This is a genomic window from Streptomyces sp. NPDC107528, from assembly GCF_055639295.1.
The window spans coordinates 279,743-392,114 of record NZ_JBVKAV010000009.1; the positions used below are offsets into that span (position 1 = coordinate 279,743).

Annotated in this window: 98 protein-coding genes and 3 pseudogenes (2 of these 101 cut by a window edge); 53 read left to right on the top strand and 48 right to left on the bottom strand. The window is 71.3% G+C overall.

Annotated features, from left to right (window positions below; translation table 11 throughout):
* From ACZ7L5_RS28445 to ACZ7L5_RS28455, 3 genes are all read left to right on the top strand, one after another.
* Window positions 1-169: the final stretch of a glutaminase gene (locus ACZ7L5_RS28445; RefSeq protein ID WP_471519903.1), read on the top strand. Its footprint begins 773 nt before the window's first position; the window shows 169 of its 942 coding nt (coding positions 774-942); its start codon lies beyond the left edge, outside the window; the stop codon is at window positions 167-169.
* Window positions 170-315: 146 nt separating this feature from the next.
* Window positions 316-1,710 carry a polyprenol phosphomannose-dependent alpha 1,6 mannosyltransferase MptB gene (gene mptB, locus ACZ7L5_RS28450; RefSeq protein WP_471519905.1) on the top strand — a complete coding sequence of 465 codons (1,395 nt, stop codon included), beginning with the start codon at window positions 316-318 and terminating at the stop codon, window positions 1,708-1,710.
* Window positions 1,707-3,059, top strand: a complete 1,353-nt coding sequence (locus ACZ7L5_RS28455) for a glycosyltransferase 87 family protein (protein WP_471519907.1) — start codon at window positions 1,707-1,709, stop codon at window positions 3,057-3,059. Before mptB ends, ACZ7L5_RS28455 begins: the two co-directional genes overlap by 4 nt.
* A gap of 80 nt (window positions 3,060-3,139) precedes the next feature.
* Here the strand turns inward: ACZ7L5_RS28455 and ACZ7L5_RS28460 are convergent.
* From ACZ7L5_RS28460 to ACZ7L5_RS28470, 3 genes and pseudogenes are all read right to left on the bottom strand, one after another.
* A pseudogene (locus ACZ7L5_RS28460) lies at window positions 3,140-3,976 on the bottom strand (D-alanyl-D-alanine carboxypeptidase family protein); the annotation flags it as partial.
* A gap of 94 nt (window positions 3,977-4,070) precedes the next feature.
* Complete coding sequence (rho, locus tag ACZ7L5_RS28465) at window positions 4,071-5,201, bottom strand: transcription termination factor Rho (RefSeq protein WP_363043088.1); 1,131 nt, start codon at window positions 5,199-5,201, stop codon at window positions 4,071-4,073.
* Window positions 5,202-5,444: 243 nt separating this feature from the next.
* Window positions 5,445-6,272, bottom strand: a complete 828-nt coding sequence (locus ACZ7L5_RS28470; protein WP_471519909.1) for a class I SAM-dependent methyltransferase — start codon at window positions 6,270-6,272, stop codon at window positions 5,445-5,447.
* 130 nt (window positions 6,273-6,402) lie between these two features.
* On the opposite strand from ACZ7L5_RS28470, the gene ACZ7L5_RS28475 reads away from it, so the two are divergent.
* From ACZ7L5_RS28475 to ACZ7L5_RS28490, 4 genes are all read left to right on the top strand, one after another.
* Window positions 6,403-7,146, top strand: a complete 744-nt coding sequence (locus ACZ7L5_RS28475; protein ID WP_471519911.1) for a YciI family protein — start codon at window positions 6,403-6,405, stop codon at window positions 7,144-7,146.
* Window positions 7,143-7,484, top strand: a complete 342-nt coding sequence (locus ACZ7L5_RS28480; RefSeq protein ID WP_328883685.1) for a YciI family protein — start codon at window positions 7,143-7,145, stop codon at window positions 7,482-7,484. The genes ACZ7L5_RS28475 and ACZ7L5_RS28480 overlap by 4 nt, the downstream gene beginning before the upstream one ends.
* A complete protein-coding gene (locus ACZ7L5_RS28485) occupies window positions 7,481-8,743 on the top strand; it encodes an RNA polymerase sigma factor (protein WP_471519913.1) in 1,263 nt (420 codons plus the stop codon). The genes ACZ7L5_RS28480 and ACZ7L5_RS28485 overlap by 4 nt, the downstream gene beginning before the upstream one ends.
* Window positions 8,744-8,815: 72 nt before the next feature.
* Window positions 8,816-10,324 (top strand): MFS transporter, encoded by a 1,509-nt coding sequence (locus tag ACZ7L5_RS28490; RefSeq protein ID WP_471519915.1) that lies wholly within the window; start codon window positions 8,816-8,818, stop codon window positions 10,322-10,324.
* On the opposite strand, the gene ACZ7L5_RS28495 is transcribed toward ACZ7L5_RS28490, so the two are convergent.
* Entirely contained in the window at window positions 10,227-10,625 is a 399-nt protein-coding gene (locus ACZ7L5_RS28495; protein ID WP_471519917.1) for a nuclear transport factor 2 family protein, read from the bottom strand. The two genes, ACZ7L5_RS28490 and ACZ7L5_RS28495, sit on opposite strands and share 98 nt — an antisense overlap.
* A gap of 70 nt (window positions 10,626-10,695) precedes the next feature.
* Here ACZ7L5_RS28495 and ACZ7L5_RS28500 point away from each other — a divergent pair, with 70 nt between their 5' ends.
* Both ACZ7L5_RS28500 and ACZ7L5_RS28505 read left to right on the top strand, forming a co-directional pair.
* Complete coding sequence (locus ACZ7L5_RS28500) at window positions 10,696-11,253, top strand: PadR family transcriptional regulator (protein WP_471519919.1); 558 nt, start codon at window positions 10,696-10,698, stop codon at window positions 11,251-11,253.
* Window positions 11,254-11,258: 5 nt separating this feature from the next.
* On the top strand, window positions 11,259-12,020 hold the full coding sequence (locus tag ACZ7L5_RS28505; RefSeq protein ID WP_471519921.1) for a class I SAM-dependent methyltransferase: 762 nt from the start codon (window positions 11,259-11,261) through the stop codon (window positions 12,018-12,020).
* On the opposite strand, the gene ACZ7L5_RS28510 is transcribed toward ACZ7L5_RS28505, so the two are convergent.
* From ACZ7L5_RS28510 to ACZ7L5_RS28525, 4 genes are all read right to left on the bottom strand, one after another.
* Window positions 11,990-12,745: a GntR family transcriptional regulator gene (locus ACZ7L5_RS28510; RefSeq protein ID WP_471519923.1), complete on the bottom strand. Its 756-nt coding sequence runs from the start codon at window positions 12,743-12,745 to the stop codon at window positions 11,990-11,992. The two genes, ACZ7L5_RS28505 and ACZ7L5_RS28510, sit on opposite strands and share 31 nt — an antisense overlap.
* A 130-nt stretch (window positions 12,746-12,875) precedes the next feature.
* Window positions 12,876-14,042 (bottom strand): serine hydrolase domain-containing protein, encoded by a 1,167-nt coding sequence (locus tag ACZ7L5_RS28515; RefSeq protein ID WP_471519925.1) that lies wholly within the window; start codon window positions 14,040-14,042, stop codon window positions 12,876-12,878.
* Window positions 14,043-14,182: 140 nt separating this feature from the next.
* Window positions 14,183-14,587, bottom strand: a complete 405-nt coding sequence (locus tag ACZ7L5_RS28520; protein ID WP_471519927.1) for a nuclear transport factor 2 family protein — start codon at window positions 14,585-14,587, stop codon at window positions 14,183-14,185.
* 10 nt (window positions 14,588-14,597) lie between these two features.
* Entirely contained in the window at window positions 14,598-15,566 is a 969-nt protein-coding gene (locus tag ACZ7L5_RS28525; protein WP_471519929.1) for an acetylxylan esterase, read from the bottom strand.
* A 103-nt stretch (window positions 15,567-15,669) separates the two neighbouring features.
* Between ACZ7L5_RS28525 and ACZ7L5_RS28530 the strand changes: the two genes are divergently transcribed.
* Window positions 15,670-17,049 (top strand): 8-oxoguanine deaminase, encoded by a 1,380-nt coding sequence (locus tag ACZ7L5_RS28530; RefSeq protein WP_471519931.1) that lies wholly within the window; start codon window positions 15,670-15,672, stop codon window positions 17,047-17,049.
* Window positions 17,050-17,104: 55 nt separating this feature from the next.
* Here ACZ7L5_RS28530 and ACZ7L5_RS28535 read toward each other — a convergent pair whose 3' ends face one another.
* The 3 genes from ACZ7L5_RS28535 to ACZ7L5_RS28545 form a co-directional block, all read right to left on the bottom strand.
* Window positions 17,105-17,689, bottom strand: a complete 585-nt coding sequence (locus ACZ7L5_RS28535) for an Rv1733c family protein (RefSeq protein ID WP_471519933.1) — start codon at window positions 17,687-17,689, stop codon at window positions 17,105-17,107.
* A gap of 88 nt (window positions 17,690-17,777) precedes the next feature.
* On the bottom strand, window positions 17,778-18,560 hold the full coding sequence (locus tag ACZ7L5_RS28540; protein WP_471519935.1) for a ferredoxin reductase: 783 nt from the start codon (window positions 18,558-18,560) through the stop codon (window positions 17,778-17,780).
* A gap of 10 nt (window positions 18,561-18,570) precedes the next feature.
* On the bottom strand, window positions 18,571-19,176 hold the full coding sequence (locus tag ACZ7L5_RS28545) for a sulfite oxidase-like oxidoreductase (protein ID WP_471519937.1): 606 nt from the start codon (window positions 19,174-19,176) through the stop codon (window positions 18,571-18,573).
* Between the two features lie 305 nt (window positions 19,177-19,481).
* Here ACZ7L5_RS28545 and ACZ7L5_RS28550 point away from each other — a divergent pair, with 305 nt between their 5' ends.
* Entirely contained in the window at window positions 19,482-20,333 is an 852-nt protein-coding gene (locus ACZ7L5_RS28550) for a putative protein N(5)-glutamine methyltransferase (RefSeq protein WP_471519939.1), read from the top strand.
* Window positions 20,334-20,348: 15 nt separating this feature from the next.
* Here the strand turns inward: ACZ7L5_RS28550 and ACZ7L5_RS28555 are convergent, their stop codons facing one another.
* Window positions 20,349-22,430: a SpoIIE family protein phosphatase gene (locus ACZ7L5_RS28555; RefSeq protein WP_471519941.1), complete on the bottom strand. Its 2,082-nt coding sequence runs from the start codon at window positions 22,428-22,430 to the stop codon at window positions 20,349-20,351.
* Between the two features lie 269 nt (window positions 22,431-22,699).
* On the opposite strand from ACZ7L5_RS28555, the gene ACZ7L5_RS28560 reads away from it, so the two are divergent.
* Entirely contained in the window at window positions 22,700-23,569 is an 870-nt protein-coding gene (locus ACZ7L5_RS28560) for a hypothetical protein (RefSeq protein ID WP_471519943.1), read from the top strand.
* Between the two features lie 156 nt (window positions 23,570-23,725).
* Entirely contained in the window at window positions 23,726-24,106 is a 381-nt protein-coding gene (locus ACZ7L5_RS28565; protein ID WP_328883701.1) for a hypothetical protein, read from the top strand.
* Between the two features lie 17 nt (window positions 24,107-24,123).
* Here the strand turns inward: ACZ7L5_RS28565 and ACZ7L5_RS28570 are convergent, their stop codons facing one another.
* Window positions 24,124-25,308, bottom strand: coding sequence for a M20 family metallopeptidase (locus ACZ7L5_RS28570; protein ID WP_471519945.1), 1,185 nt, complete (start codon window positions 25,306-25,308; stop codon window positions 24,124-24,126).
* Between the two features lie 147 nt (window positions 25,309-25,455).
* Here ACZ7L5_RS28570 and ACZ7L5_RS28575 point away from each other — a divergent pair, with 147 nt between their 5' ends.
* Both ACZ7L5_RS28575 and ACZ7L5_RS28580 read left to right on the top strand, forming a co-directional pair.
* On the top strand, window positions 25,456-27,471 hold the full coding sequence (locus ACZ7L5_RS28575; protein ID WP_365060759.1) for an NADPH-dependent 2,4-dienoyl-CoA reductase: 2,016 nt from the start codon (window positions 25,456-25,458) through the stop codon (window positions 27,469-27,471).
* A 54-nt stretch (window positions 27,472-27,525) separates the two neighbouring features.
* A complete protein-coding gene (locus ACZ7L5_RS28580) occupies window positions 27,526-28,077 on the top strand; it encodes a PadR family transcriptional regulator (RefSeq protein WP_328883704.1) in 552 nt (183 codons plus the stop codon).
* A 33-nt stretch (window positions 28,078-28,110) separates the two neighbouring features.
* Here ACZ7L5_RS28580 and ACZ7L5_RS28585 read toward each other — a convergent pair whose 3' ends face one another.
* The 4 genes and pseudogenes from ACZ7L5_RS28585 to ACZ7L5_RS28600 all read right to left on the bottom strand — a co-directional run bounded on the left by ACZ7L5_RS28585 (window position 28,111) and on the right by ACZ7L5_RS28600 (window position 31,093).
* On the bottom strand, window positions 28,111-28,644 hold the full coding sequence (locus tag ACZ7L5_RS28585; RefSeq protein ID WP_328883705.1) for a hypothetical protein: 534 nt from the start codon (window positions 28,642-28,644) through the stop codon (window positions 28,111-28,113).
* A gap of 167 nt (window positions 28,645-28,811) precedes the next feature.
* Window positions 28,812-29,789: a fibronectin type III domain-containing protein gene (locus ACZ7L5_RS28590; RefSeq protein WP_471519948.1), complete on the bottom strand. Its 978-nt coding sequence runs from the start codon at window positions 29,787-29,789 to the stop codon at window positions 28,812-28,814.
* 299 nt (window positions 29,790-30,088) lie between these two features.
* Window positions 30,089-30,339 (bottom strand): annotated as a pseudogene (locus ACZ7L5_RS28595) (two-component sensor histidine kinase); the annotation flags it as partial.
* Window positions 30,332-31,093 (bottom strand): SDR family NAD(P)-dependent oxidoreductase, encoded by a 762-nt coding sequence (locus tag ACZ7L5_RS28600; protein ID WP_471519950.1) that lies wholly within the window; start codon window positions 31,091-31,093, stop codon window positions 30,332-30,334. The gene ACZ7L5_RS28600 and the pseudogene ACZ7L5_RS28595, both read right to left, overlap by 8 nt.
* Window positions 31,094-31,248: 155 nt before the next feature.
* Between ACZ7L5_RS28600 and ACZ7L5_RS28605 the strand changes: the two genes are divergently transcribed.
* On the top strand, window positions 31,249-31,923 hold the full coding sequence (locus tag ACZ7L5_RS28605; RefSeq protein WP_471519952.1) for a TetR/AcrR family transcriptional regulator: 675 nt from the start codon (window positions 31,249-31,251) through the stop codon (window positions 31,921-31,923).
* A 169-nt stretch (window positions 31,924-32,092) separates the two neighbouring features.
* Here the strand turns inward: ACZ7L5_RS28605 and ACZ7L5_RS28610 are convergent, their stop codons facing one another.
* The 10 genes from ACZ7L5_RS28610 to glyA all read right to left on the bottom strand — a co-directional run bounded on the left by ACZ7L5_RS28610 (window position 32,093) and on the right by glyA (window position 44,929).
* Window positions 32,093-32,515 carry a PTS-dependent dihydroxyacetone kinase phosphotransferase subunit DhaM gene (locus ACZ7L5_RS28610; RefSeq protein ID WP_328883709.1) on the bottom strand — a complete coding sequence of 141 codons (423 nt, stop codon included), beginning with the start codon at window positions 32,513-32,515 and terminating at the stop codon, window positions 32,093-32,095.
* Window positions 32,508-33,107: a dihydroxyacetone kinase subunit DhaL gene (gene dhaL, locus ACZ7L5_RS28615; protein ID WP_471519954.1), complete on the bottom strand. Its 600-nt coding sequence runs from the start codon at window positions 33,105-33,107 to the stop codon at window positions 32,508-32,510. The genes ACZ7L5_RS28610 and dhaL overlap by 8 nt, the downstream gene beginning before the upstream one ends.
* Window positions 33,108-33,153: 46 nt before the next feature.
* On the bottom strand, window positions 33,154-34,146 hold the full coding sequence (gene dhaK, locus ACZ7L5_RS28620; RefSeq protein WP_471519956.1) for a dihydroxyacetone kinase subunit DhaK: 993 nt from the start codon (window positions 34,144-34,146) through the stop codon (window positions 33,154-33,156).
* Window positions 34,147-34,446: 300 nt separating this feature from the next.
* Window positions 34,447-36,417, bottom strand: a complete 1,971-nt coding sequence (locus ACZ7L5_RS28625) for an FHA domain-containing protein (RefSeq protein ID WP_471519958.1) — start codon at window positions 36,415-36,417, stop codon at window positions 34,447-34,449.
* 95 nt (window positions 36,418-36,512) lie between these two features.
* A complete protein-coding gene (locus ACZ7L5_RS28630) occupies window positions 36,513-38,147 on the bottom strand; it encodes a serine/threonine-protein kinase (protein WP_471519960.1) in 1,635 nt (544 codons plus the stop codon).
* Window positions 38,148-38,595: 448 nt separating this feature from the next.
* Entirely contained in the window at window positions 38,596-39,219 is a 624-nt protein-coding gene (locus ACZ7L5_RS28635; protein WP_471519962.1) for a sarcosine oxidase subunit gamma, read from the bottom strand.
* Window positions 39,212-42,076 (bottom strand): sarcosine oxidase subunit alpha family protein, encoded by a 2,865-nt coding sequence (locus tag ACZ7L5_RS28640; protein ID WP_471519964.1) that lies wholly within the window; start codon window positions 42,074-42,076, stop codon window positions 39,212-39,214. The genes ACZ7L5_RS28635 and ACZ7L5_RS28640 overlap by 8 nt, the downstream gene beginning before the upstream one ends.
* A complete protein-coding gene (locus ACZ7L5_RS28645) occupies window positions 42,073-42,372 on the bottom strand; it encodes a sarcosine oxidase subunit delta (protein WP_328883716.1) in 300 nt (99 codons plus the stop codon). Before ACZ7L5_RS28645 ends, ACZ7L5_RS28640 begins: the two co-directional genes overlap by 4 nt.
* 23 nt (window positions 42,373-42,395) lie before the next feature.
* A complete protein-coding gene (locus ACZ7L5_RS28650) occupies window positions 42,396-43,616 on the bottom strand; it encodes a sarcosine oxidase subunit beta family protein (protein ID WP_471519966.1) in 1,221 nt (406 codons plus the stop codon).
* A complete protein-coding gene (gene glyA, locus ACZ7L5_RS28655) occupies window positions 43,613-44,929 on the bottom strand; it encodes a serine hydroxymethyltransferase (RefSeq protein WP_471519968.1) in 1,317 nt (438 codons plus the stop codon). Before glyA ends, ACZ7L5_RS28650 begins: the two co-directional genes overlap by 4 nt.
* Before the next feature lie 94 nt (window positions 44,930-45,023).
* Here glyA and ACZ7L5_RS28660 point away from each other — a divergent pair, with 94 nt between their 5' ends.
* Complete coding sequence (locus ACZ7L5_RS28660; protein ID WP_362379720.1) at window positions 45,024-45,689, top strand: GntR family transcriptional regulator; 666 nt, start codon at window positions 45,024-45,026, stop codon at window positions 45,687-45,689.
* A 68-nt stretch (window positions 45,690-45,757) separates the two neighbouring features.
* Here ACZ7L5_RS28660 and ACZ7L5_RS28665 read toward each other — a convergent pair whose 3' ends face one another.
* Window positions 45,758-46,699, bottom strand: coding sequence for an EamA family transporter (locus tag ACZ7L5_RS28665; RefSeq protein ID WP_471519970.1), 942 nt, complete (start codon window positions 46,697-46,699; stop codon window positions 45,758-45,760).
* 68 nt (window positions 46,700-46,767) lie between these two features.
* On the opposite strand from ACZ7L5_RS28665, the gene ACZ7L5_RS28670 reads away from it, so the two are divergent.
* The 4 genes from ACZ7L5_RS28670 to ACZ7L5_RS28685 all read left to right on the top strand — a co-directional run bounded on the left by ACZ7L5_RS28670 (window position 46,768) and on the right by ACZ7L5_RS28685 (window position 52,323).
* On the top strand, window positions 46,768-47,634 hold the full coding sequence (locus ACZ7L5_RS28670) for a LysR family transcriptional regulator (protein WP_471519972.1): 867 nt from the start codon (window positions 46,768-46,770) through the stop codon (window positions 47,632-47,634).
* Window positions 47,635-48,058: 424 nt separating this feature from the next.
* Window positions 48,059-48,832 carry an HAD family hydrolase gene (locus ACZ7L5_RS28675; RefSeq protein WP_471519974.1) on the top strand — a complete coding sequence of 258 codons (774 nt, stop codon included), beginning with the start codon at window positions 48,059-48,061 and terminating at the stop codon, window positions 48,830-48,832.
* Window positions 48,832-51,318, top strand: a complete 2,487-nt coding sequence (locus ACZ7L5_RS28680; protein ID WP_471520204.1) for a glycoside hydrolase family 65 protein — start codon at window positions 48,832-48,834, stop codon at window positions 51,316-51,318. The genes ACZ7L5_RS28675 and ACZ7L5_RS28680 overlap by 1 nt, the downstream gene beginning before the upstream one ends.
* Before the next feature lie 123 nt (window positions 51,319-51,441).
* Complete coding sequence (locus ACZ7L5_RS28685; protein ID WP_471519976.1) at window positions 51,442-52,323, top strand: universal stress protein; 882 nt, start codon at window positions 51,442-51,444, stop codon at window positions 52,321-52,323.
* 3 nt (window positions 52,324-52,326) lie between these two features.
* Here the strand turns inward: ACZ7L5_RS28685 and ppk2 are convergent, their stop codons facing one another.
* On the bottom strand, window positions 52,327-53,130 hold the full coding sequence (gene ppk2 / locus ACZ7L5_RS28690; RefSeq protein ID WP_471519978.1) for a polyphosphate kinase 2: 804 nt from the start codon (window positions 53,128-53,130) through the stop codon (window positions 52,327-52,329).
* 291 nt (window positions 53,131-53,421) lie between these two features.
* Window positions 53,422-53,778 (bottom strand): DUF6479 family protein, encoded by a 357-nt coding sequence (locus ACZ7L5_RS28695; RefSeq protein WP_471519980.1) that lies wholly within the window; start codon window positions 53,776-53,778, stop codon window positions 53,422-53,424.
* Between the two features lie 147 nt (window positions 53,779-53,925).
* Between ACZ7L5_RS28695 and ACZ7L5_RS28700 the strand changes: the two genes are divergently transcribed.
* The 6 genes and pseudogenes from ACZ7L5_RS28700 to ACZ7L5_RS28725 form a co-directional block, all read left to right on the top strand.
* Window positions 53,926-54,309, top strand: coding sequence for a four-helix bundle copper-binding protein (locus ACZ7L5_RS28700; protein ID WP_362379732.1), 384 nt, complete (start codon window positions 53,926-53,928; stop codon window positions 54,307-54,309).
* A gap of 124 nt (window positions 54,310-54,433) precedes the next feature.
* A complete protein-coding gene (locus tag ACZ7L5_RS28705; protein ID WP_471519983.1) occupies window positions 54,434-55,612 on the top strand; it encodes an acyl-CoA dehydrogenase family protein in 1,179 nt (392 codons plus the stop codon).
* Window positions 55,613-55,621: 9 nt separating this feature from the next.
* Window positions 55,622-56,464, top strand: coding sequence for an oxygenase MpaB family protein (locus ACZ7L5_RS28710; protein ID WP_471519985.1), 843 nt, complete (start codon window positions 55,622-55,624; stop codon window positions 56,462-56,464).
* 63 nt (window positions 56,465-56,527) lie between these two features.
* On the top strand, window positions 56,528-58,768 hold the full coding sequence (locus ACZ7L5_RS28715) for a serine/threonine-protein kinase (RefSeq protein WP_471519987.1): 2,241 nt from the start codon (window positions 56,528-56,530) through the stop codon (window positions 58,766-58,768).
* 75 nt (window positions 58,769-58,843) lie between these two features.
* Window positions 58,844-60,421, top strand: a complete 1,578-nt coding sequence (locus tag ACZ7L5_RS28720) for a phytoene desaturase family protein (RefSeq protein WP_471519989.1) — start codon at window positions 58,844-58,846, stop codon at window positions 60,419-60,421.
* A 67-nt stretch (window positions 60,422-60,488) separates the two neighbouring features.
* Window positions 60,489-60,723, top strand: a pseudogene (locus tag ACZ7L5_RS28725) (MmyB family transcriptional regulator); the annotation flags it as partial.
* 6 nt (window positions 60,724-60,729) lie between these two features.
* Here ACZ7L5_RS28725 and ACZ7L5_RS28730 read toward each other — a convergent pair.
* Window positions 60,730-62,505, bottom strand: coding sequence for a serine hydrolase domain-containing protein (locus ACZ7L5_RS28730; RefSeq protein ID WP_471519991.1), 1,776 nt, complete (start codon window positions 62,503-62,505; stop codon window positions 60,730-60,732).
* Between the two features lie 168 nt (window positions 62,506-62,673).
* Between ACZ7L5_RS28730 and ACZ7L5_RS28735 the strand changes: the two genes are divergently transcribed.
* Window positions 62,674-63,783: an NAD(P)H-dependent flavin oxidoreductase gene (locus ACZ7L5_RS28735; RefSeq protein ID WP_471519993.1), complete on the top strand. Its 1,110-nt coding sequence runs from the start codon at window positions 62,674-62,676 to the stop codon at window positions 63,781-63,783.
* Between the two features lie 23 nt (window positions 63,784-63,806).
* The gene (locus tag ACZ7L5_RS28740; RefSeq protein WP_471520206.1) at window positions 63,807-65,357 is read left to right on the top strand and encodes an acyl-CoA synthetase; all 1,551 of its coding nucleotides are present in this window, start codon (window positions 63,807-63,809) and stop codon (window positions 65,355-65,357) included.
* Window positions 65,358-65,359: 2 nt separating this feature from the next.
* Here the strand turns inward: ACZ7L5_RS28740 and ACZ7L5_RS28745 are convergent, their stop codons facing one another.
* From ACZ7L5_RS28745 to ACZ7L5_RS28760, 4 genes are all read right to left on the bottom strand, one after another.
* Window positions 65,360-68,269, bottom strand: a complete 2,910-nt coding sequence (locus ACZ7L5_RS28745) for an ATP-binding protein (protein WP_471519995.1) — start codon at window positions 68,267-68,269, stop codon at window positions 65,360-65,362.
* Window positions 68,270-68,457: 188 nt separating this feature from the next.
* Window positions 68,458-69,474 carry a (-)-alpha-amorphene synthase gene (locus tag ACZ7L5_RS28750; RefSeq protein ID WP_471519997.1) on the bottom strand — a complete coding sequence of 339 codons (1,017 nt, stop codon included), beginning with the start codon at window positions 69,472-69,474 and terminating at the stop codon, window positions 68,458-68,460.
* On the bottom strand, window positions 69,449-70,723 hold the full coding sequence (locus tag ACZ7L5_RS28755) for a cytochrome P450 (RefSeq protein WP_471519999.1): 1,275 nt from the start codon (window positions 70,721-70,723) through the stop codon (window positions 69,449-69,451). Before ACZ7L5_RS28755 ends, ACZ7L5_RS28750 begins: the two co-directional genes overlap by 26 nt.
* Before the next feature lie 368 nt (window positions 70,724-71,091).
* The gene (locus tag ACZ7L5_RS28760) at window positions 71,092-73,527 is read right to left on the bottom strand and encodes a penicillin acylase family protein (RefSeq protein WP_471520001.1); all 2,436 of its coding nucleotides are present in this window, start codon (window positions 73,525-73,527) and stop codon (window positions 71,092-71,094) included.
* Between the two features lie 119 nt (window positions 73,528-73,646).
* On the opposite strand from ACZ7L5_RS28760, the gene ACZ7L5_RS28765 reads away from it, so the two are divergent.
* On the top strand, window positions 73,647-75,146 hold the full coding sequence (locus ACZ7L5_RS28765) for an acyl-CoA synthetase (protein ID WP_363042352.1): 1,500 nt from the start codon (window positions 73,647-73,649) through the stop codon (window positions 75,144-75,146).
* 90 nt (window positions 75,147-75,236) lie between these two features.
* On the opposite strand, the gene paaK is transcribed toward ACZ7L5_RS28765, so the two are convergent.
* On the bottom strand, window positions 75,237-76,532 hold the full coding sequence (gene paaK, locus ACZ7L5_RS28770) for a phenylacetate--CoA ligase PaaK (RefSeq protein WP_471520003.1): 1,296 nt from the start codon (window positions 76,530-76,532) through the stop codon (window positions 75,237-75,239).
* Between the two features lie 166 nt (window positions 76,533-76,698).
* On the opposite strand from paaK, the gene ACZ7L5_RS28775 reads away from it, so the two are divergent.
* Together ACZ7L5_RS28775 and ACZ7L5_RS28780 are read left to right on the top strand one after the other, a co-directional pair.
* Window positions 76,699-77,562, top strand: coding sequence for an alpha/beta fold hydrolase (locus ACZ7L5_RS28775; RefSeq protein WP_471520208.1), 864 nt, complete (start codon window positions 76,699-76,701; stop codon window positions 77,560-77,562).
* Between the two features lie 91 nt (window positions 77,563-77,653).
* Window positions 77,654-78,616 carry an ion transporter gene (locus ACZ7L5_RS28780; RefSeq protein WP_471520005.1) on the top strand — a complete coding sequence of 321 codons (963 nt, stop codon included), beginning with the start codon at window positions 77,654-77,656 and terminating at the stop codon, window positions 78,614-78,616.
* Window positions 78,617-78,638: 22 nt separating this feature from the next.
* Here the strand turns inward: ACZ7L5_RS28780 and ACZ7L5_RS28785 are convergent, their stop codons facing one another.
* Both ACZ7L5_RS28785 and ACZ7L5_RS28790 read right to left on the bottom strand, forming a co-directional pair.
* Complete coding sequence (locus tag ACZ7L5_RS28785; RefSeq protein ID WP_471520007.1) at window positions 78,639-80,396, bottom strand: alkaline phosphatase family protein; 1,758 nt, start codon at window positions 80,394-80,396, stop codon at window positions 78,639-78,641.
* A gap of 116 nt (window positions 80,397-80,512) precedes the next feature.
* Window positions 80,513-82,141 (bottom strand): acyl-CoA synthetase, encoded by a 1,629-nt coding sequence (locus tag ACZ7L5_RS28790; RefSeq protein WP_471520009.1) that lies wholly within the window; start codon window positions 82,139-82,141, stop codon window positions 80,513-80,515.
* A gap of 178 nt (window positions 82,142-82,319) precedes the next feature.
* On the opposite strand from ACZ7L5_RS28790, the gene ACZ7L5_RS28795 reads away from it, so the two are divergent.
* From ACZ7L5_RS28795 to ACZ7L5_RS28825, 7 genes are all read left to right on the top strand, one after another.
* On the top strand, window positions 82,320-83,120 hold the full coding sequence (locus ACZ7L5_RS28795) for a crotonase/enoyl-CoA hydratase family protein (protein ID WP_471520011.1): 801 nt from the start codon (window positions 82,320-82,322) through the stop codon (window positions 83,118-83,120).
* Between the two features lie 183 nt (window positions 83,121-83,303).
* Window positions 83,304-84,275: a Zn-ribbon domain-containing OB-fold protein gene (locus tag ACZ7L5_RS28800; protein ID WP_471520013.1), complete on the top strand. Its 972-nt coding sequence runs from the start codon at window positions 83,304-83,306 to the stop codon at window positions 84,273-84,275.
* A complete protein-coding gene (locus ACZ7L5_RS28805) occupies window positions 84,272-85,321 on the top strand; it encodes a thiolase domain-containing protein (RefSeq protein ID WP_471520015.1) in 1,050 nt (349 codons plus the stop codon). Before ACZ7L5_RS28800 ends, ACZ7L5_RS28805 begins: the two co-directional genes overlap by 4 nt.
* The gene (locus tag ACZ7L5_RS28810; RefSeq protein ID WP_369269126.1) at window positions 85,318-86,484 is read left to right on the top strand and encodes a thiolase domain-containing protein; all 1,167 of its coding nucleotides are present in this window, start codon (window positions 85,318-85,320) and stop codon (window positions 86,482-86,484) included. The genes ACZ7L5_RS28805 and ACZ7L5_RS28810 overlap by 4 nt, the downstream gene beginning before the upstream one ends.
* A gap of 83 nt (window positions 86,485-86,567) precedes the next feature.
* A complete protein-coding gene (locus ACZ7L5_RS28815; RefSeq protein ID WP_363043009.1) occupies window positions 86,568-86,810 on the top strand; it encodes a DUF397 domain-containing protein in 243 nt (80 codons plus the stop codon).
* A 181-nt stretch (window positions 86,811-86,991) separates the two neighbouring features.
* Complete coding sequence (locus ACZ7L5_RS28820; RefSeq protein WP_471520017.1) at window positions 86,992-87,897, top strand: universal stress protein; 906 nt, start codon at window positions 86,992-86,994, stop codon at window positions 87,895-87,897.
* 238 nt (window positions 87,898-88,135) lie between these two features.
* Window positions 88,136-88,633 (top strand): hypothetical protein, encoded by a 498-nt coding sequence (locus tag ACZ7L5_RS28825; RefSeq protein ID WP_328883748.1) that lies wholly within the window; start codon window positions 88,136-88,138, stop codon window positions 88,631-88,633.
* A gap of 11 nt (window positions 88,634-88,644) precedes the next feature.
* On the opposite strand, the gene ACZ7L5_RS28830 is transcribed toward ACZ7L5_RS28825, so the two are convergent.
* Window positions 88,645-90,564 carry an N-acetylmuramoyl-L-alanine amidase gene (locus ACZ7L5_RS28830; RefSeq protein WP_471520019.1) on the bottom strand — a complete coding sequence of 640 codons (1,920 nt, stop codon included), beginning with the start codon at window positions 90,562-90,564 and terminating at the stop codon, window positions 88,645-88,647.
* A 264-nt stretch (window positions 90,565-90,828) separates the two neighbouring features.
* The gene (locus ACZ7L5_RS28835) at window positions 90,829-91,974 is read right to left on the bottom strand and encodes an aminoglycoside phosphotransferase family protein (RefSeq protein ID WP_328883750.1); all 1,146 of its coding nucleotides are present in this window, start codon (window positions 91,972-91,974) and stop codon (window positions 90,829-90,831) included.
* A gap of 246 nt (window positions 91,975-92,220) precedes the next feature.
* On the opposite strand from ACZ7L5_RS28835, the gene ACZ7L5_RS28840 reads away from it, so the two are divergent.
* Window positions 92,221-93,717 (top strand): DNA-binding protein NsdB, encoded by a 1,497-nt coding sequence (locus ACZ7L5_RS28840; protein ID WP_471520021.1) that lies wholly within the window; start codon window positions 92,221-92,223, stop codon window positions 93,715-93,717.
* 12 nt (window positions 93,718-93,729) lie between these two features.
* Here ACZ7L5_RS28840 and ACZ7L5_RS28845 read toward each other — a convergent pair whose 3' ends face one another.
* Complete coding sequence (locus ACZ7L5_RS28845) at window positions 93,730-95,163, bottom strand: PP2C family protein-serine/threonine phosphatase (protein WP_471520023.1); 1,434 nt, start codon at window positions 95,161-95,163, stop codon at window positions 93,730-93,732.
* A 433-nt stretch (window positions 95,164-95,596) separates the two neighbouring features.
* On the opposite strand from ACZ7L5_RS28845, the gene ACZ7L5_RS28850 reads away from it, so the two are divergent.
* Window positions 95,597-96,010 carry an SsgA family sporulation/cell division regulator gene (locus ACZ7L5_RS28850; RefSeq protein WP_328883753.1) on the top strand — a complete coding sequence of 138 codons (414 nt, stop codon included), beginning with the start codon at window positions 95,597-95,599 and terminating at the stop codon, window positions 96,008-96,010.
* Window positions 96,011-96,079: 69 nt separating this feature from the next.
* Here ACZ7L5_RS28850 and ACZ7L5_RS28855 read toward each other — a convergent pair whose 3' ends face one another.
* Window positions 96,080-97,177 carry a baeRF3 domain-containing protein gene (locus tag ACZ7L5_RS28855; protein WP_471520025.1) on the bottom strand — a complete coding sequence of 366 codons (1,098 nt, stop codon included), beginning with the start codon at window positions 97,175-97,177 and terminating at the stop codon, window positions 96,080-96,082.
* Between the two features lie 65 nt (window positions 97,178-97,242).
* Window positions 97,243-98,862: an alpha/beta hydrolase gene (locus tag ACZ7L5_RS28860; RefSeq protein ID WP_471520027.1), complete on the bottom strand. Its 1,620-nt coding sequence runs from the start codon at window positions 98,860-98,862 to the stop codon at window positions 97,243-97,245.
* A 271-nt stretch (window positions 98,863-99,133) separates the two neighbouring features.
* On the opposite strand from ACZ7L5_RS28860, the gene ACZ7L5_RS28865 reads away from it, so the two are divergent.
* On the top strand, window positions 99,134-99,790 hold the full coding sequence (locus tag ACZ7L5_RS28865) for a chaplin (protein WP_471520029.1): 657 nt from the start codon (window positions 99,134-99,136) through the stop codon (window positions 99,788-99,790).
* A 203-nt stretch (window positions 99,791-99,993) separates the two neighbouring features.
* Entirely contained in the window at window positions 99,994-100,848 is an 855-nt protein-coding gene (locus ACZ7L5_RS28870) for a GNAT family N-acetyltransferase (protein ID WP_471520031.1), read from the top strand.
* A gap of 310 nt (window positions 100,849-101,158) precedes the next feature.
* Here ACZ7L5_RS28870 and ACZ7L5_RS28875 read toward each other — a convergent pair whose 3' ends face one another.
* The gene (locus tag ACZ7L5_RS28875) at window positions 101,159-101,644 is read right to left on the bottom strand and encodes a nucleoside deaminase (RefSeq protein ID WP_471520033.1); all 486 of its coding nucleotides are present in this window, start codon (window positions 101,642-101,644) and stop codon (window positions 101,159-101,161) included.
* 144 nt (window positions 101,645-101,788) lie between these two features.
* On the opposite strand from ACZ7L5_RS28875, the gene ACZ7L5_RS28880 reads away from it, so the two are divergent.
* The gene (locus ACZ7L5_RS28880) at window positions 101,789-102,565 is read left to right on the top strand and encodes a GNAT family N-acetyltransferase (RefSeq protein WP_471520035.1); all 777 of its coding nucleotides are present in this window, start codon (window positions 101,789-101,791) and stop codon (window positions 102,563-102,565) included.
* A gap of 95 nt (window positions 102,566-102,660) precedes the next feature.
* Here the strand turns inward: ACZ7L5_RS28880 and ACZ7L5_RS28885 are convergent, their stop codons facing one another.
* From ACZ7L5_RS28885 to ACZ7L5_RS28895, 3 genes are all read right to left on the bottom strand, one after another.
* Window positions 102,661-102,924: a GlsB/YeaQ/YmgE family stress response membrane protein gene (locus ACZ7L5_RS28885; RefSeq protein WP_471520037.1), complete on the bottom strand. Its 264-nt coding sequence runs from the start codon at window positions 102,922-102,924 to the stop codon at window positions 102,661-102,663.
* Window positions 102,925-102,993: 69 nt separating this feature from the next.
* On the bottom strand, window positions 102,994-103,557 hold the full coding sequence (locus ACZ7L5_RS28890; RefSeq protein WP_471520039.1) for an AAA family ATPase: 564 nt from the start codon (window positions 103,555-103,557) through the stop codon (window positions 102,994-102,996).
* Window positions 103,558-103,614: 57 nt separating this feature from the next.
* Entirely contained in the window at window positions 103,615-104,214 is a 600-nt protein-coding gene (locus tag ACZ7L5_RS28895) for a hypothetical protein (RefSeq protein ID WP_471520041.1), read from the bottom strand.
* 199 nt (window positions 104,215-104,413) lie between these two features.
* Here ACZ7L5_RS28895 and ACZ7L5_RS28900 point away from each other — a divergent pair, with 199 nt between their 5' ends.
* Window positions 104,414-105,181 carry an ArsR/SmtB family transcription factor gene (locus tag ACZ7L5_RS28900; protein WP_471520043.1) on the top strand — a complete coding sequence of 256 codons (768 nt, stop codon included), beginning with the start codon at window positions 104,414-104,416 and terminating at the stop codon, window positions 105,179-105,181.
* A 78-nt stretch (window positions 105,182-105,259) separates the two neighbouring features.
* Here the strand turns inward: ACZ7L5_RS28900 and ACZ7L5_RS28905 are convergent, their stop codons facing one another.
* A complete protein-coding gene (locus ACZ7L5_RS28905; protein WP_328883763.1) occupies window positions 105,260-105,700 on the bottom strand; it encodes an SPW repeat protein in 441 nt (146 codons plus the stop codon).
* A 262-nt stretch (window positions 105,701-105,962) separates the two neighbouring features.
* Here ACZ7L5_RS28905 and ACZ7L5_RS28910 point away from each other — a divergent pair, with 262 nt between their 5' ends.
* The 8 genes from ACZ7L5_RS28910 to ACZ7L5_RS28945 all read left to right on the top strand — a co-directional run.
* Window positions 105,963-106,316: a YciI family protein gene (locus ACZ7L5_RS28910; RefSeq protein WP_471520209.1), complete on the top strand. Its 354-nt coding sequence runs from the start codon at window positions 105,963-105,965 to the stop codon at window positions 106,314-106,316.
* Window positions 106,316-107,509, top strand: coding sequence for an RNA polymerase sigma factor (locus tag ACZ7L5_RS28915; protein WP_471520045.1), 1,194 nt, complete (start codon window positions 106,316-106,318; stop codon window positions 107,507-107,509). The genes ACZ7L5_RS28910 and ACZ7L5_RS28915 overlap by 1 nt, the downstream gene beginning before the upstream one ends.
* A gap of 137 nt (window positions 107,510-107,646) precedes the next feature.
* Entirely contained in the window at window positions 107,647-108,417 is a 771-nt protein-coding gene (locus ACZ7L5_RS28920; protein ID WP_328883766.1) for a GntR family transcriptional regulator, read from the top strand.
* A 59-nt stretch (window positions 108,418-108,476) separates the two neighbouring features.
* Complete coding sequence (locus tag ACZ7L5_RS28925) at window positions 108,477-108,704, top strand: 4Fe-4S dicluster domain-containing protein (RefSeq protein ID WP_031480193.1); 228 nt, start codon at window positions 108,477-108,479, stop codon at window positions 108,702-108,704.
* A gap of 14 nt (window positions 108,705-108,718) precedes the next feature.
* Window positions 108,719-110,074: an ABC transporter substrate-binding protein gene (locus ACZ7L5_RS28930; RefSeq protein ID WP_471520047.1), complete on the top strand. Its 1,356-nt coding sequence runs from the start codon at window positions 108,719-108,721 to the stop codon at window positions 110,072-110,074.
* Window positions 110,071-110,931 carry an ABC transporter permease gene (locus tag ACZ7L5_RS28935; RefSeq protein WP_471520049.1) on the top strand — a complete coding sequence of 287 codons (861 nt, stop codon included), beginning with the start codon at window positions 110,071-110,073 and terminating at the stop codon, window positions 110,929-110,931. The genes ACZ7L5_RS28930 and ACZ7L5_RS28935 overlap by 4 nt, the downstream gene beginning before the upstream one ends.
* Complete coding sequence (locus ACZ7L5_RS28940) at window positions 110,928-111,773, top strand: ABC transporter ATP-binding protein (RefSeq protein ID WP_471520051.1); 846 nt, start codon at window positions 110,928-110,930, stop codon at window positions 111,771-111,773. Before ACZ7L5_RS28935 ends, ACZ7L5_RS28940 begins: the two co-directional genes overlap by 4 nt.
* A 266-nt stretch (window positions 111,774-112,039) precedes the next feature.
* On the top strand, window positions 112,040-112,372 hold the beginning of the coding sequence (locus tag ACZ7L5_RS28945) for a fumarate reductase/succinate dehydrogenase flavoprotein subunit (protein ID WP_471520053.1). The gene runs 2,439 nt beyond the window's last position; only the first 333 of its 2,772 coding nucleotides appear in the window; it begins with the start codon at window positions 112,040-112,042; the stop codon falls past the right edge of the window.

Consider the following 112,372-nt stretch of genomic DNA (forward strand, 5'->3'; position numbering starts at 1 on the left):
GGTGGGCCTTCCAGGGAAGAGCGGCGTGGGTGGCGGCATCATCGCGGTGGTGCCGGGCCGGTGCACGTTGTGCGTGTGGAGCCCCGGCCTGGATGAGCGAGGCAACTCGGTGGCGGGAGTGGCGGCCCTGGACAGATTCACGACACTGACGGGCCTCTCGGTGTTCTGACGGAACTACTCAATGTCCGGCACACGCGTAGCAGCCTGCAACCTCTTCGCACCGGATCACCGTCCGGCCACACTCCGGCTGCCCTCCAGAGGGACCGGCGTCAACTCGAAGCCACCCGGCGTTGACACCCTGACCGAGTGTTGGCCATGGCTTTCCCCATCGATCTCCGCCGCTGCCAGATCCTCGGTCTGGCCGGCACCGCCTTTCTCGCCCTGGGCGGTGAGTCGGCCGGTGCGCTGCCGGTCCGGGACATCCTGGCCCCGAGCTCGGCGCACGCGGCGCTGGGCCTGGTCGGCGTGTACTTCGGCGTCGTCCTGCTGATAGCGGCGTGGCTGATGCTCGGGCGCCTCGTGCGCAGCGCCGATCCGCCGACGCCGCGCGCCCTGCTGCTGGTGCTGGCGGTGTGGGCCGCCCCGTTGCTGATCGCACCGCCGCTGTTCAGCCGGGACGTGTACAGCTACCTGGCCCAAGGGGCCATGGTCGACGCGCACATCGACGTGTACTCGTACGGCCCCTCCCACCTCGGCGGCCCGCTCGCGGACGAGGTCGCCCCGCTGTGGCGGCACACGGGAGCCCCGTACGGCCCGGTGTTCCTCGGCGTCGCCTCCGCCCTGTCCGCCGTGACCCGCGGTGAACTCCCCGCCGGGCTCCTCGGCATGCGCCTGATAGCCCTCCTGGGGGTGGCGCTGATGGCGGCCGCGCTGCCGCGCCTGGCCCGGCACAGCGGAGCCGACCCGTCCGCCGCGCTGTGGCTGGGGGCCCTCAACCCGCTCGTGCTGCTGCACCTGGTGGCGGGCGCCCACAACGACGCCATCATGCTCGGCCTGCTCGGTGCCGGCCTGGTCGCCGCGCTCGGCCGGTGGCCGGTCCTGGGCGCCGTACTCGTCACGCTCGCCGCCCTCGTCAAGGCGCCCGCGGCGCTGGGCCTCGCCGCGGTCGTACTGCTCCAGATGCGGGCCGGGCACCACCCGGTGAAGGCCGTGTTCACCACGGCGGCCGCGTCCGCCGCCACCACCGTCGCCGCGACGGCCGTGGCGGGCACGGGATACGGCTGGATAGGCGCCCTGGACACCCCGGTCTCCTCGCAGAACTGGGCGCTCACCAGCCTGCTCGGCCGGGCCACCGCCTCCATGCTGGAGCAGGCCGGCAGTGATCTCGCGCCGCTGGCCGTGCCGGTGTGGCACACCTTCGGCCTGGTGCTCACCGGGGTTCTCGTGCTCCTCATATGGTGGCGCTGGCGTCCGCGCCCCGTGTACGCGCTCGGTCTGAGCCTGGCGGCCGTGGCCGCCTTCGGACCGGCGATCCGCCCCTGGTACGCCCTGTGGGGCCTGTTCCTCATCGCCGCCGCCGCGCCCAGCACCTCGGTACGGCACCGGGTGGCGGCACTGACGGGAGTGCTCGCGCTCGCCGTCCTGCCCAGCGGCGGCGCCGCGGACGTCGGCCAGCTGGTGCTGGCGGTCTCGGGTGGCGTGCTCGCCGTCGTCGTTCTGTGGCAGGCGCATCTCGCTGCGCAGGCCCCGGCTCTGGAGCGCACCGCATGAGGCTTCCGCGTACCGACCGCGGCCGGCTCGTGCTGGTCCTCGTGCTCGGCGCCGCCGTGACCGTCTTCACCGCCACCGTGCCGCTGCTGCGCGACTGGTTCGACCTGCGGGTCTACTACGGCACCGTCGACAGCTGGATCCACCACGGCGGCCGTCTCTACGACTACCGGGTGCCCGGCACGACGTACGGCTTCACCTACCCGCCGTTCGCCGCCGTCGTGATGCTGCCCATGGCGCTGGTCGGTCTGCACGTCGCGATCGCGGTGGCGCTGCTGCTCAACCTGGCGGCACTGGCCTTCTCGCTGCGGGTGCTGGCGGGACGTTCCTGGCGGCGCTACGGCTGGTACGGCTGTGCCCTCGTCGCGTGCGGACTGGCTCTGTTCGAACCGCTGAGGGACACCTTCAGCTTCGGCCAGGTGAACATCCTGCTGCTGGCCCTGGTGCTCCTCGACTGCCGGCTGCTCGCGACGGGCCGGGAGCGCTGGGCGGGCGTGGGCATCGGGCTCGCGGCCGCGATCAAGTTGACCCCGGCCGCGTTCATCGGCCTGCTGCTGGTGGCCCGGCGCTGGCGAGCCGCTGCGTTCGCCACGGCTGTCGCCGCGGCGGCCACGGCGCTGGCGGCCTGGGTGGCCCCCGACGCCTCCCGCTTCTACTGGACGCACGCGATGTGGGACACCACCCGGGTGGGCCGTCTCGACTACGTCTCCAACCAGTCGCTGCAGGGCATCCTGGCCCGGCTGGACGTGTCGGGCCGCGAGGTCTGGGCGGTCGTGGTGCTGGTGGTCCTGGGCGTCTGGGTGGCGCGCACCCGCCGTGCGGTCGTGGCGGGGGACTGGACGGCGGCGTTCGCCCTGACCGGGCTGACCGCGTGTCTGGTCAGCCCGATCACCTGGGTCCACCATCTGGTGTGGCTGCTGCCGTCCTTCGCCGTCCTCGTCCGCGCGGGGCACGTGCGGATCGCGGGCGCCCTGTACGCCGTGCTGTGCACCAGCGTGGTGTGGCTGTGGTTCGACGACGCGTCCGGCGTCGACGGCTTCCTCGGCAGCAACACCTACGCCTGGATCACGCTCGGCCTGCTGCTGTGGCTGCCCGTCGGTCAACTCGGCGTCGACCGCTCGACCCTGCCGCGGGTCACCAGCGACACGGCACCGGCGCCCACACCTGCCGCGCCCGCGATCGCGAACGCCTCGGCCCAGCCAGGCTCGCCCTCCGGTTCCACCGCGGCGACCACGGGCACCGTCGCGGGCCCCGGCCTCGGCTTGACCCGCAACCCGTCCAGCGAGCCCACCGGTTCGACCCGCCCCGCCGCTCCGAACCCCCAGTCGAGCAGTTCGCCGGCCTCCTCGTAGACGGCGAACCCGCCCGCCCGGGGATTCATCACGGTGACGACGAGGGTGCGCTCGCCCCGGCGGGCGGCGGCGATGAGTGTGTTGCCCGCACGGCTGGTGTAGCCGTTCTTGATGCCGATCAGACCCGGATAGCGGTCCACGCCGTTCGCGCCGGTCAGCAGCCGATTGGTGTTCTGGATCCCGTACGACCAGCCGCCCCGGCCGGGGAACCGCGCCTGTGCGGTGCTGCAGTACCGCGCGAACTCGGCGTTGCGCAGCCCCGCCCGGCCGAACACGGCCAGGTCGTACGCCGAGGACACCTGGCCGGGGGTGTCGTAGCCGTCCGGCGACACCACGTGCGTGTCGAGGGCGCCCAGGGAGCGCGCCTTGGCCTGCATGTGCTGGGCCGTGTAGCGCCAGCCGCCGTTGAGCGAGGCCAGCACCCGCACGGCGTCGTTGCCGGAGCTGAGGAACACGCCGCGCCACAGATCGGCGACCTGGTACGTCCGTCCCTCGGCGACCCCGACGAGACTGCTGCCGGCCCCGATCCCGGCGAGCTCCTCCTCGCGCACCGTGTGCCGGATGCCGCCGGGCAGAGTCGGCAGCACGGTGAGGGCGAACAGTGACTTGAGCGTGCTGGCGGGCGGCAGCTTCCGGTGTGCGGCGTACGCGGCGAGCACCTCGCCGGTGTCGGCGTCGGCCACCAGCCACGACAGCGCGGAGACACTCGGAACTCGGGGTGCCCCGTCATGCGGCCGCACCTGTGTGCCGGACCGGTACAGCAGGGTGGGTGGCGGCGTCGCCGCCTGGTGCCGGCCGGGAGTGTCGGGGTCGCGTGCTGGGCGGGCGACGGCGGTGGCGGGCGCGAGCGCCAGCAGGCCGGTCGCGCACAGCGCGCAGGCGGACACGAGGGCCCGGGAAGTAAATCCGATCTTCATACCGTCAACGTAGGAACGGACGCGCCGTACATCGCGCTGCCCGGGCCGGTCGGGGCGCGTCGGCACCCGGACGGGCGATGCCGACGCGGATCTGTCATTCGCCGGGAAGCGTCGGCTGGATCCGCCGGAGGAACGTGGCGTTGTCGGGCGTCTCGCGCATGCGCTCCAGGAGAGTTTCCAGATGGGACTGGCCGTCCCGGGTCTGCAGGGCCCGGCGCAGTCCGCGCACGGCCGTCAACTCGGCCGGGGGGAGGAGCAGTTCCTCGCGGCGAGTGCCGGAGGGGTTGATGTCGACGGCGGGGAAGACCCGGCGGGAGGCGAGGTCCCGGCTCAGGCGCAGCTCCATGTTGCCGGTGCTCTTGAGCTCCTCGAAGTAGAAGTCGTCGGCCCGGGAGCCGGTCTCCACGAGGGCCGTGGCGAGGATGGTGAGCGAACCGCCCTCCTCGGCCAGGCGTGCGGCGCCGAAGAACCGCTTCGGCCCCTGCAGCGCGGCCGCGTCGACGCCACCGCTCAGGGTGCGGCCACCGGACCCGGCCGCGTTGTTGTGCGCCCGGCACAGCCGGGTCAGGGAGTCGAGGAGGATGACGACATCCTCGCCCGCCTCGACGAGCCGCTTGGCGCGTTCGATGACGAGCTCGGCCAGCGCGATGTGCTGCTTGGGCGCCCGGTCGAAGGTCGAGGCGTACACCTCACCCCGCACCGAGCGCCGCATGTCGGTGACCTCCTCGGGGCGTTCGTCGAGGAGCACCACCATCAGCCGGCACTCCGGGTGGTTGCCCGCGACGGCGGCGGCGATCTGCTGGAGCAGCACGGTCTTGCCGGTCTTGGGCGGGGCGACGATCAGGCCTCGCTGGCCCTTGCCGACAGGGGAGATCAGGTCGTGGACACGCCCGGCCAGGCCGGACGCCGGGTGTTCGAGGCGGATCCGCTCACGCGGGTGAAGCGGCGTCAGGTCGCCGAAGCCCCGGCGGTTCTTGGCGGGGGTGCGGCCGTTCACGTGGGCGACTTCGGTGAGGGAGCGCCGGTCGCCGCGTACGCCGTCCACGAGGTCGCCCTTGCGCAGGCCGTGGCGGCGGATGAGCGCGGGGGAAACCTGAACGTCGGAGGGCGAGGGCAACAGGTTCTCGGCGCGAAGGTACCCCTTGCCGCTCGCGTCGATGTCGAGGACACCGGTGACGGCCGGGGCCTGCTGCTGGACTGGGGGGTGTTCGAGTGTGGTGGTCATGATGGTCGGTCCTTTCACGGACGGAAGGCATGGGACATGCGAAGGGAAGGGGTGTGCCGCGGACATCGGGAAGGCGGTCAGAGCGCCTTCGGGCGGCGGGAAACAACACCTCGGACACGGCGGAACCGCTGGTCACGAGGTGGTGATGAGAAGCCGGTACCCCTACCGGCGAACTGAGAGAGAACTGGCACCGGCGCCACAAGCGGGCGTACACAGGTGCTGTCGCGACGGTAGCACGAAGGCTCAGCGCGTGGCGAGCATTCCGTAGAGCAACGGAATGCGGGGTTCGGGAAGACGCCACCAGCCGGAGGGCGTGCGCTCCATCTGCGGCCAGCGCTGCCAGGGCAGCTCGTCGCTCTCACGCAGCCGCCGGACGGTCAGTCCTGCTCCGCTCAACGCGTCTACGACCTCTCCTATTCCGTGCATCCACTCGTAACTGTCCGTGGCGCCCTCGACGGCAGGCCCGTCGGTGTAGGTGCGTGTCGCGTCCCGGTGTACGGCGCCGTCGCCGCCCAGGTAGTCATGGCGCAGGAGCAGCTCGGGCCCCTCGCCCGGACCGGGCTTGGGGCCGAGGGAGTTGAGCAGCGGGTGGAACTCGACGACGTACAACCGCCCACCCGGACGCAGGAGTTGGGCCACGACCCCGGCCCAGCGGTCGAGGTCGGGCAGGTAGCACAGCGCGCCCTTGCCTGTGTACACCACGTCGAACTGCCGCTGCCCCAGGGCCTCCACGGCTTCGTACACGTTGGCCTGTACGTATGTGACGTCGAGCCCGGCCTTCTGCGCGATGCCGCCTGCGGCGGCCACGGACGCGGCGGAGAAGTCCAGGCCGACGGCCCGCGCCCCGCGCTGCGCGAAGGCGATCGTCTCGGTGCCGAGATGGCACTGCAGATGCAGCACATCGCGGCCGGCCAGCTCACCGAGGTCGTCCCACTCGAAGGAGGCGAACCAGCGCGCGGGATCGAGATCCCGGTCGAGGCCGTAGAACCGGCTGGCGAGGTGGACGGGGGTGCGGGCGTCCCAGTTCGCCTGGTTGGCCGACATCATCCGGGCCTGCTCGTCGGTGGTCATGAGGACATCCAATCGCGAACGTGCCGTGCGCCGGGGCAGAAATTCCGGGCGCGCCCCGCCCGGGGTGTCGATTCGGTCCGGTCCCGTTCGTCGGTGGGGTGTAGGAAGCTCATGAGGACCGGGAGGATCCATGAAGTACATGCTGCTCGTCTGCGGTGACGACACCGCCGACGCCTCGGGCATGGCCCCCGTCGAACCCTGGGTCGAAGACCTCGGCGACCGCCGGGTACGCCTGCACGGCCACCGGCTCGCGCTCCCCGACCGGGCCGTCACCGTGCGGGTACGCGGCGGCGAGGTGCTGCGCAGCGACGGCCCGTTCGCGGAGACGAAGGAGTACGTCGCCGGGTTCGACATCCTGGAGTGCGACAGCCTGGAGGAGGCGATCGAGGCGGCCGCACGGCATCCCGTGGCCGCCGTCGGGGCCATGGAGGTGCGGCCCTTCTGGGAGGACGAGGACGCCGAGACCCGGATCCGCGCGCTGGACGCCGAGCTGACCGCGGCGCTGCGAGCACGTGACATCGACCGTATGGCTGCCTGCTACACGCCGGACGTGTCGGAGTTCCGCGACGGCCGGGAACACCGTGGGATCGGGGCCCTGCGCAAGTCGATGGAGGAAGGGCTCCGGTACGTCACCGGCCCTGTCACCCGCGAGGTGCTGGACTTCCGCGTCCACGTCGACGAGAGCATCGCCTTCGGCCACGCACTCGTCCGCCTGCGCGGCACCCGCACGGACGGCGCGCCGCTCGACGACCTGATGCGCGTCACCACCGGCTACCGCGATGCCGGGCTGCGCTGGCTGATCGCGCTTGAGCACGTCTCTCACGAACACGTCTCTCACGAGCACGTCTCTCACGGAACGGAGGAGCGGTCATGAAGTACGTCCTGTTCATCTGCACGCCGGTCGGCGGCGAGGAACTCAGCCCCGAGGAGATCGCCGAGGACCCCCGCTTCACCTCGTACATCGACGAGGTCCGCAGCCGTGACGTCGTCAAGGGCGGGGCCCGTCTGCGGCCGCACACCGACGCCACGACCGTCCGCGTCCACGGCGACGAAGTGCTGCTCAGCGACGGGCCGTTCGTGGAGTCCAAGGAGTATGTCGCCGGCATCGACATCATCGAGGTCGCCGACCTGGACGAGGCCATCTCGCTGGCGTCCCGGCATCCGGCGGCCCTCGGCGGCGGCTCCGTCGAAGTGCGGCCGGTTTGGGAGTGAGCGCCGCGAACGACGTCGAGAAGGCCGTCGCCGAGGCCTTCCGCGAGGAATGGGGCCAGGTCGTCGCCACCCTGATCCGGGTGACCGGCGACTGGGACCTCGCCGAGGAGTGCGCCCAGGAGGCCTTCGCGCAGGCCCTCGACCGGTGGCGGCGTGACGGAGTGCCGCGCCGCCCCGGCGCCTGGCTGACCACGACCGCCCGCAACCGCGCCCTGGACGTACTGCGCCGGGAGGCGGTGGGGGCGGCGAAACTCCGGGAGGTGGCGGTGCTGGCCCGCGACGAACCGCCGTACGGACCCGAGGACGGCAGCGGTGACGGCAGCGGGGTGCAGGACGACCGGCTGCGGCTGATCTTCACCTGCTGTCACCCCGCGCTGCCCATCGAGGCCAGGGTCGCGCTGACACTGCGCACGCTCGCGGGACTGACCACACCGGAGATCGCGCGCGCCTTCCTCGTCCCCGAGGCCACCATGGCGCAGCGCCTGGTGCGCGCCAAGCGGAAGATCCGCAACGCCGGAATCCCGTACCGGATCCCGCCCGCGCACCTCCTGCCCGAGCGCACGACGGGCGTGCTCGGTGTGATCTACCTGCTGTTCAACGAGGGATACGCGGCCACCGCCGGCGCCGATCTCGTCCGTACGAGCCTCTGCGCCGAGGCGATCCGCCTGGCCCGCGTGCTGGCCCGGCTCATGCCCGACGAGCCCGAGGTGCTCGGCCTGCTCGCGCTCCTGCTGCTGCACGACGCCCGCCGGCACACACGCGTGGACGCCGCCGGCGAGCTGGTGACCCTGGAGGACCAGGACCGTACGGCCTGGGACCGCGCCGAGGCCGACGAGGGCGCCGCCTTGCTGGAGACCGCGCTTCGGCGAGGCCGCCCCGGGCCGTACCAGATCCAGGCCGCCATCGCCGCCTGCCACACCACGGCGCACAGCGCCGAGGAGACCGACTGGGCCGACATCGCCGCCCTGTACGGGGAGTTGGCGCGCCTGGTGCCCTCCGCCGTGGTCCGCCTGAACCGTGCGGTGGCCGTCGGCATGGCCGACGGCACGGACGCGGGCCTCGCCCTGGTCGCGGCGCTGGAGGAGGAGGGTGACCTGGCCGGGTACCACCTGCTGCCGGCCACCCGCGCGGATCTGCTGCGCCGCAGTGGCCGTACGGACGAGGCGGCGCAGGCGTACCGCAGCGCGCTGGAGCTGGTGGAGAACGACGCGGAACGGAGGTTCCTCGAAAGGCGGCTCGCGGAGTGTCGATCCGGGTGAGGGCCGTTCGTCGGTGGGGTGAAAGCGCCCTTCGGTGGCGCCGACCACGCCCTTACGACACTGGAGTTCCCGATGACCGCCTCCGACGCCCGCCGCTGGTACGCCCTCGCCCTGCTGTGCCTGGCCGGGTTCATGGTGATCCTGGACGCGCAGATCGTCGTCCTCGCGCTGCCGTCGATCGCCTCCGACCTCGGCTTCTCCGCGAGCGGCGCCCAGTGGGTGATGAGCGCCTATCTGCTGAGCTTCGGCGGCCTGCTGCTCCTCGGCGGCCGGACCGCCGACCTGCTGGGCCGCCGCCGGGTGTTCGTCACCGGCGCCCTGCTGTTCGGGCTGTCCTCGCTGCTGTGCGGGTTCGCCTGGACGGCCGGCGTGCTGGTGGCGGCGCGCGCCGTACAGGGCGTCTCGGCCGCCGTGATGGCGCCGAGCGCGCTCTCCATCCTGCTGAACACCTTCGACGAGGGGCCCGAGCGCAACAAGGCCCTCGCCATCTGGTCGGGCAGCGGCGGCTTCGGCGCCACCGCTGCCCTGCTGGTCGGCGGCCCCCTCACGGACGGGCTCGGCTGGCAGTGGGTGTTCTTCCTCAACGTGCCTGTCGCGCTGCTCCTGCTGGCCCTGAGCCCAGTGCTGCTGCGCGAGAGCCGCACTCAGACCCGGGCGCGCTCCTACGACCCGGTCGGCGCCCTCACCGTCACCGCCGCCCTCGTGGCCTGCGTGTACGCCGTCGTCGAGGCGCCCGGCGCCGGATGGTTGTCGGCCCGGACGCTCGGCCTGCTGGCCGGCGCCGTCCTGCTTGCGCTGCTCTTCGTCCGGATCGAGGCGCGGTCCGTGGCGCCCCTCGTGCCGTTGCGGCTGATGCGCTCGCGGTCCCTGATCGGCGGCAACCTGGTGGTGATCCTGCTCGGCGCCTGCGCCTTCGGGATGTCGTACACGCTCTCGCAGTACGGGCAGGCCGTGCTCGGCTATTCGCCGCTGGTGTTCGGGCTCGCCAACGTCGTGATGCCGGCCGGCGCGGTCGTCGGGTCGTACGCCGGTCAGGCCCTGGTCACCCGCGTCGGCGCCCGTCCGGTCGCGATGGGCGGGCTGGCGCTGGTCGGCGCGGGCAGTCTGCTGCTGGCCGGGGTGCCGGTGGACGGCGGCTTCGTCCGTGACCTGTTGCCGGGGCTGATCCTCTTCGGGCCGGGGCTCGGCGCCTGCGCGGTCGCCGGGGCCATCGCCGCGCTCACCGGAGTGGGGGAGCGGGAGTCGGGCGTGGCCTCCGGCATCAACACCGCGGCCTTCCAGATCGGCGGGGCCTTCGGGGTCGCGGTCGTCACCTCCGTCGCCGTGTCCTACGCCACCGGCCCGGAGCCGCTCGCGGCCCTGACGGCCGGCCACCGGGCCGCCTTCACGGCCTGCGCCGTGCTTGCCGCGGCAGGGCTGGCCTGCGCGCTGGTGCTGCTGCGTGGGCCCTGGCGCCGACGTCCCGAGCGGCCGGAGACGGCCGTCACGCCGACTGCGCCGCCGCCTCCTTCACGATCTGGTCGAACTGCGCGCCCATCGCCTCGGCCAGCGCCTGCAAGCCCGACAGCGGACGGATCATGACCATGAATTCGTCGATCAGCCCGTCCTCGTTGACGTGCAGGAAGTCGCACCCGGTGATCTCCCGGTCGCCCACGCGCGCGGTGAAGACCAGGGCGTGATCGCGGCCGCCCGGGTCGTTGATCTCGCGCACATAGCGGAAGTCCTCGAAGACTCGCACCACAGCGCGCAGGATCGCCGCCGTGATCGCCTTGCCGGCGTACGGCTTGAACACGGCCGGGCTGGTGAAGACGACGTCCTCCGCCAACAGGGCCTCGACGGCTTCGGCGTCGCCTGCTTCCACCGCCTCGCGGAACGCGCGCATCGGATCACCTCATAGTCAAATAGTTGAGTAGGTGCCGATGAGAATAATCACCTGCTGTTAACGTGTCCACATGTCCCTCAAGTACGCCGTCCTCGCCGCCCTGCTGGAGGGCGAGGCCTCGGGTTACGAGCTGTCGAAGGTCTTCGACGTCTCGTTCGCCAACTTCTGGCCCGCGACCCCGCAGCAGCTCTACCGGGAGCTGGAGCGGCTTGCGCAGGACGGTCTCGTCCAGGCCCGGTTCGTGCAGCAGGAACGACGGCCGAACAAGCGGATGTTCACGCTCACCGAGGCCGGACGCGAGGACCTGCGGACCTTCGCCGCCGAGCCGCCCCGGCGGCCCACCGCCATCCGCGACGAACTCCTGATCAAACTCCAGGCGATGGAGGACCCCGAGGTCACCCGCGCCCTGATCGAGGAGCGCAGGACCTGGTCGCGCGGCAAGCTCGACCGCTACGAACGCGTCCGCGACCGCCTCCTCGACGGGCGCACCGAGGACGAGTACCTGCGTGAGTCGGACCGCATCGGGCCGTATCTGACGCTGCTCGCCGGAATCTCCTTCGAGCAGGAGATTCTGCGCTGGTGCGAGCGCGTTCTCACCGTTCTGCAGCACCGAGTGGCCACGGGGTGACGCGGATGTTCAGCCCCGAAGGCCCCTCCCTGCGCGAACTCGCCGTCCAGGCCCTGTCGTCCGTCGAGCGCGGATACGACCTCCTCGCCCCGAAGTTCGACCACACGCCGTTCCGCACTCCGGATTCCGTGCTCCGCGCCGTCACGTCCGCGCTCGGCCGCGCGGGCCCGTACGACGACGGCCTCGACCTGTGCTGCGGCACGGGCGCGGGTGTCGGCGTGCTGGCCGAGGTGTGCCGGCGCAGCGTCACCGGCGTCGACTTCAGCGCCGGCATGCTCGACGTCGCCCGGCGGCGGGTGCGGGTCGGGGAGCAGCGCGTCGGCTTGGTTCGTGCCGACGCCCGCGCCCTGCCGTTCGCCCCGGCCTTCGACCTCGTGGTGAGCTTCGGGGCGTTCGGGCACTTCCTTCCCCGTGAGCTGCCGGGTCTGTTCGCCCAGGTCCATTCCGTCCTGCGGCCCGGCGGGTGCTTCGCCTTCCCGGTCGTGGCCCCGCCCCGCCCCGCTTCACTCGGCTACTGGATGCTGCTGGGCTTCGACACGGTGATGCGGGTGCGCAACGCCGTGTGGCGGCCGCAGTTCGTCATGTACTACCGGGCCTTCCGGCTCGGGGAGGTACGCCGCGAACTGACCCGCGCGGGCTTCGAGGTGGAGTCGCAGGCCCTGCCCGAGTTCGGACGGCGGCGGGACGGGAGCCCCCGTGTGCGGATGGTGGTGGCGCGACGCCCGGACCAGGTGGGTCAGACCGCCGCGGGCAGCGTGAACTCGTAGACCAGAGCGTCCTGTTGGGCGTCCATCACCAGGTCCGTGATCTCCAGTGGGCGGGCGTACTGGTCCTGTACCCGCCGCGTGACCCGCACCGACGGCGCGCCCGGGAGCCGCGTGATGGTGTCCCGGTGGTGGAGGGTGAGGCCTGCCTTGCGCATCCAGTCGTAGGCGCGGCGCAGTTGGGCGGACCCGGTGCCCTCGGTGCGGTCGCCGTCGGCGCGGTCACGGCAGCGGGCGAGCTCCGCCACCTCGGCGAGGGCCACCGCCGAGAACGACGTCACCGCCGTACGCCGGCCACGGCCGTCGGCGCCCGCGGACTCGTACCGGTGCACCAGGGTCGCCCGGTGCGTGGCCAGCCCCAGGGCCGCGGCGTGCTCCGGCGGGGGAGTCTCCCAGGCGACCGTCGCCCGGTCCACGGCGCCCGGGCCGGCCGGGCGGGCCCCGACCGGGAAGGTGAGGGTCGACGTCTCGACCGGCGGACCGGACAGGGTGGCATGGCTGCCCCGACGGTCGGTGGCGACCAGGCCGCGGTGGCGCAGCACCTCCAGCGCCTGCCGTACGGTCTCCCTGCTGACCTCGTAGTGCAGCGCCAACTGCCGTTCCGACGGCAGCCGTTCACCGGGCGGGATGGTTCCGTCGCTCAGCTCGTCGAGCAACCGGGTGGCGACTCTCCAGTACAGCGGCTGCGCTTCGGTGAGGGGGCGGTCGTGCGGGGTGGTGCGGGCCATGCCGCGCCTCCTGTTGGTGACGTGTTGTAGCCATGCGGGTTCGTTGCGCCACCAGATCTAAGCATTGGTCTAAACCACGGCGGAAGGGCGGTCTGTCACTTCGGCCGAAACGGTCCGCGCGGACAGGCCGTCACAGGGCGCTGTACAGGGCGTCGATCAGCGCCATCTTCCGCGGGTCGTCGGCGATATGAGGCCCCATCCGGTTCATCACATAGCCCAGTGACACCCCGGCCTCCGGGTCGGCCAGACCGCAGGAGCCGCCGAAGCCGTCGTGTCCGAAAGCCCGCGGGTTGGGTCCGTACGACCCGTTGGCCCCGCTCAGCCACAGGCCGAGCGCGACCTCCGTCTCGCTCTCGAACCCGGCCCCGAGTACCAGATCCCGGCAGGCACCCTGCCCCTCACGCACCCGCTCGGCCGCCTCGGGGGAGAGGATGCGCCGGCCGTCGTACGACCCACGCCCCGCGAAGATGCCGTACAGCGCGGCGACCGCCCGAGCCGTGCCGTGCCCGTTCGCGGCGGGTACCTCGGCAGCCCGCCACTCGACCGAGTTGGCCTGAGCCGCCCCCACGGCTGGGTTGGCCAGCGCGGCGATGGCGGCGGGCGCCAACTGGCTGAAGATCGCCGCCTGTTCACTGCTCGACGCGACCGGCGCATGCACCAGCTCGGCCGCCCGTCCGTACTCCTTCTCCGGCAACCCGATCACGAAGTCGATGCCGAGCGGCCCGGTGACCTCACGGTCCAGGAAGGCCCCGGGCAGCAGCCCCGAGACCCGCCGCACGACCTCCCCGACCAGGAATCCGAACGTGAGCGCGTGATATCCGGACTGCGTCCCCGGCGCCCACCACGGCTCCATCGCCGCGAGTCGCTGGGTCGTCAACTCCCAGTCGCAGAGCTGCTGAAGCGAGTGCGGCTCCCGCAGCCCGGACAGACCGGCGCGGTGCGACAGGAGATGCCGTACGAGGATCTGCTCCTTGCCCGCGGCGGCGAACTCCGGCCAGTACGCGGCCACCGGCGCGTCCAGGTCGAGCAGCCCCCGGTCGGCGAGGATGTGCGCGCACAGCGCCGTCGGCCCCTTGGACGTCGACCACACGTTGACCAGCGTGTCGCGCTCCCAGGGGTGGCTGTGTGCCGCGTCGGCCCAGCCGCCCCACAGGTCCACCACGGTCTCACGGCCGACCCTGACGGCCACCGCGGCGCCCAGCTCCCCGCGCTCCCGGAAGTTCGCCTCGAACGCCGTCCGCACCGCCGCGAACTGCGGATCGCAGTGCCCGTGCACCTGTGCCTCTTGCTCCGCCATGGCCCACCCCTAGTCGTCCGCACCTGGTCGTCCGCAGACGTCCGCCGGAAGCCCGGACCGCGACCGTGCGACCGGGCTCCCTGAACGTACCGACTGGTCGGACTGGGCGGAAGGCGTCGAACACGCCGAAGGCACCGAGCTCACCCGAAGAACAGCGCACCATCCGGCTCCCGGTGACCCTCGACGGTGTGCCAGTAGTCGCGGGTCTCGACGGCGAGCCCGGCGGCGTCGAACCGCACGAAGACGCACCCGGCGAGCGTCGACGGCGCGCCGCCCTCCTCGGCCAGGACCCGGAACTCGGCCACGGCCACACCGTCCTCGCCGACGACCGGCGCGGAGAAGCGCACGTCGGTCACCCGCTCACCGGCGAACGACCAGCGCAGATACTCGGCCAGCGCCGCCCGCCCGCGGTGCGGCTCGCGGAACGGCATCGAGCGGTGGACACAGTCCTCGGCGTACAGCTCCAGCAGGGCGTCCACGTCGTGTTCCGTCCAGGCCCGCTGCCAGACCCGGACGAACCGGTCCGCGGCCTCACGCGTCTGCATGCCGGACCTCTCAGGCGTGGGTGCGCAGCCAGTCCAGCTTGGCCGCCTCGTGGAACGGGCCGCCGCCCTCATGGTCGTTGAAGTCGTACACCTCGATGGCCTTCTCGGCGTGGGCCCAGGCGTTGAAGGTCGCGAAGACGGTGGACGGCGGGCAGGTCTGGTCCTCCAGGGCCGCCGAGAACAAGGCGGGAGCCCGGCCGCGGGCCGCGAAGTGGACGCCGTCGAAGTACGACAGGGTGCGCAGGACATCCTCGGTGCGGCCCCGGTGCGTCTTGAGGTACAGGGCGATCTCGCGGTACGGGTGGCGGTCCGTCAGAGTCGCCGCGCGCGGGTAGTCGCACAGGAACGGCACGTCCGGCGCGATCGCCGTCAGGTCCGGAACCAGGCCCCCGACCGCGATAGTGATTCCGCCGCCCTGGCTCGAGCCCAGCGCGACCGTGCGCGAGGCGTCGGTCAGCGGATGGGAACGGGCGGCTTCGACGGCACGGACCGCGTCCGTGAACACCCGGCGGTAGTAGTAGTTCTCGGGCGCGTCGACGCCGCGCGTCATGAACCCGGGGTACGCGGGCCCCGCCCCCACCGGGTCCGGTGTGCCACCGCCGGCGCCCCACGCGCTGCCCTGGCCGCGCGTGTCCATCATGAAGTGCGCCCGGCCCGAGGAGGCCCACAGCAGGTTCTCGTGCGGCAGGCCGCGCCCGCCGCCGTACCCGAGGAACTCCACCACCAGCGGCACCGGCTCGGTGGCGCCGGCGGGCAGCCGCAGCCAGCCCTTCACGGGGTGACCGCCGAACCCGGCGAACGTCACGTCGTACACCTGCACCGTGGCCAGCCCTGTGTCGACCGGCTCGAAGCGGGCGTCCAGATCGTGTCCGCGCGCTTCCTCAAGGGTCTTGGACCAGAACGAGTCGAAGTCCTCGGGTTCGACGGACTGGCTGCGGTACTCGCGCAGTTCGTCGAGCGAAAGGTCGAACAGGGCCATGGAGGACCGCCTTTGCCGAGAGTGACTGCGGATGATCACACCGTACGGGGGTGATCGGACGACTCGCCAGAAGTTTCCCGTGCCGTGTGCCTACGATGGCGCCATGACGTCTGCCGTCGAACCCCCGGTCAGGGCCGCGGAACTGCTGGTCAAGGACGCCGAACTGCTCGTCGTGGACGGAGACCGGGAGATCCCGGGCGGCTGGCTGGCCGTCACCGGTGGTCGGGTCACCGGCGTCGGCACCGCGGGGAGCGAGCCCGAGGCCCGCACCACCGTCTCGGCGGCCGGTCGCCTCGTCACTCCGGGCCTGGTCAACACGCACCATCACATCTACCAGAACCTCACCCGCTCCTACGCGCCCGCCGTGAACGGCTCCCTGTTCGACTGGCTGACCACCCTCTACCCCCTGTGGGCGGACCTCGACGAGGAGGCCGCGTACGTGTCGGCGTACGTCGGCATGGCCGAACTGCTCATGGGCGGCTGCACCACGTCCTCCGACCACCTCTACGTCCATCCCCGCCCGCGCCTGGTCGACGCCGAGATCCGCGCCGCCCGCGACATCGGCTTCCGCTTCCACGCCACCCGTGGCTCGATGACCCGCTCAGTCGACGACGGAGGACTGCCGCCGAGGAGCGTCACCCAGACCGAGGACGAGGTGCTGGCCGACAGCGAGCGCCTGATCACGACGTACCACGACCCCGAACCGGGCGCGCTGGTGCGGGTCGCGCTCGCGCCCTGCTCACCCTTCTCGGTGACCAGGTCGCTGATGACGGCGACCGCCGAACTCGCCGAGCGCCACGACGTGCGGCTGCATACGCACCTCGCCGAGGACCACGACGAGGACACCTACTGCCTGGATACATACGGCTGCCGCCCCGTCGAGTACTTCGAGCAGACGGGGTGGATGAGCGACCGCAGCTGGGTCGCGCACTGCATCTACCCGACCGGCGACGAGCTGCGCCGCCTCGCTGCCGCCGGTGTCGGCGTGTCGCACTGCCCCAGCTCCAACATGCTCATCGGCGGCGGCACCGCACGCGTGAAGGAGATGCGCGAACTGGGCCTGCCCGTCGGCATCGGCTGCGACGGCTCCGCCTCCACGGACCACGCCTCGCTCTGGATGGAGACCCGGGCGGCACTGCTGCTGGGTCGCTACCGCGGCGGACCCGGCGCGATGACCGCACGCGACGCCCTCGACATCGCCACCCGTGGCTCGGCGCGCTGCCTGGGCCGGGACGACGAGCTGGGCCACCTGCGGCCCGGGGCCTGCGCCGACCTGGTCGTCTGGGACCTGCACGAGGTCGCCCTCGCCGGCGCGCTCAGCGACCCCGTGGAGGCCTGGCTGCGCTGCGGGCCCGCCCGGGCCTGGACCACGGTGGTCGGCGGCCGGATCCTGGTCGACCGGGGCGAGCCCCGGTTGGCGTCTCTGGCGGACGCGTTGCGCGGGCACGGACGGATCGCACGGCGTATGCAGCGGAGGGCTTAGCCGGCAGGCGGCGGGTGGCAGTGGGTGGGTGGGGAGCGCTGGGCAGGCGTCGCGGTCACGCCCTGCGGTCCGTCCAGTCCGGCTCCGTCTGGGCCCACTCCTGCTCCCACTCGGCCAGGCGCCGGCTCATCGCGTTGTGGCGTACGACGGCGTGGCCGAGCAGAATCACGGCGACCGCGCCGCCCGCGGCACAGACGCCAACGGTGACGGTGTGCTGCCAGACGGCCATGCCGCTCGCAGGCGGGGCCGTGCTCCGGCCCCGGGAGTCCAGCCACACGTCGACCGTGTCGCCGGCCCGCGTGCCTGCCGGTACGCGGGCCGTGGCCGTACGCGGAGCGCCTTCCGGCTCGGTCCAGCGCACGGCCGTTCTGGCTGACGGCTGCCGCCCGCCCTGTGCCATCGGTACCGCGTCGGCAGACTTGCCGACGACCTCCGCCCGTACATGCCGGCGATCGGCCCGCTGCTCCCGGGCCACGCCCCGGGCGCCGTCATGGGCCCACCACGCCGCGACCGCCCCGACCAGGGGTGCGACCACGAGCAGCAGGAGCGCCACGGTGAGCACGGTCCACGCCTCGACGACATCCGACCGGCGCCGCAATGGACTGCGCCGCCAGCGCCAGCCACGCACCCGATATCGCATGGCGTCCAGGTACCCCGTACGCCGGACTTGGTTCCTGACGATCCCGGACGAAATGCGTCCCCGTGTCGGGTGTGGCGTGCCGCCGCGTTCAGCCGAAGCGTTCGATCCGGATGCGGTCCACGGGCTGACCTGCCGCCACGAGCAGCCGTGAGGCGTGCTCGGCGAATCCATTGGAACCGCACACATAGGCCTCCCACCCACCGGGAGGCGGCTCGGCCAGGAGGGGCGCAACATGTGCGGCGGCCATACGTCCCACGGCCACACCCTCCGGTGCACTGCGCGTGAACACAGGCGTCGTCTCCGCGCCGTACTCCCGCGCGTAGATCAGTTCCTCGGGGCTGCGCGCCGACACCAGCAGTCGCAGCGGCACGTCCAGGCCCCGCGCCCGGTGGTGCCGCACCATCGACATCAGCGGTACGACGCCGGAGCCGGCGCCGACCAGCAGCGCGGGCCGGTCGCCGGGCCAGGCGAAGAAGCCGCTGACCGGGCCGCGCACCTCGACCGTGTCACCGGGCTCCGCAACCGTGTGGAACCAGCCGGACACCTCACCGTCCCCGACATGGTCGAGGGTGAGCTCGATGTGGCCCGAGTCGTCCGGTGCGGACGCGATCGAGTAGTGGCGCTGGGCGACGTAGCCGTCCTGTGCCGTCAGGCGCAGCATCAGGTGCTGGCCGGGCAGATGGCCCACCCAGGCCGGCACCGCCAGTCGGAACGTGGCGGCGTGCGGGGTCTCGCGGCGGATCTCGGTGATCGTGGCGGTCTGCCACATCGCTGCGGCCTGCTCACCGACGGCGATCCGCCCGGGCACCGCGAAACGGGTCGGGGGAGCGAACGCCACGGCTGCCTCGGCTGCCACGGTTGCTTCAGTCATGTCCATTGCCTCAGTCACCCGAGTACCGCTGCTCTTCCCACGGGTTGCCGCGGGAGTGGTAGCCGTTCTGCTCCCAGAAGCCGGGCTCGTCGTGATCGAGGATCCGCAGGCCCGCGATCCACTTGGCGCTCTTCCAGAAGTACAGGTGCGGCACCAGCAGCCGTGCCGGGCCACCGTGCTCCGGGGCGAGCGGCCTGCCGTCGTACTCCCAGGCGATCCAGGCCCGTGAGCCGGTCAGGTCGGCGAGCGGAAGGTTGGTGGAGTACCCGGTGTGTGAATAGGCGACGGCATGTGTGGCGGACACATGGGGCCGGACCACAGCAAGGAAGGCGTCCAACGAGACGCCCCCGAACCGCACGCCGAACTTCGACCAGCTCGTCACGCAGTGGATGTCGCCCTCGTACCCGGACGCCGGCAGCTCGTGTGCCTGCTCCCAGTTCCAGCTCCGTGGCTCCTCGACCAGACCGTCGATGCGGAAACTCCACTCGGCGGGCGTCAGCTCGGGCGTGACCTCGGCGGACAGGACGGGCCAGTCGTCGCCCGCGTCGTACTGGCCGGGCGGCAGTGCGGCGTTGTGGACGCGGGGGCGGCCGGTGAAGCCTCGGGTGACGTTCATACGGGTGGTGCCTCCAGGCCGCCGTCGGCGGCGGCCCGCGGGTCGAGCGTGATCAGTGCTTGCTCATTCTTGCTCATTCAACCGTACGCGCTCCGGTGGCCCGCCTTCGCCGATGCCCGGGAGCGTTCGTGATCGTTGGGGTAGGGTTGCCCTCCGGCCGGGACAGTCCCCGCCGCACGGAGTCCAGGAGGTGAGACCCATTACCGCTGTGTCAGGTCGGGTGCTCTCACCTCGAATCGGCGCGGATCACCGCCGGTAGGCGGCCGCGAGAGCATCCTTCGGCTTCCGAAAGGCTCTCGGCTTCCATGCCTTCTCTCTCCTCCCCGTCGTCTTCGCCGTCGCCGTCGCCCTCGTCCTCCCTGCCTTCCGCTCCCTCGCGGCTCGCTCGCGACGCGGTCGTGACCGCACTCCGTGCCGCCGGCTGTGTCTTCGCCGAGGACGAGGCCCGGCTGATCCTTGCCGCCGCCGGCACCCCGGACGAGCTGGCGGCCATGGTGGACCGACGTGTCACCGGCCTGCCCCTCGAACTCGTCCTGGGCTGGGCCGAGTTCCGCGGGCTGCGCATCGCCGTGGCACCCGGCGTCTTCGTGCCCCGCCGGCGCACCGAGTTCCTGGTCGAGCAGGCCGTCGCCCACGCGAGGGACGCGTCCGTCGTCGTGGACCTGTGCTGCGGCTCGGGCGCGGTGGGCGCGGCGCTGGCCGCGGCACTCGGCCCCGTCGAGCTGCACGCCGCCGACATCGACCCGGCGGCGGTGCGCTGCGCCCGCCGTAACGTGGCCCCCTTCGGCGGTCTGGTGCACACCGGCGACCTGTTCGAGGCGCTGCCCCGCACCCTGCGCGGCCGGATCGGGATACTCGCGGCGAACGTGCCGTACGTACCCACCGACGAAGTCGGGCTCCTGCCCGCGGAGGCCCGCGACCACGAGCCGCACGTCGCCCTCGACGGCGGCCCGGACGGACTCGACGTCCTGCGCCGGGTCGCCGCCGAGGCTCCCCGATGGCTGGCCCCCGGCGGCTGCCTGCTGATCGAGACGAGCGAACGCCAGGCGCCGACGGCCCTGGAGGCTTTCACTCGCAGTGGACTGTCGTCGCGTCTGATCGTCTCGGAGGAGCCGTACGTGGCTGTCGTTGTCGGCCTCAACCATGCGGACCGCTAGGCCGATTGCTACCGATCAACCAGGCGGCAGAACACGGGCGATGAGCAGTGCCACGTCGTCGGAGTTCTCGGGTTGGTGGAGGGTGCGCAGCAGGAGGTCGCAGACGTCCTGCAGCGGGCGGTCGGGGCCGTCGAGGAGGTCCAGGAGGGCGTCCAGGCGTTCGTCGAGCGGGTGTTGGCGGGTCTCGACGAGGCCGTCGGTGTAGAGGACCAGTCGGTCACCGGGTTCGAGGTCGACGGTCGTCGTGGAGAACGCGACTCCGCCGACGCCCAGCGGTACCCCGGTGGGCAGTTCGAGGAACTGCGGGTTCCGGTCGGGGCGGAGGCGGGCCGGCGGCAGGTGCCCGGCGTTGGCGATCAGGCACTGGCGCTGCTGCGGGTCGTGGACGACGTAGACACAGGTGGCGATGGAGTGGTCGAGGCCCTCGGTGATCTTGTCGAGGTGTTCCAGCAGCCGGGCCGGTTCGAGGTCGAGGGAGGCGAGTGTGTGCGTCGCGGTGCGCAGGCGGCCCATGGTCGTCGCGGCGGCGATGCCGCTGCCCATCACGTCGCCGACGACGAGCGCGGTCTTGCCGCCCTCCAGGGGAATCACGTCGAACCAGTCGCCGCCGACCTCGGCGGTGGCGCCCGCGGGCTGGTAGCGGGAGGCGACCTCAAGGCCACCGGTCACCGGAGGATGGCTGGGCAGCAGACTGCGCTGCAGGGTGAGGGCGGTGTCGCGGGCGTTCTGGTACCAGCGGGCGTTGTCGATCTGCACCGCCGCGCGGGACGCCAACTCGCGGGCGAGCAGCAGGTCGTCCTCGCTGAACGGCAGCGGATTGCGGGTGCGCTTGAGGTCGAGGGCGCCGAGCACCTCGCCGCGCGCGATCAGCGGCACCGCCAGATAGGAGTGCACGCCCGCGCGGCCCAGCTGGACGGCGGCCTCGGGCGAACGGGCGATGCGTGGCAGGTCCTTCTCCCCGACGTGCGTCACCATGATCGGGCCGGCGGTGCGCACACATTCGGTGACCAGGCGGTCGGGACCGTAGCGGGCGACCTGGCCGGGCTGGTCGGCGGCGTCGAGGGCCACCGTGTCGTGCCCCGCCTTGACGGCGAGCGCGCGGATCACCGCCGACTCCGCGGGCCCGAGACTGCTGCGTCTGCCCTCCACCACGGCTTCCAGCAGATCCACGGCCGCCACGTCGGCCAGCTCCGGCACGGCGACCTCGGCCAGCTCGTGTGCCGTGCGGTCCAGTTCCAGTGTGGTGCCGATGCGCGCGGAGGCGTCGGCGATCAGGGCCAGACGCCGCCGCGCGGTCTCGGCCTCGACGGCGGCCTGGTGCTGCTCGGTGATGTCCACCGCCATGCCGGCCACACCGAGCACTGTCCCGGCGGAGTCCTCCAGCCGGTACAGCGAGATGGACCAGAAGTGCTCCACGTCCGGGTCGGCCAGGGTCCGGCCCATGATGCGCTGGTTGATGAGCGCGTCGCCGGTCCGCAGCACCTCGCGCAGAGCCGCTTCGATGGCCTCGGCGGCGTCGGGGTCGGGGAGCAGCTCCCGTGGTGTGCGGCCGAGGTGCTCCTCGGCCGGGATGCCGTTGAGCTGTGCCAGCGCCGGGTTGACCGTGACGTAGCGCAGCTCGGTGTCCATGACGGCCAGCCCGATGGGAGCCTGGGCGATCGTCCGGGTCGACAGGGCGACGTCCCGCTCCACCTGGCGGACCGTCGTCTGGTCGGCGCACAGGCCCAGTGCGTAGACGTCCCCCTGGTCGTCCAGCAGCCGCATGTTGCGGAACTCCACCAGCCGCGTGCTGCCGTCCTTGCGCCGGATCGGGAATGCCCCGGCCCAGCCCTCACCCGTCTCCATGACGTCGGCGAACAACTTGACGACCAGGTCCACGTACTGCTCGTGGACCATGATCCGGGCGGCGTACTCGCCCAGCGCCTCCCGCGCGGGATAGCCGAACAACTCCTCGGCCTGAGGGCTCCACAGCACGATGCGGCCCTCGGTGTCCAGCACGACCGAGGCCACGCCGAGCACATCGAGCAACCCGCTCGGCCCTACCGGCCCGCGCACCGGTTCATCGCTCCCGGCCACGGGACGTTCGGCTGCTGACATCCGCACCGCCTTCGCCCATCCTCCTCGCGGCACGCCATTCCCCCGTGCCGACTCCCCTTGTTCTACCGCGTTCAACCGTCTCCGGGCCCCCTCGGTCGCTCTCCTCCACCATCCCTCAACACGACGGCGGGCGTCCGTCGAAGTCAGCACCGGGGCACGTGACTGTGGCCGATCAGACAGCGCATGTTCGCGCGCTTGGTCTGTACATGACCATACGAGCCCGCCAGACTGTCCGCCGACCCGCACCCACCCCCCAAGGAGTCGGTCCCATGGCCCTGCCTTCCTGGCAACGTTGTCAATCCGCTCTGACCTGCCTCGTCGCCCTTGCCTCCGCCGCCGTGCTGTCCACCGCGACACCCGCGCAGGCCGCCGACACCTGGACGGAGGTGGGCTCCGACCGCGCCGACCCGCTGACCGAGAGTCAGGGGCTGGCCTCCGTGGAGGTCCCGGCGAACAGCGCGAACCGCTACACGGGCATCGGCACCATCCCCGCCTCGGTCAGCAGCCGCGGCTGGAACCACGTGGGCGACCCGGACGCCTCCTACAACGGCTACTACATCGAGCCGTACCAGGCGGACTCCGGCAGCGCGAAGATGTTCCGGGTGCAGGCGCCGAACGGGACCTGGTCCGAGTACGTCCACGCGCTGGGCTCCGGCGAGGCCCTGAACAACTCCTTCGTCGCCATCACCCCCGGCGGTCAGTGGATGGTGTCGGGCGAGTGGGGCACCATGACCCGTCTGCTGGTCCACCCGACCCCGGGCGTCAACTCCAGCACGTCGCCGGCGGCGAACCTTCCCTGGACGTCCAGCATCCGGCTGGACCACGCCGTGCGCGACATCCAGGGCTGCGACTTCCTCAGTGCCACGACTCTGCTGTGCGCCTCGGACGACCCGGCGGGCACCCTCTTCGGCATGACCAAACCGCTGCTCCAGATCGACCTCTCCGCCGAGCCCGGCTCGTCCGACGTGACCGGACATGTCTCGGCTCTGCGCCAGCTCCCGCTGCGCAGCTCCTGCTCGGGCGAGTTCGAGACGGAGGGCATCGACTACGACCGTCGTACCGGCACCCTGCGCGTGATCGTCATCTCGCCGGGCTTCTGTGTGCTGACGGACAGCAAGACGTACCGGTTCACGCGCTGACCTGCCGGTCGACCCGCGGGCCGGGCCCGTCCTGGGAGCGGACGGTGCGGTTCCGCCGGTAGTGCCGGGCCGAACGTGGTGCTTTTCTTGGGATTGGGGCCCGGTTCCGCGGGCAACCCGTGGCACCGCGGTGCGGCCACGAGAGGAGCGATCACGATGGTCCGTGAACGACTGCACGAGGAACCCGTCTCCGTCGAGATCAGCGGATGCAGCAAGGAAGACGCCCGGATCGTGTTCGACGCGCTGAATGCGTGCTTCGAGTCCGACCGGACCCCCGAGGACGTGCCGCAGCAGCTCCATGAGACGCGCCCCATGGTGTGGCTCGGCACGTTCGAGGTGACGGACGCCCAGGAGTGCCCGGTGCCCGCCCGGCTCTCGGCGTCCGTCGAGGCCGACGCACAGGGCGGCTACTGGGCCATCGAACGGCTCCGTACGACGCTGGACTCGCTGTTCACGGTGCACGACCTGACCTCGGCCTCGGGCGACCAGGAGAGGGAGCTGCACGTGGTGCTGGAGAGCCGGTCCGGCGCGTCATGACGTGCCCGTCCGGCCCCTCATGACGACCGGCTGAGCAGGCTGAGCACGGCACGCCGGTAGACGGCGTGGACGGCGGGCAGGTCCTCCAGACAGGCCCGCTCGTCCACGCCGTGCAGCCCCTCGTAGCGGACGCCGAAACCCGCCGTGGCCGGGATGCCCTCGCCCGCGAGCAGATTGCCGATGTTCGACGGCCCGGCGGTCTTCGGTCGCACGGCCAGGCCCTCCACGGCGGCGGCATCGAGCAGCGCCGCTGCGGGCTGCCGGTCGGTGCCCAGTCGATACGGCGGCCAGGACGCCACCGGTGTGACGGTGGTCGGCCGCGGTGCTGACACCTTCGCGTCCAGCTCGGCCACCGCCTCGCGGACCAGTTGCCCGGCGGCGCGGGCGTCGAAGGCGGGGGTGGTGCGGATGTCGACGCCCAGCTCGCACAGGTCGGGCACCACCGAGAAGCCCTGGCCGCCATGGCAGGAGGTCACCGTCAGCTTCGGCGGCAGGGGGAACTCGCCGCCGGCGTCCGGGAGGCCGGCTTCCTCCAGGAGCCGGACGAGATGCGCCGCGCGGGAGACGGCGCTCGGTGTGGAGCGGCGTGATCCCGAGTGGCCCGAGGCCGCGTGCACCGCGATCGCGGCCCGCCACAGACCCCGCCCGCCGACCACGACCTCGTCGAACCCCGGGTAGCCGATCATCACCCCGGCCGGGCGGGCCGCCTCCCGGTCGGCGAGGTAGGCGCGGGCGCCCCCGAAGCCACCCGTGTGCTCGTCGACGTCGAGCAGCACGGCGAGCCCGCCGTGCAGCGCGCCGGCCCGCCCGTGCAGCTCCGCCGCGATGCCGCAGAACATCGCCGCGGCGAGCTTGGAGTCCGCGGCGCCCCTGCCGCGCAGCCAGCCGTCGACGACCTCGCCGGAGTCGGGCGCGAAGGACCAGGCGGCCTCGTCGCCGTAGGGAGCGGTGTCGACGCAGGCATCCAGCGCCCACCACGGGCCGGGCCGGCCGCCCGCGACCTCGACCAGCAGGCCGACGGTGTCGCCTGTGTCGGCGTGGAGGCGGCGATACGGCAGCTCACGCCCGGCGAGCCACTGCTCCAGGATGCCGAGGACGGTCCCGTAGCCGTCGATCCCGGCACGGCTGGGACAGCGGATCAGACGCTGGGCGAGGTCGATCACGTCGGCGTGGGCGGTCATGGGGCCACCGTGTGCAGTCATGGCGCCACTGTGCCCGAGCGCGACCCGTCCCGGGGGGCGGGCGGCAGTGGTCGGCGTCACCCCTTCCTGGTTGTGCAACTAGTTGCATAAACCCGGTGCGGTCCTCTACAACTACGTCAGGCACGACACCGCCCACGGAGGGTCCCCATGAGCCGTTACCCGCACCTGCTGAGCCCGCTCGACCTGGGCTTCACCACGCTGCCCAACCGCGTCCTCATGGGCTCCATGCATGTGGGCCTGGAGGAGGCCGAGCGCGGCTTCGAGCGCATGGCTGCGTTCTACGCCGAGCGTGCGCGCGGGGGAGTGGGGCTCATCGTCACCGGTGGCATCGCCCCCAACGACGCGGGACGGCCCTACGAGGGCGGTGCCAAACTCACCACCGAGGACGAGGCCGCGCAGCACCGGGTCATCACCGACGCCGTGCACCGCGAGGGCGGGCGGATCGCCATGCAGATCCTGCACTTCGGCCGGTACGCCTACCACCAGGACCTCGTCGCCCCCAGCCCGCTCCAGGCGCCGATCAGCCCCTTCCCGCCCCGTGAGCTCGCCGACGCCGAGGTCGAGCGGACCATCGACGACTACGCCCGCGCCGCCCGCCTCGCCCGGCAGGCCGGCTACGACGGCGTGGAGATCATGGGCTCCGAGGGCTACCTCATCAACGAGTTCATCGCCCGGCAGACCAACCGCCGCACCGACCGCTGGGGCGGCTCGTACGAGAACCGCATGCGCTTCCCGGTCGAGATCGTGCGGCGGGTGCGCGAGGCCGTCGGCGAGGACTTCATCATCGTCTACCGGCTGTCCATGCTGGACCTCGTGCCCGGCGGCTCGACCCTCGACGAGGTGATCAAGCTCGCGAAGGCCGTCGAGGCCGCCGGGGCGACGATCATCAACACCGGCATCGGCTGGCACGAGGCCCGCATCCCGACCATCGCCACCTCGGTGCCCCGCGGCGCGTACACCTGGGTCACGAAGCGGCTGATGGGCGAGGTGTCCGTGCCGCTCGTCACCACCAACCGCATCAACACCCCCGAACTGGCCGAGGAGTTGCTGGCCGACGGCTGCGCGGACATGGTGTCGATGGCCCGTCCGATGCTCGCCGACCCCGACTTCGTCGCCAAGGCCGCCGCCGGGAAACCGGAGGCCATCAACACCTGCATCGGCTGCAACCAGGCCTGCCTCGACCACACCTTCAGCGGCAAGATCACGTCCTGCCTGGTCAACCCGCGCGCCTGCCACGAGACCGAGCTGACGCTGTCCCCGACGCGACTGCGCAAGCGGGTCGCCGTTGTGGGCGCCGGACCCGCCGGCCTCGCCTGCGCCGTGAGCGCGGCGGAACGCGGCCACGAGGTCACGCTGTTCGACGCCGCGAGCGAGATCGGCGGCCAGCTGAACGTCGCCCGCAAGGTCCCCGGCAAGCAGGAGTTCGACGAGACTCTGCGCTACTTCCGCCACCAGCTCGACTGGCAGGGCGTGGACGTACGTCTGAACACCCGCGTGGCGGCCGACGACCTCGCCGGCTACGACGAGGTCGTGGTCGCCACCGGCGTCAGCCCGCGCACCCCGGACATCCCCGGCGTCGACCACCCGAGCGTCGTGGGCTACCTCGACGTCCTGCGCGACGAGGCCCACGTCGGCGAGCGCGTCGCCGTCCTCGGCGCGGGCGGCATCGGCTTCGACGTCGCCGAGTTCCTCACCGACGGCGGCGACAAGGCGAGCGAGGACCCCGAGACGTACTTCCGCCTCTGGGGCGTCGACATGGACTACACGGGCCCCGGCGGCCTCGCCGCCCCCGAGCGGCCCGCCCCGCCGCGCACCGTCCACCTGCTCCAGCGCAAGACCAGCAAGGTCGGCGCCGGCCTCGGCAAGACCACCGGCTGGATCCACCGCGCCGAGCTCAAGCACCGGGGCGTCACCATGGTCCCGGGCGTGCGCTACGACCGTATCGACGACGCCGGACTGCATGTCACCGTCGGCGAGGAGAGCACGGTCCTCGAGGTCGACACGATCGTGCTGTGCACCGGGCAGGAGCCGCGTCGCGACCTGTACGAGGCACTCATCGCCGCGGGCCGCAGCGCGCACCTCATCGGCGGCGCCGACGTGGCCGCCGAGCTGGACGCGAAGCGGGCCATCAAGCAGGGCACGGAGCTGGCGGCGAGCCTGTAGCGGCGAGTGGTCGTGTTCGTAGGATGACCTCCTCGCGTCCCTAGGATGAGCCCCATGTCACTCCCGCACGCGATCCTCACCGCCCTGCTCGAGAAGCCGTCCTCGGGGCTGGAGCTGACCCGTCGCTTCGACAAGTCGATCGGGTACTTCTGGTCGGCGACGCATCAGCAGATCTATCGCGAGCTGGGAAAACTGGAGGCCGAGGGGTTCATCCGCACCCTGCCGAGCGAACAGCCGGCCCGCGGGCAGAAGAAGAGCTACGACGTCCTGCCCGCGGGCCGCGCCGAACTGGCCCGCTGGACGGCCGCGTCCCAGGACCCGAAGCCCCACCGCGACCCCCTGCTGCTGCGGATGCGTGCCGCGGCGGTCGTGGGGACGGAGGGCATCGAGGCCGATCTGCGCCGCCATCTCGATCTGCACCAGCGGCAGTTGGCCGAGTACGAGCAGATCGAGCAGCGCGACTTCCCGCCCGGCAAGGACAGCTCCCAGGACCGGTTGCGGCACCTGGTGCTGCGCGCCGGCATCGATCTGGAGACCTTCTGGACGCAGTGGCTCACGCACGCGCTGGAGGAATTCGCCGAGCTGCCGGGGCGGGAGCCTGCGTGAGCCGGCCCGGCAGCTGTGCGGGGGGTGCGGCCGTCAGAGCCGGTACGGCTTGGCCTTGCGGCGCAGATACCAGGCCGCGGCCAGGCCACCCGCGCCCACCAGGACGCCGCCGCCCACCAGTGTGAGGGTGCCGAAGTCCGTCGAGGAACCGCCCACGCCGCCCATCACGCCGCGAGAGGGCGACGTCCTGGGGGTGGGTGTACGGGTCGGGCTGGTCGACACGATGACCGACTGGGTGCCCGCCGTCGAGCCGTTGGAGCACACGACGATGACGGTGTACGTGCCCGGGTTCACGCTCGACCACGCCGCCGACTGGAGCCGGTCCGTGCCGGACAGGGAGACCTGGCGACCCTGCGAGAAGTTGGCCTGGCTGCTGGTGAGCAGCGAGGCGGTGCCCCAGCTGCCGTTGACGTTGGTGCACGCACTGGTCGTGACGGAGACCGTTGACCCGGTGGTGCTCACGGAGATCCCCGATTGCGCGGCGGCCGAACCGGCGGCCACGACGAAGGGGAGTGAGGCGGCTGCCACGGTCAGGCCCGAGCGGAGGAAGAGCGATGAATTGCGCATGGAATGCCCTCCGGCGGCACGGTTGGCGGTACATCCCTTGCGCCGCCTGGGGTCGGGAACGCCCGTGCTGCCTCAGGGGCAGCCAACGCGCCTCGGGTCCGCACCGCATGCGGGCCGCCCCCGGTCAGGTGACGCCTTGCTGCATCCGGGGGATGCCCGAGCGGCTGTCAGCCTCGCGCGCCGGTCGTCACCGTCCGCTCCGCCGAGAAGCCGCCCCAGGTGCCGTCCGGTAGCCTGCCGCGGATCCGCACCCGGTGACCGACCCCGGCCTCGGGGCCCAGGTAGAAGCTGTACGTGGCCTTGTCGCGCGGCGGGTTTCCGCCGTACACCAGGGAGGTGGCCGCCCTCCCGTCGAGCTGGATCTGGTACTCCGCGACGACTCCGTCCGTGCGCGGCGGCACCCAGCTCAGGTCGACGTAGTACGCCCCGTCCGCGCGATGGGTCGTCGCCCGGAAGGCGGTCGGCGCGGTGCCGCGCCCGTCGTCCGTGCCGGGTGTGGTGATGCGGACGGGAGCCGTGGCCGGTGACTGGTTGTCGGCCGCGTCTCGGGCCCGGACGGTGAAGGAGTAGCGGGTGCCCGGCCTGAGGCCGGTGACCACGGTCGCCGTCTGGTTGCCGCCCACACTGTGGATCTTTGTGCCGCCCTGATGGATGTCGTACGACACCACGTCCCGGTCGTCCGTGGCCGCCGCCCACGACAGCTGAACCGCGCGGCTGCCGACCGCCCGGCCGGCGATCTTCCCCGGCCGCGTCGGAGCCGCGCGGTCGGCGGCCACGGCCCTGGGAGTCGTCGCCCGGACCTCCTTGCTCGGCGGTCCGAGACGCCCGTCCTTGTCACGGGCCCGGACGGTGAACGCATAGGTGGTGGCGGGCTTCAGCATGGTGACATCCACCATGTGTGCGGAGCCCGGCACTTCCTTGACCTTGGTGGGGCCCCGATATACCTCGTAGACACGGATCCCGGGTTCCGCGGAGACCGCGGTCCACATGACATGCACGCTGGTCGCGCTGCCCGCGGCGGCCGTGACACCCGAGGGAGCCCCGGGCGGCCGGGCCCCGTCCCCGGCCGCGTCGCCCCACGTACAGGACGAGAGCAGCGCGAGCGCCGCGCACAGGGCGGAAACGAGTGCCAGAACGCGTCGCACGACTCTGCCTCCCGGGGGCGGCCTCGCGGCAATGGTCCGGACCAATATGACGCGACTGACGCGATCACATCAAGAGGGCGGTCGTGGGCGGCCGTTGGTCGTCCGTCCGGGGACTTACGTATGCTGAAGCTCCCCACGGCTGAACTCACCCTGAGGGCCGTGGAGTTCATGCCGCCTGCGCGGGACCGCTGTCGTCGCTGACCCCGCGCCGGATGCGGGTGGCCGGGCGGCCGAGTCCCGTCGCGGACTCAGGCCCCCGGCCCCTGGCGGAAGTTCGGGGGCGGTGGTCGTGTCGTGTCGCGCTGCTGGAGTGCCCGCAGCAGGTCCTCGGTGTCGCTGCACTCCTGGGCGATCTGCAACCCGACCGTTCGCCGCCGAGCGCGACGGTCGCGACCCGGTAGAAGTCGATGCCGACGTCCACGTCCTTGTGCTGGACCATCCGCCCGGCCGTCCCGTCGGCCGCGATCCGCCGGTCGGCCGGCGTGGCCGGCAGTCCCGGACGCCCCGGGTCGACGACGGCCCCGCCCGGGAGCAAGGGGTCGTCAGACCGCCGACCAGCCGTCGTCGACCGGCAGGATCACGCCGTTGATGTTGCTCGCCGCGTCCGAGGCCAGGAAGACGATGGCGGCGGCCTGCTCCTCGGGCTCGGCCAGCCGGCCGAGGTTGACGAAGTGCGGACCGAGGGCGGTCGGCCCGTGCGCGTCCTGCGCCGCATCCACGACCATGCCCGTCCGGGTGCCGCCCGGGGCGATGGCGTTCGCGCGGATCCCCTGCTTGCGGTACATCACGGCCAGGGACTTCGTCAGCCCCACCACGCCATGCTTCGACGCCGTGTACGCGGCACCGGCCGCACTGCCCCGCAGGCCGGCCTCCGACGCCGTGTTCACGATGGCACCCCGGCCCGCCTCCAGCATGTGCGGCAGCGCGGCCCGGGTGAGCAGGAACGGGGCGGTGAGGTTGACCCGTACGACCCGCTCCCACTCGGCGTCGGTGACGTCCGCCAGGGCCGACATGCGGTCCATGATCCCGGCGTTGTTGACCAGGACGTCGACGCCGCCGAAACGTGCGATCGCGGTCTCGACGACCCGGTCCACCACCTCCTGATCGCTCAGGTCGCCCACCACCGCGACCGCGCCGCCGCCTGCCTGCTCGATCTCCTTGACGACCGCTTCCGCGCCCTCGGCGTCGAGGTCCGCCACAACAACCCGGGCGCCCTCCCTCGCGAACGCCAAAGCGGCCGCGCGTCCGATGCCCGAACCCGCTCCGGTGACGATGACGCCGCGTCCGTCCAGTCCGCCGCTCATGAAGTGCTCCCATACGTGTGGCGAGGGGGTGTTCCGTCCGACGGGCGGGGTGTCGAGCGCGCCCGGGGCCACACCCTACGACTTAATGTCTCTGAGTGACATAAATTCGTCGGGGAGAATTCCGGGAGAGTGATCAGCATCGGCCGGAGGACACCATGACCGCAGCCCGTGGACGTACGAGCCGACCCGCGAGCCAAGCCGCGAGCCGGCTCACGGGACGACCGCCCCTGACCGATGAGCGCAAGGCCGCGATCCGGCTGGAGATCGCGCGGGCGGCGGTCGACCTGTTCGTCACCCAGGGCGTGGCGGCGACCACGGGGGAGCAGATCGGAGCGGCGGTCGGTGTCTCCTCGCGCACCGTGTGGCGCTACTTCCCGAGCAAGGAGAACTGCGTACGGCCGCTGTTCTCGGCCGGGATCGACCTGATCGCCGGCTGCCTGCGGCGGTGGCAACCCGGGCAGCCCCTGGAGGAACTCCTCGACCAGGAACTCGCGGACGAGCAGCACGAACTCGCCGGCCCCGACCGCGCGACCGTCGGTGCGCTGGTGCGGCTGACGCGTACCGAGCCCGGTCTGCGCGCGATCTGGCTCCAGACCTACGACGAGGCCGAACCGGCGTTCGCGCGCGCCCTCGCCGAACGGGCCGGCCTACCCGCCGACGACCTCCGCCCCACCATCCAGGCCGCGATCTTCAACGCGGCCCTGCGCGCCGCGGTCGAGCACTACGCCTGGCACGCGGCCGACACCCACCCCGACGGGGCGACGGCCCGGACCGAACTGGCGGCGACGCTGCGTTTGGCACTGGGGATTGCGGCGGAGGGGGTCGGGTAGGGGCGGGCCCTGGCGGCGTGGCGGAGATCCTGTGTGTCGGCCGCAAAAGCCCCCAGGGAGCCCGGCCACCGCCCGCAGAGCAGCACCGGCGGGCAGGGCCCGCGGCGCGTGCCCCCGTAGCGGGAACACTGCCGCGGCGCCCCCGCCGCGATGGTTGCCGTAGGCCGCCTCACACCTTCCGGTACGTGTACGCCTCCGCAGCCGCCGCCTCCACCGCCGCCAGGTCGGCGCCCGCCGCTGCCGTGACGACCGCGGCCACCGCGCCCTCGACGAACGGGGCGTCCACCAGGCGTGTGTTGTCGGGGAGTTCGTCGCCCTCCGCGAGCAGGGCCTTCACCGTGAGAACCGCGCTGCCCAGGTCGGTGAGGACCGCGACACCGGCGCCGCGGTCGACGGAGGCGGCAGCGGCGGCGATCAGTTCGGAACTGGTGCCGAGTTCACCGCCCTCGGTGCCGCCCGCCGGGGCCACCGGCACGGTCGTCGAGCCGCCGGCGAGCCCCTGGGCCAGTTCGGCGACCGACGCGGCGACCTGGGCGCTGTGAGAGACCAGCACGACGCCTACGAGCCCCTCGCCCTTCGTCGCGTCACTCATCGTTCGCCTCCGCCAGGGCCGCGATCAACAGCGCCGATGACGTGGCGCCGGGATCCTGGTGCCCGATGCTGCGCTCGCCGAGATAGCTCGCCCGCCCCTTGCGGGCCTGCAACGGCGTCGTCGCCAGGGCGCCCTCCTCGGCGGCGGCCCGCGCCGCGGCGAAACCGTCGCCGAGGGCGTCCACCGCCGGCACCAGCGCGTCGATCATGGTCTTGTCGCCCGGCGCAGCGCCCCCGAGCGTCATGACGGCGTCCACCCCGGCCCGCAGCGCCTGGGCGAACTGGTCCTCGCTCACCTCACCGGCGTCCCCGAGAGCCTTGCCGGTCCGCCGCAGCAGGGTTCCGTACAGTGGGCCGGACGCCCCGCCGACCGTAGAGATCAGCTGCCGCCCGGCGAGCATCAGGACCGTGCCCGGCGTCTGCGGCGCCTCCTTCTCCAGCGCCGTCGCGACGGCGGTGAACCCGCGTTGCAGATTGCTGCCGTGGTCGGCGTCCCCGATGGGCGAGTCGAGGGAGGTGAGCCGTTCCGCCTCACGGTCGACGGAGGCGGCGGTCGCCGTCATCCAACGGCGGAAGAAATCGGCGTCGAGCACTGGATCTCCTTGCATGGCAGGTGCGTTGCGGTCGTCCGGCTCCGGATCACATACCCCACCGCAACCCCGGCGTCTTCACCGGCGCGTTCCACAGCCGCAGCAGCTCCTCGTCGACCTGGCACAGGGTGATCGAGGCGCCGGCCATGTCGAGGGAGGTGACGTAGTTGCCGACGAGAGTGTGGGCGACGGTCACACCGCGCTGGGCGAGCACCCGCTGGACCTCGGCATTGAAGCCGTACAGCTCCAACAGCGGTGTCGCGCCCATACCGTTGACCAGGACGAGCACGGGATTGCGCGGGGTCATGTCGTCGAGGATCGCGCCCACCGAGAAGTCGGCGATCTCGCCCGAAGTCATCATCGCGCGCCGTTCCCGGCCGGGCTCGCCGTGGATGCCGATGCCCAACTCCAGCTCGCCGGGCGGCAGATCGAAGGTGGGGCTGCCCTTGGCGGGGGTGGTGCAGGCGCTGAGGGCGACGCCGAAGCTGCGGGAGTTCTCGTTGACCTGCCGTCCGATGGCCTCGACCCGCTCCAGCGGCTGCCCCTCGTCGGCGGCGGCACCGGCGATCTTCTCCACGAACAGGGTCGCGCCCGTGCCGCGCCGCCCGGCGGTGTAGAGGCTGTCGGTGACCGCCACGTCGTCGTTGACGAGCACCTTCGCGACCTGGATGCCCTCGTCCTCGGCCAGCTCGGCGGCCATGTCGAAGTTGAGGACGTCGCCAGTGTAGTTCTTCACGATGAACAGCACACCCGCACCGCTGTCCACGGCGGCGGCGGCCCGCGCCATCTGGTCCGGCACCGGCGACGTGAACACCTCACCCGGACAGGCCGCCGACAGCATCCCCGGGCCGACGAATCCACCGTGCAGCGGCTCGTGCCCCGACCCGCCACCGGAGATGAGGGCGACCTTCCCCTGCACGGGCGCGTCGCGCCGTACGATCACCCGATTCTCCACATCGACGACCAGCTCGGGATGAGCGGCAGCCATTCCGCGCAGTGCGTCCGCGACCACGGTCTCCGCGACGTTGATCAGCATCTTCATGGGTACCTCCTGGTGAGACTGGCTCCGGCCCCCTGACCAGCGCTTGTCCGGGGCAGGGCACGTGGGGCGAGGCTTCGATCTTGGCGGTCCGTGGCGGTCGTGGGCGGGTTCGGGAGGTTCCGGCGGCACGGCGTGTCGTCGCCGAAGCCCTGATGTCGGCAGTATCGCCCTTGCGGCAGCGAAGGTCACGTGCGCGGGTGCCCAAGGGCGCTGACCAGCTAAAGCTGACCAGCTAAAGGGGGAACGGCGGCCGCTCACCGGCACCCCGATTCCGAGTCGGCACCCCTCACGGGCGCCGACTCACGACGGTGCGACTGCCGGGCCCGCATGGTGCGGGTTGAGGAACTTGGCCTCCTGTGGCACCTGTGGCACCTGTGGCGCAAGGTCGGTGCGCGGGTCGGCGGGACGGGGAACGAAGACGGGGACTTCCGACTGGTAGAAGATGTCGATGTCGGCCTCCTCACCGCTGACGATCAGGGTGTCCCACGCCCCGCTCTCCTGAAGCGTGCGCAGCGTCTGGGGGGCGAGCGCGGCGAGGTGGGCGCGCAGCACCTCGTCGGTCGGCATGCCCGGCAGGCGGGACGACAGGCGCTCGCGGATGGCGATCATGCGGTCGAGCAGCAGGTCGAGGTCGGAGCGCTGCGCGGCGGAGCCGTCGTCCGGCTGCATGCTGCGGGCGACGATGTCCTTGATGGCGCGGGTGATGCCCTCGTCGTCGGTGGCCACCATCGCGTTCCAGGCCCGGGACTTGTGCCGGTACTGAAGCATCGACATCGCCGCCTCGTGCCGGATGAAGTCGGCGTCGCGCAGCGGTCGGCCCTGCCAGCCGCGGCTGAGGGAGCGGGCGAGCGAAGTGGCCGACGCCAGGCCGCTGTTGAGACCGCGGCCGGGCCAGAAGTGAATGGCGTTCGCCGCATCGCCCAGCAGGAAACCGAACGTCCCCGGGGTCTTCGCGGTGGGCCGGCTGAGCTGGGCCGTGAAGCGCGGGCGCTGCACCATGTCCAGACGGAACGACGTGACCGCCGACAGGTCCTCCTCGGGCACCCCGAACATCTTCAGCCCCTCCAGGATCCGCTTCCACAGCGGCGAACCCTGAAGCAGGGCCGGCAGGAACAGAGTGCCGTGCGTGGGGCAGGTGAACTCGTTGTGCTCGCCGCGGGTCATGACGCAGGGCCGGGCGGCGATGCACTCCTCGAAGACCTTGCGGACCGGGTCGATGCCGATCACGTCCTCGGCCTCCTCGCGGGTAAGCCGCATGTTCAGGAAGCCCTCGCCGCGCAGCGAGTTGAGCAGGAAACGGTTCTGGGACACGGTGAGCAGGACGCTCATGGGGTCCGGCAGGGTCGACTTCACCCGCAGCCCCAGCACGATGTCCCGCAGGTGTTCGCCGTCGAGGGAGTAGATCGACGCGTCGGCCGTTCCGAAGCGGTCGGCGAAGTGTTCGCGGGTGCGGGAACGCCCGCCCTCGGCGATGACGAGCACGTGGTCCTGGGCGATCCGGTTCTGCTGCTCCTCCACGTCGAAACGCTTGGGGACCAGCCTGATGGCCTCGCGCTTGTTGGCCAGATCCAGCAGCTGGTCCTCGACGTAGGAGATGCGGATGTTGCGCGGCGGACGGCCCTCCACCGAGTCCGGTCCGACGGGCCACATCTCCGAGTAGCCGGCTGTGTCGTCGAACAGCGCCGAGCGGACCTCGTCGGACAGTGCCAGGTACTGCCGGCTCTGCACGGTCACGACCTGCTGGCGCCGTACGTTGCCGTGCCGCTCGTCCTTCCAGACGACGGCGGAGCCTTCCTTGCGCCAACGGGCGTCGTACACGGTGATCCGTGTACGTCCCCGGAGTTGCTCCTCCAGCGCCAGGGCGAAGGCCAGGCCGACCGGCCCTCCGCCGGTGACCGTCACGCGCAGGGTGCCGGAGTCGGCGCTCGGGTCGATGCGCGGGGAGTTGAGCAGGGAGAGGTCGATGACCGTCTCCATCGCGTCCTGTGCCTCGTAGAGGAAGGTTTCGTCGCCTATTCGTATGCAGTCGTTGGGGCGCAGCACATGTCGCGTGACGCGTTCGTCGTTGACGTACGTCCCGTTGCGGCTGCCCCGGTCGTACAGGACGAACCCGGCGTCCTCCGTGACGATCTCGGCGTGCAGGCGCGAGGCGTTGGCGCTCACGAGCACGATTCCGTTGTCGCCCTTACGACCGAGGGTCAGCGGTGCACCGTCCAGAACCACACTCTGGCCGGTGAAAGGACCTGTTTGTCCCACGATGATCGACGGCACCTGCATACTCCTCGCACTCTGTGTGAGGGTGAACTCCCCCGGGACATACACGTAAGTATCCCCCGCGGCGGTTCAACCGATCTTGGAACACTGGCCTACTCGCACGTCACCGAGAAGGGCACCGTGTTCGAGGTCGTCCCCAAGGGGCCCTTGACCTCCACGCCGATCTCGCTGGTGAAGGTTCCGGCCCTGGAGTACGCCGTCAGACGCACGACGTCCTGGCCCGTACGGTCCCCGTCGCTCGCGAAGTTGAGGGAGCGCCACTCGCGATCGACCACCGAACCGTCCTTGGACACCCACCTATAGGTGATCCTGACCGGTGCCTCGTCCACGGCGAACGTCGCCGTGAAGGTGGGGGCCTGGCCGGCCGGCGGCGAACACTCCCCGACATAGGTCGTGTTCACGCCCGTCACTGTGGCACGGACCTGCTGGGATGTGTCGGTGGCCTTGTCGTTCCCTCCCTCGTCCTCGCCGCGATTCACCAGCACGTAGCTCAGCCCGCCGATGAGCAGGGCGCACGCCACCGCGCCGGCGATCAGGGCCGGGGTGCGTCGACGGCGGCGCGGGCCGGCGGCCGGCTGCGGCTCGAATGGGATGGGCGGCCCGAAGACGCCGGCAGGTGCGGTGGCCGTGGGTTGAGCGGCTTGAGCGGGCTGAGGGGACTGAACGGGCGGAGGCGACAGAACGGGCTCGGCAGACGATGTCCCGATCACGGCGGGCGCCGACCCCGACGTACCGTCACCGGCGGTCGTTGCGTCACCGGCGGTCGTTGCGTCACCAACCGTGGGTGCGTCACCGATCGTTGGGGTGTCACCGGCCGTGGGGGCTTCCGGGGCGATGCTCGTGGGCGATTCCTCGGCAGCCGCCGGGGGCGTCGCGGCCGTACCGCCCGCCGCGATCTTCCGCAGCTCCCGCTCGGCCTGTTCGGCGGTCATCCGCTCAGTGGGCTCCTTGCGCAGAAGCCCCTCGATGATCGGAGTGAGCGGGCCGCACCGGCGAGGCGTCGGGGGTTCCTCGTCGACGATCGCGCGCAGGGTGCTGAGCGGGGTGTCCTGACGGAACGGGGAGAGGCCCTCCACGGCCGCGTACAGCAGAACGCCGAGCGACCACAGGTCGGACTCGGGACCCGGAGTGCGGCCGAGAGCCCGCTCGGGAGGAAGGTATTCGGGGGAGCCCACGACCTCGCCGGTCATGGTCAGCGAGGAGTCGCCCTCGACCATGGCTATGCCGAAGTCGGTGAGTACGACGCTGCCGTCGTCGCCGAGCAGCACGTTCGCGGGCTTCACATCGCGGTGCAGCACCCCCTCGCGGTGCGCGGCGCGCAGGGCTGAGAGGACCTCGGCGCCGATCTGCGCCGCCCGCTGCGGGGTCAGCGGTCCCTCGGCGCGCAGCAGGTTTCCCAGTGAGCGGCCACGGACGAGTTCCATGACGATCCAGGGACGGCCGTCGTCGGTGGCCACGTCGTAGACAGTCACCACGTTGCGGTTGGGGATGCGGGCGGCGGCCCATGCCTCGCGCTCCAGCCGGGTGTACATCCGCTCGATGTGCGCGGCGGACAGCCCGGCGGGGGCACGCACCTCCTTGACGGCGACATCGCGGTGCAGCGTCTCGTCGCGCGCCCGCCACACCGTTCCCATGCCGCCCTCGCCGAGGCGGGACAGCAGCAGGTAGCGGCCCGCGACCCTCCGCTCCTGGTCCGGTGGCACCTGTACGGCCTCCGTGTTGTGCATCCGGACGGCTCTCCCTCTCCTCGTGCGGCGGCCGGGGCGATCGCCGATGTCGCCCTCGCGCAGCAGTTCCGCATCCCCGTATACAGCGCTCGACAGCGAGCCCGCCACCCCGCGCGCGGCGTGCGGCGTCGCGGACCGACGGTCATCGACCCGGCGCGGACACATGATGTCGCACGTGCCCGACCGGCTGTCATGGCCCCCGCCCGTTCCTCGCACAACGCGCCGTCCCTCCGGGACAGTTCCTCGCGCGGAGGCAGCGCGGCCGTGCCCCCGTCACATCCCGGACCCTCCGGGAGCCGCCTCGTGCTACACGCGGAGGCCCGTCCGAATGGTTCGCCTCATCGCGGAAACTTGCGGCGGCTCTCGACCTGTTGTCCAAAACCGGCGCCTCCGGCTCGACAGGTGCCGATCAGCCGGAGGCGGTGGTGAGCGGGAGAGTTCGGGCCCGTCAGGGGACCTCCGGCCCCCGGTACTCGCTCATCGCGTCGATGAGCCAGCGGGCCAGGTAGTCGGCGAACGAGGAGCGCGGGAAGAGCCGGTACGTCGGCTCGTCGTCGACCTGCCACAGCAGTACCGCCACGGGTCCCACCGTCGTGGACATCGCCCGGCCGGGGCCGAAGACCCGGGGATGCAGGTCCAGCGGGCAGCCCTTCTCCAGGACCTGCCGGGCGGCCGGGCCGCCGAGCTCCAGCGTGGTGCGGTTGGCCGAGACGTCCACGACCGAGCCGGGGTCCGCTCCGAGTGCCTCCTTCAACTCGGCGGCCACGGTGGGGCCTTCGGACAGTACGAGCCATTCGTCGGGACCGAGCCAGACGATCGCGTGGGCGCCGGATGCCGTGGTGTGGCCGCACTGTCGGGGGAGTGGCGTCCCCAGGGCCTTCGCCACGCGGTCGGCCGCCTCGGAGGCGGGATCGACACGCAGGTTCACCATCGTGAGGAACGGCCGCTCGGTCAGCGCTACACCCCGGACCCCCGTGACGGTGGCGGCGCGCATCCGGTCCTCCAGATGGGCCAGGGGGCTGGTGCGCAGTGCCACCGGGCCGGAGCCCGTGCCGGTCGTGGGCTCAGCCATCTCGCTTGGTCCCTTCGGGGTCGTAGAGGACGAAGTCGGTCACCTCGACAGGCACCAGGGCCTCGCCCACGGGGGCGAGCAGGGTCTCGCCGATCCTCGCCCGCCCGTCGGTGACGAGGGCCAGGGCGAACGGGCGGCCGAGGGCCGGGCTGTGGTAGCTGGAGGTGACGTGGCCGAGCATCTCCACGGGCACCGTCTCCAAGGAGACGTCCGGTGCGACGAGCTGGGCGCCCTCGGGCAGCCGGGTCGTGCGGTCGGCCGGCAGCAGGCCGACCAGTTGCTTGCGGTCGGTGCGGGAGGTGTCGGCGCGGGAGTAGGACCGCTTTCCGATGAACTCCTTCTGCTTCGAGACCACCCAGGACATGCCCGCGTCCTGCGGGGTGACGGTGCCGTCGGTGTCCTGGCCGACGATGATGTAGCCCTTCTCGGCGCGCAGGACGTGCATGGTCTCGGTGCCGTACGGGGTGATGCCGTACGGTCGGCCGATCGCGTACACCTCCTCCCAGACCGACAGGCCGTACCACGCCGAGACGTTGATCTCGTAGGCGAGTTCACCGGAGAAGGAGATCCGGCAAATGCGGGCCGGGATGCCGGAGGCGAGGGTGGTCTCGCGGAAGGCCATGAAGGGGAACGCTTCGTTCGACAGGTCGACGTCGGGGGCGAGATGGGCTACGACCTCGCGTGACTGCGGGCCCACGACGGCGATCGTCGACCACTGCTCGGTCACCGAGGTGCAGTGGACGTCGAGTTCGGGCCACTCCGTCTGCAGCCACTCCTCCAGCCAGTCCAGGACCCCGGCGGCACCGCCGGTCGTGGTGGTCATGAAGTAGCGGTTGTCGTCGAGGCGCAGGGTCACGCCGTCGTCGAAGATCATGCCGTCGGGCTTGCACATGACGCCGTAGCGGGCCATGCCGGGCTTCAGCTTCTTGAAGGCGTTCGTGTACATGCGGTTGAGGAACTCGCCCGCGTCCGCGCCCCAGATCTCGATCTTGCCGAGGGTGGAGGCGTCCATGAACGCCACTCCCTCACGCGCCGCCCGGCATTCGCGGGCCACGGCCGTGTCCATGTCCTCGCCCGGCCCGGGGTAGTACCAGGGCCGCTTCCATTGTCCGACGTCCTCGAACACCGCACCTTGAGCGACATGCCAGGAGTGGATGGACGTCGTGCGCTCCGGGTCGAACAGCTCGCCCCGCTCACGCCCGGCCAGCGCGGCGAAAGCGATCGGCGTGTACGGGGCGCGGTAGGCAGTGGTGCCGATCTCGCCCAGCGAACCGCCGAGGGCCTCGGCGATCACGCCGATGGCGTTGACGCCGGACGTCTTGCCCTGGTCGTTCGCCGTGCCGAGCGAGGTGTAGCGCTTGACGTGCTCCACGCCACGCATGCCGGCACCGGTGGACCGCCACACGTCGGCGACGGTGACGTCGCGTTGGAGGTCGACGAAATGGGTGTCCCAGGTGGCGGGTTCGCCGTCGGGGGCGGGGACCAGCCATAGTGCGCGCACCGGACCGGGCGCGGATCGCGCAACGCCGAGCGACGGTACGACGACCGGGAAAGCGGCGTCCGTCGCGGCCCGTGCCCCCGCCCGCGCCCCTTCGGCCAGACAGCCGTCGAGGTCGTACGTCCCACGCGCCGCACCCACCACCTGCTGGTCCCGCACGGTTCCGTCGGGGACGAACGCGACCAGCTCCTCGTCCCAGCGCAGCCGACCCTGACGCTGGCTGTGCAGGTGCACCACCGGGCTCCACCCGCCCGAGACGGCGAGCAGGTCGCAGTCGAACGACTCTCGCGTACCGGTGAGTTGGCCGTCCTCGTCGAGGGCCTGCACGGTGACGCCGGTGAGCCGTTCGCCGCCCGCGGCGGACACCACCGCGCTGCCCGTCAGCACCCGCACCCCGGTCGCCCCGGCGACCTCGGCGGCCCTGCCGGACAGTTCGGGGCGCGCGTCCACGACGGCGGCGATGTCGATCCCTGCGGCGTGGAGATCGTCGACTGTGTCGTACGCGTCGTCGTTGGTCGTGCTGACGACAGCCCTCGAACCCGGCACCACCGCATACCGGTTGAGATACGAACGCACGGCCCCGGCAAGCATCACCCCGGGCAGGTCGTTGCCGGCGAACACCAAGGGACGCTCGTGGGCCCCGGTCGCCAGGACCACCTGGCGGGCCCGGATGTGCCACAGCCGCTGACGCGAGACTCCCTCGGACGGGTCGGGGGCGTCGGCCCCGAGGTGGTCGGTGCGCCGCTGGAGGGCCAGTACGTAGTTGTCGTCGTACGACCCGAACGCCGTGGTGCGTTGCAGGACCACGACGTCGGGGGCGGCGTCGAGGGCCGCGCGCACCTCGGCGACCCACTCGAGGCCGGTCCGCGTGCCCGAGAGCAGCGAACCGCCGGGCTCGGGCTGGTCGTCGACGAGGATCACGCGGGCGCCGGAGCCGGCGGCAGCGGCGGCGGCCGCGAGTCCGGCCGGTCCGGCGCCGACCACCAGCACGTCGGTGTGGACGTACTTCTTGTCGTAGACCGCGGGGTCGGGTGTCGGGTCGAGCCGGCCCATCCCCGAGAGGGTGGTGGCGGACAGCCCGTCGTACAGCTCCACAGCCGTGGCCGGGAGCATGCCTTCCGAGCACGAACCGTCCATCTGGAGCAGGGCGTTGGGCTCCTCCACGCCGGCGGCGACGATGCCGCGCGGGCGGCCGCGGTAGAGCGACGGGGCGACCTCGACAACACCGTTCGCCAGCATCGCGGAGGCGACGGTGTCGCCGGGGTGACCGGTCAGCTCCCGCCCGTCGACGGTGAACCGCAGCACGCGGGCACGGTCGATACGGCCCCCCTGCCGCCGCCGGAATCGCTGGTCGGTCATCGGTTGTTCCCTCCGGCCTGGGGCAGTTCGGGGCGGGGCTCGTCGAGCCGGTAGGAGCGCAGCACCTCGTAGGTGACGGTGTCGCGCAGGACGTTGAACCAGCGACGGCAGCCGGTGCTGTGCATCCACCGCTCGGCGAAGGGGCCCTTGGGGTTGTCCCGGTAGAACACGTACTCGGCCCACTGCTCGTCCGTGAGGTCGGCGGGGGTCTCGGGGTAGGGGACATGCGCCTGTCCGCCGTAGTGGTACTCGGTCTCGTCGCGGGGGCCGCACCATGGGCAGCTGATCAGCAGCACGGTGTCCTTCTCTCAACTGGCTTTCAGTGGGCCACGGCTGCCGCGCCGTGCTCGTCGATCAACGCACCCGTCGCGAAACGTTCGAGGGCGAACGGGGCGTTCAGCGGATGCGGTTCGCCCGTGGCGATGGTGTGCGCGAAGGTCCAGCCGGCGGCCGGGGTGGCCTTGAAACCGCCCGTTCCCCAGCCGCAGTTGACGTAGAGGTTCTCGACGGGGGTGGTCCCGATGATCGGGGAGGCGTCCGGGGACACGTCGACGATGCCGCCCCAGGTCCGCAGCACATGCGTCCGGGCGAAGACGGGGAACAGCTCGACGGCGGCGGCCATCTGCTGCTCGATGACGTGGAAGGAGCCGCGCTGCCCGTAGCCGTTGTACGAGTCGACACCGGCGCCCATCACCAGCTCGCCCTTGTGGGCCTGAGACACGTAGACGTGCACGTGGTTCGACATGACGACCGTCGGGTGAACCGGCTCGTGCAGCTCGGAGACCAGTGCCTGCAGTGGGTGGGACTGCACCGGCAGCCGTACGCCCGCCCGCTCGGCGAGCACACTGCTGTGCCCGGCGGACGCGAGCCCGACCCGGCCGGCGAGGATGCGGCCCCGGTTGGTCTCGACGCCCACGACCCGGTCGTCGTCCTTGAGGAAGCCGGTCACCTCGCAGCCCTGGATCAGGTCCACGCCCATCTCGTCGGCCCGGCGGGCCAGCGCCCAGGCGACGTGGTCGTGCTTGGCGATACCGGCCCGGGGCTGGAAGGTGCCGCCGAGGACCGGATAGCGGGTGCGGGGCGAGACGTTGAGGATGGGGCAGACCTTGGCGACCTCGTCCGGTTCGAGCCACTGGGCGTCGACACCGTTGAGGCGGTTGGCGTTGACGCGCCGCACGCCCTCGCGGACGTCCTGGAGGGTGTGCGCGAGGTTGAGGACGCCGCGCTGGCTGAACAGGAAGTCGTAGTCCAGCTCCTCCGGGAGCTCCTCCCACAGCTTGAGCGCGTACTCGTAGATCGCCGCGCTCTCGTCCCACAGGTAGTTCGAGCGGATGATCGTGGTGTTGCGCGCCATGTTGCCGCCGGCCAGCCAGCCCTTCTCCAGGACGGCGACGTTGGTGATGCCGTGGTTCTTGGCGAGGTAGTACGCGGTGGCCAGGCCGTGCCCTCCGGCGCCGACGATGACGACGTCGTACGAGGAGCGCGGCTCGGGGTTGCGCCAGAGGAAGTCCGGGTGCTCCGGCAGCGGTTCGGCGGTCATGCCGTGGCTCCGTCGAGGTGGGGGTACAGGGGGAACGCGCCGGCGAGCTTCTCGACCCGCTCGCGCAGCAGGCCCGCGTGCTCGTCGCGGAACTGCTCGTCCTTCAGGGTTTCGGCGATGATGTCGGCGACCTCCCGGAACTCCGCCGCCCCGAAACCCCGGGTGGCCAGGGCCGGGGTGCCGATCCGCAGCCCCGACGAGACCATCGGCGGGCGCGGGTCGAACGGCACCGCGTTGCGGTTGACGGTGATGCCCACGCGGTGCAGCCGGTCCTCGGCCTGCCTCCCGTCGAGCGCGGAGTGGCGCAGGTCGACGAGGACCAGGTGGACCTCGGTGCCGCCGGTCAGCACGGTGATCCCGGCCTCGGCCACGTCGTCGGCCAGTAGCCGGCCGGCGAGGATGCGGGCGCCGTCCAGGGTGCGCTGCTGGCGTTCCTTGAACTCCTCGCCCGCCGCCACCTTGAAGGCCACCGCCTTCGCCGCGATGACATGCTCCAGCGGGCCGCCCTGCTGGCCCGGGAAGACCGCCGAGTTGATCTTCTTGGCCAGGTCGGCACGGCTGAGGATCACCCCGCCGCGCGGGCCGCCGAGAGTCTTGTGCGTGGTGGTCGTCACGACGTCGGCGTAGGGCACCGGGTTCGGGTGCAGGCCCGCGGCCACCAGGCCGGCGAAGTGCGCCATGTCCACCATCAGGTACGCGCCCACCGCGTCGGCGATCCGCCGGAACGCCGCGAAGTCCAGCCGCCGGGGATAGGCCGACCAGCCGGCGACGATCATCTTCGGCCGGTGGGCCAGGGCGAGCTGCTCGACCTCGTCCATGTCGATCCGCAGGTCGGACTCGCGCACGTGGTACGGCACGACGTTGTACAGCTTGCCGGAGTAGTTGATGCGCATGCCGTGGGTCAGGTGACCGCCGTGCGCCAGATCGAGGCCGAGGATCGTGTCGCCCGGGTCGAGCAGCGCGAACATCGCGGCCGCGTTGGCCTGGGCGCCCGAGTGCGGCTGCACGTTCGCGGCCTGGGCGCCGAACAGCTCCTTCACCCGGGCGATGGCCAACTGCTCGACGACGTCGACGTGTTCGCAGCCGCCGTAGTAGCGACGGCCCGGGTAGCCCTCGGCGTACTTGTTGGTCAGCACCGAGCCCTGGGCCTCCATGACGGCGGCCGGAGCGAAGTTCTCCGAGGCGATCATCTCCAGCGTGGACTGCTGGCGGTGGAGCTCCGCGCCGACGGCGGCGGCGACATCCGGGTCGAGCTCGCGCAGCGGAAGGGAGAGGGGAGAGGCGGACGTGGTGATCGACGGGTTCGCTGCCATCTGTGCACCATCCTGGGAGCCAACTAATGAGCAACTGATATATCAATCTCTGCGGTACGGTATGAGAGCTCGCCGGACAGGTCAAGGGGGCCTCATGCAGAACGTGGCGACCGCGCCCAGGGGCGAGGAAGTGTCACTCGCCGAGCGGGCCTACCGCGCCATTCGCGACCGGCTCGTCATGCTTGAGATCCGCCCGGGCGCGCCGATCAACGAGGACCAGCTGGCCCAGTCGCTCGGAGTCGGCCGGACGCCGGTGCGTGAGGCGCTCAAGCGGCTCCAGTACGAGCGGCTCATCACCACCTACCCCCGACGCGGCACCTTCGCCACCGACGTGAACATCACCGACCTGGCCCACATCTCCGAGGTACGCCTGGAACTGGAGCCCCTGGCCGCCGCGCAGGCCGCACGCCGCGCGACGGCCGCGGACCGGGCCGTCCTGACGGCCCTGCGGGTGGAACTGGAGAGCGAGGGGCCCCGGCAGCGCGCCGCCGCCGAGCTCATGCACCTGGACCTTCAGGTCCACCGAGCGATCTACGCCGCCACGCACAATCCGTACCTGGAGGACACCCTCGTCCGCCACGACAATCTGGCGACCCGCATCTGGTGTCTGTTCGTCGACCGGCTGTCCGACATGGCCGGCCATGTCGAGGAGCACGGACCGCTGGTCGAGGCGATCGTCGCCGGGGACCCCGACAAGGCGGCGCAGCTCGCCCGCAGCCATGTCGAGGGCTTCGAACGGGCCGTCCGCGACGCCATCTGATCCGCGAGGCGCGATGGCGGCACCGACAACTCGCCTGCGCACTCCGGGAGTTGGTGAATTGCCCCGCGTCAGTCCCGAGACGTGAGGATGCTCAGCGCATTGGCGGCGACGATGGCGCCGATGCTCGCCCACTCCGGCCCGCCCAGGTCCTGACCCAGACCGATCAGGCCGACCACGGCCGCGAGGACCGGGTTGACGCTCATGAACAGTCCGAAGGCCCGGGCCGGGACGTGCCGGAGGGTGAACAGGTCCGCGAGGTACGGCACGGCCGAGGACAGGAGCCCGGCGGCGACGGCGCAGGCAAGGGCGCCGGCCGTGGGCGGGTGCTGCACGGCGATGACCACGCCGACCGGCAGGAACATCAGGGCGGAGAGGCCGGACGCGGCCGCCGCGCCCTGGGCGCCGGGGATGCGCCGGCCGACGGTGCGGTTGAGCAGGATGTACGACGCCCAGCAGGCGGCGGCCAGCAAACCCAGCGCCAGCCCCACGTAGTCGGTCGTGGGCTGCGGACGCATGAGGGTGATGACACCGGCCGCGGCGATCAGCGCGCAGCACACGTCCACGCGGCGGCGCGACGTGGCCAGGGCGATGGTGAGCGGGCCGAGGAACTCCAGCGTTACGGCCAGGCCCAGGCCGACGCGCTCGATCGACGAGTACAGCGTGAGGTTCATGGTGCCGAACACCAGGGCCAGCGCGGCGACCGGCCACCACTGACTCCAGGTGAACGAGCGCAGCCTCGGCCTGCTGACGGCCAGCAGGACGACGGCGGCGACGTACTGGCGCACGGCGACGACACCGACCGGGCCGAGGACGGGGAAGGCGAGGGAGCCGATCGCGGCGCCGGTCTGGGTGGACAGTCCGCTGCCGAGCATCGTGGCCACACCGGCGAGACGTCCGCCGCTCTGCGCGGGGCCGTCGAGCGGAACCGGGGGCGAGGACACCGGAGCGGGCGAGGACGCGGGAACAGGCGCGAGCGCGGTAGCGGACGCGGGTGCGGGGCGGGTGCGCATACGCCGATCGTGCGACCGCTCGATCTTTGCGCAAAATGCGTCCGCGGAGCCATCTATACGCTTGAGTCATGGATCGAGCCACGGATCTGGAGCTGCGGCAGCTGCGCTGTCTCGTCGCGATCGTCGACGAGGGCACATTCACCGACGCCGCGATCGCCCTCGGCGTCTCCCAGGCGGCCGTCTCCCGCTCCTTGGCCTCGCTCGAACGCGCCCTGGGCGTACGGCTGTTGCGGCGGACCTCCCGCGAGGTGACGCCGACGGGCACCGGACTGCGGGTCCTGGCGCACGCCCGGCGGGTGCTCGGCGAGGTGGACGACCTGGTCCGGGAGGCCGCCTCCGGGCACGCCCGGCTGCGGATGGGCTACGCCTGGGCGGCGCTCGGCAGGCACACCCCGGCGTTCCAGCGTCGCTGGGCCGCCGCCAACCCCGGAACCGACCTGCAGCTCGTCCGCGTCAACTCGGCCACCGCGGGGCTCGTGGAAGGCGCCTGCGATCTGTCCGTCGTGCGCAGGCCGGTGGACGACCGGCGGTTCGAGACCGCCATCGTCGGACTGGAGCGGCGGCTGTGCGCCGTGGCCGCCGACGATCCGCTGGCCCGGCGCCGCTCGGTCCGGCTGGCCGACCTGAGCGGCCGTACCCTCCTGGTCGACCGTCGCACCGGTACCACGACGACCGATCTGTGGCCGCCCGACTCGCGTCCGGCGACCGAGGAGACGTACGACGTCGACGACTGGCTCACGGTGATCTCCACCGGCCGCTGCGTCGGCATGACCGCCGAGGCCACCGCCCACCAGTACCCGCGCCCCGGCGTCGTCTACCGGCCGCTCAGGGACGCCGAACCCATCGCCGTACGGCTGGCCTGGTGGCGCGACGACCCGCCTCCCGCAGCGCAGGCGGCGATCGAACTGCTCACAGGGCTCTACCGGGGCGACTGACGCACAAGGGGCGCCCGGGCGACATCACGGGGACGGAGCAGGACACTGGGGCGGGAAGGGCCCTATCCACTTCTCGCGGATCCTGATTGCGCGGTGCGCGGCCGTCATCCGCTTCCCCGCGCCGGTCTGGGTCCTTCCCGTCACCTCCAGCACACCATGCGCGCGGCTGATGCGCCAGGGACGGTCGGCGCACCTCTGCAGCAGGAGGCGGCGGCAGCGGTGCCGGGTGGTGACAACACGGGCCCGGCGGGTACCCATGAGCGGATCCCGCCGGACGCGGGAGCGCCGTCGAGTGGAGGTGAGGGACGTCGTGCGGTTCGCGTTCTGTGACGCCGGTGCACACGGACATCCCCCGGATGCCGTACGCCCACGGTGCTGCCCCGCACCCGGCCCGGCCGCCGACCTGCCGCGGCGGGGGTGATCGATGCACTCACCCCTCACCCCGGACGGGGCGCGCGAAGCGCTCGCCCCCGCTCTGCGCGACATGCGCGCCGTCGTCTTCGACACCGACGGAGTGATCACCGACTCGGCCCGGGTGCACGCAGCCGCGTGGAAGGTGGCCTTCGACGCCTACCTGCACGCCCACCCGCCCGAGGACCCCGGTCAACGCCGCCCCTTCGACGCGGGGGACGACTATCTGCGCCACGTGGACGGCAAGTCCCGCCTCGACGGTGCCGCGGCCTTTCTCGCCGCACGCGGCATCGACGCGTCGGACGAGACGGTTCGGGCCGTCGCCGAGGACAAGGAGCGCCTCTTCACCGAGAGGCTGCGCGAGCACGGCGTCGATTCCTACCCGGGGACCGTACGGCTGGTGAAGGCCTTGCGCGCGGCGGGCGTACCCCGCGCGGCGGCCTCCGCCTCCCGGCACGCGGGTGAGCTGCTGGAGCGGGCCGGGGTGCTCGCCCTGTTCGACGCACTGGTGGACGGCGGTGAGGCGGCTCGCCTGGGGCTCGCGGGCAAGCCGGAGCCCGACCTCTTCCTGGAGGCGGTCCGCAGGCTCGGCGCCCCCGCCGGTCAGGCCGTCGTCGTCGAGGACGCCCTGGCGGGCGTGGAGGCGGGTCGGCGCGGCGGATTCGGCCTGGTGGTCGGCGTGGACCGGGCCGCGGGTGCGGACACCGGGGCGCGGCTGCTGCGGCACGGCGCCGACATCGTCGTCCGGGACCTCGGAGAACTCTGTGCGGGAGGAGCGCCGACGTGATGGATCGGAGTCTGGAGGCCGCCGAGGGAGCCGACCTGGTCCCGTCGGCCGAGGAAGCGGAGCTGATCGCGAAGGCCGATGGAACGGATCTCGGCTCGGAGGTCGTCGACGGAACGGGCTGGAGCTGGGAGTACGCAGGCTACAAGCCCGGCGACGAACGACTCCGGGAATCGCTGTGCACGCTCGGCAACGGCTACTTCGCCAGCCGGGGCGCGCTCCCCGAGTGCGCCGCCGACGAGGTCCACTATCCGGGGACGTATGTGGCCGGCATCTACAACCGGCTCACCTCCAAGGTGGCGGGCCGCCGGGTCGAGAACGAGGACATGGTCAATGTCCCGAACTGGCTGCCCCTGCGCTTCCGCCTCCCCGGCGGGGACTGGATCCTCCCCGACACCGCGAACGTGCTCGACCACCGGCTGATGCTGCACCTGTCCGTGGGGCTGCTGGAGCGCCGCACGCGGTACGGTCTCGGCGACGACGGTGTGCTGACGGTACGTCAGCAGCGGATGGTGCACATGGGCGACCCTCATCTGGCCGCGCTGCGCACCGAGTTCACGGCCGAGGGATTCTCCGGTCCGCTGGAAGTGGAGGCAGCCCTGGACGGGGGCGTCACCAACTCCGGCGTGGCCCGCTACCGGGACCTCGACGGCCGCCATCTGACCCACATCCACAGCGGCACCTCCGCACCGGACACGGTCTGGCTGCGCTGCCGCACCCGCACCTCCGACATCCGGATCGGCATCGCCTCCCGACTGACCACCGACGCCGACGTACCGGGCACGATCAGCCACGAACGGCCGTACGCCTTCCAGCGGTTGACGATCGACCTGGCACCCGGCCGTACCGTCACCGTCGACAAGACCGTGGCCCTGCACACCTCGCGCGACCCGGCGATCAGCGACCCGCTGCACGCCGCCGTCGACCGGGTGGGCAGCGCCCCCGGCTTCGACGCGCTGGTCGGGTCGCACCTCACGGCCTGGGCCCAGCTCTGGCGCCGGGCCGCGCTCGACGTCCCCGGCGAGTCGGGCCGCATCCTGCGGCTGCACCTCTTCCACGTCCTGCAGACGCTCTCCCCGCACACCGCCGACCTCGACGTGGGCGTCCCCGCCCGCGGACTGCACGGCGAGGCCTACCGCGGCCATGTCTTCTGGGACGAGCTGTTCGTGCTGCCCTACCTCAACATGCACTTCCCGGAGGTCTCCCGCGCCCTGCTCCGCCACCGCCACCGACGCCTCGAACAGGCCCGCACCAGCGCCAGGGCGGCGGGCCACAAGGGCGCGATGTACCCCTGGCAGAGCGGCAGCGACGGCCGTGAGGAGACGCAGCAGCTCCATCTCAACCCGCGCTCGGGACGCTGGCTGCCCGACCACTCCCGGCTCCAGCATCACGTCGGCTCGGCGATCGCGTACAACGTGTGGCAGTACTGCGAGGCGAGCGGCGACATGGAGTTCCTGCACACCAAGGGCGCCGAGATGCTGCTCCAGATCGCCCGCTTCTGGGCGGACAAGGCCGTCTATGACGACAGCCTGGGCCGCCACCGCATCAAGGGCGTCGTCGGCCCCGACGAGTACCACGAGGCGTACCCCGGCGCCGGCGCCCCCGGCCTGGACGACAATGCCTACACCAACGTCACGGCGGCCTGGGTGCTCGCCCGCACGCTCGAACTGCTGGAGAACCTCCCCGAGCCCCGCCGGCGCGAACTCGCCGAGCGCACCGGCCTGGACGGCAGCGAGCTCGAACGGTGGGACGACGTCTCGCGCACCCTCCACGTCCCGTTCCACGAAGACGTCATCAGCCAGTTCGCGGGCTACGGCGACCTGGCCGAGCTCGACTGGCACGGCTATCGAGGCCAGTACGGGGACATCCGGCGGCTGGACCGGATCCTGGAGGCCGAGGGTGACACCGTCAACCGCTACCAGGCCTCGAAACAGGCCGACGTCCTGATGCTGGGCTACCTCTTCGCTCCGTCCGAACTGGGCAGTCTGTTCCATCGGTTGGGCGTCCGGCTGGACGAGCACATGTGGCAGCGCACCGTCGACTACTACATGCACCGCACCAGCCACGGCTCCACCCTCAGCGGCCTGGTCCACGGTTGGGTCCTGGCCCGGTGCCGGCGCAGCGAGGCGTGGACGTTCGTCCAGGAGGCCCTCCAGGGCGACATCGCCGACGTCCAGGGCGGCACCACCGGCGAGGGCATCCACCTCGGCGCCATGGCCGGCACCCTCGACCTCGTCCAGCGTGGACTGACCGGCCTGGAGACCCGCGGCGGCGCCCTGTGGCTGGACCCCGTGCCGCTGCCCGAGCTGTCCTCCTACGGATTCCCCCTGCGCTACCAGGGCCACTGGGGCGTACGGCTGCGCCTGGAGCGCGGGCTGCTGGAGATCGAGGTGCCGTCCTCCGACGCGTCACCGATCGATGTGCGGCTGCCGGGCCGCGGTGTGACGTTGCAGCCGGGGGACACAGGACGGCTGGTGCTGCGCGACTGACCCGGCCCATCCGTCTCATCGGCGGCTTCGCTCCTCGTGACGTCCCGCCCGGTGCGGGATGCGGCAGACGGGGAGACGCTGGGAGGACAACCCTCGCGGATCCTGCGCGGAAAGGGGAGCGCGATGCACGGCCCGGTTGTCGTAGGGGTGGACGGCTCGCCGTCGAGCATGGCGGCCGTGGAGATCGCGGCGCGCGAGGCCGGGCTGCACGGTGTGGGGCTGCGGCTGGTGCACGCCTTCGGCTGGCCGGCCGCGCACATCCCGCACGGCGGGCGGCCCTTCGAGCCGCACAGTGCCGGAATGCGCGAGCTGATCGACGGCACGCTCACCAAGGCCGAGCAGCGCGCCCACGAACTGGCGCCGCACATCGAGATCACGCGTGACGTCGTCGTGGGAGAACCGGTGACAGTGCTGGAGATCGAGTCGCGCACCGCGTCCCTTGCGGTGGTGGGAAGCCGGGGCCACAATCGCTTCGGCGCCCTGCTGCTCGGCTCCACCGCCGGTCACATGGCCGCCCACGCCGCCTGCCCCGTGCTGGTGGTGCGCGGCAGACCGGACCCGGACGGGGCCGTTCTCCTGGCCGTCGACGGCTCGCCCGCGGCACGCGGAGCCGTCGAGTTCGCCTTCGCCGTGGCGGCCGCGCACGGCACCGACCTGGTGGCGCTGCACGCCTGGAGCGTCCGGTCCGAGCGCGCCTACGACAGCCCCGCCGACCCGCCCTTCGTGACGTACGACGAGGGCCGGCTGCGCGACGAGGAGGAGCGCGTGCTCGCCGAGGCGCTGGGCGGGCTGCGTGAGCGATATCCCGACGTCGCCGTGCGCCGCAGGCTGGTGCGCGGCCGGATCCGCCACACCCTCGTCGAGGCCAGCGCCGACGCCGGGCTCGTCGTGGTCGGGGCACGCGGCCGGGGCGGGTTCGCCGGACTGCTCCTCGGCTCGGTCAGTCAGGCCCTGCTGCACCACGCGCAGTGCCCGGTCGCCGTCGTCCGGTCCGGCGGGGGGTGAGACTCACAGGCTCGCCGCGTGGTCCGGAACGTAGTTCTGCAGATCGCGCGGCGGCCGCCGGTATCCGGTCGACTCCGGACGCTCGGGCAGGTCCAGCTCGGGCGGGTGTACGGCCTGGTACGCCACGGAGCCGAGCAGGTGGGCGATCATGTTAAGCCGGGCCCTGCGCTTGTCGTCGCTCTCGACGACGTACCAGGGCGCCTCGGTGATGTCGGTGTGCACCATCATCTCGTCCTTCGCCCGCGAGTACTCCTCCCAGCGGGCGACCGACTCCAGGTCCATCGGGGACAGCTTCCAGCGCCGCAGGGGATCCTCAAGGCGGCGCCGGAAGCGTTCCTGCTGCTCCTCGTCGCTCACCGAGAACCAGTACTTGCGCAGCAGAATCCCGTCCTCCACCAGCATCCGCTCGAAGAGGGGGCACTGGCGCAGGAAGAGCTGGTACTCCTCCTTGCTGCAGAAGCCCATGACGTGCTCGACACCGGCGCGGTTGTACCAGCTGCGGTCGAACAGGACGATCTCCCCGGCAGCGGGCAGATGCCCGATGTACCGCTGGAAGTACCACTGGGTGCGCTCGCGCTCGGTCGGCTTGGGCAGCGCCGCGATCCGCGCGATCCGGGGATTGAGGTGCTCCGCGACCCGCTTGATCGTGCCGCCCTTGCCCGCCGCGTCCCGTCCCTCGAAGACCACGACCAGCCGGGCGCCCTCGGCCCGCACCCACTCCTGCAGTTTCGCCAACTCCAACTGCAGGCGCAGCATTTCCTTCTCGTAGACCTTGCGCGGCAGCTTCTCCACGTTGTTGCCGGCCATGCCGCCTCCCAGCTTCGAACGCCAGAACAGCACCGTACTGACCGGCGACCGTCACTGCACGTCCACCGGCACCGTTGCCGGCGCCTGGTCCCAGGGGCGGTGGAGCACCATCGCAACCTGGCACGGAGGTTCGCCGACGGGGGCGGCTACACAGGGTGAGGCGCATTCGTGACGCCTCCCTCACGGCTCGCTGCTACGAACCGTGGGCTTCCCCACGCTGGTCGGGGCGGACGCCGGCAGGCGGGTGACAGGGTGTGCTCGTGCGTAGGCCTCCGAAGGGTCCCGGAGACGTCACGTACCGCCGCTGCCGAATGACCCGCTGCCGCCCTCGCTCCAGCGCGGGCGTTCCTGCGACGGGCTGGTGCGGGAGGGCATGTTGCCGTGGGCGGGGAGGTCGTGCGGGGTGATCCGCTCATCGCTCTTCGGTACCTCGGCGGGCTCCCGGTGCTCCCGGACCTCGTGGACCGGGCCCTCGGCGGGCAGCTTGGGCTGTTCCTCGGGACGGGGCGGACGCGGTTCCCGGCGCCTCATCCGGGCGCCCAGGACGAAGGCGCCGATGAGCAGCGCCACGACGACCACACCTGCGACGAGCAACCCGACGGCGAGCGCGCCCCGACCTGCGGCGATGTCCATCCAAGTCGTGTCCATGGGCTCGCGGGTACCCCTGGCACGTCGATGAACACGCACGGCATCCGTGAAGAACCCGTTTGCCACGACCAGCTGGAAAGCTGGAACGCCAGGCCACAAGGCGTGACGGTCGGGTTTGGTGCCCCCGGCTCCGGCTACCCGCCCCGTGTGACATCGACAGCATCCCAGCAAGAGCTCGTCCAGTTCCTCGAGGACCGCTTCGCGTGCGCACAGGCCTGCACCGAGTGCGCCCGGACCTGCGCCCTGCGTGCGAGCCTCGTCGATCCGGACGCGGCCGAGGACCAGGACCTCGTGCGACGCAAGGGCATCCTGTGCGCAGAGGTGTGCGATGCGACCTGCCGTGTGCTGTCGGAGCAGGGCCGTATGGACGAAGGGGCCGAGGCCGCCATCCGCGTCCAGCTGGAGTGGACCCGGACCGTGTGCCTGGAGTGCGCCCACGTCTTCGACCGGCACCCGGGCGCCGAGGACGCCGCGAAGGCCTGCCGCGACTGCGCACGGGCCTGCACGGACTTCATGAGCACGCTCGACTGACACTCCCAGCGCCGACGCCGCAGCGGGGCGGAACGCATCCCGCCGCTCCTCGCCATTCCCAATTTCTGGAACACGTTCTACGGTGTGCGCCGACAGGACCGGCCTTGGGGAGCCTGGAGGCGCCGTGCATCTCGAATACTCGCCCGAGCAGCAGCGGCTGCGCACCGAACTGCGTGACTACTTCGCCAAGTTGGTGCCGGACCTCGCGCAGACCCGCTTCACCGACCCGGCCGCCCAGAAGCGCTATTACCGCAGCACGATCCGGCGGCTCGGCACGGACGGCTGGCTCGGCGTGGGCTGGCCCAAGGAGTACGGCGGCCGCGGCCTGACCGCGATGGAGCAGTTCATCTTCTTCGACGAGGCGGCCCAGGCGGGCGTACCGCTGCCGCTGATGGCGCTCAACACCGTCGGCCCGACGATCATGCAGTACGGCACGGACGAGCAGAAGGCGTACTTCCTGCCGAAGATCCTCTCCGGCGAGCTCGACTTCGCGATCGGCTACAGCGAGCCCGACGCGGGCACGGACCTGGCGGCCCTGCGGACACGCGCCGTGCGCGACGGCGACGAGTACGTCGTCAACGGCCAGAAGATCTGGACGACCAACGGCGACACCGCCGACTGGGTCTGGCTGGCCGTGCGCACCGACCCGGACGCACCGCCGCACAAGGGCATCACCATGCTCCTCGTCCCGACCACCGACCCCGGCTACTCCTGCACCCTCATCAACACCCTCGCCTCGCACGACACCACCGCCAGCTACTACGAGAACATCCGTGTCCCGGTCTCCCGCCGCGTCGGCGCCGAGAACCAGGGCTGGCGCCTGATCACCAACCAGCTCAACCACGAGCGCGTCACCCTCGCCGCCCACGGCACCATGGCCATCCGCGCCCTGCACGACGTCCAGCGCTGGGCCATGGAGACCAAGCTCGCCGACGGCCGCCGGGTGGTCGACCTCCCCTGGGTGCGCCGCCGCCTCGCCCAGACCCACGCCAAGCTCGACGCCCTCAAGCTGCTGAACTGGAAGATGGTGAGCGCCGTACAGGACGGCACACTCACCCCGCAGGACGCCTCCGCCGTGAAGGTCTACGGCTCCGAGGCGCGCCGGGACGCGTACGCCTGGCTGATGGAGATCGTCGCCGCACCCGGTGCGCTGAAGGAGGGCTCGGCGGGATCCGTGCTCCACGGTGAGCTGGAGCGGGGCTACCGCTCGGCCGTCATCTTCACCTTCGGCGGCGGCAACAACGAGATCCAGCGGGAGATCATCTCGTGGATCGGGCTGGGGATGCCGAGGGTGCGGCGTTAGCCTGCGGGCATGGGCGACCCCGGGCTGTTCACCCCGAGCTCCGTGACCTGGCAGATGCACGGCGACCCCATGATGTGGGTCGCCGGAATCCGCGCGCTCTACCTCCAGGCCCTCCATCCGCGCGCCGTACGCGGCGTCATGCAGAACAGCGACTTCCGGCACGACGCCTGGGGCCGTCTCCTGCGCACCGCCAACTTCGTCGGGACGATCTCGTACGGCACCACCGAGGCCGCCGAGAAGGCCGGCGCGCGCGTGCGGCGGATCCACAGCATGCTGAGCGCGACCGACCCGGACACGGGGGAGCGGTACGGCGTCGACGAACCCGAGCTGCTGCTGTGGGTGCACTGCGCCGAGATCGACTCGTATCTCCAGGTCGCACGGCGCTCCGGCTTCCGCCTCACCGACGCGCAGGCCGACCGCTACATCGACGAACACCGGGTCAGCGCCCGCCTGGTGGGCCTGGATCCCGACGCCGTACCGGCGAACCGGGCCGAGATGGCGGCGTACTTCGAGAAGGTCCTGCCCGAGCTCGCGTGCGGATCCGAGGCACGCGCGGTGGACGACTTCCTGCTCCGCCCGCCGACGCACCCCCTGCTCGTCCCGGCGCGCGAGGTGCTGTGGCGGCGCGTGGCACACCTGGCGTACGCCGCTCTGCCACCGTACGCCCATGAGCTGTACGGCAGACCGGCGCCGAAACCCGCCGCCGTCACCCGCCAGTTGCGTGCCACGGGCACCCTGCTGCGCGCTGTTCCCGCACGTCTGCGCTGGCAACTCCCGCCCAAACACATCCTGCGCGCCATGGCACGACTCGGCCCCGGCTCGCGCCCGGCACCGTACAAACTCGGACGATAGCTCGCCATACTGGACGAGCCGGGGGAGGGCAAGGCTGACCGTGACGGGGGGCGATCGCGGGCGATGGGGGACAGCAGGCTGATCCAGGGCCGGTACCGACTGCTCGATCCGATCGGGCGGGGCGGTATGGGCGAGGTGTGGCGTGCGCGCGACGAGTCGCTGGGCCGGCATGTCGCCGTGAAGTGCCTCAAGCCGCTGGGACCGCAGCACGACCACTCCTTCACGCGTGTCCTGCGGGAGCGGTTTCGCCGCGAGGCCCGGGTGGCCGCGGCGCTCCAGCACCGCGGCGTGACCGTGGTCCACGACTTCGGCGAGTCCGACGGGGTCCTCTTCCTGGTCATGGAGCTCCTCCAGGGCCGCAACCTCAGCCAGCTCCTGGAGGACAACAAACACCATCCGCTGCCCGTCCCGGACGTCGTCGAGATCGCCGACCAGGTCGCCGCCGCCCTCGCCTACACCCACCAGCAGGGCATCGTGCACCGCGACCTGAAGCCCGCGAACATCATGCGGCTCGCCGACGGCACGGTGAAGATCTGCGACTTCGGCATAGCGCGCCTCGCCCATGACATCGGCTTCACCTCCCGGCTGACCGGCACCGGCATCGCGATGGGCACCCCGCACTACATGTCGCCGGAGCAGATCGGCGGGGAGGAGGTGGACCAGCGCAGCGACCTGTACTCGCTGGGATGCGTGCTGTACGAGATCGCCACCGGAGTGCCGCCGTTCGACCTGGACGACCCCTGGGCGATCCTCGTCGGCCACCGCGACACCGTGCCCCGCCCGCCGCGCAGCCACCGCGCCGAGCTGCCCGAGTACTTCGAGCAGGTCATCCTCGACCTGCTGGCCAAACGCCCCGAGGAACGCCCGCACGACGGACGCGAGTTGGGCCGCCGCATCGGTCTGGGCCGTACGACACCGACGTATGTGCCGACCGTGGTGACCCCGCAGCCGGACCTCAGGCCCCCGGCGCCCGTGACCCGCGAGCCCCGCCTGCCGTCCTGGACCCGCGGCATGACCACCGGCCACAAGGCCACCGGCGCGGGCCTGCGCACCACACCTCCGGACGCCGGGGCCGGCCTCACCGGCGAGTGGATCCCACGGCCCACGACCGGCCGGCCCGAGGAGGCCCCCGTACCCGACGAGGCGCCCACCCCCTCGGCTGCGGCGCTCGCCGCGCTGGCCGGACGGCACAACGCAGGTCTCAGCCTCGGCCGACTGGGCCGCTGGAGCGAGGCGGGCGAGGTGCACCGGACCGTCGCCGCCGAGCGTGAGCACCTGCTCGGCGTCGACCACCCGGACACCCTCGCCAGCCGCTACGAGGTCGCCTTCACCCTCAGCCGCACCGGCCGGGCCGCCGACGCCCTGCGCGAGTACAAGCACGTCGCCCGCGCCCGTAGCCTCTCCCTGGGCCCCGACCACCCCGAGACGCTCGCCGCCCGGCAGGAAATGGCCTACGTGCTGGGCCAGTTGGGCCGCCACTTCGACGCGCACCAGGTCTACACGTCCGTACTGTCGGCACGGGAACGCGCGATCGGCGCCGACCACCCCGACACGCTGCGCTGCCGTCACAACCTCGCCTTCAACCTGAGCAGGCTCGGCCGTCTGGAGGACTCGTACCGCATGGCCGGCGAGGTCGCCGTCGCACGCGCCCGCGTCCTCGGCCCGCACCACCCCGACACCCTGGTCACGCGCTACGAAGTCGCCTACGCCCTCGGCCAGTTGGGCCGCTGGGCCGAGGCCCTGCAGACCTATCGCGAGGTCGCCGACGCCCGCGCCCAGGCCCTCGGCCCCGACCACCCCGACACACTCGCCGCCCGCTACGAGGTCGGCATCAGCCTCGGCCGCCTCGGACGCAGCGCGGAGGCCCTCCAGCTCTACCTCGGCCTGATCGACGACCGCGCCCGCGTGCACGGCCCCGCCCACCCCGAGACCCTGCGCGCCCGTCACGGGCTCGGCGTGAACCTCGGGCGCCTCGGACGCTGGGAGGAGGCCCTCGCCGAGTCCAGGGACGTGTGCGCGATCCGTGAGCGCGTGCTGGGACCCGACCACACCGACACCCTGGTCAGCCGACGCGAGGTGGCGGTGAGCCTCGGCTGGCTGGGCCGCTGGCCGGACGCGCTCACCGAGTACCGCAGGGTGGCCACCGCCCGCGAACACGTCCTCGGCGCCGACCACCCCGACACCCTCGCCAGCCGGAACGACGAGGCCCACTGCCTGGAGCAGCTCGGGCGGGGCGCGGAGGCGGTCGAGCTGTACCGGAGGGTGGCGGTGCTGCGGCAGCAGCGGGCGTCCTCAGGCGGGTGAAGCCCGGTGGCGGGTCGTGACCCCGGCGCGCGCTCACCTATGGCCGACCTAGATCATCACGTGTTACGAAGAATCATGCCAGCACACGAGGGACACCCGGGACACCGTACGTACGACGCCGTCATCGTCGGCGGAGGCCACAACGGCCTGGTCGCCGCCGCCTACCTGGCCCGGGCCGGACGGTCCGTGCTGGTCCTCGAGCGACTGGACCGGACCGGAGGCGCCGCGGTCTCCACGCGCCCGTTCGCCGGCGTCGACGCACGGCTCTCCCGCTACTCGTACCTGGTCAGCCTGCTGCCCAAGAAGATCGTCCGGGACCTCGGCCTGGACTTCCGCGTCCGCACCCGCGACGTCTCCTCGTACACGCCCGTGGACCGGGACGGACAGCCGACCGGACTGCTCGTGGGCGGCGGCGAGCGCCGCACCCGGGAGGCGTTCGCCCGGCTGACCGGCGGCGAGCGCGAGTACGCGGCCTGGCGGCGCTTCTACGCCATGACCGGCGAGGTCGCCAAGCGCGTCTTCCCGACGCTCACCGAGCCCCTGCCCAGCCGTGAGGAGCTGCGCCGCCGGGTGGACGACGAGGAGGCCTGGCGGACCCTCTTCGAGGAGCCGATCGGCGTCGCGATCGAGGACCGCTTCACGGACGACCTGATCCGGGGCGTGGTCCTGACGGACGCCCTGATCGGCACCTTCGCCGACGCCCATGACGCCTCGCTCAAGCAGAACCGTTGCTTCCTGTACCACGTGATCGGCGGCGGCACCGGCGACTGGGACGTCCCCGTCGGCGGCATGGGCGCCCTCACCGACGCGCTGGCCACGGCCGCGCGCGAGGCGGGCGCGGTCGTCGTCACCGGGCACGAGGCGGTACGGATCGACACGGACGGCCGTACGGCGGAGATCAGCTATCGCACGGCCGACGGCGAGGGCGTCGCCGCCGCCCGGCACGTCCTCGTGAACGCCTCCCCGCAGGAACTGGCCGCCCTCACCGGCGGCACCACCCCGGCCGCCGCCGAGGGCGCCCAGCTCAAGGTGAACATGCTGCTCAAGCGCCTGCCCCGGCTGCGCGACAGCTCCGTCGACCCGCGCGAGGCCTTCGCCGGCACCTTCCACATCGCCGAGGGCTACGACCAACTGGCCACGGCCCACGCCCAGGCCGCCGCCGGCGAACTCCCCGCCGCCCCGCCGTCCGAGATCTACTGCCACTCGCTGACCGATCCGACGATCCTCGGCCCCGCCCTCGTCGAACGGGGCTACCAGACCCTCACCCTGTTCGGCCTGCACACCCCGGCCCGGCTCTTCGAGCGCGACAACGACGCCGTACGCGACGAACTGCTGAAGTCGACGCTCGCCCAGCTGGACGCCCACCTCGCCGAGCCGCTCGCCGACTGTCTGGCGACGGACGCCGATGGACGGCCCTGCATCGAGGCGAACACCCCGCTGGACCTGGAGCACGACCTGCGCCTTCCCGGCGGCAACATCTTCCACCGCGACCTGGCGTGGCCGTACGCCCAGGAGGACACCGGCCGCTGGGGCGTGGAGACCCGCCACCCGAACGTGCTGCTGTGCGGGGCGGGCGCGGTGCGTGGGGGAGGGGTCAGCGGGGTGCCGGGGCACAACGCGGCGATGGCGGTACTGGAGGCGGTCGGCGACTGAGACCGGCCCTGCTCAGGCCCGGACGCCGCCGTCCACCCGCAGGATCACGCCGGTGACGTAGGACGCGCGGTCGCTCTACGGCGTCCCGGACGTGGCCGAGTTCGCACGGAACTCGACGCAGCGACTGCGCGCCGCCGCGGCCCGCTACCCCGACGACCCGGAACTCGCCGCGCTGATCGGCGAACTCCTGGACCGCAGCGAGGAGTTCACCCGGCTGTGGGCGGCCGGCCCACGACGTGACCGCCACGCCCACGCTCCGCAAGACCTTCGCCCACCCCGTCGTCGGCCCCGTCACCGTCAATTCACGGTCAGTTCCCTGAGGGGGTCCACCCGCTTGCCGTGATCCGTGCCGCGTCCGCGGGCCGGGCCTCGTCGAAGAGAACGGAGTGCGCTGTCTCGACGTGCAGACCGTCGACGTACGCACCACGGCCCACGTACAGCTTGTCCGTGGCGTACCGCCAGCGGAGTACCAGCTGCCGGTGCGCGGGGAGTTGCGCCGTGAGGCGGTGCCAGACGCGGCCCGACCAGCCGGTGACCGTGCCGCTCGGGTGGGCCTGAGTGCGCTCGCCCGGGCGTTTCGTCGTGAAGGGGAGCGGAGCCCAGGTCGTGCCGCCGTCCGTCGTGGACTCCAGGACGAGGACGTCCGCCTGAGGCTCGGTGTCCCACCACAGGGCGCAGTGCAGCTCCGCCTCGCCGGAGGACGTGTCGAGGGAGGGAAGCGCGAGCGTCGCGCTGGTGGCGGCCGCCATGCCCGAGAACCATGCCGTACGGCCGTGGCGCGGACGGACCGCAACGGCACGGGCCATGTTGTCGGCGGCGGCGACCCGGGGCGCGGAGCCGGAGCGCCAACTGCGCACCGGGTGGACCGAGTTGCCGAGCACGACGAGGAAGGAGTCGGTCGTCGGGTCGAGGACGAGACAGGTGCCGGTGAAGCCGGTGTGTCCCGCTGTGCGCGGGGTGGCCATGGCGCCCATGTACCAGTGCTGGTAGAGCTCGAAGCCGAGGCCGTGTTCGTCACCGGGGAAGGCGGTGTTGAAGTCGGTGAACATCAGCTCCACCGACTCCGGCTCCAGGATGCGGCATCGTCCGTATGCGCCGCCGTTGAGCAGCGTCCGCCCGAGGACGGCCAGGTCCCACGCGTTCGAGAAGACGCCGGCGTGGCCCGCGACCCCGCCCAGACTGAAGGCGTTCTCGTCGTGCACTTCGCCCCATACGAGCCCACGGTCCAGGCCGGACCACGGCAGCCTGGCGTCCTCGGTCGCCGCGGTCCGCGGCTTCCAGGCGGCGGGCGGGTTGTAGCGGGTGCGGCGCATGCCGAGCGGGCCGGTGATCTCGTCGCGGAGAAGCGCGTCGAGGCTCCTGCCGGTGATCTTCTCCAGGACGAGCTGGAGGGAGATCAGATTCAGGTCCGAATAGAGGTACTTGGTACCCGGCGGATTCAGCGGCGCCTCGTTCCAGACGAGTTGGAGCTTCTCCTCGTACGTCGGCGCGTTGTAGAGCGGGATCCAGGCGCGGAACCCCGAGGTGTGCGTCAGGAGCTGACGAATCGTGACGTCCTGCTTGCCCGCGCGGCCGAAGTCCGGGAGGTATGACGCGACCGTGGCCTCCAGCCCGAGCTCACCCCGTTCGATCTGCTGCACGGCGAGGATCGAGGTGAACAGCTTGGACACCGAGGCCAGGTCGAAGACGGTGTCCTCGGCCATCGGGATCTGCCGGGCGGCGGGGAATTCGACCCCGGTGTCGGTCTCCTCGTCATACGCCTCGTAGCGCACGGCCATCCCGATGGGCTGGTGCAGGGCCACGGTGCCGCCGCGGCCGGCGAGCAGCACGGCACCGGCGTACCAGGGGTGCTTGGGGGAGGGGCCCAGGAACCTCTCCGCGTCGGTGACGAGCCGGCGGAGGTGGGTGGGGAGGAGGCCGGCGCGTTCGGGGGAGCCGTGGCGCAGGGTGGGGCTTGAGGTGCGCGCCGCCGCGGCTGCCGCCGCCGGTCCCGCGGGCAAGGGCGCGATGGCCAGAGCTCCGCCCAAGGCCATCGCGGCCCGGCCCAGTCGACGCCTGGTCAGTCCGGTTCTGCCGTCGGTCATCGAGGTTCCTCCCGCCACTCCGGCTGAAAGTATCTTTCCGGGATCACCTTGCGTGGTGAAACTTTCCTGTCAGGTCGGAGTCGTGTCAACGGGACGGTCGCCCCAGAGATCTGACGGTGTATCAGAAAAGGCCTTCCGTCGTCCGGAGGTCTGCGGCATTCTGCGCCCATGCAGACGGAGCTGAGCAAGAAACTGGGAGTCGAGCACGCCATTTTCGGCTTCACGCCGTTCCCCGCCGTCGCCGCGGCCATCAGCCGGGCCGGCGGTTTCGGAGTGCTCGGCGCGGTCCGCTACACCGCCCCCGACGACCTCAAACGCGACCTCGACTGGGTCGAGGCGCATGTCGACGGCAGGCCCTACGGGCTGGACGTCGTCATGCCCGCGAAGAAGGTCGAGGGCGTCACGGAAGCCGACGTCGAGGCGATGATCCCGGAAGGGCACCGGCAGTTCGTCCAGGACACCCTCGCCAAGTACGGCGTGCCCGAACTGGCCGACGGGGAGGCGTCCGGCTGGCGGATCACCGGGTGGATGGAGCAGGTCGCCCGCACCCAGCTCGAGGTCGCCTTCGACTATCCGATCAAGCTGCTCGCCAACGCCCTCGGGTCACCGCCCACGGATGTCGTGGAACGCGCCCATGACCGGGGCGTGCTCGTCGCCGCACTCGCGGGCAGCGCCCGGCACGCCCGCAAACACGCCGAGGCCGGGATCGACATCGTCGTCGCCCAGGGCTACGAGGCGGGCGGCCACACCGGTGAGATCGCCTCCATGGTGCTCACCCCGGAGGTGGTGGAGGCGGTCGACCCTCTGCCCGTACTGGCGGCCGGAGGTATCGGGAGCGGCCAACAGGTTGCGGCGGCATTCGCTCTCGGCGCCCAGGGTGTGTGGCTGGGCTCCATGTGGCTGACCACCACAGAGGCCGACATGCATTCCCCCGGCCTGACCCGCAAACTGCTCGCCGCCGGGTCGGGCGACACCGTCCGCTCCCGCGCCCTGACCGGCAAGCCCGCACGCCAGCTGCGCACCGAGTGGACCGACGCCTGGGACGACCCGGACGGGCCCGGCACCCTCCCCATGCCCCTGCAGGGACTCCTCGTGGCCGAGGCCGTCTCCCGGATCCAGAAGTACGAGGTCGAGCCGCTGCTCGGCACACCCGTCGGCCAGATCGTGGGCCGGATGAACAGCGAACGCAGTGTCCAGGCCGTCGTCGACGACCTCACCCGCGGCTTCGAACAGGCCGTGCAGCGCATCAACCGCATCGCCGGAAGGAGCGGCCAGTGACGAACACCCCCGCCACCCCCACCGTGAGCACCCCTCCGGTCGGCTTCTGGGCCCAGGCCGCCGCCGATCCCGACCGCCCGGTCCTCGTCGCCCCCGACGGCGAGCAGTGGACCGCCGGACGTCTGCACGCCGCCGCCAACCGTCTCGTGCACGGCCTGCGCGCGGCCGGTCTCGGACGCGGTGACGCCTTCGCGGTCGTCCTCCCCAACAGCGTCGAGTTCTTCACGGCCTACCTGGCCGCCACCCAGGCCGGCCTCTACCTGGTCCCCGTCAACCACCACCTCGTCGGGCCCGAGATCGCCTGGATCGTCGCCGACTCCGGCGCCAAGGTGCTCATCGCCCACGAGCGTTTCGCCGAGCCGGCCCGCCAGGCCGCCGACGAGGCCGGCCTCCCGGCCACCCACCGGTACGCCGTCGGCGAGGTCGAGGGCTTCCGGCCGTACGGCGAACTCGTCGACGGACAACCGGAGTCGGCACCCGCGGAACGCGAGCTCGGCTGGGTCATGAACTACACCTCGGGCACGACGGGGCGCCCCCGCGGCATCCGCCGCCCGCTGGCCGGCAAACCGCCCGAGGAGTCCTACCTGGGCGGCTTCCTCGGCATCTTCGGCATCAATCCGTTCGACGCCAACGTGCACCTCGTCTGCTCGCCGCTCTACCACACCGCGGTCCTCCAGTTCGCGGGCGCGTCCCTGCACATCGGGCACGGGCTGGTCCTGATGGACAAGTGGACACCGGAGGACATGCTCCGTCTGATCGACGCCCACGAGTGCACGCACACCCACATGGTCCCGACCCAGTTCCACCGCCTCCTCGCGCTTCCGGAGGACGTAAGGCGCCGCTACGACGTCTCCTCCATGCGGCACGCCATCCACGGCGCCGCCCCGTGCCCCGACCATGTGAAACGGGCCATGATCGAGTGGTGGGGCCACTGCGTGGAGGAGTACTACGCCGCGAGCGAGGGCGGCGGGGCCTTCGCGACCGCCGAGGACTGGCTGAAGAAGCCCGGCACGGTCGGCAAGGCCTGGCCGATCAGCGAACTCGCGATCTTCGACGACGACGGTAACCGGCTGGCGCCCGGCGAACTCGGCACCGTCTACCTGAAGATGAACACCGGCGGCTTCAGCTATCACAAGGACGAGGCCAAGACGCGGAAGAACCGCATCGGCGACTTCTTCACCGTGGGCGACCTCGGCTGTCTCGACGAGGACGGCTATCTCTTCCTCCGCGACCGCAAGATCGACATGATCATCTCCGGCGGGGTCAACATCTACCCCGCCGAGATCGAGTCCGCCCTGCTCGCCCACCCGGCCGTCGCCGACGCCGCCGCCTTCGGCATCCCGCACGACGACTGGGGCGAGGAGGTCAAGGCCGTCGTCGAACCGGCTCCCGGCCATGAACCCGGCCCGGCCCTCGCCGCCGCGATCCTCGACCACTGTGCCGGCCAACTCGCCGGGTACAAGCGCCCCAAGAGCGTGGACTTCATCGCCGAGATGCCGCGGGATCCCAACGGGAAGCTGTACAAGCGGCGGTTGCGGGAACCTTACTGGGAGGGGCGCACGCGCCCCGTGTGACGTCAAGGACGCATACGAGGCGGTGCCTCCAACGCCCTGGCGAGGCCTGCGGCGTCGGTGCCGATCTTGCGGTACACGCTGGACAGCAACTGCCGCACGCCTTGCTCGGTCAGGTGCATCTCCGTGGCGATCACCGTCACCGGGCGTCCCTCGGCGGCCAGTTCGGCCGTACGGTGCTCCCGCGCGGTCAGTGTGTCCGCCTGCACGTAGCGCAGGGGCAGCGGGCGCAGACCGGCCGTCGAGAGTTCCTCCCGCGCGCGGGCGGCGAGCCCGTCGGCTCGGCAGTGGACGGCGCCCTCCAGACCCTGGTAGAGCCGGTCGGCGGCCTCCTGGAGCTGCCCGTTGCGGGACAGCGCGGCGCCGTGGCCGACTTGGGCGCGCGCGAGTTCGTACGCGGCGGGGGACTGCTCCAGGTGGTCGATCGCCTCCGCGTACAGGTCGAGTGCGGCCGGCCCGCCGGTCACCTCGGCGAGGGTGTGCAGCGCCTGCCCGACGGTGGAGGCGGCGCCGAAGTCCCGGGCACGCTTGACGGCGTCCTGGGCGTGATGGATCGCCTCGTCCGGGGCGGTGGAGGCGAGCGCGGTCGCGAGCCGCAGCTGCCACGGGCACCAGGCCGGGTTGCGCCAGGCCCGTCCGTCCAGCCAGTTCCCCACCGCGGACAGCAGCGCCGCCGCTTCCGCGTGCCGTCCCTCCGCCAAAAGCAGTTCCGCGTACACGGTGCGCGGATCGGGATAGATGACGGCGTTCGGAGCCATCTCACCGAAGTGGTGGTCGTCGGCGAGCACGCGAGCCTCGCTGATCCGTCCACGGGCCAGCAACGTCTGGATCAGGACGCTGATGCCGTACCACTGGGCGGCCACGACGCCGTCCACCTTGTCGGCGATGCGCAGGCCTTCCCGTACCAGGTCCTCGGCTTCGGCCAGACAACCCCGGTGGTACCGGACGTAGGCGGCGATGCTCTGGCCGAAGGCCAGGTGGGAGCCGTGCCAGCCCTTGCCCACGCACTCCGCGATCCCCTGCTGGAACAGCTCCTCGGCCCGTCGCGGCTGGTCGCCGTACATGAACACCAGGGCGACCGAGAGGGGTACCTCGAAGCCCCGGTTCTCATCGGTCCAGCTCATGCCGCCGCGCAGGGACTTCTCCGCGTAGGTGAGGGCGGTCCGGCGCGGTTCGCCGCGCAGGACGGCATCCCAGGCCCGCAGCCCCAGGATGTAGCGCTCCTCCAGGCTGCGGCCGGGCAGCTGCTCGGCCAGCCGCGCCAGCCTCCGGGAGCGGGCGGGTGAGTCGGGATCGTCGGCGCGCATCGTGCTCCAGACGAACTGATCGGCCTGCATGCGCAGCTTGACACGCGGATTCGTGGCCTTCCGGGCCTCCTCGGCGGCCACGGTCGCGGCCTCGTCCATCCGATCGGTGTGGGCGAGCGCCGTCGTCAGCCGGTAGACGATGGAGGCGCGCAGGTCGGGGTCGACGTCCGGCTCCGCCAGCGCCTGGCGGAGATGCCGTACCGTGGCCGTGGGCTCGATCAGGAACGTGGCGCACGCGAGTTCGTGCAGGACCGCCGCGCGGTCCTCCGGGATCGGTGGTTCCTTCAGCGCACGGGTGAGCATACGCCTGGCGGCCTCGGTCGCCCCGGCGCCGAGGTACTCGCGAGCGGCCTTGCGCAGGCATTCCACCGTCTCGGGGTTGCCCTCGCAGGGCACCTCCAGCAGATGCCGGGCGGCGGCGGTAGGGCCGTAGCCCGCGTTCAGGACGGCCTCCGCGGCCGCGTTGTGCAGACCGGCCCGGAAGCCGGAGCGGATGGACCGGTAGATCGTCGTGGTGATCAGCGGGTGGACGAACTCGAGCTCACCCTCGGGGCCGTGGCCGTCGGTGAGGATCCGGGCCGCGCGCAGCTTCTGGGTCGCCTCGGCGGCGGTCTCGTCGCCGAGTACCGCGATGCTCGCTGCGAGCTGTGGTGAGAACGGCGACCCCAGCACGGCAGCGGAGTGCGCGAAGCGGACGGTCGCGGTGTCGAGGGCTTCCAGACGCTCGATCAGCCCCGGTCCCTTGATCGCGGCGGCCAGTTCACGCATCGCGGGCAGGTCGTGCTCGCTGCCGCTCAGTTTCCGCTCGGCCAGGCCGATGGCGAGCTCCACCGTCTCGAAGGGGCTCCCTCCGGTGGCCGACCAGCATTCCTTGCAGAACACGTCCTCGGCTCTCTCGCCGACTTGGCTCCTGATGATCTGTGCCACGCCGTCGGCGGTGAGGCATGCGAGGTCGTGGGGGCGGTCGGCGTGATGTCCGACGAGCGTACGGAGTTCGCCCGCTTCGGACGGCAGTTCGTCGGGCCGGTAGGCGACCACGATCAGCAGGGGGAGGTCATCGACCCGTGACGCGAAGGAATCGAGCCAGCTCAGGGACTCGACGTCCGCCCAGTGCAGGTCGTCCAGGAGCAGGACGACGGGTGCCTTTTTGATGGTGAGGCACGTCATGACCCAGTCGAGGCCTTCGCGGACCCCGGTCGGATCCGGTGCGGCGGCGGGGCCCCTCGCTTCGAGCCCGAGCACGGCGGCCATGACGTCGTACCAGCTTCCCAGGAAGGAGCGGAGTTCTGCTCCGTCCATCCTCGCCAGCGTGGGCTGCACGAGTTGGCGCACCACGCGGAACGCCGAACCCTGTTCCTTCTCCCCGCCCCTGCCCGACAGCACGGTGAAGCCCGATGCCAGGGCGCGCTCACGTGCCTGCGTGATGAGTGCTGTCTTGCCCAGTCCGGCCGGCCCGCTGAAGGCGAGCAGCCCCCTGTGCCTGGCTTGCGACCCACCGTCCGTGGTGCGTCGCAGTTCCTTGAACGCGGCGTCGAGGGCTTGAAGTTCCCGTCGGCGCTCGATCAACGTCCGTTGCTCCGTGATCGGGTGCCGAGGCTCCATCGCCATGTGCCGTACCGCCTTCTGTCGTTCGGCTCGGAGGAGCCGAGCGTACGCCCCGCCGAGGTGTGGCAGTACGAATTGGGCACCATAGGGTGAATCGTGAATTGATAGGTGGGAGAACGCCCGCCCGCTGGGTAGTGGACACGGATGGACGTCTCCCGGGTGGAGTACCGGCGGGAGCTCGACAGGCTGGACTACGGCACGGCGGGCACCGACGTCACATCCGCGTAGCGAGGCACGGTGCGGGCCCAGTCGTAGCACCCGCGGATCCAGCCGATCATGCCCTCCACATAGCCGATGCCCGTGGGGCTCAACACCGGTTTGATCCCGGCACGGAGCCTTTCGAACTGCTCGATCGTGCTGTTGATCTCCTCGATGGTCAGGAGCACGGCGGCCGGCAGGGAGCACCGCCGTTCGCGCTGGTGGGCCAGGGCAAGGTTGATCATTTCGCCCGCGTGCTGCTCTTTCACCGCGGAGAACAGGTCGGCCGTCCACACCGCCACGTCGGCAGACAGCCGGCTCAGTCGCCGCACGACGGGATGATGCACCTCGGCGTCGCTCAGTTCGCTCGCTCGGGCGCCCTCGTACAGCGGGTAGAACGGCTCGACGCCCGCAGTCAGCGAGCGTATGGAGGTGCAGTCGTCGGTGCGCAGCACAAGGGGCTGGGTCTGGGCCACGGACTCGTACAACAGGCCGTGCACGTATTCGCAGCTCTGCCAGGCCCATCGCGCGGCCTGCGCGGGTGAGCACCGTTCCCGGACCTGGCGGTGGAGATCGGTCAGGGCGGCTCCGAGGCGACTGCTGGGCGGTCGCCCGTCCCGCAGAATCGCGACACTCTCGCACAGCATGGGCAGCAGCCTGCCCGGAGAGCTTCGGCCCAGGTCCTCGGCGAGGTCGTCGAAGACGAACTGATAGGCGATCTGCTGGGCCACAATCTGAAGGACGCCGGAATCCACGGTGGGGCTGGTGTAGCTCGCGAGTTCGGCGGGGCGAGTGCGGGCGATCATCACCGCCACATCCGGTTCGTCCGTCAGCCCCCATACCCGCAGCCATGAGTCGACCACGGCCGCGGCCTCGGTTTCATGAGGGTTCCGCCGGAACGGGTAGGGCATGCGGAGGTTGGTGTCGATCAGGTCCCGGAGATTGGAGTCCGGCATTCCGTCCGGTACGGCCAGCGCGATTTCCTCATGCCTGGTCGACAACGTGGTCACCTGCCGATCGGGGTTCGCAGACCATGACCAGTGAACGCGGTCCCATGGTGATCCCGGGGCGCTGTTTCCGTTCGGCGCGGTCCGGGAGATGACGCAGGCGCCGGCGGCCGGCGATGGTCGCGAGCGCGAGGGTGGCCTCCACCATCGCGAACTCGTCACCGAGGCATTTGCGGCTGCCCGCGGAGAACGGCATCATCGCGCGACGTTCTTCGGCGGTGGGCTGCCCCGGCAACCAGCGGTCGGGATCGAAACGCTCGGGTTCCGGGAACGACGAGGGATCGTGGTGCAGGAGGTGGGGGCTGTACAGGACGGTGGCGCCCTTGGGCAGGCGGCATCCGCCGAGTTCCGTCTCCTTGGTGGCGACGCGCGTGAACAGCCAACCGGGCGACGAGTGACGCAGCGTTTCGGAGACGACGCACCGGGTGTAGACGAGGCGCGGCAGATCCTCGGCACGGGGCCGCCGGCCCTCGGCGAGGAGGGAGTCGAGCTCGGCGTGCAGACGTCGCTCCGCCTCCGGATTGCGGGCCAGCAGACTGAAGGCGCCGGCCAGGGCCAGCGCCTGGGTTTCGACGCCCGTCAGCAGCAGCGTGATCAGGTGATCGTGGACCTCCTGATCGCTGATCGCCGTCGTCGGTCCGTCGCCGTTCGCGGCCTTCAGCAGCGTGCCCAGCACGTCGTCGTGGTCGGCTCCCCGGCGACGCTCCGCTATCGCCGCGTCGATGATCTCGTGCAGGCGCGAGAGCGCGCGCCGATAGCGGCGGTTGGCGGGGGTGGGGAGGCGGAACAGGGCGTCGATCGGTACGACGGTGCGGACGAAGAGGCCGCGGACGACCGCCGTGAGACAGTCCCGCACCTCGGCGGTCGTCCGGTCGTCCAGGGAGTCGGAGAGGAGGACACGGCTGGTCACCCGTGTCGTGAGCGCCATCATCGCCTCGGTGACAGGGATGTGCTGACCGTCGGACCATGCGCGGCACGCCGCGTCGGCCTCCTCGGTCACCAGGTCCGTGTACTCGGCGACGTGCGAAGGGCGGAAGGCGGGCTGCAACAGCCTGCGCTTCTCCCGATGTGTCGGCTGTCGGCAGGTGACGAGGCCGTCGCCCATCAGCTTCCCGAGCCTGTCGTAGAGCGGGCCCCCCTTGTCGAAGGTGTGCGGATCCTTGAGCATCTCGTGGACCAACTCGGGGTGGCACACCATCCAGGCACGCTGGGGGCCCAGCCGTATCTCGACCAGATCCCCGTACGAGGGCAAAGAATTCAGAAACGCAAGCGGTCGGCGGAACAAGGCGATACCGTGACCGAGGACGGGGAATATGCCTGGAGCAGTACCTGTCCGCCATACTCGCTCCTGTGCGGGGACAACACGGCTCATGAATACCTCCTGCCTGACGCGGCACGCGAAATCGCTGAACGCGCCACGGACTTGATCCTTGAGACAAGTCCTGCCCAGTCCGAGCGGTGTTCGGTTTCCCGAAACCTTTCTCCAAAGGGGCGCACAGGAGCACAGAGAGGCAAAAGAAGCATTCGGCGAAATGGTCGTTTGTGAATCGTGCATCGACGGCCGTGCTCATCCGTCACTCAAATGTGGTCCCGCCCCAGACGGGACGGGACCACAGTCGCTCAGCGTTCGCGCACGCGGACAACCTTCAGGGCAGGCGACGACAGGATGTCCGCCTCACAGAACCGCGCCGTCACCCACCTCTCACCCGAGAACAACCGCGTCTGATCCCGGAAGTGGGCCGAGTTCGGGTTCGACGACTGAGAGTACGTCAGCAGCGTGCGGGCCACCGGACAGCGGCTGTTGTCCCAGCCCACCGCCTGGATGTGGCTGGAGCCGGTCGTCACCTCGGTGTAGCCGCCCTGCGCAGCGTTCCACACCGGCTCGATCTTGTTCCACACACCGAGTCCTTCGGTGCCGCCCGGCACGGGGATGCGCTGACCGTTGCGTACGACGAACTGGTGCTCTCCGAGGCGGGAGTCGAGGGCGATGCCGGCCGCCCGCAGTTCGGCGACCGCGTCCGCGAGGGCCGTGGCGAAACCGGGAGCCCCGGTGTTCAGGGTGTTCGGGGTGCGCACCGGGTCCGCCGGTGAGAACGGCACCTTCCACCGCTGCGCGGCCGGCACCTTCGCCGTCAGCTTCCGCCAGAACCGGTCGAAGAGCAGGGCACCCCGGCTGCCGGTGTCCATGGTGCGGTCCCACGCCGTGAGCACCGGACAGGCCTCGGAGACGTCAACCGCCTTGCCGTCGCTGCCCGTTGCCGTACCGCCCGGCAGCGTGGCACACGCCTTCGCCGTGTCGGTCGCGGCCAGGGCGGCTGCCGGCACCCGGTTTCTGAACTGTTGGCGCTCCAGATCCCGGACGGTCAGACCGCCGCGCTCCGCCATCGCCGCCACGTCCTCGACCGCACCGCGGGTGCGCAGGGAGCGCTGCGTGCCGATGGGGCCGAAGACCCGCTCGTAGCCGGTGAGCGGCCGGTCGGCGTTGGCCAACCAGGCGCTGTCGTTGGAGTTCTCCGCGTACGGCGCGTCCTTCAGCGTCGGCATGCGGGCGGGCCCGAAGATGCCGGCCTGGACGGCGTCGGCGTCGCTGCCGAGCGCGCAGTCGCCGCGGGAGCCGTCGAGGACCGCCAGCCCCGCGGCCGGGTAGGTGACCTTGCCGAGGTCCGTGGAGCACCGCGCCGCCAGGTCGTCGGTGATGCGGGGAAGTACCTGCGACTGGGTGTAGAGGGAGTGCCCCGAGCGGTCCGCTGCGATGGTGTTCACCCACGGGAGCCCCTGGTGCCGGGCGAGGGTCGCCAGCACGTCGGCCGTACTGCGCGCCTTGCTGAAGCCGAGCGAGGTGTCGGCGAACCGCATGTTGGCCGCGTTCGGGTCGTTGAGCGCGTACGCCGTCGTCGCCGTCCAGGGCAGCGGGAGGTCACCGTCGGCGGACGCGACCACCGGGCCGTACCGCGTCCACCACTGGGTGCGGCTCACGGGCGCACCGCCCTTGACCGCGACGGTCACCGTCCGCTTCTTCATCCGCTCGGCCTTGCCGTCCACCAGGTAGACCGTGGGGTCGGCCGGATCCAGCGTCAGCCTGTGCAGATTGAACGGGACACCCGTAGCGACGGTGTGGCTCCACGCCACATGGGAGTTGTAGCCGATGGAGATCGCCGGCGACCCGAGCAGCGACCCGCCGGCGACGTCGAGCTCGCCCGGAATCGTCTGCTGCGCCTGCCAGAAGCGGCGTCCGCCGTGCCACGGGTAGTGCGGGTTGCCCAGCAGCAGACCGCGCCCGTTGGCCGTGGTGTCACCCTGGAAGGCGACCGCATTCGATCCCATGTCCGCGTCGCCGGTCCGTTCGCGCACGGCCCGGATCAGGGCCGCGGCGTCCGGGCTCGTCCCGATGCCCTTGCCGCGGGCGGCCGGACCGATAGGCGGTTGGGCCGAGGTGATGTCGTCCGCGGCGCCACCCTGGCCGCCGAGCACCGCGAAGGCGTAGGAGCGGGCGGCCACGTCCAGCGGGGTGATCGGCCGCACCCAGGCGGCGCCCTTGCACGCGGGGTCGGTGATCCTGTTCTGCTTCAGCCAGGAGTTGTACCCGGCGGCGAAGCCGCGCATGAGGTCCTTGACCTGCCGGCTCGGGCCGCGCGGCGCGGGCTCGGCGAGCAGCTTCTCCACCGTGCGGGCCTGACGTACGCCGCGGAAGTACAGGTCGCTGGAGAGGTTCGTGGTGGCCGAGGACAGCGAAAAGTCGGTCGCCGCGTCCGGGCCGAAGAAGCGCGAACGCTCGCCGCGCACGGTCACGAACCCGTCGGCGAGCGTGCACACCTGGTCGGCGGCCTGCGCCCAACCGGTGCCGAAGCCCATGGACCTGTAGTCCTTGGCGACTATGTGCGGAATGCCGTACTCGGTATAGCGGATTTGGGCGGACAGACCGCCGTGCGAGAGCTGTTCGTGCCGGTTGTGCCGATCCTGCGGGTCCTGCCGGTCGGACGCGGCCGCGGGCAGCCCGGCCACGGTGGCGAGCAGGGCGACGGCCGCGACGACGAGCCGTCTGGGGCGGGTGTGCATGGTGCCTCCCAACGTCATTGAGGGAAGGAGCCGTTGAGCGTACCAACGGGTATGTGTCCCCGGTCAGTGTCGGGCATCCTTCTTGACCCGTCCCTTCGACGCACCGAGGATCATGTGTCATGACGCCAGGACACGGCAGCACGGTTGACGGAGTGCTGCGCCGCAGCGCCCGACGCACCCCGGCCCGCGTCGCGGTCGAGGACCGCGAGCGTGCCTGGACGTACCAGGAACTCGACGAGGCCGTCTCCCGCGCGGCCGGCGTCCTGCTCGACCAGGACCTCACCCCCGGCGACCGGGTGGCCGCCTACGGCCACAACTCGAGCGCGTATCTGATCGCCTTCCTGGCGTGCGCCCGCGCCGGCCTCGTGCACGTCCCCGTCAACCAGAACCTCACCGGCGACGATCTCGCCTACATCGTCCGTCAGTCCGGCAGCTCCCTGGTCCTCGCCGACCCCGGCCTGGCCGGCCGGCTTCCCGACGGCGTCCGTACGATGCCGTTGCGCGACGCCGACGACTCACTCCTGGCACGGCAGGCCACGGCGGCCGTCCACGACGGCCCGGAGCCGCGCAGCGAGGACCTGGTCCAGCTGCTCTACACCTCGGGTACGACGGCCCTCCCGAAAGGCGCGATGATGACCCACCGCGCCCTGGTCCACGAGTACCTGAGCGCGATCACCGCCCTCGACCTGAGCCCCGGCGACCGTCCCGTCCACTCGCTGCCGCTGTACCACTCGGCGCAGATGCACGTGTTCCTCATGCCGTACCTGGCGGTCGGCGCCACCAACATCATTCTGGAGTCGCCCGACGGCGACCGGCTCTTCGACCTGATCGAGGCCGGCCGCGCCGACAGCCTGTTCGCCCCGCCCACGGTGTGGATCGGTCTCGCGGGCCGCCCCGACTTCGCGACCCGAGACCTCGACGGACTGCGCAAGGCGTACTACGGCGCCTCGATCATGCCCGTGCCGGTCCTGGAGCGGCTGCGTGAACGATGGCCGAAGCTGGCCTTCTACAACTGCTTCGGGCAGAGCGAGATCGGCCCGCTGGCCACGGTGCTGGCCCCCGATGAGCACAAGGGCCGGATGGACTCCTGCGGCCGAACCGTCCTCTTCGTTGACGCCCGGGTGGTCGACGAGAACGGCGCGGACGTGCCCGACGGCACCTCCGGCGAGATCGTCTACCGCTCCCCGCAGTTGTGCGAGGGCTACTGGGACAAGCCCGAGGAGACCGCGGAGGCCTTCCGGGACGGCTGGTTCCGCTCCGGGGACCTCGCGGTGCGCGACGCGCACGGCTACTTCACGATCGTCGACCGGGTGAAGGACGTCATCAACTCCGGTGGCGTACTGGTCGCTTCACGTGAGGTCGAGGACGCCCTGTACACCCACGAGGGCGTCGCCGAGGTCGCGGTGATCGGCCTGCCCGACGAGCGGTGGATCGAGGCCGTCACGGCGGTCGTCGTCCCGCGCGGCGAGGTGAGCGACACCGAACTGATCGACCACGCGCGCGAGAAGCTCGCCCACTTCAAGGCGCCGAAGCGCGTGGTGTTCGTGGACGGACTTCCGCGCAACGCGAGCGGGAAGATCCTCAAGCGGGAGCTGCGGGACCGGTTCGCCGAAGACTGACCTCGACGGGACCGATCCCGAGGGCGCCTGGGCTGTGTCCGCAAAGTCCCGCCTGCCCCGCGGCGTCTGACGTGACCTTGCGGACACGACCTAGCGGGGACGCAGGTCCTGGATGCGCCGGATCTTGCCCACGGAGCGTTCCAGCGACTCCGGTTCGACGATCTCCACGGCGACCGACACCCCGATGCCGTCCTTCACGGCGGCCGCGATGGCCCGTGCGGCGGCGTCCCGGGTCTCGGAGGACGCGTCGGGGCGGGCTTCCGCCCGAACGGTCAGGGCGTCGAGCCGGCCCTCACGGGTGAGCCGCAGCTGGAAGTGGGGTGCCACACCCGGCGTCCGGAGCACGATCTCCTCGATCTGGGTGGGAAAGAGATTGACCCCGCGCAGGATGACCATGTCGTCGCTGCGCCCGGTGATCTTCTCCATCCGCCGGAACACCCGGGCGGTCCCCGGCAGCAGCCGCGTCAAGTCCCGGGTGCGGTACCGGATGACGGGCATGGCCTCCTTCGTGAGGGAGGTGAACACCAGCTCGCCCTCCTCGCCGTCGGGCAGCACCACGCCCGTGATCGGGTCGACGATCTCGGGGTAGAAGTGGTCCTCCCACACATGCAGCCCGTCCTTGGTCTCCACGCACTCCTGCGCGACCCCGGGCCCCATGACCTCCGACAGCCCGTATATGTCCACGGCGTCGATCGCGAACCGCTCCTCGATCTCACGACGCATCTGCTCGGTCCAGGGTTCGGCCCCGAAGATGCCCACCCGCAGGGAGGTCCCGCGCGGGTCGACGCCCTGCCGTTCGAACTCGTCGAGGAGGGTGAGCATGTACGACGGCGTCACCATGATGATCTCGGGCCTGAGGTCCTGGATCAGCTGGACCTGGCGGGCGGTCATGCCGCCGGACGCGGGGATGACCGTACAGCCCAGCCGTTCGGCACCGTAGTGTGCGCCGAGCCCGCCGGTGAACAGCCCATAGCCGTACGCCACATGCACCTTGTCCCCGGGCCGGCCGCCCGCCGCCCGGATGGACCGGGCCACCATGTCGGCCCACACGGAAAGGTCGCCGTCCGTGTAACCGACAACCGTGGGCCGGCCGGTCGTGCCGCTGGAGGCGTGGATGCGGCGGATCTGCTCCTGCGGCACGGCGAACATCCCGTACGGGTAGTTCTCGCGCAGATCGGCCTTGGTCGTGAACGGGAAGTGCGCGAGATCGGCGAGCGAACGGCAGTCGTCGGGCCGTACGCCCGCCTTGTCGAAGGCGTCCCGGTAGAAGGGCACGTTGTCGTACGCGTGCCGCAGCGAGGTCCGCAACCGCTCCAGCTGCAACGCCCGCAACTCCTCCGGCGTGAGCCGTTCCCCCGAGTCCTGCAGCTCCGTCGCATCCGCCATGGGGACTTCTCCCTCGCCAACCGCGCCAATTCGGGCGACCGATCATTCGGTCTGGGTGTTCGAGATCAGTAATCCAGGCGTGGATTGATCAGGCAAGGGGGTGGGCCGCACTTTCTGCGCGTCGGGCCTGTTGCCGTGAGGGCGGCCGATGACCAAGATCAGATCCATGCCGACCTTCACCTCCGCCGACGGAACCGAGATCGCCTACCACCTGCGAGGAGAAGGCGAACCGCTCGTCGTGCTGCCCGGCGGGCCCATGCGGGCCTCCGCCTATCTGGGCGACCTGGGTGGACTGGCCGCGCATCGACAGCTGGTCCTGCTCGACCTGCGGGGCACAGGGGACTCCGCGGTGCCGGTGGATCCGGCCACCTACCGCTGCGACCACCTGGTGGACGACGTCGAGATGTTGCGCGCCCACATGGGGCTGGACCATATGAATGTGCTCGGGCACTCGGCGGGCGGGAGCCTGGCCATGCTGTACGCCGCCCGCCATCCGGAGCGGGTGGCGCGGCTGGCGCTGGTGACCGCCACGCCGTGGGCGTTGGGGATGCCGGCCACTGCCGAGGAACGGCTGGTCGCCGCCCGGTCGAGGCGGGGCGAGCCGTGGTTCGCGGAGGCGTTCCCGGCGTTCGAGGCATGGCTGGCGGGGACGGGCGATTTCGACCCCGTGTTCGCGCCCTTCTTCTACGGTCGCTGGGACGCCGTGGCCGAGGAGCACGACGCGCGCGGCGATCACGAGTCCAACGACGAGGCCGCCGACATCTACGGCTCCGACGGGGCCTACGACCCGCCCAGGACCATCTCCCGGCTCGCCCGCCTCACCGCCCCGGTCCTCGTCCTCGCCGGGGCGTTGGACGGAGGCCCGAGTCCGGACCTCGCGCGCCGCACCGCCGATGTCCTTCCGAACGCCGAGTGCGTCGTGCAGCCCGGTGCCGGGCACTACCCGTGGCTGGACGACGCGGAGTGGTTCGTACGGTGTGTCGTCGCCTTCCTGGAGAAGGCGGGGCCTCCGCACCCGCGAGCAGGCTGAGCTCGGCTCGCGCCGACGGTTCGGACCAGGGCGCCGGCCCGGAGGCACAGGGCGGGCATACCAGGCCGCCCGCCGGAGCAGATTCAGCACGATGACCGACCACCTTCACAACCGCACACCCCACGCACCCCGACCCGCCCGCCTGGTGCTGGCAAAATGGGCCCGCGCCATCACGGAGGCCCGCTGGTTCGCCCTCACCGTGCTCGGCGTGATCCTGGCCAACGCGGCACTGCTCGGCGCGGAGACGTATCGCGGTCTGGTCGGCGACTGGCACCACTGGCTGAGCTACGCCGAACACGCCTGCCTCGCCGCCTTCACCGCCGAGATCGCGCTGCGTGCCTGCGCACACGCCGACCGGCCCCGGGACTTCCTCCGCGACCCGTGGAACCTGTTCGACCTGGCCGTCGTCGTCTGCGCGTTCCTGCCGCTCGTCCGCGAGAACGCCACCGTCCTGCGGCTGCTGCGCCTCGCCCGAGTCCTGCGCACCGCCCGCTTTCTGCCCCAACTGCGCATCGTCATGGTCGCGGTCGCCCGCAGCCTGCCCGGTACGGTCAGCTTTCTGCTGGTGGGCGCCCTGTTGCTGTACGTCTACGCCATGGTGGGCTGGGTGTTCTTCGGCCTCCAGGACCCCGAGCAGTACGGCTCGATCGGCCGCGCCGTCCTCACCCTCTTCCTGCTGATGACGCTCGACGGCCTCGGCGAAGCGGTCCACGCAGGCCTGGAGATATCGCCCTGGAGCGTCCTCTACTACGCCTCCTACGTCCTGATCGCGTCCTTCGTGCTGGTCAACGTCCTCATCGGCGTCGTCATCAGCTCCCTGGAGGAGGCCCGCGAACTGGAGGAGGAACGGGGACAGCGCCACACGGGCCCTGTCACGCACGAGACGGGCCGGCCCGGGACCGATCAGGCGGGCCTCGGCGTACGCGACCAGGAGATCCGGGCCCGCATCGCCGTCGCCCGACGCGCCCTCGACGACCTCGAAGCGAACCTTCGCGGCCATGCCGTGCGCCGTCCCCGAGGGTCGGAGGGCAGCGCGCCCCGACGCTCGGCATGACCCGATCCGACCCGAGTCGTCCTTACTTCGCGTGCGGCCCGTACGCCGTCATGAAACGGTCCCGGAACTTGTCCATGCCCCATGTCGGAGCGTTCTGCGCGGGCTTGAGGCCGTCCGTCCAGTTCCAGTCGGCGATCTTGTCGAGGACCTTCGGGTCGCGGGCGACGATCGTGACCGGGACGTCCTTGCTGGTGCTGCCGGCGGTGACGGTCGGCACGGGTTGGTGGTCGCCGAGGAAGACGAGGACCGTGTCGTCGGTGCCGTAGCGCTCGACCCATTCGGTGAGGCTGTGGATCGAGTACTCGATGGCGCGGCGGTACTCGGTGCGGACGCGCTCGGGATCCTTCCAGACCTCCTTGGGGTCCGTGCCCTCCTTCTTGATCCCGTGGAACACCGAGCCGTCGCCGAGGTCGTCCCAGTCGATCATGCGGGCGATGGGGGACCAGGGGTTGTGGCTGGAGGCGAGGATGATCTCCGCCATGATCGGCTCGCGGTCCTTCTTGCCGTGCTCCAGTCGCTGGAAGGCCTCCAGGCTGAACTGGTCGGGCACGGGCGTCCAGCTGAAGTACGGCCCCTGGTAGCCGAGGTGCTCGGAGTCGTAGATGTGGTCGAGGGCGAAGAACTTGCCCTCGGGCCACGCCCGACGCACACCGGGCACGACCCCGACCGTGCGCCAGGCGCCGGTCTTGCGGAAATAGCTGCCGAGCGTCGCGCGGTCGCTGGTCGTCAGACTCCGGTACCGCTGCTGGTTCTTGATCCACAGGCCGGACAGGAAGGTGGAGTGGGCCAGCCAGCTGCCCGCACCCGTCACCGGGGACTTCAGCCAGGCGCTGCGCGACTGGAATCCCGCCGCCTTGAGCGACGTCGTGCCCTCTTTGAGCACGGCGTCGATCTGCGGCGCCATCGCCGGGTCGTCGATCGCGACCCGGCCGTAGCTCTCGATGAACGTGAACAGGACGTCCTTGCCGCGCAACCCCGTGAGCAGCTGGTCCGGAGGCGTCTTCGCGAAGGCGTCCACGGCCGCCTGCTTCTGGAAGACCCGCCCGTCCCTGAGGCCCGCGCGCACCTGCTCGACCCGGTTGTTGAGGAACTCGGCGTTGCCCTTGGTGGCGAGTGGCACGCCGGTGACCTGGATGCCCAGCGTCATGCAGGTGATCCACGCGGTCCCGAGGATCAGCGTCGTGCGGGCGGCGACGGCACGGTTGCCGACCATGAGGTTCGTCACCCGCACCATGGCGAGCGTCATGAGGACCAGCACGGCGACGATCAGGACGAGCACGCCGACCACGGCCAGCACCTGCCCGGTCCGGCCGAAGGACTCCCGGACGAACTCCGCCGCGTCGTCGAGCAGGATCCAGTCCAGGACCAGGTCGAAGGGGCGGGCCAGCACCTGGTAGAAGCCCATGTCGACGAACTTCAGGACGGTGAGCAGCCCGAGCAGCGCCCCCGAGACCACCGCAATCAGCCGCCGTGACCGGGGCGGAAGCGCCAGCAGCAGCCCCGCCAGCAGGATGCCCTCGGCAGGGAGCCGGAAGAACGCCTCGGGGCCGAGCCGTTCGAGGCGGTTCGGTACCAGGAGCGCGAACAGCAGCAGCGCCCCGGCGAGAACGGTCGTACCCACGGTGAGGCCGCGTGCCGTACGGGGGTAGCGGCGGCGCCAGCCGAACCAGCCGGGGGAGGAGGAGTCGGGCGGCTCTGCGGGGCTGCTCGCCTCGGCGGGCTCGGCCGCGGCCGAGTCCTCCGACTCTCGTGTTACTTCCTCTGTTGCCTCCTGTGACACCCGGAGGTCCTCCCGTGCGGTATTGCGATGGCATGGCAAACAGCGCCCGATGAACGAGCCTGCCACCACGAGTACGTCCGCACGTCACCTTAGGTTCAATCGGACCTGTCCGGAATTCATCCGTCCGCTGCCGCCGCCACCTCGCGCGCCCACCGGTAGTCCGCCTTGCCGCTGGGCGAGCGCCGGATGGAGTCCGCGATCACCAGCTGGCGGGGGATCTTGTAACCCGCGAGGTGGGAGCGGCAGTGCGTCTGGATGTCCGCCAGGGACGGCTGTACCGCCCCCGCCCGCAACTGCACGACGGCCGCCACGTGGTGCCCCCACCTCGGGTCCGCCACCCCGGCCACCAGGGCGTCGTACACGTCGGGGTGGGACTTGAGTGCCTGCTCGACCTCCTCCGGGTACACCTTCTCGCCCCCGGTGTTGATGCACTGCGAGCCGCGGCCGAGCACCGTGACGACGCCCTCCGCGTCGACCGTGGCCATGTCGCCGAGCAGCACCCAGCGCTCGCCGTCCTTCTCGAAGAAGGTCTCGGCGGTCTTCCCCGGGTCGTTGTAGTAGCCGAGCGGCACGTGACCGCACTGCGCGACCCGGCCCACCTCGCCCACGGCGACCGGCTCGTGGGTCGCCGGATCGACCACCTGCGTACGGGAGTTGACCCGGATGCGGAAGCCGCGCACGGGGCCGGAGTCCTCGGTCGCCGTACCGTTGAAGCCGGATTCCGAGGAGCCGAAGTTGTTCAGCAGCATCACGTTCGGGACCAGCTCCTGGAACTGCCGGCGCACCGTGTCCGACATGATCGCCCCGGACGACGACACGCTGAACATCGACGAGCAGTCCGTGCCCTTCATCGGCCCGTTCAGCGCGTCGACCAGCGGCCGCAGCATCGCGTCGCCGACCAGCGACACGCTCGTGACCTTCTCCTGCTCGATCGTCCGCAGAACCTCCTCCGGGACGAACTTGCGGTGGATCACGATGCGCTGGCCGAAGTTGAAGCCGATGAAGGCGGTCAGCGTGGAGGTCCCGTGCATCAGCGGGGCGGTCGGGAAGAAGGTGATCCCGTCGCCGCCGGCCGCCACGCGCTCGGCGACTTCCTCCGGTTTCTTCACCGGCTCGCCGGTCGGCGCGCCCCCGCCCAGGCCTGAGAAGAACAGATCCTCCTGGCGCCACATCACGCCCTTGGGCATCCCGGTGGTGCCGCCGGTGTAGATGATGAACTGGTCGTCTCCCGACCGCGCCGGGAACCCGCGCTCCGGCGACCCGGCGGCCTCGGCGTCCGCGAAGGACACGGCTGGCACGACCGGCGCCTTGGCGGCAGCCGGGCTCACGCTGCCCACTCGCACCAGATGCCGTAGCCCGTCCACGCGCGGCAGTGCCGCCGTCACCCGGTCCGTGAACTCCGCCTCGAAGACCAGGGCCACCAGATCGGCGTCCCGGTAGAGGTACACCAACTCCTCTTCGACATAGCGGTAGTTGACGTTGACCGGAACGATCCGCGCCTTCAGGCAGCCCAATACCGTCTGCAGATACTCGATGCCGTTGTAGAGGTGAAGCCCGAGGTGTTCGCCGGGGCGGATCCCGCTGTCGATCAGATGGTGCGCGATCCGGTTGGCGGCCGCGTCCAACTGCGCGTAGGTCAGCCGGCGCTCCAGGCCCGTGCCCGGGTGGTCGATGTACACGAGCGCCTCGCGGCCTGGTACCGCGTCGACGACCGACTCGAACAGGTCGGCAATGTTGTACTCCACCGCTCCTCCTGACCTCGGCCACGGCCTGGCTCTCCAACGGTTCGCCGGTCATCAGAGCAAAGGGCGGCACAACTGTGAAGCCTCCGCGCAAAAGAATCTGACTGTCTGTCAGAAAACCCTTGAAGTGCCTCCGCGCCTACTGCAACCTGTTCTCGTTCTTTCAGAGGGGAGACTGGTCATGGCTGGGACGGAACACCTCGCCGTGCGGCGCGAGGGCGCCACACTGGTGCTCACGCTCAACAGGCCCGAGGCGAAGAACGCGCTCTCGCTGCCGATGCTGGTCGGCCTCCACGACGGCTGGGCCGAGGCCGACGCGGACGACTCGATCCGCTCGATCGTGTTCACCGGAGCCGGCGGCACTTTCTGCGCCGGCATGGATCTCAAGGCCCTGGCCGGGAACGGCATGGCGGGCGAGCAGTACCGCGACCGGCTCAAAGCCGATCCCGATCTGCACTGGAAGGCGATGCTCCGCCACCACCGGCCGCGCAAGCCGGTGATCGCGGCGGTCGAGGGGTACTGCGTGGCGGGCGGCACCGAGATGCTCCAGGGCACGGACATCCGGGTCGCGGGCGAGTCGGCCACGTTCGGGCTGTTCGAGGTGAAGCGCGGTCTGTTCCCGATCGGCGGCTCCACGGTCCGCCTGCCACGCCAGATCCCGCGCACCCACGCCCTGGAGATGCTGCTCACCGGCCGCCCGTACAGCGCCCGCGAGGCCGCCGGCATCGGCCTGATCGGGCACGTCGTCCCCGACGGCACGGCACTCGCCAAGGCCCTGGAGATCGCCGAACAGATCAACGCCTGCGGCCCGCTGGCCGTCGAGGCCGTCAAGGCGTCGGTCTACGAGACGGCCGAAATGACCGAGTCCGACGGTCTCGCCGCCGAACTCAAGCGCGGCTGGCCGGTCTTCGACACGGCGGACGCCAAGGAGGGTGCCCGCGCCTTCGCGGAGAAGCGGCCCCCCGTCTACAAGCGCGAGTAGCGCTGCGCCGGTCAGGGCGGTTGGCCGGTTCACAAGCTGCGTGCCGTCCGTGGCTGGTCGCGCCCACGCGGTGGAGCCGCACATGTCACAGCCCCGCGCCCCTTCGGGGCGCGACTCGCCAACGCCGCCCATGTACCGCCCGGCCGCCACACAAGCCCCGGTCCCGAAGGAGGCAAGCCCGCGATGCCCGAAGTCCTCAAAGCTCCCCTCGTCGTAGAGTTTCCATTCACCCGCTCCGTCGGCCCCGTCCAGAGCGCCTTCCTCACCGGCCTGCGCGAACGCGTCGTGCTGGGGGTGCGGACCAGCGACGGCCGCACAGTCGTACCACCCGTCGAGTACGACCCCGTCACCGCAGAGGAGATCCGCGACCTGGTCGAAGTCGCCCCCACCGGCACGGTCACCACCTGGGCCTGGAACCACGCCCCCCGCCGCGACCAGCCCCTCGACACGCCCTTCGCCTGGGCCCTGGTCCGACTCGACGGCGCCGACACCGCCCTCCTGCACGCCCTCGACGCCCCCGGCCCGGACGCCGTCCGCACCGGCATGCGCGTCCGCGTCCGCTGGGCCGGGGAACGCACCGGCGCCATCACGGACATCGCCTGTTTCGAGCCGTACGACGACTCCCCGAAGGACAGCGGCCCGGACGACGGCAGCTCCGCCGAACCGGCGCACCACACCGGCCGGTTCGAGGACCCGATCACCGGCATCGTCGCCGCCGCCCGCCTCGACTACACCTACTCACCCGGCCGCGCCCAGACCGCCTACATCAACGCCCTGGCCGAACAACGCAACGTCGGCGAACGCTGCCCGTCCTGCCGCAAGGTGTACGTCCCGCCGAGGGGTGCGTGCCCCACATGTGGAGTGGCCACACTGGAACAGGTCGAAGTCGGTCCCAGCGGCACAGTCACCACGTTCTGCATCGTCAACATCAAGGCGAAGAACCTCGACATCGAAGTGCCGTACGTCTACGCCCACATCGCCCTCGACGGCGCCGACCTCGCCCTGCACGCCCGTATCGGCGGCATCCCCTACGACCAGGTGCGCATGGGCCTGCGGGTGGAACCGGTGTGGACTCAGGGCTCCCGCTTCCCCGACCACTACCGGCCCACGGGCGAGCCCGACGCGGACTACGACACCTACAGGGAGCTGCTGTGAACCGCGAGATCGCCGTCGTCGCCTTCGCGCAGACCGACCACCGGCGCACCAGCGAGGAGCTCTCCGAGGTGGAGATGCTCATGCCCGTCCTGCACGAGGTGCTCGCACAGACCGGCCTGAAGACCGCCGACATCGGCTTCACCTGCTCCGGCTCCAGCGACTACCTCGCCGGCCGCGCCTTCTCCTTCACCCTCGCCCTCGACGGCGTCGGCGCCTGGCCTCCGATCTCCGAGTCGCACGTCGAGATGGACGGCGCCTGGGCGCTGTACGAGGCGTGGACGAAGCTGCTGACGGGAGACGCCGACACGGCACTCGTCTACTCCTACGGCAAGTCATCACCGGGCCCGCTTCGCGACGTCCTCACCCGCCAGCTCGACCCCTACTACCTCGCCCCCCTCTGGCCCGACTCCGTCGCCCTGGCCGCCCTCCAGGCCCAGGCCCTCATCGACGCCGGCGACACCGACGAACCCGCGCTGGCCGCCGTCGCCGCCCGCAGCCGCACGGACGCGAGCGCCAACTCCCATGCGCAGCTACGGGGTTCGGTACCGCACGGGGAGTACGTCGTACGACCGCTCCGCACCGGCGACTGCCCGCCCATCGGTGACGGCGCCGCCGCGGTGATCCTCGCGGCGGGGGAGCGGGCCCGTGAACTGTGCGACCGGCCCGCCTGGATCCGCGGCATCGACCACCGCATCGAGGCACACAGCCTGGGCGTCCGAGACCTGACCGACTCGCCCTCGACCCGCCTCGCCGCCGAGCGGGCCGGCGCATTCGAACGGCCCGTCGACACCGCCGAGTTGCACGCGCCCTTCACCTCCCAGGAGATCGTCCTGCGCAAGGCGCTGAAGCTCGACGACGGCGTGCGGGTCAACCCGTCCGGCGGGGCGCTCGCGGCCAACCCCGTGATGGCCGCCGGACTCATCCGCATCGGAGAGGCCGCCGCCCGCGTCCACCGGGGCGAGTCCGACCGGGCGCTCGCGCACGCCACGTCCGGTCCCTGTCTGCAACAGAACCTGGTCGCCGTACTCGAAGGGGATCCGCGATGAGCAAGGAGCCCGTGGCCGTCGTAGGCATCGGCCAGACCAAGCACGTCGCGGCACGCCGGGACGTGTCGATCGCCGGGCTCGTCCGGGAAGCGGCCCGAAGCGCCCTCGACGACGCCGAGTTGACCTGGGCCGACATCGACGCCGTCGTCATCGGCAAGGCGCCCGACTTCTTCGAGGGCGTCATGATGCCGGAGCTGTATCTCGCCGACGCGCTCGGCGCGGTGGGCAAGCCCATGCTGCGGGTGCACACCGCCGGCTCGGTCGGCGGATCCACCGCGCTGGTCGCCGCCAACCTGGTCGCGGCCCGCGTGCACGGCACCGTACTGACGCTCGCCTTCGAGAAGCAGTCCGAGTCGAACGCCATGTGGGGGCTGTCCTTGCCGATCCCCTTCCAGCAGCCCCTGCTCGCCGGGGCGGGCGGCTTCTTCGCCCCGCACGTGCGCGCGTACATGCGGCGCAGCGGCGCGCCCGACACGGTCGGCTCGCTGGTGGCGTACAAGGACCGGCGCAACGCGCTGAAGAACCCCTACGCCCACCTGCACGAGCACGACATCACCCTGGAGAAGGTCCAGGCCTCGCCCATGCTGTGGGACCCCATCCGCTACTCGGAGACCTGCCCCTCCTCCGACGGCGCCTGCGCGATGATCCTCACCGACCGCGCCGGAGCCGCCCGCGCCCCCCGCCCGCCCGCCTGGATGCTCGGCGGCGCGATGCGCAGTGAGCCCACCCTCTTCGCCGGCAAGGACGCGGTGTCGCCGCAGGCCGGCAAGGACTGCGCGGCCGATGTCTACCGGCAGGCGGGGATCGCCGATCCACGCCGGGACATCGACGCCGCCGAGATCTACGTGCCGTTCTCCTGGTACGAGCCCATGTGGCTGGAGAACCTCGGCTTCGCCGCGGAGGGCGAGGGCTGGAAGCTCACCGAGTCCGGCGTGACCGAGCTGGACGGCGACCTTCCCGTCAACATGTCGGGCGGCGTCCTGTCCACCAACCCCATCGGGGCGTCCGGCATGATCCGGTTCGCGGAGGCGGCCCTCCAGGTGCGCGGGCAGGCCGGAGAACACCAGGTGGAGCGCGCCAGAAGGGTCCTCGGGCACGCCTACGGCGGCGGGTCCCAGTTCTTCTCGATGTGGCTCGTGGGAGCGGAACCCCCGACCTCCTGAAAGGTCCCCCTCACGTGGCCTGTCGGCACCCGGAACCGATCGCTAGGCTGGCCCGCGGACGACGAATCGGGAGGAGCACGGACGTGGCCGAGAGCACCATCCAGCAGCAGCCGATCACGGGCTGGGACAAGCCGGAGCTGGACCTCGCAGACGCCGATTGGCACTCGAGCAGCCGTGGCCTGGGGGATGTCCAGATCGCCTTTGTCGAGGGGTTCATCGCGATGCGCAACAGCGGCCGCCCGGAGAGCCCTTCCCTGATCTTCACACCCGCCGAGTGGGGTGCCTTCGTGTCGGGCGCGAGGGAGGGCGAGTTCGACCTGACCTGACACCGCGGACGCAGGCGAGCCGACGGGCGGTCGCCCCGCACGTCGGCCGCCTTCGGGCCGATCCGGGGGTGTTCCGCCCGTTTTTCCGGACACGCGACCTTGAGAACGCCTTACGGGCCGACGCCTGAGCCAGGCTGGCCCCGGAAGGGGGAACGGTCGTATTTCCGGAGGTGAGGAACCCATGAGCACCCTGCCGGTCATCGCGGCGGTCGACGGCTCGGACGACAGCCTGGTCGCACTGGACTGGGCCTTCGAGGCCGCCCTGGTGCGCGAGGCGCCGCTGCGGGTGGTCCACGTGCAGCAGTACGCCGCCTGGGCTCAGCCCGTCGCGCTGCCCACCGGGCGACCGGATCCGGAGGATGATCCGGTTCTCGAGCGGGTACGCCGGTATCTGGAGGGGAGAGCCGAGCGGCCGGCGACGGAGTTCCTCGCCCTCGGGGGCGCTCCCGCCGCGATGCTTGCCGAACTGGGCTCCACCGCCCAGCTGTTGGTGCTCGGCAGCCGGGGGCGCGGCGGCTTCGCCAGCCTGCTGCTCGGCTCCAACGGCATGGCCGCCGCACGCGATGCCGGATGCCCTGTGGTCGTGGTACCCAAGCCGGGACGCGAGGTCCACGACGACATGCCGATCGAGCCGGGCCCGCGTGTCGTCGTCGGTCTTCAGGTCGACAGCCCCGACGACACCACCCTGGCCTTCGCCTTCACCGAGGCCGCCCTGCGCGGCGCCCGGCTCCAGGTCATCGCCGCCTACAGCTGGCCGCTGCACGTCTGGACGGCGGCCACCACCCAGATCGTGCCGCCGTCCGAGGACCAGGACGCCGTCGAGGCCGAGACCCGCACCCTCGCCGAGGGCATCCTCGCCCCGCACCGCGAGCGCCACCCCGAGGTCCACGCCCCGCTCCACATCGCCCCGGGCGACGCGGCCGGCCGGCTCGTCTCGGCGTCCAGAGACGCGGACCTGGTCGTCGTGGGCCGCCACCGACGCCGCCTGCTGGCCCCCGCCCCCATGATCGGCTCGGTGACCCACGCCGTCCTCCTGCACACCGCGAGCCCGGTCGCGGTCGTACCGCCCGCGCCACCGGAGGAGTGAGCCCCGGGGCCCGTCACGCCGCGCCGAACCAGGCCTCGGCCGGGGTGCCCAACTCCCGCGCCCGCGCTGCTGCAGCATGATCGGGACTGGGAGGTGCCCGCTGCCGGACGGCGACGGTACGTCGCGGTGTCCGGCGACGCGAGGGATCGCTCGGGAACCCCTGGCGACGGGCCAGGGAGCACGCCTCGAACCCATGCCCGCACGTCACGCGACAGGCCCGGCCACGTACCATGGCGACATGTCGTTCCTCCGCCGCCGCAGCGCCACGCCCGCCGGGCCCGACTTCGACGTTCTGGCCATGGACCCGGGCGACTGGCCCGGCAACCTGGGCGCCGGGCTGCTGCCCGCCCCCGACGGCAGCTGCCAGGGCGTTTTCCTGCGCTACGACCTCTTCGGCGGCCGCGGCCCCGCGATGATCATCGGCAATCTGCCGGAGGGCTCTCCTGCCCGCGAGGTCGACGAGGACGAGATCCCGTTCGAGGTCGCGCAGCTGCTGCTGGCCCTGGAGAACGACGAAGAGGTCACCGTGGTCGGCAGCGAGGACGTGCCGGTGATGCAGGGCGACAACCTCCTGATCGTGCGCCGCCTGAAGCTCTCCGAGAGCCGGATCTCCTGCGTTCAGTTCGACCGCAGCGACAACGTCCTGGTCACCATCGCCGCGTGGGACCGCCCCATCACGGACGACCTCTACGCCCTCCTGAAGCCACTGCCCGCGGAGCTCTTCCAGCAGGGCTGAATCGGCCCCGGCTACGAGCCCGAGGACAGCTCCCGCACGTCCGCCGCCCGCACGTACGCCACCCGGTGCCCGAACTGGATCTCGTAGTACATGTCCTTGCCGGTCACGACCCGGTGCGAGGCCGTGTCGAAGCTGACCGCGTAGTAGTACTCACCCGGCACCTTGGCACCGACCACGTACCTCTGGCCCGCGGGCAGCGTGTACGGCAGCGGCGACACCGCCTGGGCCGGCACCCCCGACGGATAGGCGGAGGCCTCGGGGTAGGCGCGTCCGTACACCGGCACGCTCTTGACGCCGTCCTTGGGCGTCACCACGAGGCCGGCCGCGTGCACCGCGGTCGGTTTCGTCGTCGGGTTCTTGAACCAGGCCTTCTGGCCCAGATACCAGATCGCCGTCCAGTCGCCGTCCCGCCCGGCGACCGCGTACTGCTGGCCGGTCGAGACCCGTGACGACAGGTCGTTGACCCCGGTGGTCGGGGCCGAGCCCAGGCCGATGTCCTTGACCAGGGGATACGACTCACCCGGCCCGGAGTACAGCCGCACCGCGCTCGAACCGTGGTCCGCGCACGGCCGGCCCGCGGACACACAGCCCGTGAACGCGGGCCGGTTGGTCGCGTAGTCGGGGCGGATCGTCACCAGGCCGCCGTTCGGGCCCGCGGTGGGCACCAAGGGCCGGCCCAGCAGCTCGAAGTAGTGCCGCCAGTCCCAGTACGGGCCCGGGTCGGTGTGCATGCCACCGATCGTCGACGAGGTCGGACCCGGCACGGTGTCATGACCGAGGATGTGCTGCCGGTCCAGCGGGATGTCGTACTTCTTCGCGAGGTACGTCACGAGCCGTGCGGAGGACCGGTACATCGCCTCCGTGTACCAGGCGTCCGGCTTCGCCAGGAAGCCCTCGTGCTCCAGGCCGATCGACTTGGCGTTGATGTACCAGTTGCCCGCGTGCCAGGCGACGTCCTTGGCCTTCACATGCTGGGCGATGTGGCCGTCGGTGGAGCGCAGTGAGTACTGCCATGACACATAGGTCGGGTCCTGCACCATCTCGAGGACGCCCTCCCAGGCGCCCTCCGTGTCATGGATGACGATGTTCTCGATCTTCTGGGACGCCGGCCGGTTGCCCAGGTCGTGGTTGCCGTAGTCGCTGTCGCCGAACTCCTCGTACGGCGCCGGGATCCACTCGCAGGACACCGTGGGCGGGCACTCGGTCTCGGCGGCACCGGGCTTGCGCAGCCCCGTCCGGCGCAACTGCCCGGCGTCGGGGGAGAGGCCCGGATGGGCGGCCAGGGCGACCAGTTGCCCCGCGTCCGTGTGGCGCTCCTGGCCGGTGCGCATCACGTCGTAGACGTCGTTCGCGTACGCCGCCCCGGTCGCACTGTCGTCGGCGCCGGCGAAGCGGGCCACCGCGCCGTACCACTCGGCCGGGTCTGAGCTCAGCGGTTCGCCCAGCTCCTGCTGCGCGGCGGCGAGCAGGGCGGCGCCGCCGGCCACGTTCGCGGCCGGGTCCGTACGCAGCCGCTCCGCATTCAGGCCGGTCAGTTCGGCCGCTTTCGGCAGCGTCCTGAGGCGCGCCGGGATCCTGGCCGGCTCCGGCAGCTTCGCCTTGGGGAGCAGGGGCGCGCGGGCGCTGTCGCCGCGCGCGTCCTCCGAGCCCTCGCTGTGGTGCGGCGGGGTCTCGGCAAGGGCGGTGCGGGCGTCGGTGAGGTGCATCGGGCCGTAACCGCCGGTCACACTGGGCGCGCCCTGGTGGGAGTCCCAGCGGGACTGCAGGTAGGAGACGCCCAGCAGGACGCTCTGCGGCACGTGGTACTCGGCGGCGGCGGACGCGAAGGCCGACTGCAGACCGTTCTCCGAGCTCCCGGCGTCGGACGGCGCCGCGCCGAGCAACGGGAACAACAGTGTCGCAGCTGCCAAGGCGGTGACGGATCCTCGCAAGGGAGCCTCCAGGGACGGTCGGGCGCGATGAGCCGTGCGGGGCCGGGCGTGCGTCTGTGGTACCGGCTGTCCGACGATCCGTCAATCATGCCCATGGTCAGGCGAATTCCCTTGTCAACCGGGATTCCCGGGAGTTTCGTCGTGGCGGTCTCCTGGCCAGCGGGGCGTCAGTGGTGTACCCCAATGGGGCCGCCGGCGGGCCGTTCATACGAAAGCCCGCGGTACGCCGCTGTCTCCAGGGCGCACCGCGGACCACCGTCCCCGTCAGCGAGTGCCGACCGCCGCGCGCACGGCCCGTCGGGCCAGTTGGCAGTCGTCGTGCAGCCGCCTCAGCAGCAGCCGCTGTTCCTCGCCGGACGGCGCAGCACCCGGGTGGGCCACTCCCGGTGCCGCCGGGGTCGGAGCGTCGTGCATCGAACGCTGCACGGCCGTCTCGTAGGTACGGATCTCACGGGTCAGCACGAGCATCAGGTTCACCAGGAACGCGTCCCGTGACGCCGGACCCGCCGACTGGGCGATCTGGCTGATCTGCCGGCGGGCCACCGGCGCATCCCCGAGCACCGACCACAGCACCGCCAGGTCGTACCCCGGCAGATACCAGCCCGCGTGCTCCCAGTCCACCAGCACTGGACCGGCCGGTGAGAGCAGGATGTTCGAGAGCAGTGCGTCGCCGTGGCAGAACTGGCCCATGCCCTGCCGGCCCGCGCTCGCCGCGATGCCGTGCAGCAGCTTCTGCAGATCCCCCAGGTCCCGGTCGGTGAGCAGGCCCAGCTCGTGGAACCGGGAGATCTTGGTCGCGTAGTCCAGCGGCGCGTCGAACGTGCCCGCCGGCGGCCGCCACGCGTTGAGCCGGCAGATCGCGCCGAGCGCCGCCCTGATGTCCGCACGCGGTGGCGTCTCCAAGGGGTGGCGCTGCAGTGCCGCCACCCGGCCCGGCATCCGCTCGATGACGAGGGTGCAGTTGTCCGGATCCGCTGCGATCAGTCTCGGCACGCGCACCGGAGGGCGGTGCCGGACGAACGAGCGGTATGCCGCTATTTCGTGGCGGATCCGCTCCGACCACTCCGGGGAGTGGTCGAGTAAACACTTGGCGACGGCCGTGCTGCGCCCGGTCGTGCCGACCAGGAGGACGGACCGCCCGCTGCGGCGCAGCACCTGCACCGGAGCGAACTCCGGGCAGATCCGGTGCACCGACGCGATCGCGGTGCGCAGCTGGGCGCCCTGGGGGCCGGACAAGTCGAGTCTCCCGCTGAGCGGTTGAGTGCCGAGCCCCGCGGCGCGCGGCGGCCGGCCCGCGCCGAGCACGGGGGCTGACGCCGGCCGCGCGGGGGCGAGGTAGGGGCCGCTGCCCGCCGGGCGGGAACGTAGCGACCGGGGCGGGGCGGACACGGAGGACGATGCTGCGTACATGGGAGAAACAGATCCCTTCGTGTGCCTGCGACGACAATGCGCTGCCCGATCCGGCCGCCCGGGTGCACCCTGGGGAATGCACCAGCCATATTCCAAAGGGCGACCGGGTCGGGGTGGCGCGTTCCTACCTGACACCCGATGCGCAGTGGCACACCATGTGGCGCACCCTGGCGAACCCTGGCGAATAGTCGCCCGGCATCTTTCACCGGGCTACTGTCAACTCAGCCGAGAACCTGGGGGCTTGACGTGAGCGGAGAACCCAACACCCGCCTATCGGACCTGTTCGGCCTGGCCGGCTGGTCCAAGGGCGAACTCGCGAGGCTGGTGAACCGGCAGGCGGCGGCCATGGGCCACCCCCAGCTGGCGACCGACACCTCGCGGGTGCGGCGGTGGATCGACATGGGAGAGATCCCGCGCGATCCGGTGCCGCGGGTGCTGGCGGCCCTGTTCACCGAGCGTCTCGGCCGTGTCGTGACCATCGAAGACCTCGGTCTGGTCCGGCACGGGCGTACGGGGAAACGGCAGGCCGGCGGGAGCATCGAGCATCCCGACGGTGTGCCGTGGGCGCCCGAACGGACCGCCGCGGTCCTCACCGAATTCACGGGAATGGACCTCATGCTCAACCGACGCGGCTTGGTGGGCGCGGGTGCCGCGCTCGCCGCGGGATCCGCACTCAGCAGCGCCATGCACGACTGGCTGCGCACCGACCCGGCCCTCAAGGCCGACGCCCCCCAGTTCGACGACCCCCTGCACGCCGACCCCGCCGGGTTCGACCGCTACGAGGCCGCCCCCATCGGGTCGCAGGAGATCGAGGAACTGGAGCGCTCGGTCGAGGTGTTCCGGGCCTGGGACGCGGCCCGCGGCGGCGGGCTGCAGCGCAAGGCAGTCGTAGGACAACTCAACGAGGTGGGCGGCATGCTCGCCTACCATCACCCCGAACATCTCCAGCGGCGCCTGTGGGGCGTCGCCGCCAACCTCGCCGTCCTCGCGGGCTGGATGTCGCACGACGTCGGCCTGGAGCCCACGGCCCAGAAGTACTTCGTCATCGCCGCCCACGCGGCCCGGGAGGGCGGCGACCGGCCCCGCGCCGGGGAGGCGCTCTCCCGAGCGGCTCGCCAGATGGTGCACCTCGGCCGGCCCGACGACGCACTCGATCTCATGAAACTCGCCCAGTCCGGCTCCGGCGACGAGGTGCTGCCGCGCACCCGGGCCATGTTCCACACCATCGAGGCCTGGGCACAGGCGTCGATGGGCAAGGGCCAGGCCATGCGCCGCACCCTGGGACAGGCGGAGGACCTCTTCGTCTCCGACAAGAGCGACGTGCCGCCACCGAGCTGGATGCAGACCTTCAAGGACGAGGATCTGTACGGCATGCAGGCCCTGGCCTACCGCACGCTGGCCGAGTTCGAGCCGGGCGCGGCTGCCCACGCCCAGCACTTCGCGGAGAAGGCCCTGGCCCTGCGCGTCGACGGGCGCGAGCGGTCGAAGATCTTCGACCATCTGTCCATGGCGTCCGCCTGCTTCATCGCGGACGACCCCGAACAGGCCGACCGTTATGCACGACTGGCCCTGATGGCGATGGGCTCCAACTCCTCGGGGCGCACCTGGGACCGGCTGCGCCAGATGTACCGACTCACCGCCGAGTACTCCAGCTACCCGAAGATCCACGAACTGCGGGAGGAGATCCAGTTGGTGCTGCCCAAGGTGAAGAAGTCGGGCGGCGGCAACAGCGCACGGGCGTAAGGCGCCGGAGTTCTAGGACGTCACCCTGACCACGAGCACACAGGCATTGTCCGCACGCTCACTCTCACCGAACTCCTCGATGACCAGCCGTACGCAGTCCTGTGCGGTGCCTGCCTCGGCGATGCGGGGGCCCAGGCCGAGGAGGCTGTTCACGGAGTCCGCCGCGCTGTGCCCCGGCACCAGTCCGTCGGTGTGCAACAGGAGCACGTCGCCCACCTCGAGGGCCTCTTCGGCCTGCGCGTAGACGGCACCCGAGGTGGCTCCGAGCAGGACGCCGTCCGGCGCGTTCAGCCTGCGCCCCGTCCCGTCGCGGAACAGCAGCGGGGCGGGGTGTCCGGCCTGCGCCCAGACCAGGGTGCGGGTCTCGGGCCGGTAGCGGCAGCAGACGGCGCTGCCGAGAGCCGGCTGGACGGTGGCGTCGAGTAACTGGTTGAGCCAGGACATCAGTTGGCCCGGCTGGGTGCCGGCCATCGCCATGCCCCGTACGGCCCCCAGGAGGGTCGCCATGCCCGAGGCCACGGCGACGCCGTGGCCGGTGAGGTCGCCGACGCTCAACAACGTTTCGCCGTCGGCCAGTTCGAGCGCGTCGTACCAGTCGCCGCCGATCAGCGCGCTCGTCGATGCCGGCAGGTGCCGGGCCGCGAGGTCCAGTGTCCGGGGGCCTTGGTGCGGGAGCCGCAGGGAGCCGCGCCACGGCGGTAGCACGGCCTCCTGCAGCTCGACCGCGAGCCGGTGCTCGGTCTGTGCGTGGTGCCGGTCGTGCTGGAGCGAGTCACGGGTCTCGCTCACCGCACGCCGGCAGCGGCGCAGTTCGCTGACGTCCCGCAGCACGGCCCACATCGAGGCGGTGCTGCCGTCAGTGTCGAGCACGGGCTCGCCCATCATGTGCACGGTCCGGGCCTCGCCGTCCGGCCGTACGATCCGGAACTCCCCGTCGATGGGCTTGGCGTCGATGAGGCAGTCGGTGACCATTGCGGTCAGCCTCGACCGGTCCTCGTCGAGAACCAGGGACGGCAGCTCGTCAAGGGTGAGAGGGGGAGCGGTGGAGTCGCGCCCCAGGATCTCGTAGAGCTCGCCGGACCAACTGGCCTCGTCCGTCAGCAGGTTCCACTCCGCGCTGCCGACCCGGCTGAGCAGCGAGTCGCGTCGGGGAGCCGACGGCACGGCCCGGCCCATGGGCGCGGCTGCCTCGGGCGCCGGGGAGGTGAGGGCCGGACCGTCCCGCAGCTGGGCCAGGTGCGCGTCGAGGTCGTTCAGGTGATGCAGCGCGAGGTCGCACAGCGCCCGCTGCCACCGCTCCTGCGGGTCGGAACCGTCGCTCTGGCTGTCCCGCCGCACGGCGTCGACGTCGCCCTTGAGCCGCCGCGTCTGCGTTATCAGCGCGTCGACCGAGCCGCGTCCGGGCGGCTGAGCGGCGGGGCGGTCCGCAGAGAGATGGGACGGCATGACGCACTCCGATGCGGGGACGGTACGACCAAGGACGACGGAAGGACCGTTACGACTGTCGCACAGCCGGCGACGCCCTGTAAGGGATTTGGCAACACCCGATTCGGTGGTGCGTCCGGCATATGTCAGAGTCTTCACGGAGAGCCCATCCGATACGGATGGTGTACGTCGCCGGATGAGTCAAGTCGTAGGCGGCGTACGCCACTTGGTGGTCTGCGCAGGCGATTGTACGGCGGTCATCCGAGTGTTCGACGGTCGCATGTTCTAGGGGTGGAGCGGTGACGGGTACCCCGCGCGGGGTTGCACTCCTCGGCAGTGATGCAGGTCACAAAAATGATGTCCACTTGGACGTAATGCGAAGGGCACTTGCGGGGTCGTAAGAGGACAGCGGCAAAAAACGAGCCCGATCGCCGACCCGCAGGGGAGACCGCCCATGGACATCGCCCTCGAGCAGCCCGCCCACGCCCGTCTGATCACCGGCGACGAGCGCGAACTGTCCGTGCCCGCCAAGCTGCGCTACGCCTCCACGGACCCGCTGGCGGTGTACATCGACTTTCCGGGCGACGTCTCCCTCGACGGTCACGGTGCCACCTGGACCTTTGCGCGCAGCTTGCTGGAGGCGGGGCTGGGCGGGGCCGCGGGGGACGGGGACGTGCACATCTGGCCGTGCGGCGAGGAGCGCACGGTCGTGGAGCTGCACTCGCCCTACGGCATGGCCCTGCTCCAGTTCGACACCGCAGCCCTCAAGCGCTTCCTGCTGCGGACGTACGCGGTGGTCGCCTCCGGCGAGGAGGACCTCGGGGCGGTCGTCGAACGTGGCCTGAGCGCGCTCTTCGGCAGCGTATGAGGTGAGCGCTGCGCGGCAGCGTGCGAGGAGGCGAACGGAGCCGCCGCTGGCTCCTCGCACGCTCCGGCGTCAGTACCGCAGCACGCCCGCGATCCCCTGGGCCTCGCTCAGCGTGCCGTCCGGCACGAAGCGGACCTCGGCGCCGGTCTCCAGGCACTGCTCGACGATCTCGTCCACGATGTCCTCGCGGGCGTCGAGGTCGCCGCTCTCCGCCGGGATCAGATGGTCGCCGCCCTCGCCGCGCACCGTCACGCGGTAGTTCTCCTCTACGGCCAGTAGCCGCACCCGGCCCTCGCGCGCGCTGCGCCACACCTCGTCGACACCGGCGGCGAACGCCTTGCGGCCTAGGGCGGTTTCGAGTTCCCGGGCCAGGGCGTCGGTCCCTCTGCGGTCCTCGGCGGCGATGACCGGCCGGACCGCCTGCCACACCGCCTCGCGGGTGCCGTGCGCGAGCCCGCCGTGGGGGACGTGCACGGCGGACTTGGTGATGCCGCCGATCTCGTCCAACAGGGACAGCGCGGCCGGCTCGCCGGTGACGTACAGCTGTCCCGGGTTGTGCTGCAGGACTTCGCCCAGCGCGGAGTCCGCCTCCTTCAGGAAGTGGCGGGTGTCCTCGTCGCGGAACTTGCTCGGCACGTCGCCGATCCGTTCCTGGCGCTCCGCGTCGAAGTTCTGGATGTCCCGGGTCAGCGGGAAGCCGCCGACTCGGGCCTCGGTGACGCGGTCCAGAGCGCCGTGCCACAGGGTGACGCGGTCCGTGGAGACCGACAGCACCCAGAACGGGCGCTCGGCGGCCTGCGCGGAGACGAGGTTGCGGGTCAGGAAGGTGTCCGAGAGCACCACGCGCTCGGGCACGGTGCGAGCGACCGACCACACCTGGTGCTCGCCCGGAGCGGCAAAGATCACCAGGCCGTCCTCGGCGTGCGTCAGATCGATCTCGGAGAGGGCCTGGTCGAGCTGCCGTTCGACGTCGACCCGGCGCTCGCGGGTGACCGAAGGGTCGGCCTCCAGCTGTTTCTTGGCCTTGGCCACGACATTGCGCAGCCGGACCTGGTCCTGGGCCCGATAGGGCTCCCGGGGATGCGTGGGCGTCAGCACGGACACGGCCGGATAGGGGCGCGGGCGCCGCAGCTCGGTGAGGGTCGTGGGACTGAGTGCGTGCTCCATAACAGCACGATAGGACCGATTCACCGATCGGGCATTAGGGGCAATCCATCACCCCCGCCCGGGATCTACTCCCGGCGCTCCTCGGGCCCGCACGAGCTGCCGTCCGCCGGCAGCGTGCCGTAGAGGAGGAAGGCGTCGACCTTGCGGTGCACGCACTTGGAAGAGGCGTATCCGGTGTGGCCGCTGCCCTTGTTGTCGAGGACCACGGCCGACGAGCCGAGTCGCTTCGCGGTCTCCTCGGTCCAGCGGTACGGCGTCGCCGGGTCGCCGCGGGTGCCCACGAGAAGCATCTTCGGCGTCCGCACGTCCTTCACGTCGTCGCGTATGAAGTCCGTGCCCTTGGGGCGGCCGTAGCACATCAGCACCCCGGTGAGCCGGAACGGGCCGAAGACCGGCGACGCCTGCTCGTACTTTGCTCGGAGGCCGTCGAGACCGTCGACGATCTGCTTGCCGGTGGGGCGGTCGGGGTCGTCCGCGCAGTTGATCGCCATCAGGGCCGCGGGGAGGTTGTCGAGGGGCACGTCCTCCTCGTCGACCAGGCCGCCGTCGGGCTCCTCGGACTCCTCGGGAGCGCCGGTCTCCTCGGGGTCGTCGGTCTCCTCGCGCCGCCAGGGCGAGGCCCCGCCGGACGCGAAGGCCTCGATGGCGTGGGTGTCGCCGTCCTCGACCAGCGAGGCCAGGGCCCGCTCCAGGGAGGGCCACATCTCCTCGCTGTAGAGCGCCTGTCCGATGGCACCGACCAGGTCCTGGCCGGTGAACGGCTCGCCGAACGCCGACGGCACCGGGTTCTCGTCCATCGAGTCGACGAGGCGTACGACCTGCTTGCGGGCCTCGCGCGCGTCCTGCCCGAACGGACAGGCGATGTCCTGCACACACCAGTTGATGAACTCGTCCAGGGCCTGCTGCTGCCCCTTGGCGCTCGCCACGCCCTGTTCGGTCAGCGACTCGGTCAGCGTGTCCACGCCGTCGAGCACGAACCGGCCGACCTTGTCCGGGAACTGGGCGGCGTACACCGAGCCGAGCCGTGTGCCGTAGGAGAAGCCCAGGTAGTTGAGCTTCTTGTCGCCGAGGGCCTGGCGCATCACGTCCATGTCGCGCGAGGCGTTGATCGTGCCTATGTAGGGGAGGACGGGGCCGGAGTGCCGGGCGCACGCGTCGGCCGCCTTCTTCAGGTGGGCGAGGACGGACTCCGGATCGCGGCCGAGTTCGGTGCCGTCCTCGGACATGTCGATGTTCTCCTCGCCGTCTCCGCAGCTGACCGGCGAGGACCTGCCGACGCCGCGCGGATCGAACGTCACGATGTCGTAGCCGTCCGTCAGCTCCATGAACTCCTTGCCGCCGGTGGCGAACTGGGGGATGCCCGCGCCGCCCGGCCCGCCGAAGTTCACCAGTACCGAGCCCTGCTTCTCGCCCGTGGCCCGGTAGCGGGCGAGCGCCAGGTCGAGCGTCCCCGTCTTCGGGCGGGCGTAGTCGAGAGGGACGGTGACCTTGCCGCACTGCATGTCCTTCGGCAGCCCCTCGCCCGGACACTTCCCCCAGGTGACCTTCTGCCGGTAGAACCGCGTGAGGTCGGGTTCGGGGCTGTCCGTGGCCGCCGGCAGGCCCGTGCCGAGCAGGGCCAGGCCGACCGCGCCGGTCACCGCGCAGCGGCGCAGCACGGGCCGCGTAGACAGGTGGGCAAGCATCGATGCCTCCAGGGACGCTCGTCGCGGACCGGTAAACGGCGTCCTGGCTCACGATAGGCGGGCCCCGGAATGCACGCCTCCGGACGTGCGGGACCGCCCGTGCGGGCGTACTCTGTGCACCTTTCGTTGCCGGTGGAAGTTTTTACCGCTAGTTCGACAACCCTGACGCTCGATGGGGTGAATGGCCGATTAGCCATAACTCGGATGGTTCGCCTGCGTTTTATCCGGTGCGGGTGAGTGCCCGCGACCATGTCTGGAAGGCAGGGAACCTATGAGACGGGTTACCCGATACGGTGTGATCGCCGTCGCCGCCTCGGGCGCGATGGCTGTGACGTTCCCGGCGTATGCCGACTCCGCGGCGGATGGTGCCGCGGCCGACTCGCCGGGGCTCCTCTCCGGCAACACCGTTCAGCTGCCGGTGCATGTGCCGGTGAACGTGTGCGGGAACACCGTGAACGTGGTGGGGCTGCTCAATCCGGCCGTCGGCAACACCTGCGTCAATGATGACGGTGGTGGCAAGAAGCGTGCGGCGTCGCACAGCGGGGCTTCGGCCCAAGGCCGCGGAAAGGATTCGCCGGGCATCGCGTCCGGCAACGTCGTGGAGCTCCCGGTTCACCTCCCGGTGAACGTCAGCGGGAACAGCGTGAACGTGGTCGGGGTCGGCAATGCCGCGATCGACAACGAGTCGGTGAACGGTCCCGGCGACCGCCCTTCCGACACCACGAAGCCGGCGCCGAAGCCGGCCCCGCCCCGGGCGCACCAGCCCCGGCCGGCCCCGCCCGCACCCGTCCCGCAGGGGGAGCCCGAGGGCGCCCTCGCCCAGACGGGCGCGGACCAGGCCCTCGCGGCGGCAGCGGCGGGCGGCACGCTCCTCGTAGTGGGCGGAGCCGTGCTGTACCGGCGCTTCCGCCCGCAGGCGGTGAGCTGACCCGCGCCTCGCGCGCGGCAGGAAAGGCCCCACCGACGGGCGGTGGGGCCTTCGTCATGCGTACATCGGTTCGGACGGCCCCCTTCGCGAGGCAACGGCTTGATCATGCCGTGACGTGCTCCCCGAGGATCCGCGAGGATGCTGGGGGCGCGGGCGATCACCCCGCCCGCATCCCACGAACCCGCACGGAACGGAGCACACCCATGACGTCCCCGGCCCCCCAGGACCTCGTGATCACGCAGGCCGGCCCCGCCGACTGGCCGGTCGTCCGCGGATGGGCCGTCGACGAGGGCTGGAACCCGGGGCACGCGGACAGCGAGGCGTTCTTCGCGCAGGACCCCGAGGGCTTCTTCATCGGCCGGATCGACGGCGAGCCCGTCTCGGCGATCTCCGTCGTGAATTACGGAGCCGACTACAGCTTCCTGGGCTGGTACCTGGTCCGCCCCGACGTCCGCGGCCAGGGCCACGGCCTCACCACCTGGAAGACCGCGCTGGCGCACGCGGAGAACCGCACGGTGGGCCTGGACGGCGTCGTCGACCAGCAGGACAACTACCGCCGCTCCGGCTTCGAGCTCGCCCACCGCACCTTCCGCTTCAGCGGAACGGCTCCCGCCGTGGAGGTCCCCGCCGACGTCCGCGCCGTACGGCCCGAGGACCTGGCGGAGATCACCGCGTACGACAGCGCCTGCACCCCCGCCGACCGCCCCCGCTTCCTCGCGCACTGGCTCACCGGCCCGGGACATCACGCCGTCGTCCGCCGCACCGGTGGCCGCGTCACCGGCTACGGCGTGATCCGCCCCGGCCACGACTGCCCGCGCATCGGCCCGCTCTTCGCCGATACTCCCGAGGACGCGCGGGCCCTTTTCGCCGCCCTGACCGCCGACGCGGCCGGCCGCGAGGTCGCCGTCGACGTGCCCGAGACCAACGCGGCGGGCGTCGCTCTCGCCGCGGAGGCAGGCTTCACGCCCTCCTTCGAAACCGCCCGCATGTACACCGGCCCGGTACGGCCCTACGCGCAGGAGCGCGTCTTCGGCGTCACCACGCTGGAACTCGGCTAGCGAGCGCGGGACGCCGGCAGTACCGTCCCCGCGGCCTCCGTGGTCCGGCGGCATCGGGTCGGTGTCGAGGCGGGTGATCGTCGGCTCGCGGGGGGTGGGAGTGTCGAGACTCCGAGACGACGTCTGGGTATGTGCCGGTCAGCGCGGTGTCGACGCCGTCCGGAGGGATGACGGCCCACACGGGCGCGAGGGCGGCCGGAACGGTCCTGTCGAAGATCGTGGGGACCGCGGTCGGCGTGACGTGGGCGGTCATCAAGCGCCGAGCCGGCAGCGGCGCCTCGGCGGTCCGCGCTCAGCCCGGTCGCGGGGCTCAGCCCCGAGGCCCGTGGAAGCGGATGTGCAGTGCGCGGATGTCCTCCGTCAGCTCGCGCACCGGGCCCTCGACGGCCACGCCCGGCGCGACCTCGCGGATCGGAAGCGGTCGGACCGGCGAGGCGGGCACGCCCAACTCGGCCAGCCATCCGGTCAGTTGCTCGGACGAGGCGACGTACACGATGCGTCCCAAACCGACCCAGGCGTGCGCGGCCGCGCACATCGGGCAGTGCTCGCCCGATGTGTACACCGTCGCGGCCGCCCGGTCCTCGGGCGTCATATGGGCGGCGGACCAGCGTGCCAGCTCGAACTCGGGGTGCCGGGTGCGGTCGCCCGAGCCCACTCGGTTGTGGTCCTCGGCGAGCACCGTGCCGTCCGCCCCCACCAGCACCGAGCCGAACGGCTCGTCCCCGGCCTCGAGAGCCTCGGTCGCGAGCGCGACGCAGCGGCGCAGATACGGCAGTTCGGCGTTCTTCACGGCCATGGTGTGCGGGCCTCCTCGCGGCGCGGCTTACCTGCGTTTCCCTACGCACCCCCAGCTTCGCCGACGCGGGGCCGGACGGTGGGGAGGAACGGGCACGGTAACAAAGGTGTTGCCCCGGCAGCTGCCCGGTGATGGGGTCAACCCATGGATCATGCCGCGGTACTCGCCCTCTTCGACCGGGACATGCGTGAAGGCGCACGGCCGGACGGCCCCGACGCACTGGTCGAGCGGGTGGGCGGGGTCGTGCGCCAGGTGTCGTCCGCACACGGCTGGAACGGCATCGTGTGGTCCGGCCTGGGCGACGCGAGCGTCGACGAGGCGATCGCGGAACAGATCGCCCACTTCTCCGGGCTCGGGCGGGAGTTCGAGTGGAAGCTCTACGGCCATGACCTCCCGGCGGACCTCGGACAACGCCTCCGGGACGCCGGCTTCACGTCCCGGCCCGAGGAGACGTTGATGATCGGCGAGGTCGCCGATCTGACCCTGGACGCCGAGCCGCCGGAAGGCATCCGGGTCCTGCCCGTGACCGACCGGGCGGGCGTCGACCTGGTGGCCGAGGTGCACGAGAAGGCCTTCAATACCGACGGCTCCGGGCTCCGGCACCAACTGCTCGGCCGGCTCACGGCCGCCCCCGACACGGTGGTGGCCGTAGTCGCGCTGGCCGGTGACACTCCGGTGAGCGCCGCGCGGATGGAACTCGTGCCGGGGACCCGGTTCGCCGGGCTGTGGGGCGGCGGGACCGTCGAGGGCTGGCGGGGTCGCGGTCTCTATCGCGCACTCGTCGCCCATCGCGCCCGCGCCGCCGCGGACCGCGGCTACCGGTACCTCCAGGTCGACGCCATGAGCACGAGCCGTCCCATCCTGGAACGGCTGGGCTTCGAGCCGCTGACCACCACGACGCCGTACGTGTACACGCCGTAGCGGCGCGGCTCGCCGCGACGGCCTCGCCGCCCCTGCGGGCCGTCGCGGGATTCAGTTGAACGTCACGCCGCCCCTGCGTGTCCTCGGGTACGGCGTCAGCGGCGCGCCTTCGTCCGGTCCAGTGCCGCTACGCCGAGCGCGGCGAGGCCGATCTGGATGAGCCATTCGACCCAGTCGACGCCGTCGGTGTCGCCCACGTCGAGGCCGGCCGCGATGGCCGAACCGATCAGCGCGGCCACGATGCCGACGAGGATTGTCCACAGGACTCCGATGCGCTGACGACCCGGAACCATGAGCCGTCCGAGCACACCGATGATGATGCCGATCACGATGGCACTGATGATGCCCGAGATCTCCATTTCGCCCCTCTTCCTCCTGTCCCCGCACAGGTTGAGTTCCCCCTGAGGGGAGGGACAGTCCCTTCCGGTTCAACCGGTGGCCGACGCCCCTCCAGCCTCCACGTCGGCCCAGCCGGTGACGGTCACCACCTCCGCGGCGATGTCGATCACCGAGCGGCCGTCCGTCACCACGCGCACGACACCCGCGGGCGCCCGCTCCTCGAGCAGCCGTGCCTTGCGTGCACTGTTCCTCGTCTCGTGCTCCAGCTCGGAGCCCAGCTCCCGCCCGGCCAGCCGCTGTTCGGCGGTCTCGTCGGTGGCGGTGAGCAGGACCCGTACGAGCCGTACGCCGTCACCCATGGCCCGCCGGAACATGGCCGCTGCCTCGTCGAGCACGCTCACGGTGTTCGTGTAGACGAGGCGCCGGTGTCCGAGGGCGGCGTAGTTCCCCCACACGGCAGCCAGGTTCCGCGCCGTGATGCCGGCACGGTGCGGGTCGCCCGGCGGCGCCGGATGGAGAGCCCCCATGAAGTCACCGTCGATCACCGCATGCGCGACCTGCGCCGCCCGCAGCCGAGCCGACACCTCCCAGCCGACGGTCGTCTTGCCGACGCCGGCCCTCCCGCCGATGAGCAGTACTTCCGCATGGTCCATGCGGGCAGGGTGCCCGGGTGCCGGGACGGTTGGCGAGGCGTTTTTTGCTCGTCCAGGTCAGTGGTCGTCCAGCCAGGACCTCAACTCGCCGTCCGGCTGCAGAGAGACGTGCAGGCCGTTGTTCTGGCCCTGCGCGGCGTGGCCGTTGGCGACGAGGGTTTCGAGGTGGATGGTGCCGGCGTAGAGGTCGGCCTCGTAGTGGTTGTCCGTCAGCTTGTAGAGCTTCGCCTTCGTGCTGCCGTCCGCCAGCGTCGGCGTGGCGACCAGGACGCGCTTGGTGACCGGCTTGGGCTTCGGCTTGGCCTGCTGGACCCAGGACGTGACCTTGCCGTTCGGGTGGAGGGTGATGTGCAGCCCGTTGTTCTGGGCGTAGGCGGGCCTGCCCTGGGTGTAGAGGGCGCCGTACCGGGAGCCCTTGGCCCAGAGCTCCGCCTCGTAACGGTTCTTGCCGGTCTTGTAGATCTTTGCTCGGCTGACCTTGTCCGCGAGCTTCACCGTCTTCACGTACACGCGCTTGGCTTTGGGTTGCTGGGTGACGGTCCTGGCGGTCGGGGTGGAGGGTGCGTCGACGGCGAGGGCGCCCGCGGCCGAGACCCCCAGCGCGGCGGTGACGCCGGTGGCGATGAGGGCGGTGCGCAGGGTGCGGGGAGCACGCATCAGTGAATCGTCCTTCGGTGGGGTTCGTTCGTACCGACGCCTTCGAAGCTACGGATCCTTCGTCAAGGGATCCCATATGTCCTGTAACAGGCATTCGGCGTCTATCGGTCGAAACGCGCAACGTGTCCCGCCTGCCTCGATTGACATGCAGGTAATTACCTGCATAACGTTGAGTGTGCGATCAGAGGATGACTCCGAGATGGACCAGGTCTTCAAGGCGCTGAGCGACGGAACCCGCAGGCGGCTCCTGGACCGGCTGCACGAGGAGAACGGGCAGACGCTGGGCGAGCTGTGCGAGCGGATCGACATGGCGCGCCAGTCCGTGACCCAGCATCTGGCCGTCCTGGAGGCCGCGAACCTGGTCAGCACGGTGCGGCGGGGGCGGGAAAAGCTGCACTACCTCAATCCGGTCCCGCTCCACGAGATCCAGGAGCGGTGGATCGACAAGTTCGAGAGCCCGCGCCTGCGCGTGCTCGGGGCCGTGAAACGACGAGCCGAGGAAGCCATGACCGACAAGCCCGCGTACGTGTACGTCACCTACATCGAGAGCACCGCCGAAAAGGTCTGGGACGCCCTCACCGACGCCGACCTGACGGCCGCCTACTGGGGTCACAGCAATGTCTCGGACTGGCGGGCCGGTTCCCGTTGGGAACACGTCCGTACGGACGGGTCGGGCGTCGCCGACGTGGTGGGCACCGTGGTGGAGAGCGAGCGACCCGGCCGCCTTGTCACCACCTGGGTGGCGCCCGACGAGGAGGGGCAGGACGACAAGTACTCCCGGGTCACCTTCGACATCCAGCAGCATGGCGAGATCGTCCGTCTCACCGTGACCCACGAGGACCTGCCGGACGAGGGCGCGCGTGCCGACGTGTCGTCCGGCTGGCCGGCGGTGCTGTCCAACCTCAAGTCGCTCCTGGAGACCGGCCATGTCCTGCCCCAGGAACCGTGGTTGATGCCGACCGGTTGAGCGGCGTTGCCCGAAGACGGACGCGCGAAGGCCGGCCGCGGGAGCGGACGGCCTACGTGTCGTGCTCGCGGTGTGCCGCTACGGCCTCGAGGTGCTCTTCGCCGCTGTGCCGGCGCACACCAACCCCAGGATCACGGCCAGCGCGCCGATGATGATGTTGTTCACGATGACACCCGCGTCCGGGCTCTCCCCGACGACCCACGGCGCGATGATCATCCAGACACCCATCGCGCAGAAGGCCCAGCTGAGGCCGTACATGCGTTCCGGGGCCCGGGTGAATCCGAGGGCCAGCAGGCCGATCGCGATACCCATGATCAGGTTGTGGGTCACGAGTGCCGGCTGGCTCGTCGTGTAGTGGAGTATCCAGGGGGATGCCGCGCAGTACAGACCGAGCAGGAACACCGGTCCGTCCACGAGCGCCACATCGCGACCGCCGAGCATGCGGTCGTAGCGGTCCCGCATTTCGGGTACATCGGGGTGGGCTGTTATGTCACCTCTGGTGGGCGAGACGTTGGCCATGACTCGTCTCCTTTGAATCGCAGGCCTGACCGCGTCTGGTGCGGTGTGCGGTAAGCGCCGCCTCATGCCATTCTGCGCTTATTTCTTCTTTATGTGTAGGGCTCGAAGGGTTCATGGCGATGTAAGCGGAGTGGCTCTCCGGAAACTTCTGGCCGGTCTCGGCGTGCGGGGTGTCGATCCGGGCGGGTGCCGTTCGTGTAGGAGGTGAGAGACCGGGAGACCGGGAGACCGGGAGACCACCATGTCGTCCGAGGAGACCGTCATGAAGTACTACCTGCTCAATGTGATGCAGCCCGTCGGAGAGCCGCCCGCCCCGGACGCCCTCGGCGAGATCGAGAAGAACCTCGACACGCTCAACCGCGAGCTGCGCGAGGCCGGCGCCTGGGTGTTCGCCGGGGGACTGTACGGCCCGGAGTCGTCCACCGTGCTGCGGCCCCGCGACGGCGACGTCCTGGTCACCGACGGACCGTACGCCGAGGGCAAGGAGATGCTCGGCGGCATCAGCCTCATCAAGGCGCCCGATCTGGACGGGGCCCTGGAATGGGGCCGCAGGCTGGCGCTGGCGACCACACTGCCGATCGAGGTGCGGCCGTTCATGGGCGAAGCCGAGGACTGATGACGGCCGCGGACGTCGAAGCAGTCTTCCGCGCGGAGTACGGCCGCGCTGTCGCCGTACTCGTCCGCTTCCTCGGCGACATCGACCTCGCCGAGGAAGCGGTCCAGGACGCCTTCGCCACCGCACTGCGGCGCTGGCCGGAGACCGGAGTGCCGCCGAGCCCCGCCGGCTGGATCATCACCACCGCCCGCAACCGCGCCGTCGACCGGCTGCGCCGCGAGGCCACCAGGACCGAACGTCACGCCCAGGCCGCCCTGTTGCACACCGCCGACGCACCTCCCGAGGAGGGCCCCGTGCGCGACGACCGGCTCCGGCTCATCTTCACCTGCTGCCACCCCGCCCTCGCCGTCCAGGCGCAAGTCGCCCTCACCCTGCGTCTGCTGGGCGGGCTCAGTACCGCGCAGATCGCGCGCGCCTTCCTGGTGCCGGAGCCGACGATGGCCCAGCGCCTGGTGCGGGCCAAGGCGAAGATCCGCAACGCCGGCATCCCGTACCGCGTGCCCCGCGACGCCGACCTGCCGGACCGGCTCGCGGGGGTGTTGGCCGTCGTCTACCTGGTCTTCAACCAGGGGTACGAGGGTGACGCGGGCCTGTGCGAGGAAGCCGTTCGCCTCGGTCGTCTGCTGGCCGAACTCATGCCGGACGAGCCCGAGGTGACGGGACTGCTCGCGCTGATGCTCCTCGTCGAGTCCCGCCGGCCCGCCCGGCAGGACGAACGCGGGGAGCTCGTACCGCTGCCGGAACAGGAGCGTGGCCGCTGGGACCGTGAACTGACCGCCGAGGGACAGTCGCTGGTCCGCCGGTGTCTGCGCCTGGGCAGGCCGGGGCCGTACCAGATCCAGGCCGCGATCCAGGCGGTGCACAGCGACGCGCCGACCTCGCAGGCCACGGACTGGTACCAGATCCGGCAGCTCTACGACCACCTGCTGGCCATCGCTCCCAGCCCCGTCGTGGCGCTTAACCGGGCCGTCGCCGTGGCCGAGGTCGACGGCCCGGCTCCGGCCCTCGACCTCGTGGACGCGCTGGATCTCGACGGCTACCACGTCCTGCACGCCGTCCGCGCGGACCTGCTGCGCCGCCTGGGCCGCCACACGGAGGCCGTGCGAGAGTACGAGTCCGCCCTCGCACTGGCGGAGAACCCCGCCGAGCGCGCGTATCTCGAACGCCGCCGTCGAGAACTGGTCCGCAGATGACGGCCGAGCCGGGGCCGTAGTGGCGAAACCGGGCCGGCATCCCAGGAAGCCGCAGGTCAGCGCCCTGGTGAGAGGTACTCAGGTGGCGCAATGATTCGGTAACACCACTGAGCAACAACCGTCGGTATGGTCACCGCATGCCAGCAGAACGAACCCGCGAGCACACCGCGCCGCTCGCCGCAGCCCGCCGCCGGCGGCTGCGTGCCGACCGGGCGCGGCAGCTCGCGGATCTGCTGCGGCACCTGGTGCTGACCGGAGGATTTCCCAGCGGCGTGCTGCCGCACGAGGACGTGCTCGCCACCGACTACCAGGTGTCACGGAACACCGTCCGGCACGCACTGGACCTGCTGCGCGCCGAGCAGCTCGTCGAGCGGCTGCCCGGCGTGGGCACCGTCGTCGTCGCCGAGAAGTACTCGCACGGCCTCGACCGGCTGATGGGACTCGCGGAGACCCTGCGGGAACACGGCCAGGTCAGCAACGAGGTACGCACCATGGGTCCGGTCGCAGCGCCCGCACCCGTGGCCGAGCGACTGCGGCTGCCCACCGGCACCGACGTCCTCTACATCGAGCGGCTGCGCAGGCTGAACGGGCTGCCGCTCTCCCTCGACCTCACCTATCTGCCGCTGGACATCGGCAGTGAGCTGATCGGCGCCGACCTGGAGAACACCGACGTCTTCCGGTTGCTGGAGCAGATCACCGGGCAACCGCTCGGGCACGCGGAGATCACCTTGGAGGCCGTCAACGCCGACGCGCACTCCGCCACCGTCCTGGAGGCACCGCGCGGCACCGCCGTGCTGATGCTGGAGCGCCTCACCCACCTGTGCGACGGCAGGCCCGTGGACCTGGAGTTCATCCGGTTCCGCGGGGACCGGATCGCGATGAGCGGCCTGCTGCGCCGCTCCCTCTGACGACGCGCCATCCGCCACACGTTTCTTTCACCCCTCGCAGTACCTCACTGGAGACAGCCATGCCCTTGGTGCCCCAGCGGGCCGACGTGCCCGTGACCGTCGACGAGTCGAAGTGCATCGACGGCTGCACGCTCTGTGTCGACATGTGTCCGCTGGACTCCCTGGCGATCAACCCCGACAGCGGCAAGGCGTACATGCATGTCGACGAGTGCTGGTACTGCGGCCCTTGTGCCGCCCGCTGCCCCACCGGGGCCGTCACGGTCAACATGCCCTACCTGCTGCGGTGAAAGGCCTTCTCCCGATGAAACGCACGACTCCCGCAGCACTGCTCGCGGCAGCTCTCGTCAGCACACTCGTCACGGGCTGCGGCGGCAATGCGGCAGCCGGCGACGACAAGCACGTCACCGTCACCGTCGGCTACCAGTCCAAGACCATCAACACCGTCACCGCCGGCACCCTGCTGCGCTCGCTCGGATACTTCGAACGCGAACTCGCCGCCCAGGGCAAACGGGACGGCGTCTCCTACAAGGTCCGGTGGCAGGACTACGCCACGGGCGCGCCCATCACCGCGCAGATGACCGCGGGGAAGATCGACATCGGGTCCATGGGCGACTTCCCGCTGCTGATCAACGCCGCCCGCGGCAAACAGCTCAACCGTCCCACGCGGCTCGTCTCGGTCACCGGCTACAACCTGCGCGGCGCCCTCAACACCGTGGTCACGGCGCCGGACTCGAAGCTCGCCTCGCTGGGGGACCTGCGGGGCAAGAACGTGTCCACCAGCATCGGTTCGGCGGCCGACGGGACCCTCGTACGGGCGCTGCGGCGCGCCGGGCTCGATCCGGAGAAGGACATCCGCAAGCTCAACCAGCAGCCGTCGGTGGGCGCTTCGGCACTCCAGGCCGGCAGCACCGACGCCCTCTCGCAGTTCGTGGCCTGGCCCGGGCTGCTCGCCTTCCAGGGCAAGGCGAAGGCGCTGTACGACGGTGCGGAACTGAACCTGCCCACCTTCCACGGGGTGACGGTCCGTGAGGACTTCGCCGAGCAGCGTCCCGCGGTGCTCGACGCTTTCCTCTCCGCGCAGATCGAGGCGACGCGGTACCTGAACGAACACCCCGTCCAGGCCGCCGAGAAGGTTGCCGAGGCCACCGATCTGCCCCCGGAGGTCGTCTACCTCTACAACGGCAGCGGCGGCATCGCCACCTTCGATCCGAGCGTCAAGCCGCAGCTCGTCTCCGCGCTGAAGAAGGACGTGTCGGTGCTGCGCTCGGCGAAACTCGTCGGCGACGTGGACGTGGACGCCTTCGTCGACGACGGCCCGATCAAGCGCGTGTACGGCAAGGAGTACGCCGAGCAGCTCGCCGCCGCCCCCGAGCCCTCGCGCAGCGAGGTGTGGCTCAAGGGCGAGGACAGCACCCATCCCTTCGAGTCGCCCGCCGCACTGCTGAAGTTCGTCGCCGGGCACAAGGACGACGTGCGCGCCGCCTATGTACCGGACGCCACCACCGGCACCCGCTGGTACGCGGACAGGGCGGTCTGGGTCCAGGACGGCAAGGAGCCGCGGCCGTTCGTCACCGCCTCCGCCGCCCGCGCGTACACCCAGGCGCACCCGGGCGCCCGTACGGTCTCCTACGCCACCGCACTGGAGCAGGCGTCATGACCGCGGTGACCGCCCCGCCGGAAAAACCGGGGAAGGCGAGCGAGGTGTCGGCGCGGCCGGCCCCCGCTCGGCGCACGGCCCGGTTCCGACCGGTCGTACGCGTGCTGTCCCTGCTGACGGCGCTCGCGGTGTGGCAGCTGCTCACCACGCTGGACGTCCAACTGTGGCTGCGTTTCGACCAGTTCCCGTCCGTCACCGACGTGGCCCGGGAGTTCGGGCAGCGACTCGCCGACGGCGCGTACTGGCAGGACGTGAGCGACAGCCTGCGCAGGATCGTCACCGGGTTCCTGCTCGCGGCTGTCCTCGGCGTCGCCGCGGGCGCGGCAGTCGGGCGCTCCCGCTGGACCGCGGACCTGATCGGACCGGTCCTGGAGGTGCTGCGGCCCGTCCCGGCGATCGCGCTGGTACCCGTGGCGATTCTGCTCTTCCCCAGCAATGAGCAGGGCATCGTCTTCATCACCTTCACCGCCGCCTTCTTCCCGGTCCTGGTCGCCACCCGGCACGCGGTGCGCGCACTGGCCCCGGTGTGGGAGGAGGCGGTGCTCACCATGGGCGGCGGACGGTGGCGGGTGCTCGCCTCCGTGGTGCTGCCCGGCGCGCTGCCGGGGATCTTCGGCGGACTGTCGGTCGGGATCGGCGTCTCGTGGATCTGCGTGATCTCCGCGGAGATGATCTCCGGCGAGTACGGAATCGGATACCGCACCTGGCAGGACTACACCGTCCTCGACTACCCGGGCGTGTTCACCGGGATCGTCAGCATCGGCATGCTCGGCTGGCTGACCTCCACCGTGGTGGAGCTCCTGGGACGCCGCCTCACGCACTGGCTGCCGCGACGCGAAGGGAGTGCCACGTCATGAGCACGCAATCGGACACCGCCGCCACCGACACAGCCGCCAGCGACACCGCCATCCATACGCCCTCCACGGCTTCGACGGCCTCGCGGGCCGGACTCCCCGCCGCCGGCGCACGGCTCAGCCTCACCGGGGCGGACCTCGGGCGACCCGGTGCCGTCGTACTGCACGGCGTGGACCTCGAAGCCACCCCCGGCGAGATCCTGACGCTCGTCGGCCCGTCCGGCTGCGGGAAGTCGACCCTGCTGCGGACGCTGGCCGGGCTGTTGCCCGCGCTCGCCGGACGGGTCGCCCAGGACGGGCGGCCCGTCAGGGGCCCCGGCGCTGACCGGGCGCTCGTCTTCCAGGAAGACGCGCTGCTGCCGTGGCGCACGGCCCGCTCCAACGTCGAACTGCCGCTGGCCATCAGAGGGCTGGGCCGCGCCGAGCGCAGGGCCAGGGCGGAGGAGTGGCTGGACCGGGTCGGCCTGGCCGACCTGAAGCGGCAGTTGCCGCACCGGCTGTCCGGAGGGCAGCGCCAGCGGGTGCAGCTCGCCCGCGCGCTCGCCGGGCAGCCGCGGGCCGTGCTCATGGACGAACCCTTCGGCGCACTGGACGCCCAGACCCGGGCGGGCATGCAGCAGTTGCTGGTGGAGGTGCTGCGCGGGACCGGCGCCACCGTCGTCTTCGTCACCCACGACGTGGACGAGGCACTGTTCCTCGGCGACCGGGTCGCCCTGCTCGGCGCGGGCGGCCTCACCGGTGTCCGGACGGTACCCCGCCCTCGCGACCGGGGCGCCCGCGACGACCCCGCGACGGTGGCACTGCGCCACGACATCCTGGAGTCCCTCGGCTCACGCGGGTCCTGAGCGGGCGCCGATGTGCAGGTGCACGTCCTGAGTCTCCTCTGTTCCGGCCTGTCCCGAGCGCCCTCGGCTCCCGCATGTTCCGAGCAACCTCCGGCCCGGCACGTCCCGAGCGCCCTCGGTCCCCGCACGTCCCGAGTGACCGTCGGCCCCGCACCCCCGAGGCAACCTCGCCCCCGCGTTCGAGTAGGCCCGGCCCCACGTCCCGAGCACCCGGCTCCCGCGCGTCCCTCTGCTGCGCCCCGTACGTCCTGAAAGGCACCCCTGTCATGACCCGCGCGACCGTGACCGCCACCCTGACGGAGATCCCCTCCCTCGACTCGGCCGAGGAGCTGAGCTGCGACGTCCTGGTGATCGGCGGCGGCACCGCCGGCACCATGGCCGCGCTCACCGCCGCCGGACGCGGTGCGTCCGTGCTGCTGCTGGAGAAGGCGCACGTACGGCACTCCGGAGCGCTGGCCATGGGCATGGACGGCGTCAACAACGCCGTCATCCCCGGCCGTGCCGAACCGGACGACTACGTCGCCGAGATCACCCGCGCCAACGACGGCATCGTCGACCAGTCGACAGTCCGTCAGACGGCCACCCGGGGTTTCGAGATG

Coding starts and splice junctions, on each gene's coding strand:
- mptB (WP_471519905.1), top strand. CDS start 316: ATGGCTTTCCCCATCGATCTCCGCCGCTGCCAGATCCTCGGTCTGGCC.
- ACZ7L5_RS28455 (WP_471519907.1), top strand. CDS start 1,707: ATGAGGCTTCCGCGTACCGACCGCGGCCGGCTCGTGCTGGTCCTCGTG.
- rho (WP_363043088.1), bottom strand. CDS start 5,201: ATGACCACCACACTCGAACACCCCCCAGTCCAGCAGCAGGCCCCGGCC.
- ACZ7L5_RS28470 (WP_471519909.1), bottom strand. CDS start 6,272: ATGACCACCGACGAGCAGGCCCGGATGATGTCGGCCAACCAGGCGAAC.
- ACZ7L5_RS28475 (WP_471519911.1), top strand. CDS start 6,403: ATGAAGTACATGCTGCTCGTCTGCGGTGACGACACCGCCGACGCCTCG.
- ACZ7L5_RS28480 (WP_328883685.1), top strand. CDS start 7,143: ATGAAGTACGTCCTGTTCATCTGCACGCCGGTCGGCGGCGAGGAACTC.
- ACZ7L5_RS28490 (WP_471519915.1), top strand. CDS start 8,816: ATGACCGCCTCCGACGCCCGCCGCTGGTACGCCCTCGCCCTGCTGTGC.
- ACZ7L5_RS28495 (WP_471519917.1), bottom strand. CDS start 10,625: ATGCGCGCGTTCCGCGAGGCGGTGGAAGCAGGCGACGCCGAAGCCGTC.
- ACZ7L5_RS28500 (WP_471519919.1), top strand. CDS start 10,696: ATGTCCCTCAAGTACGCCGTCCTCGCCGCCCTGCTGGAGGGCGAGGCC.
- ACZ7L5_RS28505 (WP_471519921.1), top strand. CDS start 11,259: ATGTTCAGCCCCGAAGGCCCCTCCCTGCGCGAACTCGCCGTCCAGGCC.
- ACZ7L5_RS28510 (WP_471519923.1), bottom strand. CDS start 12,745: ATGGCCCGCACCACCCCGCACGACCGCCCCCTCACCGAAGCGCAGCCG.
- ACZ7L5_RS28515 (WP_471519925.1), bottom strand. CDS start 14,042: ATGGCGGAGCAAGAGGCACAGGTGCACGGGCACTGCGATCCGCAGTTC.
- ACZ7L5_RS28520 (WP_471519927.1), bottom strand. CDS start 14,587: ATGCAGACGCGTGAGGCCGCGGACCGGTTCGTCCGGGTCTGGCAGCGG.
- ACZ7L5_RS28525 (WP_471519929.1), bottom strand. CDS start 15,566: ATGGCCCTGTTCGACCTTTCGCTCGACGAACTGCGCGAGTACCGCAGC.
- ACZ7L5_RS28530 (WP_471519931.1), top strand. CDS start 15,670: ATGACGTCTGCCGTCGAACCCCCGGTCAGGGCCGCGGAACTGCTGGTC.
- ACZ7L5_RS28535 (WP_471519933.1), bottom strand. CDS start 17,689: ATGCGATATCGGGTGCGTGGCTGGCGCTGGCGGCGCAGTCCATTGCGG.
- ACZ7L5_RS28540 (WP_471519935.1), bottom strand. CDS start 18,560: ATGACTGAAGCAACCGTGGCAGCCGAGGCAGCCGTGGCGTTCGCTCCC.
- ACZ7L5_RS28545 (WP_471519937.1), bottom strand. CDS start 19,176: ATGAACGTCACCCGAGGCTTCACCGGCCGCCCCCGCGTCCACAACGCC.
- ACZ7L5_RS28550 (WP_471519939.1), top strand. CDS start 19,482: ATGCCTTCTCTCTCCTCCCCGTCGTCTTCGCCGTCGCCGTCGCCCTCG.
- ACZ7L5_RS28555 (WP_471519941.1), bottom strand. CDS start 22,430: ATGTCAGCAGCCGAACGTCCCGTGGCCGGGAGCGATGAACCGGTGCGC.
- ACZ7L5_RS28560 (WP_471519943.1), top strand. CDS start 22,700: ATGGCCCTGCCTTCCTGGCAACGTTGTCAATCCGCTCTGACCTGCCTC.
- ACZ7L5_RS28565 (WP_328883701.1), top strand. CDS start 23,726: ATGGTCCGTGAACGACTGCACGAGGAACCCGTCTCCGTCGAGATCAGC.
- ACZ7L5_RS28570 (WP_471519945.1), bottom strand. CDS start 25,308: ATGACTGCACACGGTGGCCCCATGACCGCCCACGCCGACGTGATCGAC.
- ACZ7L5_RS28575 (WP_365060759.1), top strand. CDS start 25,456: ATGAGCCGTTACCCGCACCTGCTGAGCCCGCTCGACCTGGGCTTCACC.
- ACZ7L5_RS28580 (WP_328883704.1), top strand. CDS start 27,526: ATGTCACTCCCGCACGCGATCCTCACCGCCCTGCTCGAGAAGCCGTCC.
- ACZ7L5_RS28585 (WP_328883705.1), bottom strand. CDS start 28,644: ATGCGCAATTCATCGCTCTTCCTCCGCTCGGGCCTGACCGTGGCAGCC.
- ACZ7L5_RS28600 (WP_471519950.1), bottom strand. CDS start 31,093: ATGAGCGGCGGACTGGACGGACGCGGCGTCATCGTCACCGGAGCGGGT.
- ACZ7L5_RS28605 (WP_471519952.1), top strand. CDS start 31,249: ATGACCGCAGCCCGTGGACGTACGAGCCGACCCGCGAGCCAAGCCGCG.
- ACZ7L5_RS28610 (WP_328883709.1), bottom strand. CDS start 32,515: ATGAGTGACGCGACGAAGGGCGAGGGGCTCGTAGGCGTCGTGCTGGTC.
- dhaK (WP_471519956.1), bottom strand. CDS start 34,146: ATGAAGATGCTGATCAACGTCGCGGAGACCGTGGTCGCGGACGCACTG.
- ACZ7L5_RS28630 (WP_471519960.1), bottom strand. CDS start 38,147: ATGCACAACACGGAGGCCGTACAGGTGCCACCGGACCAGGAGCGGAGG.
- ACZ7L5_RS28635 (WP_471519962.1), bottom strand. CDS start 39,219: ATGGCTGAGCCCACGACCGGCACGGGCTCCGGCCCGGTGGCACTGCGC.
- ACZ7L5_RS28640 (WP_471519964.1), bottom strand. CDS start 42,076: ATGACCGACCAGCGATTCCGGCGGCGGCAGGGGGGCCGTATCGACCGT.
- ACZ7L5_RS28650 (WP_471519966.1), bottom strand. CDS start 43,616: ATGACCGCCGAACCGCTGCCGGAGCACCCGGACTTCCTCTGGCGCAAC.
- glyA (WP_471519968.1), bottom strand. CDS start 44,929: ATGGCAGCGAACCCGTCGATCACCACGTCCGCCTCTCCCCTCTCCCTT.
- ACZ7L5_RS28660 (WP_362379720.1), top strand. CDS start 45,024: ATGCAGAACGTGGCGACCGCGCCCAGGGGCGAGGAAGTGTCACTCGCC.
- ACZ7L5_RS28665 (WP_471519970.1), bottom strand. CDS start 46,699: ATGCGCACCCGCCCCGCACCCGCGTCCGCTACCGCGCTCGCGCCTGTT.
- ACZ7L5_RS28670 (WP_471519972.1), top strand. CDS start 46,768: ATGGATCGAGCCACGGATCTGGAGCTGCGGCAGCTGCGCTGTCTCGTC.
- ACZ7L5_RS28675 (WP_471519974.1), top strand. CDS start 48,059: ATGCACTCACCCCTCACCCCGGACGGGGCGCGCGAAGCGCTCGCCCCC.
- ACZ7L5_RS28680 (WP_471520204.1), top strand. CDS start 48,832: ATGGATCGGAGTCTGGAGGCCGCCGAGGGAGCCGACCTGGTCCCGTCG.
- ACZ7L5_RS28685 (WP_471519976.1), top strand. CDS start 51,442: ATGCACGGCCCGGTTGTCGTAGGGGTGGACGGCTCGCCGTCGAGCATG.
- ppk2 (WP_471519978.1), bottom strand. CDS start 53,130: ATGGCCGGCAACAACGTGGAGAAGCTGCCGCGCAAGGTCTACGAGAAG.
- ACZ7L5_RS28695 (WP_471519980.1), bottom strand. CDS start 53,778: ATGGACACGACTTGGATGGACATCGCCGCAGGTCGGGGCGCGCTCGCC.
- ACZ7L5_RS28710 (WP_471519985.1), top strand. CDS start 55,622: ATGGGCGACCCCGGGCTGTTCACCCCGAGCTCCGTGACCTGGCAGATG.
- ACZ7L5_RS28715 (WP_471519987.1), top strand. CDS start 56,528: ATGGGGGACAGCAGGCTGATCCAGGGCCGGTACCGACTGCTCGATCCG.
- ACZ7L5_RS28720 (WP_471519989.1), top strand. CDS start 58,844: ATGCCAGCACACGAGGGACACCCGGGACACCGTACGTACGACGCCGTC.
- ACZ7L5_RS28730 (WP_471519991.1), bottom strand. CDS start 62,505: ATGACCGACGGCAGAACCGGACTGACCAGGCGTCGACTGGGCCGGGCC.
- ACZ7L5_RS28735 (WP_471519993.1), top strand. CDS start 62,674: ATGCAGACGGAGCTGAGCAAGAAACTGGGAGTCGAGCACGCCATTTTC.
- ACZ7L5_RS28745 (WP_471519995.1), bottom strand. CDS start 68,269: ATGGCGATGGAGCCTCGGCACCCGATCACGGAGCAACGGACGTTGATC.
- ACZ7L5_RS28760 (WP_471520001.1), bottom strand. CDS start 73,527: ATGCACACCCGCCCCAGACGGCTCGTCGTCGCGGCCGTCGCCCTGCTC.
- ACZ7L5_RS28765 (WP_363042352.1), top strand. CDS start 73,647: ATGACGCCAGGACACGGCAGCACGGTTGACGGAGTGCTGCGCCGCAGC.
- paaK (WP_471520003.1), bottom strand. CDS start 76,532: ATGGCGGATGCGACGGAGCTGCAGGACTCGGGGGAACGGCTCACGCCG.
- ACZ7L5_RS28775 (WP_471520208.1), top strand. CDS start 76,699: ATGCCGACCTTCACCTCCGCCGACGGAACCGAGATCGCCTACCACCTG.
- ACZ7L5_RS28780 (WP_471520005.1), top strand. CDS start 77,654: ATGACCGACCACCTTCACAACCGCACACCCCACGCACCCCGACCCGCC.
- ACZ7L5_RS28795 (WP_471520011.1), top strand. CDS start 82,320: ATGGCTGGGACGGAACACCTCGCCGTGCGGCGCGAGGGCGCCACACTG.
- ACZ7L5_RS28800 (WP_471520013.1), top strand. CDS start 83,304: ATGCCCGAAGTCCTCAAAGCTCCCCTCGTCGTAGAGTTTCCATTCACC.
- ACZ7L5_RS28810 (WP_369269126.1), top strand. CDS start 85,318: ATGAGCAAGGAGCCCGTGGCCGTCGTAGGCATCGGCCAGACCAAGCAC.
- ACZ7L5_RS28820 (WP_471520017.1), top strand. CDS start 86,992: ATGAGCACCCTGCCGGTCATCGCGGCGGTCGACGGCTCGGACGACAGC.
- ACZ7L5_RS28825 (WP_328883748.1), top strand. CDS start 88,136: ATGTCGTTCCTCCGCCGCCGCAGCGCCACGCCCGCCGGGCCCGACTTC.
- ACZ7L5_RS28835 (WP_328883750.1), bottom strand. CDS start 91,974: ATGTACGCAGCATCGTCCTCCGTGTCCGCCCCGCCCCGGTCGCTACGT.
- ACZ7L5_RS28845 (WP_471520023.1), bottom strand. CDS start 95,163: ATGCCGTCCCATCTCTCTGCGGACCGCCCCGCCGCTCAGCCGCCCGGA.
- ACZ7L5_RS28850 (WP_328883753.1), top strand. CDS start 95,597: ATGGACATCGCCCTCGAGCAGCCCGCCCACGCCCGTCTGATCACCGGC.
- ACZ7L5_RS28855 (WP_471520025.1), bottom strand. CDS start 97,177: ATGGAGCACGCACTCAGTCCCACGACCCTCACCGAGCTGCGGCGCCCG.
- ACZ7L5_RS28860 (WP_471520027.1), bottom strand. CDS start 98,862: ATGCTTGCCCACCTGTCTACGCGGCCCGTGCTGCGCCGCTGCGCGGTG.
- ACZ7L5_RS28865 (WP_471520029.1), top strand. CDS start 99,134: ATGAGACGGGTTACCCGATACGGTGTGATCGCCGTCGCCGCCTCGGGC.
- ACZ7L5_RS28870 (WP_471520031.1), top strand. CDS start 99,994: ATGACGTCCCCGGCCCCCCAGGACCTCGTGATCACGCAGGCCGGCCCC.
- ACZ7L5_RS28875 (WP_471520033.1), bottom strand. CDS start 101,644: ATGGCCGTGAAGAACGCCGAACTGCCGTATCTGCGCCGCTGCGTCGCG.
- ACZ7L5_RS28880 (WP_471520035.1), top strand. CDS start 101,789: ATGGATCATGCCGCGGTACTCGCCCTCTTCGACCGGGACATGCGTGAA.
- ACZ7L5_RS28885 (WP_471520037.1), bottom strand. CDS start 102,924: ATGGAGATCTCGGGCATCATCAGTGCCATCGTGATCGGCATCATCATC.
- ACZ7L5_RS28890 (WP_471520039.1), bottom strand. CDS start 103,557: ATGGACCATGCGGAAGTACTGCTCATCGGCGGGAGGGCCGGCGTCGGC.
- ACZ7L5_RS28895 (WP_471520041.1), bottom strand. CDS start 104,214: ATGCGTGCTCCCCGCACCCTGCGCACCGCCCTCATCGCCACCGGCGTC.
- ACZ7L5_RS28900 (WP_471520043.1), top strand. CDS start 104,414: ATGGACCAGGTCTTCAAGGCGCTGAGCGACGGAACCCGCAGGCGGCTC.
- ACZ7L5_RS28905 (WP_328883763.1), bottom strand. CDS start 105,700: ATGGCCAACGTCTCGCCCACCAGAGGTGACATAACAGCCCACCCCGAT.
- ACZ7L5_RS28910 (WP_471520209.1), top strand. CDS start 105,963: ATGAAGTACTACCTGCTCAATGTGATGCAGCCCGTCGGAGAGCCGCCC.
- ACZ7L5_RS28915 (WP_471520045.1), top strand. CDS start 106,316: ATGACGGCCGCGGACGTCGAAGCAGTCTTCCGCGCGGAGTACGGCCGC.
- ACZ7L5_RS28920 (WP_328883766.1), top strand. CDS start 107,647: ATGCCAGCAGAACGAACCCGCGAGCACACCGCGCCGCTCGCCGCAGCC.
- ACZ7L5_RS28925 (WP_031480193.1), top strand. CDS start 108,477: ATGCCCTTGGTGCCCCAGCGGGCCGACGTGCCCGTGACCGTCGACGAG.
- ACZ7L5_RS28930 (WP_471520047.1), top strand. CDS start 108,719: ATGAAACGCACGACTCCCGCAGCACTGCTCGCGGCAGCTCTCGTCAGC.
- ACZ7L5_RS28935 (WP_471520049.1), top strand. CDS start 110,071: ATGACCGCGGTGACCGCCCCGCCGGAAAAACCGGGGAAGGCGAGCGAG.
- ACZ7L5_RS28940 (WP_471520051.1), top strand. CDS start 110,928: ATGAGCACGCAATCGGACACCGCCGCCACCGACACAGCCGCCAGCGAC.